This window comes from Achromobacter sp. (assembly GCF_049647645.1).
GTDB lineage: Bacteria > Pseudomonadota > Gammaproteobacteria > Burkholderiales > Burkholderiaceae_B > Achromobacter.
Genome location: NZ_JBARYB010000209.1, coordinates 55,559 through 166,252, shown reverse-complemented (window position 1 = coordinate 166,252; position 110,694 = coordinate 55,559). Strand labels below are relative to the sequence as shown.

Annotated in this window: 119 protein-coding genes, 1 pseudogene and 1 other annotated feature (2 of these 121 only partly in view); of the genes and pseudogenes, 50 read left to right on the top strand and 70 right to left on the bottom strand. The window is 60.9% G+C overall.

Annotated elements, in window-relative coordinates; all coding sequences use genetic code 11:
- The 12 genes from WBB14_RS24200 to WBB14_RS24145 all read right to left on the bottom strand — a co-directional run.
- Positions 1–568, bottom strand: the start of a protein-coding gene (locus tag WBB14_RS24200) for a heavy metal sensor histidine kinase (RefSeq protein ID WP_280026967.1). Its footprint begins 800 nt before the window's first position; 568 of the gene's 1,368 nt are visible here — the first part of the coding sequence; the start codon lies at positions 566–568; its stop codon lies beyond the left edge, outside the window.
- A complete protein-coding gene (locus tag WBB14_RS24195; protein WP_127185743.1) occupies positions 565–1,257 on the bottom strand; it encodes a heavy metal response regulator transcription factor in 693 nt (230 codons plus the stop codon). Before WBB14_RS24195 ends, WBB14_RS24200 begins: the two co-directional genes overlap by 4 nt.
- Before the next feature lie 98 nt (positions 1,258–1,355).
- Entirely contained in the window at positions 1,356–1,685 is a 330-nt protein-coding gene (locus WBB14_RS24190; protein WP_076469031.1) for a hypothetical protein, read from the bottom strand.
- Between the two features lie 141 nt (positions 1,686–1,826).
- Positions 1,827–2,984, bottom strand: coding sequence for a glycosyltransferase (locus WBB14_RS24185; RefSeq protein ID WP_280026966.1), 1,158 nt, complete (start codon positions 2,982–2,984; stop codon positions 1,827–1,829).
- A gap of 59 nt (positions 2,985–3,043) precedes the next feature.
- On the bottom strand, positions 3,044–4,285 hold the full coding sequence (locus WBB14_RS24180; RefSeq protein WP_127185742.1) for a TolC family protein: 1,242 nt from the start codon (positions 4,283–4,285) through the stop codon (positions 3,044–3,046).
- Positions 4,282–4,584, bottom strand: coding sequence for a DUF3240 family protein (locus tag WBB14_RS24175; RefSeq protein WP_076469030.1), 303 nt, complete (start codon positions 4,582–4,584; stop codon positions 4,282–4,284). Before WBB14_RS24175 ends, WBB14_RS24180 begins: the two co-directional genes overlap by 4 nt.
- On the bottom strand, positions 4,577–7,660 hold the full coding sequence (locus WBB14_RS24170) for an efflux RND transporter permease subunit (protein ID WP_127185741.1): 3,084 nt from the start codon (positions 7,658–7,660) through the stop codon (positions 4,577–4,579). Before WBB14_RS24170 ends, WBB14_RS24175 begins: the two co-directional genes overlap by 8 nt.
- Positions 7,660–8,787, bottom strand: coding sequence for an efflux RND transporter periplasmic adaptor subunit (locus WBB14_RS24165; RefSeq protein ID WP_081397439.1), 1,128 nt, complete (start codon positions 8,785–8,787; stop codon positions 7,660–7,662). Before WBB14_RS24165 ends, WBB14_RS24170 begins: the two co-directional genes overlap by 1 nt.
- A gap of 649 nt (positions 8,788–9,436) precedes the next feature.
- A complete protein-coding gene (locus WBB14_RS24160) occupies positions 9,437–9,562 on the bottom strand; it encodes a YHYH domain-containing protein (RefSeq protein ID WP_127185740.1) in 126 nt (41 codons plus the stop codon).
- 106 nt (positions 9,563–9,668) lie between these two features.
- On the bottom strand, positions 9,669–10,991 hold the full coding sequence (locus WBB14_RS24155) for an MFS transporter (protein WP_127185739.1): 1,323 nt from the start codon (positions 10,989–10,991) through the stop codon (positions 9,669–9,671).
- A 24-nt stretch (positions 10,992–11,015) separates the two neighbouring features.
- Positions 11,016–12,167: a nickel/cobalt efflux transporter gene (locus WBB14_RS24150; RefSeq protein WP_127185738.1), complete on the bottom strand. Its 1,152-nt coding sequence runs from the start codon at positions 12,165–12,167 to the stop codon at positions 11,016–11,018.
- Between the two features lie 11 nt (positions 12,168–12,178).
- Positions 12,179–12,457 (bottom strand): metal-sensing transcriptional repressor, encoded by a 279-nt coding sequence (locus WBB14_RS24145; protein WP_127185737.1) that lies wholly within the window; start codon positions 12,455–12,457, stop codon positions 12,179–12,181.
- 147 nt (positions 12,458–12,604) lie between these two features.
- Between WBB14_RS24145 and WBB14_RS24140 the strand changes: the two genes are divergently transcribed.
- The 4 genes from WBB14_RS24140 to WBB14_RS24125 are packed head-to-tail and all read left to right on the top strand — an operon-like array spanning position 12,605 to position 16,361.
- A complete protein-coding gene (locus WBB14_RS24140) occupies positions 12,605–13,546 on the top strand; it encodes a chromate resistance protein ChrB domain-containing protein (protein ID WP_076468666.1) in 942 nt (313 codons plus the stop codon).
- Positions 13,539–14,918: a chromate efflux transporter gene (gene chrA, locus WBB14_RS24135; protein WP_076468620.1), complete on the top strand. Its 1,380-nt coding sequence runs from the start codon at positions 13,539–13,541 to the stop codon at positions 14,916–14,918. Before WBB14_RS24140 ends, chrA begins: the two co-directional genes overlap by 8 nt.
- A gap of 9 nt (positions 14,919–14,927) precedes the next feature.
- Positions 14,928–15,398 (top strand): chromate resistance protein ChrB domain-containing protein, encoded by a 471-nt coding sequence (locus WBB14_RS24130; protein WP_127185736.1) that lies wholly within the window; start codon positions 14,928–14,930, stop codon positions 15,396–15,398.
- 33 nt (positions 15,399–15,431) lie between these two features.
- On the top strand, positions 15,432–16,361 hold the full coding sequence (locus tag WBB14_RS24125; RefSeq protein WP_076468624.1) for a Fe-Mn family superoxide dismutase: 930 nt from the start codon (positions 15,432–15,434) through the stop codon (positions 16,359–16,361).
- A 591-nt stretch (positions 16,362–16,952) separates the two neighbouring features.
- Here the strand turns inward: WBB14_RS24125 and WBB14_RS24120 are convergent.
- Positions 16,953–17,174 carry a hypothetical protein gene (locus WBB14_RS24120; protein WP_230696127.1) on the bottom strand — a complete coding sequence of 74 codons (222 nt, stop codon included), beginning with the start codon at positions 17,172–17,174 and terminating at the stop codon, positions 16,953–16,955.
- A gap of 368 nt (positions 17,175–17,542) precedes the next feature.
- Here WBB14_RS24120 and WBB14_RS24115 point away from each other — a divergent pair, with 368 nt between their 5' ends.
- Positions 17,543–17,785: a CrpP-related protein gene (locus tag WBB14_RS24115; protein ID WP_424242059.1), complete on the top strand. Its 243-nt coding sequence runs from the start codon at positions 17,543–17,545 to the stop codon at positions 17,783–17,785.
- On the opposite strand, the gene WBB14_RS24110 is transcribed toward WBB14_RS24115, so the two are convergent.
- The 3 genes from WBB14_RS24110 to WBB14_RS24100 all read right to left on the bottom strand — a co-directional run bounded on the left by WBB14_RS24110 (position 17,708) and on the right by WBB14_RS24100 (position 19,174).
- Positions 17,708–17,932 (bottom strand): DNA-3-methyladenine glycosylase, encoded by a 225-nt coding sequence (locus WBB14_RS24110; protein WP_280026964.1) that lies wholly within the window; start codon positions 17,930–17,932, stop codon positions 17,708–17,710. The genes WBB14_RS24115 and WBB14_RS24110 overlap by 78 nt on opposite strands.
- Before the next feature lie 141 nt (positions 17,933–18,073).
- A complete protein-coding gene (locus WBB14_RS24105; protein ID WP_280026963.1) occupies positions 18,074–18,736 on the bottom strand; it encodes an SOS response-associated peptidase in 663 nt (220 codons plus the stop codon).
- Between the two features lie 63 nt (positions 18,737–18,799).
- A complete protein-coding gene (locus WBB14_RS24100) occupies positions 18,800–19,174 on the bottom strand; it encodes a hypothetical protein (RefSeq protein WP_280026962.1) in 375 nt (124 codons plus the stop codon).
- A gap of 508 nt (positions 19,175–19,682) precedes the next feature.
- Between WBB14_RS24100 and WBB14_RS24095 the strand changes: the two genes are divergently transcribed.
- From WBB14_RS24095 to WBB14_RS24080, 4 genes are all read left to right on the top strand, one after another.
- Positions 19,683–20,747, top strand: a complete 1,065-nt coding sequence (locus WBB14_RS24095) for an IS110 family transposase (protein WP_127183285.1) — start codon at positions 19,683–19,685, stop codon at positions 20,745–20,747.
- Positions 20,748–21,192: 445 nt separating this feature from the next.
- Complete coding sequence (locus WBB14_RS24090; protein ID WP_280026961.1) at positions 21,193–21,603, top strand: antirestriction protein; 411 nt, start codon at positions 21,193–21,195, stop codon at positions 21,601–21,603.
- Positions 21,604–22,443: 840 nt separating this feature from the next.
- Positions 22,444–22,498, top strand: a sequence feature (sul1 is cis-regulatory element that is thought to sense ions involved in sulfur or methionine metabolism; They are found in Alphaproteobacteria).
- Between the two features lie 86 nt (positions 22,499–22,584).
- Complete coding sequence (locus tag WBB14_RS24085; protein WP_280026960.1) at positions 22,585–24,069, top strand: SulP family inorganic anion transporter; 1,485 nt, start codon at positions 22,585–22,587, stop codon at positions 24,067–24,069.
- Positions 24,070–24,078: 9 nt separating this feature from the next.
- Positions 24,079–24,933: a universal stress protein gene (locus WBB14_RS24080; RefSeq protein WP_280026959.1), complete on the top strand. Its 855-nt coding sequence runs from the start codon at positions 24,079–24,081 to the stop codon at positions 24,931–24,933.
- 603 nt (positions 24,934–25,536) lie between these two features.
- Here WBB14_RS24080 and WBB14_RS24075 read toward each other — a convergent pair.
- Positions 25,537–26,526: an IS110 family transposase gene (locus tag WBB14_RS24075; RefSeq protein WP_280027020.1), complete on the bottom strand. Its 990-nt coding sequence runs from the start codon at positions 26,524–26,526 to the stop codon at positions 25,537–25,539.
- A gap of 264 nt (positions 26,527–26,790) precedes the next feature.
- On the opposite strand from WBB14_RS24075, the gene WBB14_RS24070 reads away from it, so the two are divergent.
- The 13 genes and pseudogenes from WBB14_RS24070 to WBB14_RS24010 form a co-directional block, all read left to right on the top strand.
- Positions 26,791–27,690 (top strand): N-6 DNA methylase, encoded by a 900-nt coding sequence (locus WBB14_RS24070; protein ID WP_280026958.1) that lies wholly within the window; start codon positions 26,791–26,793, stop codon positions 27,688–27,690.
- Between the two features lie 299 nt (positions 27,691–27,989).
- Positions 27,990–28,637, top strand: a complete 648-nt coding sequence (locus tag WBB14_RS24065; RefSeq protein ID WP_280026957.1) for a DNA methyltransferase — start codon at positions 27,990–27,992, stop codon at positions 28,635–28,637.
- Positions 28,634–28,888: a hypothetical protein gene (locus WBB14_RS24060; protein ID WP_280026956.1), complete on the top strand. Its 255-nt coding sequence runs from the start codon at positions 28,634–28,636 to the stop codon at positions 28,886–28,888. Before WBB14_RS24065 ends, WBB14_RS24060 begins: the two co-directional genes overlap by 4 nt.
- A gap of 3 nt (positions 28,889–28,891) precedes the next feature.
- A complete protein-coding gene (locus tag WBB14_RS24055; RefSeq protein WP_046804271.1) occupies positions 28,892–29,086 on the top strand; it encodes a DUF6900 domain-containing protein in 195 nt (64 codons plus the stop codon).
- A gap of 469 nt (positions 29,087–29,555) precedes the next feature.
- Positions 29,556–29,891 (top strand): ClpX C4-type zinc finger protein, encoded by a 336-nt coding sequence (locus WBB14_RS24050; RefSeq protein WP_083036538.1) that lies wholly within the window; start codon positions 29,556–29,558, stop codon positions 29,889–29,891.
- Positions 29,892–30,377: 486 nt separating this feature from the next.
- Positions 30,378–30,809: a hypothetical protein gene (locus tag WBB14_RS24045; protein WP_280026955.1), complete on the top strand. Its 432-nt coding sequence runs from the start codon at positions 30,378–30,380 to the stop codon at positions 30,807–30,809.
- A gap of 13 nt (positions 30,810–30,822) precedes the next feature.
- Positions 30,823–31,053 carry a hypothetical protein gene (locus WBB14_RS24040; protein ID WP_280026954.1) on the top strand — a complete coding sequence of 77 codons (231 nt, stop codon included), beginning with the start codon at positions 30,823–30,825 and terminating at the stop codon, positions 31,051–31,053.
- A 19-nt stretch (positions 31,054–31,072) separates the two neighbouring features.
- Positions 31,073–31,495 (top strand): hypothetical protein, encoded by a 423-nt coding sequence (locus WBB14_RS24035; RefSeq protein ID WP_280026953.1) that lies wholly within the window; start codon positions 31,073–31,075, stop codon positions 31,493–31,495.
- A gap of 72 nt (positions 31,496–31,567) precedes the next feature.
- A complete protein-coding gene (locus tag WBB14_RS24030; RefSeq protein ID WP_164741215.1) occupies positions 31,568–31,717 on the top strand; it encodes a hypothetical protein in 150 nt (49 codons plus the stop codon).
- 30 nt (positions 31,718–31,747) lie between these two features.
- Positions 31,748–33,736: a ParB/RepB/Spo0J family partition protein gene (locus WBB14_RS24025; RefSeq protein WP_280026952.1), complete on the top strand. Its 1,989-nt coding sequence runs from the start codon at positions 31,748–31,750 to the stop codon at positions 33,734–33,736.
- 86 nt (positions 33,737–33,822) lie between these two features.
- A complete protein-coding gene (locus WBB14_RS24020; RefSeq protein ID WP_046804265.1) occupies positions 33,823–34,101 on the top strand; it encodes a type II toxin-antitoxin system RelE/ParE family toxin in 279 nt (92 codons plus the stop codon).
- A 12-nt stretch (positions 34,102–34,113) separates the two neighbouring features.
- Positions 34,114–34,404 (top strand): HigA family addiction module antitoxin, encoded by a 291-nt coding sequence (locus tag WBB14_RS24015; protein ID WP_198158204.1) that lies wholly within the window; start codon positions 34,114–34,116, stop codon positions 34,402–34,404.
- A 583-nt stretch (positions 34,405–34,987) separates the two neighbouring features.
- Positions 34,988–35,392, top strand: a pseudogene (locus WBB14_RS24010) (DDE-type integrase/transposase/recombinase); the annotation flags it as partial.
- On the opposite strand, the gene WBB14_RS24005 reads toward WBB14_RS24010, so the two are convergent.
- The 4 genes from WBB14_RS24005 to WBB14_RS23990 form a co-directional block, all read right to left on the bottom strand.
- Complete coding sequence (locus WBB14_RS24005; protein WP_050449378.1) at positions 35,352–35,642, bottom strand: hypothetical protein; 291 nt, start codon at positions 35,640–35,642, stop codon at positions 35,352–35,354. The pseudogene WBB14_RS24010 and the gene WBB14_RS24005 sit on opposite strands and share 41 nt — an antisense overlap.
- A 528-nt stretch (positions 35,643–36,170) precedes the next feature.
- A complete protein-coding gene (locus WBB14_RS24000) occupies positions 36,171–37,838 on the bottom strand; it encodes a bifunctional protein tyrosine phosphatase family protein/NAD(P)/FAD-dependent oxidoreductase (protein ID WP_050449379.1) in 1,668 nt (555 codons plus the stop codon).
- Positions 37,839–37,911: 73 nt separating this feature from the next.
- Positions 37,912–38,796, bottom strand: coding sequence for an MBL fold metallo-hydrolase (locus WBB14_RS23995; RefSeq protein ID WP_050449380.1), 885 nt, complete (start codon positions 38,794–38,796; stop codon positions 37,912–37,914).
- 23 nt (positions 38,797–38,819) lie between these two features.
- Positions 38,820–39,011, bottom strand: a complete 192-nt coding sequence (locus WBB14_RS23990; protein ID WP_050449381.1) for a YgaP family membrane protein — start codon at positions 39,009–39,011, stop codon at positions 38,820–38,822.
- A 326-nt stretch (positions 39,012–39,337) separates the two neighbouring features.
- Between WBB14_RS23990 and WBB14_RS23985 the strand changes: the two genes are divergently transcribed.
- Complete coding sequence (locus WBB14_RS23985; RefSeq protein WP_050449401.1) at positions 39,338–40,660, top strand: sigma-54 interaction domain-containing protein; 1,323 nt, start codon at positions 39,338–39,340, stop codon at positions 40,658–40,660.
- Here WBB14_RS23985 and WBB14_RS23980 read toward each other — a convergent pair.
- From WBB14_RS23980 to WBB14_RS23955, 6 genes are all read right to left on the bottom strand, one after another.
- Positions 40,657–42,033 (bottom strand): dihydrolipoyl dehydrogenase, encoded by a 1,377-nt coding sequence (locus WBB14_RS23980; RefSeq protein WP_280026951.1) that lies wholly within the window; start codon positions 42,031–42,033, stop codon positions 40,657–40,659. The two genes, WBB14_RS23985 and WBB14_RS23980, sit on opposite strands and share 4 nt — an antisense overlap.
- Positions 42,034–42,087: 54 nt before the next feature.
- Entirely contained in the window at positions 42,088–42,960 is an 873-nt protein-coding gene (dsbG, locus tag WBB14_RS23975) for a thiol:disulfide interchange protein DsbG (RefSeq protein WP_232312184.1), read from the bottom strand.
- Positions 42,957–43,808: a TlpA family protein disulfide reductase gene (locus WBB14_RS23970; RefSeq protein WP_280026950.1), complete on the bottom strand. Its 852-nt coding sequence runs from the start codon at positions 43,806–43,808 to the stop codon at positions 42,957–42,959. Before WBB14_RS23970 ends, dsbG begins: the two co-directional genes overlap by 4 nt.
- Positions 43,805–45,532: a protein-disulfide reductase DsbD gene (gene dsbD / locus WBB14_RS23965; protein ID WP_236755980.1), complete on the bottom strand. Its 1,728-nt coding sequence runs from the start codon at positions 45,530–45,532 to the stop codon at positions 43,805–43,807. The genes WBB14_RS23970 and dsbD overlap by 4 nt, the downstream gene beginning before the upstream one ends.
- 135 nt (positions 45,533–45,667) lie before the next feature.
- Positions 45,668–45,964, bottom strand: a complete 297-nt coding sequence (locus WBB14_RS23960) for a hypothetical protein (protein WP_050449386.1) — start codon at positions 45,962–45,964, stop codon at positions 45,668–45,670.
- Between the two features lie 47 nt (positions 45,965–46,011).
- Positions 46,012–46,806: a sulfite exporter TauE/SafE family protein gene (locus WBB14_RS23955; RefSeq protein ID WP_050449387.1), complete on the bottom strand. Its 795-nt coding sequence runs from the start codon at positions 46,804–46,806 to the stop codon at positions 46,012–46,014.
- 70 nt (positions 46,807–46,876) lie between these two features.
- On the opposite strand from WBB14_RS23955, the gene WBB14_RS23950 reads away from it, so the two are divergent.
- Positions 46,877–47,542 (top strand): response regulator, encoded by a 666-nt coding sequence (locus WBB14_RS23950; protein WP_050449388.1) that lies wholly within the window; start codon positions 46,877–46,879, stop codon positions 47,540–47,542.
- Positions 47,539–48,966 carry a sensor histidine kinase gene (locus WBB14_RS23945; protein ID WP_050449389.1) on the top strand — a complete coding sequence of 476 codons (1,428 nt, stop codon included), beginning with the start codon at positions 47,539–47,541 and terminating at the stop codon, positions 48,964–48,966. The genes WBB14_RS23950 and WBB14_RS23945 overlap by 4 nt, the downstream gene beginning before the upstream one ends.
- Before the next feature lie 440 nt (positions 48,967–49,406).
- Here WBB14_RS23945 and mobF read toward each other — a convergent pair whose 3' ends face one another.
- The 31 genes from mobF to WBB14_RS23790 all read right to left on the bottom strand — a co-directional run bounded on the left by mobF (position 49,407) and on the right by WBB14_RS23790 (position 80,978).
- On the bottom strand, positions 49,407–52,280 hold the full coding sequence (gene mobF / locus WBB14_RS23940) for a MobF family relaxase (RefSeq protein WP_280026949.1): 2,874 nt from the start codon (positions 52,278–52,280) through the stop codon (positions 49,407–49,409).
- Positions 52,281–52,336: 56 nt separating this feature from the next.
- On the bottom strand, positions 52,337–53,965 hold the full coding sequence (locus WBB14_RS23935) for a type IV secretion system DNA-binding domain-containing protein (RefSeq protein WP_280026948.1): 1,629 nt from the start codon (positions 53,963–53,965) through the stop codon (positions 52,337–52,339).
- A 479-nt stretch (positions 53,966–54,444) separates the two neighbouring features.
- Positions 54,445–55,152: a StbB family protein gene (gene stbB, locus WBB14_RS23930; RefSeq protein ID WP_050449393.1), complete on the bottom strand. Its 708-nt coding sequence runs from the start codon at positions 55,150–55,152 to the stop codon at positions 54,445–54,447.
- Between the two features lie 10 nt (positions 55,153–55,162).
- Entirely contained in the window at positions 55,163–55,594 is a 432-nt protein-coding gene (locus WBB14_RS23925; protein WP_050449395.1) for a hypothetical protein, read from the bottom strand.
- A 40-nt stretch (positions 55,595–55,634) separates the two neighbouring features.
- Positions 55,635–56,516 carry a KfrB domain-containing protein gene (locus tag WBB14_RS23920; protein ID WP_050449396.1) on the bottom strand — a complete coding sequence of 294 codons (882 nt, stop codon included), beginning with the start codon at positions 56,514–56,516 and terminating at the stop codon, positions 55,635–55,637.
- A gap of 736 nt (positions 56,517–57,252) precedes the next feature.
- A complete protein-coding gene (locus WBB14_RS23915; protein WP_280026946.1) occupies positions 57,253–58,302 on the bottom strand; it encodes a helix-turn-helix domain-containing protein in 1,050 nt (349 codons plus the stop codon).
- Between the two features lie 64 nt (positions 58,303–58,366).
- The gene (locus WBB14_RS23910) at positions 58,367–58,636 is read right to left on the bottom strand and encodes a hypothetical protein (RefSeq protein ID WP_046804256.1); all 270 of its coding nucleotides are present in this window, start codon (positions 58,634–58,636) and stop codon (positions 58,367–58,369) included.
- A gap of 293 nt (positions 58,637–58,929) precedes the next feature.
- Positions 58,930–59,949 (bottom strand): P-type DNA transfer ATPase VirB11, encoded by a 1,020-nt coding sequence (virB11, locus tag WBB14_RS23905; protein ID WP_280026945.1) that lies wholly within the window; start codon positions 59,947–59,949, stop codon positions 58,930–58,932.
- A gap of 115 nt (positions 59,950–60,064) precedes the next feature.
- The gene (gene virB10 / locus WBB14_RS23900; protein ID WP_280026944.1) at positions 60,065–61,231 is read right to left on the bottom strand and encodes a type IV secretion system protein VirB10; all 1,167 of its coding nucleotides are present in this window, start codon (positions 61,229–61,231) and stop codon (positions 60,065–60,067) included.
- The gene (locus WBB14_RS23895; protein WP_280026943.1) at positions 61,228–62,046 is read right to left on the bottom strand and encodes a TrbG/VirB9 family P-type conjugative transfer protein; all 819 of its coding nucleotides are present in this window, start codon (positions 62,044–62,046) and stop codon (positions 61,228–61,230) included. The genes virB10 and WBB14_RS23895 overlap by 4 nt, the downstream gene beginning before the upstream one ends.
- A complete protein-coding gene (locus WBB14_RS23890) occupies positions 62,043–62,630 on the bottom strand; it encodes a hypothetical protein (protein ID WP_280026942.1) in 588 nt (195 codons plus the stop codon). Before WBB14_RS23890 ends, WBB14_RS23895 begins: the two co-directional genes overlap by 4 nt.
- A 5-nt stretch (positions 62,631–62,635) precedes the next feature.
- On the bottom strand, positions 62,636–63,331 hold the full coding sequence (locus tag WBB14_RS23885) for a virB8 family protein (protein ID WP_280026941.1): 696 nt from the start codon (positions 63,329–63,331) through the stop codon (positions 62,636–62,638).
- 244 nt (positions 63,332–63,575) lie between these two features.
- Positions 63,576–63,902, bottom strand: a complete 327-nt coding sequence (locus tag WBB14_RS23880) for a hypothetical protein (protein WP_280026940.1) — start codon at positions 63,900–63,902, stop codon at positions 63,576–63,578.
- A 57-nt stretch (positions 63,903–63,959) separates the two neighbouring features.
- Positions 63,960–64,853, bottom strand: coding sequence for a type IV secretion system protein (locus tag WBB14_RS23875; RefSeq protein ID WP_280026939.1), 894 nt, complete (start codon positions 64,851–64,853; stop codon positions 63,960–63,962).
- Positions 64,853–65,602, bottom strand: coding sequence for a P-type DNA transfer protein VirB5 (virB5, locus tag WBB14_RS23870; RefSeq protein WP_280026938.1), 750 nt, complete (start codon positions 65,600–65,602; stop codon positions 64,853–64,855). The genes WBB14_RS23875 and virB5 overlap by 1 nt, the downstream gene beginning before the upstream one ends.
- A gap of 2 nt (positions 65,603–65,604) precedes the next feature.
- The gene (locus WBB14_RS23865; RefSeq protein ID WP_280026937.1) at positions 65,605–68,064 is read right to left on the bottom strand and encodes a VirB4 family type IV secretion/conjugal transfer ATPase; all 2,460 of its coding nucleotides are present in this window, start codon (positions 68,062–68,064) and stop codon (positions 65,605–65,607) included.
- Complete coding sequence (locus WBB14_RS23860; RefSeq protein ID WP_424242027.1) at positions 68,061–68,462, bottom strand: type IV secretion system protein VirB3; 402 nt, start codon at positions 68,460–68,462, stop codon at positions 68,061–68,063. Before WBB14_RS23860 ends, WBB14_RS23865 begins: the two co-directional genes overlap by 4 nt.
- A 1-nt stretch (position 68,463) precedes the next feature.
- Positions 68,464–68,790 carry a TrbC/VirB2 family protein gene (locus WBB14_RS23855; protein ID WP_280026936.1) on the bottom strand — a complete coding sequence of 109 codons (327 nt, stop codon included), beginning with the start codon at positions 68,788–68,790 and terminating at the stop codon, positions 68,464–68,466.
- Positions 68,791–68,898: 108 nt separating this feature from the next.
- On the bottom strand, positions 68,899–69,564 hold the full coding sequence (locus WBB14_RS23850) for a lytic transglycosylase domain-containing protein (protein ID WP_280026935.1): 666 nt from the start codon (positions 69,562–69,564) through the stop codon (positions 68,899–68,901).
- A 3-nt stretch (positions 69,565–69,567) separates the two neighbouring features.
- Positions 69,568–70,185 carry a TrbM/KikA/MpfK family conjugal transfer protein gene (locus WBB14_RS23845; RefSeq protein WP_280026934.1) on the bottom strand — a complete coding sequence of 206 codons (618 nt, stop codon included), beginning with the start codon at positions 70,183–70,185 and terminating at the stop codon, positions 69,568–69,570.
- Between the two features lie 15 nt (positions 70,186–70,200).
- On the bottom strand, positions 70,201–71,031 hold the full coding sequence (locus WBB14_RS23840; RefSeq protein ID WP_280026933.1) for a hypothetical protein: 831 nt from the start codon (positions 71,029–71,031) through the stop codon (positions 70,201–70,203).
- Between the two features lie 60 nt (positions 71,032–71,091).
- Positions 71,092–72,369: a prepilin-type N-terminal cleavage/methylation domain-containing protein gene (locus WBB14_RS23835; protein ID WP_424242026.1), complete on the bottom strand. Its 1,278-nt coding sequence runs from the start codon at positions 72,367–72,369 to the stop codon at positions 71,092–71,094.
- A 66-nt stretch (positions 72,370–72,435) separates the two neighbouring features.
- Positions 72,436–73,059, bottom strand: coding sequence for a type II secretion system protein (locus WBB14_RS23830; RefSeq protein ID WP_280026931.1), 624 nt, complete (start codon positions 73,057–73,059; stop codon positions 72,436–72,438).
- Positions 73,060–73,137: 78 nt separating this feature from the next.
- The gene (locus tag WBB14_RS23825) at positions 73,138–74,238 is read right to left on the bottom strand and encodes a hypothetical protein (protein WP_280026930.1); all 1,101 of its coding nucleotides are present in this window, start codon (positions 74,236–74,238) and stop codon (positions 73,138–73,140) included.
- Entirely contained in the window at positions 74,235–76,028 is a 1,794-nt protein-coding gene (locus tag WBB14_RS23820; protein ID WP_280026929.1) for an ATPase, T2SS/T4P/T4SS family, read from the bottom strand. The genes WBB14_RS23825 and WBB14_RS23820 overlap by 4 nt, the downstream gene beginning before the upstream one ends.
- Positions 76,025–76,561, bottom strand: coding sequence for a hypothetical protein (locus WBB14_RS23815; RefSeq protein ID WP_280026928.1), 537 nt, complete (start codon positions 76,559–76,561; stop codon positions 76,025–76,027). Before WBB14_RS23815 ends, WBB14_RS23820 begins: the two co-directional genes overlap by 4 nt.
- On the bottom strand, positions 76,545–77,906 hold the full coding sequence (locus tag WBB14_RS23810) for a hypothetical protein (RefSeq protein ID WP_424242025.1): 1,362 nt from the start codon (positions 77,904–77,906) through the stop codon (positions 76,545–76,547). The genes WBB14_RS23815 and WBB14_RS23810 overlap by 17 nt, the downstream gene beginning before the upstream one ends.
- A 2-nt stretch (positions 77,907–77,908) precedes the next feature.
- Entirely contained in the window at positions 77,909–79,600 is a 1,692-nt protein-coding gene (locus tag WBB14_RS23805) for a type II secretion system protein GspD (RefSeq protein WP_280026926.1), read from the bottom strand.
- Positions 79,601–79,624: 24 nt separating this feature from the next.
- Positions 79,625–80,362, bottom strand: coding sequence for a toxin co-regulated pilus biosynthesis Q family protein (locus WBB14_RS23800; protein ID WP_280026925.1), 738 nt, complete (start codon positions 80,360–80,362; stop codon positions 79,625–79,627).
- 15 nt (positions 80,363–80,377) lie between these two features.
- Positions 80,378–80,704, bottom strand: coding sequence for a hypothetical protein (locus WBB14_RS23795; protein ID WP_046804238.1), 327 nt, complete (start codon positions 80,702–80,704; stop codon positions 80,378–80,380).
- Positions 80,688–80,978, bottom strand: coding sequence for a hypothetical protein (locus tag WBB14_RS23790; RefSeq protein WP_230696108.1), 291 nt, complete (start codon positions 80,976–80,978; stop codon positions 80,688–80,690). The genes WBB14_RS23795 and WBB14_RS23790 overlap by 17 nt, the downstream gene beginning before the upstream one ends.
- A gap of 642 nt (positions 80,979–81,620) precedes the next feature.
- Between WBB14_RS23790 and WBB14_RS23785 the strand changes: the two genes are divergently transcribed.
- The 3 genes from WBB14_RS23785 (at position 81,621) to WBB14_RS23775 (ending at position 83,595) form a co-directional block, all read left to right on the top strand.
- Entirely contained in the window at positions 81,621–82,055 is a 435-nt protein-coding gene (locus WBB14_RS23785; protein WP_424242024.1) for a DUF6196 family protein, read from the top strand.
- Between the two features lie 327 nt (positions 82,056–82,382).
- Positions 82,383–82,892 carry a hypothetical protein gene (locus WBB14_RS23780; RefSeq protein ID WP_424242023.1) on the top strand — a complete coding sequence of 170 codons (510 nt, stop codon included), beginning with the start codon at positions 82,383–82,385 and terminating at the stop codon, positions 82,890–82,892.
- Between the two features lies 1 nt (position 82,893).
- Positions 82,894–83,595, top strand: coding sequence for a hypothetical protein (locus WBB14_RS23775; protein ID WP_424242022.1), 702 nt, complete (start codon positions 82,894–82,896; stop codon positions 83,593–83,595).
- Between the two features lie 121 nt (positions 83,596–83,716).
- On the opposite strand, the gene WBB14_RS23770 is transcribed toward WBB14_RS23775, so the two are convergent.
- Positions 83,717–84,814, bottom strand: a complete 1,098-nt coding sequence (locus WBB14_RS23770; RefSeq protein ID WP_424242021.1) for a S24 family peptidase — start codon at positions 84,812–84,814, stop codon at positions 83,717–83,719.
- Between the two features lie 111 nt (positions 84,815–84,925).
- Here WBB14_RS23770 and WBB14_RS23765 point away from each other — a divergent pair, with 111 nt between their 5' ends.
- The 22 genes from WBB14_RS23765 (at position 84,926) to WBB14_RS23660 (ending at position 99,717) form a co-directional block, all read left to right on the top strand.
- Positions 84,926–85,762: a YdaU family protein gene (locus WBB14_RS23765; protein ID WP_424242020.1), complete on the top strand. Its 837-nt coding sequence runs from the start codon at positions 84,926–84,928 to the stop codon at positions 85,760–85,762.
- On the top strand, positions 85,749–86,492 hold the full coding sequence (locus WBB14_RS23760) for a hypothetical protein (protein WP_424242019.1): 744 nt from the start codon (positions 85,749–85,751) through the stop codon (positions 86,490–86,492). The genes WBB14_RS23765 and WBB14_RS23760 overlap by 14 nt, the downstream gene beginning before the upstream one ends.
- The gene (locus WBB14_RS23755) at positions 86,485–86,841 is read left to right on the top strand and encodes a hypothetical protein (RefSeq protein WP_424242018.1); all 357 of its coding nucleotides are present in this window, start codon (positions 86,485–86,487) and stop codon (positions 86,839–86,841) included. Before WBB14_RS23760 ends, WBB14_RS23755 begins: the two co-directional genes overlap by 8 nt.
- On the top strand, positions 86,838–87,098 hold the full coding sequence (locus tag WBB14_RS23750) for a hypothetical protein (protein WP_424242017.1): 261 nt from the start codon (positions 86,838–86,840) through the stop codon (positions 87,096–87,098). Before WBB14_RS23755 ends, WBB14_RS23750 begins: the two co-directional genes overlap by 4 nt.
- 302 nt (positions 87,099–87,400) lie before the next feature.
- Complete coding sequence (locus WBB14_RS23745) at positions 87,401–87,934, top strand: phage neck terminator protein (RefSeq protein ID WP_424242016.1); 534 nt, start codon at positions 87,401–87,403, stop codon at positions 87,932–87,934.
- Between the two features lie 4 nt (positions 87,935–87,938).
- Positions 87,939–89,417: a DUF3383 domain-containing protein gene (locus WBB14_RS23740; RefSeq protein WP_424242015.1), complete on the top strand. Its 1,479-nt coding sequence runs from the start codon at positions 87,939–87,941 to the stop codon at positions 89,415–89,417.
- Positions 89,418–89,426: 9 nt separating this feature from the next.
- Positions 89,427–89,858, top strand: coding sequence for a phage tail fiber protein (locus WBB14_RS23735; RefSeq protein WP_424242014.1), 432 nt, complete (start codon positions 89,427–89,429; stop codon positions 89,856–89,858).
- Position 89,859: 1 nt separating this feature from the next.
- On the top strand, positions 89,860–90,294 hold the full coding sequence (locus WBB14_RS23730; protein ID WP_424242013.1) for a hypothetical protein: 435 nt from the start codon (positions 89,860–89,862) through the stop codon (positions 90,292–90,294).
- 168 nt (positions 90,295–90,462) lie between these two features.
- The gene (locus tag WBB14_RS23725; protein ID WP_424242012.1) at positions 90,463–92,127 is read left to right on the top strand and encodes a phage tail tip lysozyme; all 1,665 of its coding nucleotides are present in this window, start codon (positions 90,463–90,465) and stop codon (positions 92,125–92,127) included.
- A 41-nt stretch (positions 92,128–92,168) separates the two neighbouring features.
- Positions 92,169–92,771, top strand: a complete 603-nt coding sequence (locus WBB14_RS23720) for a hypothetical protein (protein ID WP_424242011.1) — start codon at positions 92,169–92,171, stop codon at positions 92,769–92,771.
- The gene (locus WBB14_RS23715) at positions 92,768–93,067 is read left to right on the top strand and encodes a phage baseplate plug family protein (RefSeq protein ID WP_424242010.1); all 300 of its coding nucleotides are present in this window, start codon (positions 92,768–92,770) and stop codon (positions 93,065–93,067) included. Before WBB14_RS23720 ends, WBB14_RS23715 begins: the two co-directional genes overlap by 4 nt.
- The gene (locus tag WBB14_RS23710; protein ID WP_424242009.1) at positions 93,064–93,945 is read left to right on the top strand and encodes a baseplate hub protein; all 882 of its coding nucleotides are present in this window, start codon (positions 93,064–93,066) and stop codon (positions 93,943–93,945) included. The genes WBB14_RS23715 and WBB14_RS23710 overlap by 4 nt, the downstream gene beginning before the upstream one ends.
- Positions 93,938–94,669, top strand: a complete 732-nt coding sequence (locus WBB14_RS23705; protein ID WP_424242008.1) for an oxidoreductase — start codon at positions 93,938–93,940, stop codon at positions 94,667–94,669. Before WBB14_RS23710 ends, WBB14_RS23705 begins: the two co-directional genes overlap by 8 nt.
- A 5-nt stretch (positions 94,670–94,674) precedes the next feature.
- Complete coding sequence (locus WBB14_RS23700; protein WP_424242058.1) at positions 94,675–95,016, top strand: hypothetical protein; 342 nt, start codon at positions 94,675–94,677, stop codon at positions 95,014–95,016.
- 7 nt (positions 95,017–95,023) lie between these two features.
- The gene (locus WBB14_RS23695; protein ID WP_424242007.1) at positions 95,024–96,235 is read left to right on the top strand and encodes a baseplate J/gp47 family protein; all 1,212 of its coding nucleotides are present in this window, start codon (positions 95,024–95,026) and stop codon (positions 96,233–96,235) included.
- Positions 96,232–96,909: a DUF2612 domain-containing protein gene (locus WBB14_RS23690; RefSeq protein WP_424242006.1), complete on the top strand. Its 678-nt coding sequence runs from the start codon at positions 96,232–96,234 to the stop codon at positions 96,907–96,909. The genes WBB14_RS23695 and WBB14_RS23690 overlap by 4 nt, the downstream gene beginning before the upstream one ends.
- Entirely contained in the window at positions 96,896–97,948 is a 1,053-nt protein-coding gene (locus tag WBB14_RS23685) for a hypothetical protein (protein ID WP_424242005.1), read from the top strand. The genes WBB14_RS23690 and WBB14_RS23685 overlap by 14 nt, the downstream gene beginning before the upstream one ends.
- Before the next feature lie 5 nt (positions 97,949–97,953).
- The gene (locus WBB14_RS23680; RefSeq protein ID WP_424242004.1) at positions 97,954–98,364 is read left to right on the top strand and encodes a hypothetical protein; all 411 of its coding nucleotides are present in this window, start codon (positions 97,954–97,956) and stop codon (positions 98,362–98,364) included.
- A 167-nt stretch (positions 98,365–98,531) separates the two neighbouring features.
- Complete coding sequence (locus WBB14_RS23675) at positions 98,532–98,774, top strand: hypothetical protein (RefSeq protein ID WP_424242003.1); 243 nt, start codon at positions 98,532–98,534, stop codon at positions 98,772–98,774.
- A 34-nt stretch (positions 98,775–98,808) separates the two neighbouring features.
- Positions 98,809–99,219: a M15 family metallopeptidase gene (locus WBB14_RS23670; protein ID WP_424242002.1), complete on the top strand. Its 411-nt coding sequence runs from the start codon at positions 98,809–98,811 to the stop codon at positions 99,217–99,219.
- Positions 99,216–99,617 carry a hypothetical protein gene (locus WBB14_RS23665; RefSeq protein ID WP_424242001.1) on the top strand — a complete coding sequence of 134 codons (402 nt, stop codon included), beginning with the start codon at positions 99,216–99,218 and terminating at the stop codon, positions 99,615–99,617. The genes WBB14_RS23670 and WBB14_RS23665 overlap by 4 nt, the downstream gene beginning before the upstream one ends.
- Entirely contained in the window at positions 99,559–99,717 is a 159-nt protein-coding gene (locus WBB14_RS23660) for a hypothetical protein (RefSeq protein ID WP_424242057.1), read from the top strand. The genes WBB14_RS23665 and WBB14_RS23660 overlap by 59 nt, the downstream gene beginning before the upstream one ends.
- A 143-nt stretch (positions 99,718–99,860) precedes the next feature.
- Here the strand turns inward: WBB14_RS23660 and WBB14_RS23655 are convergent, their stop codons facing one another.
- The 11 genes from WBB14_RS23655 to WBB14_RS23605 form a co-directional block, all read right to left on the bottom strand.
- Positions 99,861–100,112 carry a hypothetical protein gene (locus WBB14_RS23655; protein WP_118933185.1) on the bottom strand — a complete coding sequence of 84 codons (252 nt, stop codon included), beginning with the start codon at positions 100,110–100,112 and terminating at the stop codon, positions 99,861–99,863.
- Positions 100,113–100,361: 249 nt separating this feature from the next.
- Positions 100,362–101,324, bottom strand: coding sequence for a Bug family tripartite tricarboxylate transporter substrate binding protein (locus WBB14_RS23650; RefSeq protein ID WP_424242000.1), 963 nt, complete (start codon positions 101,322–101,324; stop codon positions 100,362–100,364).
- Positions 101,325–101,446: 122 nt separating this feature from the next.
- On the bottom strand, positions 101,447–102,625 hold the full coding sequence (locus WBB14_RS23645) for a CaiB/BaiF CoA transferase family protein (protein WP_424241999.1): 1,179 nt from the start codon (positions 102,623–102,625) through the stop codon (positions 101,447–101,449).
- A gap of 31 nt (positions 102,626–102,656) precedes the next feature.
- A complete protein-coding gene (locus WBB14_RS23640; RefSeq protein WP_424241998.1) occupies positions 102,657–103,937 on the bottom strand; it encodes a TRAP transporter large permease in 1,281 nt (426 codons plus the stop codon).
- A complete protein-coding gene (locus WBB14_RS23635) occupies positions 103,934–104,518 on the bottom strand; it encodes a TRAP transporter small permease (protein ID WP_424241997.1) in 585 nt (194 codons plus the stop codon). The genes WBB14_RS23640 and WBB14_RS23635 overlap by 4 nt, the downstream gene beginning before the upstream one ends.
- A gap of 3 nt (positions 104,519–104,521) precedes the next feature.
- Entirely contained in the window at positions 104,522–105,544 is a 1,023-nt protein-coding gene (locus WBB14_RS23630) for a TRAP transporter substrate-binding protein (RefSeq protein WP_424241996.1), read from the bottom strand.
- A 28-nt stretch (positions 105,545–105,572) separates the two neighbouring features.
- On the bottom strand, positions 105,573–106,541 hold the full coding sequence (locus WBB14_RS23625; protein ID WP_424241995.1) for an SMP-30/gluconolactonase/LRE family protein: 969 nt from the start codon (positions 106,539–106,541) through the stop codon (positions 105,573–105,575).
- Positions 106,542–106,550: 9 nt separating this feature from the next.
- Positions 106,551–107,489, bottom strand: a complete 939-nt coding sequence (locus tag WBB14_RS23620) for a hydroxymethylglutaryl-CoA lyase (RefSeq protein ID WP_424241994.1) — start codon at positions 107,487–107,489, stop codon at positions 106,551–106,553.
- Between the two features lie 189 nt (positions 107,490–107,678).
- Positions 107,679–108,581 (bottom strand): LysR family transcriptional regulator, encoded by a 903-nt coding sequence (locus WBB14_RS23615; protein WP_424241993.1) that lies wholly within the window; start codon positions 108,579–108,581, stop codon positions 107,679–107,681.
- 69 nt (positions 108,582–108,650) lie between these two features.
- Positions 108,651–110,300: a hypothetical protein gene (locus WBB14_RS23610; RefSeq protein WP_424241992.1), complete on the bottom strand. Its 1,650-nt coding sequence runs from the start codon at positions 110,298–110,300 to the stop codon at positions 108,651–108,653.
- Positions 110,301–110,376: 76 nt separating this feature from the next.
- On the bottom strand, positions 110,377–110,694 hold the 3' portion of the coding sequence (locus WBB14_RS23605; protein WP_424241991.1) for a YiiX family permuted papain-like enzyme. It continues 300 nt past the right edge of the window; only the last 318 of its 618 coding nucleotides appear in the window; the start codon falls outside the window, past its right edge; its stop codon occupies positions 110,377–110,379.

Here is a 110,694-nt window from a genome sequence, read left to right as displayed (position 1 = left end):
TGTCCTCCGCTTGTCTCCCAAGCGCCTCTAGCGGAACCAAGCTGCGGTTGATGGCAAACGCGGTGCAAGCCGAAACAACTGCTGCTCCGCCGAGGGCACAGACCAACAATGCCCATGCCAAGGCGGTCCGTAGCTTGGCGTCAGACGACACGTCCATGGAAAGGCTCGCTGAAATGCCGTCGCCGGAACCCTGAAGAGTTGGGAGCTGAAAGTCCAACGTCCTTTCTTGGCGAGCATTGCTTTCACGGGCTACTACGGGATTGCCGAAATTTAGTTTGGTATCTCCCACCTTCAACGTGAGGAAGAAGTCGGAGCTTTTAGAAAAAAGGTCCGTCAAGCTGTGCTGCAAATCCTGATAGTCTTTCCCGCTCGCTTCGTGCTCGCTAACAAGATGATGAACAACTTGACCTTTTTGCTCCAGCAACGCGTCTTGTCGCGAAGCCAAATTCCAGTTTGCTATGGTGTAAACCGCGATGCCGACAACGCTGAGGACCACGAACGTTTGCAAGGCCAGCCACGTAGACAACTGTCCGCTTAAAGAGCGCGGTGCGCTGGGCGCGGCGCTCACCATCCTTTCCTGTGTTCGCAGATGTAGCCCATACCCCGCATTGTGTGCAGCAACTTTTCTGGAAAAGGGTCGTCAACCTTGGCGCGCAAGCGTCGCATAGCGACCTCTACTACATTCGTGTTGCTTTTGAAATTGATGTCCCAAACTTGCTCGGCTAACGTCATTCTTGAAAGTACCTCCCCCTGGCGTCGCATCAATAGCGCCAGTAAGGCGAACTCTTTTGAGGTGAGATCAAGACGGCGTCCGGCCCGCATGGCTTTTCTTGAAAGAAGGTCGAGATTCAAATCTGCAACCTCCAGTCGGCTGGAAAGTGGGGCGGGGGAAGCTTGTCCGGAAGCCCGGCGACCAAGCGCAAACACTCGGGCTAAAAGCTCGGATAGCGAAAACGGCTTGGAAAGATAGTCATCCGCGCCTTCGTGCAGTCCCGCCACCCTGTCTTCGACGTCAGCGCGCGCCGTTAGAATCAATACCGGCGTTTGCTTGCGCTGCCTCAGGCAGCGCAGTAGCTCAATGCCGTCGATGCCTGGAAGCATCCAGTCGAGAAGGATGACATCGAACTCCAATTCCAAGGCCAGGTGGAGCCCATTGATGCCATCGTACGAACATTCGACTACGTGGCCGTTTTCCTGCAATGCACGGCGCAAGTAGTCAGCCAGTTTTGTCTCGTTCTCGACGACTAGTATCTTCATATTCAGCGCTCCTATGCGGGTAGGCTCGCAGTTGCCCGCACACTAAGGCATGTGGCGCTTAGACCGGGATCTCGGCGGGCCCACAATGCCCAGCTACATCACGATCCGGGGGTGTAGACCTCTTTGAGCCAGGCCTTTTCTTCCGGTGACATGTCTTCCATTTCCTGAATAACTTGTGCGCGGGTCTTCGTTGACTTTTGCGTCCATGCGGGTTTCGCGATGTTCAGATTCTTAAAGTACCACTCTCGCTTGTCGGATTTCGCCGCCAGCAGTTCTTGATGTACCTCATCTGCCGACTTTCCTGGCGCCGACTCGCCAGTGTGAGTGACATAGCCAATTTCCGTATTCTCTATGTGCCAGGGAGCCGCCTGAACAAATGTGGTGGTGGCACCAAGGATCAATAGCGCTGCGACGTGGCGGATTTTCATGGGGTGTCCTTCTAGGTCAGGGTTGCGTATGGTCGCCCTCGGGTGCTTTCGGGCTATGACTACTTTAAGAAGTTGACCCCGGCAATTTGCTGGCGGCGACATTACATTTGCGCAAGCATCGCTGTCCATAGTCGAATTTCACTATCCACCCGCGCCGCTCAGTTCGTGCCTTCTTGGGGCGGGAAAAACCAGTTCCACATAGACACGTTGGGTGCCGTGGATAAAGTCCACCTGATCGAATTTGGCTTCAGCCTTTCTTCGCGCTGCGACGCCCATGTCAAAGAGGTTGAATGCCCGGTCTGCGATCTGGGCAAGCAAGGTTGCGATTGAATCCGGGGACCGTGGTGGGACCACCCAGCCGTCGATGCCGCGGGTAATGTTCTCTGGTAGGCCGGCGTACTCAGTGACGATGACGGGCTTTCCGCAGGCCATCATTTCACGACATGCGAAAGAGATAGTCTCCACCCGGTGCGATAGAACAAAGCCCACATCGATCGCCGAAATGAACGGCCTGACGTCGTCCAGTATCCCCACATAGCTGAAACGACCTTCCATGCCCAGCCCTCGTATTTCCGCGAGGTCAGCGCTGGATATAGGGCCCCCTGCGACCGCTACATGGAAGCCCTCTCGCACTGCCAGAGGCAGGCGGGCAACAGCGCGGACCATGTCCATCCAGCTCTTGTACTCGCCCGTCCCTGCATTACTTCCCAGCACGATGCGGCCGGCTAGCTCTTTGCCGAAGTAGCGCGCTCTCATGCCGCTTTTCTCCTCCGCGCTAGAGGGGCGAAAGGTTGTCGTATCGACGCCGTTGAATACCGTGGATATGCCGGCGTTCGCGTATGCCGTCTTTGCGAGCTTCCTGCGGACGTGATCGCATACTGCAATCACGTGATCGGTGCCTAACCATGTGCGGATGCGCGCGCTCAGCGCAGATATGGGCTGATCGTTGTGCTTCGTAAAAACTATCTTTGGTCGTTGCTTCAAAAAGAGAGACGCCAAGATAACAAGCTTGTGATCAGCGGATCCGTTAACGTGCACCACATCGAAATTCTCGCGTTCGAGCAAGGCACGCAATTTTCTTGCCGGAGCGGGCATCCGGTATAGACGAGATGAAAAATCTATGGGGTAAGTTCTGACATCCGGAATATCCGCCGCAAGTCGTAAAAGTGCGCACCCTGGTGGCGCGGCCACACTGATAGAGTGGTGCCCGACCAGGTTTTGCGCCAGGCGAGAGATGTAAATGGCGTGACCGCTGACGTGGGGCCCGACATGAAAGTTTGTATAGAGAATCTTCATCATGATTTTCCTGGAATGAGTCCTTCGCCGCGCTCCTCTAGGAAGCGACGGCGCTTGGAGGCTCAGTCTTTGTCGAGATCCCAGATCAGATGCGCATCTATCTTCAGCTTGTAGGCCGCTTTCAACGCCTCGGCTTGGGCCGCCAATGCGCTGGCAGTCGCTCCGGTGTCCTGACGTTTCGCGATCAGCAGGCTCTGCAGGTCGACCTCGCCGAGGCTGTATGCGCGCTGCATCAACGCGGCATTCTTCAATAGCATTTCCGCGTTCTGGCGAGCGACTTCGGCGGTCAACAAAGTCCCGCGGGCCGCAGCGATGTCGCTTGATGCTTCGACGTCGAGTTGGCGACGCTTGAGTTCAAGTCCTTGATACGAAACATCCGCGCTGGCCGCCGCTTGATCGGCACGCTTTATCCGCGCGCCTCCGGGGATAGGTATGCTGACGCGCACACCCCAATAACGTTCGGCGCCGCCGCGTTCGGAGGCGGTATATAGACCTACGGTTGGATCGGGAACGCGTTCGGCTCGCGCTCGGGCCGCAGCCGCTTGGGATTGGGCCAATTGAGTCTGGACAATCTGAAGATCCTCGCTTGCGTCGATGATTCGAGTCCGAAGCTCGACATCATCTTGCGGCAATTTTTCAGGTAGGGGCAGTTCGGTCGGTTTGCGCTCAATGCCTGGAAAGCGCATGGACAGGCGGGACCACGCAATATCGCCAAGCATGGCGGCCTGGCTACGTTGTCGGTTTTGATCTGCCAGCTCGGCTTGCGCCAATCCCAAGTCCAGTCGAGAGGCGTCGCCGGCCTTCACACGCCTTTCGACAGCCTGCACACTTTTTTGCACGGTCTCATAGTTGGTCTGGGCAAGGCGATTTGCCGCTTCAGCGTGCAGCCAGTCGACCCAGAGCCTCATCAGCTCAGTGGCGGAGTTGTGTATTTGTGCTCGGTACTTGGCTCGAGCCTCGCTGAGCACGCCGCCGGCGAGCTCCCGATCCGCGTTCGCTTTCCCGGGAAGACGAATCCCTCTGTCCACACCGATGTTCCATTCGTTGTAGTGTTCTCCGGTGTTCACATTGCGGCGCTGCGCGCTAACGGATGGTGTCCACTCATAGGGAGAATCCTCAAGAATTCCGGCCGCGCTGCGGGCAACACGTAAATTCGCGATCGCCGCGGCTACTGCCGGATCCTTGTTAAGCAGCTCGCGGACCTGCATAGTGTCCGGCATTTTGACGTCTGGTTGCGCTGGCGATTTCGCTTGCGCAGGCATCGTTGCGACGAGTACAGCGGCAAAAATATAAGGCTTTATCATTTCTGCCCTCCGGACTGAGCAACCGCGGTGCGCCACATGAGCAATCCCGATTTTCCGAATGTGGCGCTAAGCCGTTCTTCAATCTCGTCCGCCTGCTGGTGGTCGCACAACACCCGGATCTCTACGGCCGCCGCGCGTCCCAAGACCTGTTCCGCCTGGCTCAGCGCGCCAAAAGCGACTCCATGCGCGGCCGCTGTTTGGCGGATGAATACGGGCGACGGCTCCATCACGAGAAGAAGATCCTGTATGCCTTCTTCGACTGAAGGCGTGCAGAGAATGGTGAGGCAAGTTTCAAACATTGGCGTCTCCTCGCTTGCTGAATGCGAAGCGCAGGTAGAGAATCGGAAGGAGTAAGAGGGTGAGCGCTGTGGCGGTAATCAAGCCGCCGATGACGACGATGGCCAGAGGGCGCTGAATCTCAGATCCAGGGCCAGTCGCAAACAACAGGGGAATGAGCCCGAAGGCGGTGATCGAGGCCGTCATCAGAACTGGCCGCAGACGTCGTTTGGCTCCCTGTACTACCACTTCCCGCAAAGAAAGACCTTCCAGCCTCAACTGGTTGAAGTAGCTGACGAGAACGACGCCGTTGAGTACGGTGATCCCAAGAAGCGCAATGAAACCCACAGACGCGGGCACCGACAGGTATTCGCCGGTAAGCCAGAGCGCTACGATGCCGCCTACGAGAGCGAACGGTATGTTGCTCAAGATGAGCAATGACTGCCGCACGGACCTGAACGTTGAGAACAGCAGAATGAAGATCATGCCCAGGGCTACGGGAACAACAACCGTGAGTCGAGCCGCCGCGCGCTGCTGATTTTCAAACTGCCCGCCCCAGGAAATCCGATAGCCGGTCGGCAACGCAACTTTGCTGGCCACCAGCGCCTTGGCCTCTTCAACGAATCCGACCAGGTCGCGGCCGCCGACGTTGGCGATCACGACGCTATATCGGCTACCCATTTCGCGATCAATCTTGACTGGCCCGGCTTCGCGTTCCAATTTGGCGAGCGTCGACAAAGGCACCGTTCTGCCATCTGGCGTGGTTAGGCGCATGGCCGCAAACTCGGCGGGGGACATTCGGGTGCTTTCTGGACCGCGGACGACGATTGGAGTTCGACGGTTGCCTTCGATCGCTTCGCCCGCACGTTGGCCTTCTATCTGAGCGCGAAGCGCGTCCTGAATCGCCTCGACCGATAGTCCAAACTGACCGGCTTGCACCCGATCTACCTTCACCTGCAGATACTGCACGCCGTCGTTTTGAACCGTGTAAACGTCTTGGTTCCCGGGAACCGTTTTCAGTACCGACTCGACTTCTTGAGCGTAGCGGTTGAGCTCATCCAGGTCGGGCCCATAGATCTTGACGGCGAGGTCTCCGCGAACGCCGATGATCATTTCGGATACGCGCATTTCGATCGGCTGCGTGAAGCTGTATTCGATGCCGGGCATGGGGTCCAAGACCTTGCGAATTTCATCCATGAGCGCTTCCTTGCTGCCCATACGCCACTCCTCCCGCGGCTTGAGAAGAAGGTACGTGTCGGTCTGGTTCAAACCCATGGGATCAAGCCCAATCTCGTCGGACCCCGCACGAGCCACGATGCCCCTGATTTCAGGTATCGAGCCCATCAGGGCTTGATGAATGCGCATATCCAGCTGGGCGCTTTCTTCAAGGCTGATGGAGGGAAGCTTCTCGATACCGACAATCAGGTCACCTTCATCCATCGTCGGCATAAACGTCTTGCCGACCTGGGTGTAGATGACTGCGGCGCCGAGCAACATTGCGATTGCGCAACCGGCAACGAGTTTCTGTCGCTTCATTACCCACTCAAGAGTGGGCTCATACAAGCTAAGCAGTTTGCGGGGTAGCCAAGGCTCGTGATGGCTGACCTCTTTCAACAGGTAGGAGGACAGAACGGGAATTACGGTGAGCGACAGAACCAGCGATCCTGCGAGTGCAAATACGATGGAGATCGCGACAGGTACGAAGAACTTTCCTTCGAGGCCTTGTAGCGTCAGTAACGGGAGAAACACCGTGATGATGATGAGAATGCCGGCGGTCACCGGAACGGAAACCTCTCTCACCGCTCGATAGATCGTATGGAGTCGCGGGACCTTTCCTGCAGTGGGGTCACTGGCGATGCGTTGGACGATGTTCTCAACTACCACGACTGCGGCATCTACCAACATGCCGATGGCGATCGCCAGGCCCCCCAAGCTCATTAAGTTGGCGGACATGCCGAAAAAACGCATGAGGATGAAGGTGCTTAATGCTGCCAGCGGCAATACCAAGGCGACGGTAAGCGCGGCGCGCAGGTTCCCAAGAAACGCGCCAAGCAGCACGATCACCAGCGCGGTGGCTTCGAGCAACGCTTTCGAGACGGCTCCCACCGCTCGATCGACTAGCAGTGCGCGGTCATAGAATGGCTTGATCGTCACTCCAGCAGGGAGGGTCGGCTGAAGCTCTGCCAGTTTTGCCTGGACGCCTTCGACTACACGTTGCGCATTGGCGCCGGCAAGTCCTAAAACCAGACCCTGCACGGCCTCACCCTTTCCGTCTTGCGTGACCACGCCGTATCGTGTGACGGTTCCCACTTTGACTTCGGCGAGATCTCCCAGACGCAAGGATTTGCCGTTTTCCGAAGGCACGACAATTGCACGGAGGTCGTCTAAATCTCGAACATTTCCTTCGCTTCGAACTAGCAGTACCTCGCCGCCTTCGCCCAGGCGTCCGGCGCCGTCGTTGCGGTTGTTGGCGGAGACGGCGTCGCGTAACTGCTCAGTTGTGACACCAGCCGCGGCCATGCGCAGGGCGTCCGGCACGATTTCGAAAGCGCGTACTACGCCACCGAGTGCGTTGATGTCCGCTACACCAGGCACTGAGCGAAGTGCAGGACGGATCACCCAATCCAATAAGCTCCGTCGCTCTGCGAGCGTTAGGGAGTCGCCCTCGACGGTGAACATGAACATTTCACCTAAGGGGGTTGTGATTGGGGCCATGCCACCTTCGATGCCCGGCGGAAGATTCTCTAGAATCCCTCCAAGCCGCTCACTGACCTGCTGCCGCGCCCAATAAATATCGGTGCCGTCCTCGAAATCGATCGTCACGTCAACCAACCCGTACTTGGTCACCGACCGCAGGATGCGCGTGTTTGGTATGCCAAGCATCTCCACTTCAATGGGTACTGCGATGCGGTTTTCGACCTCCTCTGGTGTCATGCCCGCGGCTTTCATGATCACCTTTACCTGAGTACTCGATACGTCAGGAAAGGCGTCGATAGGCAGCCCTCGGTACGCATACCAACCGGCTCCGGAGAGGATCGCGACCAAGATCAGGATAAAGAGCCGCTGCGAGAGCGAAAACTGAACTAGGCGTTGGAGCATCACTCCTTCTCCCCGTTCTTCAACCAAGCGCCCTTCAAGGCGACGACGCCTGCTGTCGCTATCTGATCGCCATCCTTCAGGGCACCGGACACTCGCGTAACGTTCCCCGCGCTGGCCAGCAATTGGACTGGGCGAGCTTCAAAGCCGTCCTTGCTTCGAACAAAGACATAGGCGTTCTTTCCGTCATGCGCGATGCCAGCAAGTGGAATACTCCATCCTTTCGGTCCTTCGCTCGATGCAAGCTCCGCGCTCAGGATCTCGCCAGGGCGTAGGGGCGTGGCCGATTTTTCCACTTCAGCGCGCACGGTAACGGTCTGCGACCCGGCGTCTACGATTGCTGCGCTGCTGATAAGGCGGGCCGTTACTTCACGCCCTTGGACGGTCACTTGTGAACCTTCCGTCCACGACACGAGCTCCGTCGCTGGTACTTGAATCTGCAGCCAAAGGGTTTCGGTGCTGGAGATTTCTGCAAGGGGCGATGTCGTGTCGATCCGTTGGCCCGGACGCGCGGTGATCGCGTTGACTACGCCCTTGTGGCCGGCGCGGACCGTCAACGTGGATTGGGGCGCGGCCGATTTCTCAAGGCTTTGTATCTCGGACACTGTCATGCCAGTCAAGCGCAATGCAGCCTGAGCTTGAAGCAGAGCCGCCTCTGCCTCACGAAGGGCGGCGTTAGCTTCCTGCACCCGTCGTTGCGGAATGATGCCCTCGGCATACAGGCTACGTTCGCGCTGGAAATTCTGGCGCGCGAGCGACGTCTTGGCCTGGTTCTGGATCATGTCGAGCTGCAGTTGGCCGTATTCGCTGCTCGCGACGGTGAGGAGCGGCGTTCCTTCGTCTACCGCTTGGCCGGGCAGGGCGAGGATCTGTGTAAGCAGACCTGAAACTGGCGAACTGATGACCCGGTCGGCATTCGGCGGCATCACGACTTTAGCGGGATAAGCCGTCTTAACCTGCGGTGAAGCCGAGGACAACGGCAATAACGTGATCCCGAGTGCGGCAATCTGGTCGTCCGCGACAACAAAAGCGGCCGGTCGATCTGCCGCGAATGCGGCCGAATACACGAACAGGCAGCCGACAAGGCACAAGCGAGCGCGGCAGCGCGCCGTGGCCGATAGGTTTTTCATGAGACTCTCTAAGGCGCCAGACAGGCGCAGCAACGCTCGCGCGGCTTCTTGTCGCCGCGAGCGAATTGAACAATCAGCCCTTTGCGGGCATGAAAATCAGAGGGGGAGTGCGCTGCGAGGAGGACGCAGCGGCGGCGCAATGGCCAAGCTTGGCACCTGGGGTCGTGCCAGAGAAGGGTGCGCCGTTAGGTGGGGTAGAAGAAGCGTTTGTGCAACTGCTGGCACAAGGCCAAAGGGATGGTGAGACGCTTCATGTAGAAGCTGATGCTGCGTGTCGGTAAGCTGACCCGGCGCCGCCTCGTCGCCGGCATGACGCTCGGCGTCCGAGACCACAAGAGTCTCTCCATGACTGTCGCTATGAGCGACCCAACCTGTTCCCCAGCCGAGCAGTACCGTGCTCGCCAGCATTGCGGCAAACAGCAGTAATGAAACGGCCTTTTTGATGGGAAGGGGCATAGAACGGGAAGCGGTACTCCGAGATTCGTCTAACGCTGTAGGCCGAAAATCGGGTTAGATCTGGTACAGATCGTATCCTAGCGGGGGGGATGGGGTCAACTTACAATTTCGTAAGGATTGGGTCCCGAAACGGGGGCCTATCCCGCCCCTCCCCGGGGGCAGCATGGTCGCCGTCCCCGGGCCTTTCAAGGTTTCAATGGCAGTGCGAGCCGCCATTTTTGTTGTCTCGGTGGCAACCATTCTTATCGGTGCCGCCGCTATGTGCCAACGCGGATACCGAGACCAGCATAGCGATAACAGCCAAAGCGAGCTTCTTCATAATCGATCTCCTCTCTAGACCAGTCCCTTATGGACGGCGATTAACATTTAATCATGTTTGTATAGAAAAGATACGAAAACCGAAATCGGCGGCAAAGTCGCTATCGCTACTTGGGTCGGTCAGGCCACCGGCGGTGATCATCGTCCACGATGTATTCATGCGAATGATCTTCGGTCGCTCCATGTTCGTCGACCGTAAGGTGCGGATGACCTGGATCGAGGTCTGGATGCTGGTGTTTGACCCGGTCCGGATCGTGCGATGGCCAGATTGCCGCCGCCACGGCAACGGCTGCGCACGCAACACCGCCCATGATGAGGAATGTTGTGCGAGCGCTGGCGTTGGCACTTAGCCAACCCGCAAGCGGATATGTGACAAGCCAGCAGGCGTGCGACAACGCGAACTGTGCTGCAAAAAGCGCAGGGCGATCCTCTTGATGGGCTGAACGCCGTAGCAACCGGCCGGACGGCGTCTGAGCCAGGGAGTAGCCTAGCCCCAACGCTACCCACAAGGGCAACAGCCCCCCATATGACGTCACGGCCATGCCGCCCAATAAGCCAACTGCCAGGACGGCGGCACCCGCCAACATGGCACGCCTGTCGGGGACGCGCTCCAGAATGCCTGGAAGCGTTAAAGCCGCCACCATGGAGCCGGCGCCAAACGCCGCGAGCGCCCACGCAGTTGCGTGTTGCGTGAGTCCATAGCGCCCTTGCACGAGCACCACAGTGTTGACGATCACCATTGAGCTGGCGGCAGCGACGGCCACGTTCAGTGCCAGAAGGCCGCGAAGACGCGGGGTGGCCAGATAAATGCGCAAGCCGCGCGTTGTCCGTTCGTATATGCCGCGGGGAGGAGGGGTTTTCGCTTTTGGCAGCACGACCGAAACCACAAGTGCGGCCGAGGCCAGGAAACCCACCATGGTGCCCCAAAACAGGCTGTGAAAGCTCACGACAGTCAGCAGGAGTGCCGCCAACATTGGGCTGGCGACACTCTCCAGGTCATACGCTAGCCGGGAAAGCGAAAGCGCCCGTGTGTAGTCTGCCTCTTTTGGCAACACGTCCGGGATGGTGGCTTGGAAAGTCGGCGTGAATGCCGCAGACGCGGATTGGAGCAGAAATATGAGGATATAGATCTGCCACGTTTGCGTGACAAAGGGAAGCGTCAGCGCGACGAGTGCGCGTACAAGATCCAAGGCGACCAACATGGCTCGTCTGGGCAGGCGCTCAGCGAAGGCAGCCGCGATAGGCGCGACGCCGATGTAGGCCAGCATCTTGATTGCCAGTGCGGTGCCCAGCACCTCGCCAGCGCTGGCGCCCGCAAGATCGTAGGCCAGTAGACCGAGAGCGACCGTGGCGAGGCCGGTGCCTACCAATGCAACCACTTGCGCGGTGAACAAGTGGCGATACGTTCTGTTGGCAAGGATACTTAGCATTCTTGTTCCTTGATTCAGTTAATCCTACGCATGCAAGGCGCGCATGCCGATCCAACCGTTCAACCCCACATAGATGCCGACGGCGATGATCAATAGGCTGGAGAGATACGGGGCACGACGCGCCACTGTGGAGAACCAGCTGTACCGTTTTGTCGCATGCCGTACGCTCAAGGCCGCAACGGCGCCGACCGTGACCAGCGTGATCGCCAAACCGATGGAAAAACACAGCACGAGAACTGCGCCCAACGTGAATTCCTTGAGTTGCAGGCACAGCAACAGCACGGTGATTGCGGCAGGACAGGGAATGAGCCCGCCCGTCAGTCCGAACAGCGCGATCTGCCAGTTGGTGACGTTCTTGTCCGCAAAGCGACGCCGGATGTCGTTCGCATGCGCCAATTGGTGAGCGTCTTGAAAGCCTTCTCCTGACACGTCCAACCCACGGAGCTCCTCGTGAATGTGGTCGTGCTGATGGGCATCGTTTTCGACAAAGGCAACGTCATAGCTGTGCGCATGATGTCCGTGGCTCAAGGTCAACCGCGCCATGAACTGATGGGGTTCCGGAATCTCGTCGACGGACTCCAGGTATCCGCCACGATCGACAAAAGCAAAACTCTGTACCGAGCCATCCGGACGTTCTATGGAGACGTTGACGTCGGCGGCGCGCCACGCTTGCCCATTGAGTGTCCGCAAACGCCAACGCGGTGGGACTCGGTTTTCGAAGACCTCTAAAACTACCCGGCCATGGCCCGTGTCGATTTCCCGATGCGCTTCGCCGTGAGCATGCGCCTCGTGCGAATGACGATGATCGTGGTCGTGCGGATCGTTCGCGTGTTGTTCGCGCCAAGTGCGCCAGAACATCCAGGCGGCAATCAGCACGATGATCAACCCCGATGCCAGCTGGAAGTAGGGTTCCAGGCCTTCGGCGTCTACACCCTGCCACAAGTACATCCCGCCAAGCCCGATTCCCCACACGATCAAGGTGTGCGAGATGGTTGCTGTGACCCCAAGCAACACGGCTTGGTCAACCGTTCCTCGTATTGCGACGATGAACGCCGCCATCATCGTTTTGGAATGCCCGGGCTCAAGGCCGTGCAACGCACCAAGCAGTATGGCGCTCGGAATGAACAGCCACGCGTGAGAGGCGCCCTGCGCGAGGAGGTCGGAGAATGACAGCATGGTTGCTTCCGCTAGAGGTATTTCGTGATTTTTTTGAACTCGTCGATGGTGCGCCGACGTTCGTCGTTGAGTTCGCCCACCGCATCTTCCAGGCAATGGTCAATGTGGTCTTGAATGAGAATTTTCTTGGCCTGGGATATCGCCTTTTCGACCGCGTGCAACTGCTGGGCAAGGTCCAGGCAGGGACGATGCTCTTCCATCATCTGCAAGATGCTCCGCAAGTGGCCATCGGCGCGCTTGAGTCGCTTCGCGATGGCGTCATGGTGGTGGTGAGGAGTCGATGTCGTCATGCACCGATAGTATCCCCCTAGGGAGGATATGAAGGCAAAAACCATGACTAATACGAGGGAACTGTTGCATCGGCGCACGAATATTTTTTGTGTTGATGTTTCTACATTTATGTAGCGTTTATAACTTCTTAGTTGTACGCTTTGCTCATGAACTGGCTAACTCTCGTCCTCTCCTTGCCTACCGAAAACGCTACGGCGCGCATGCGCGCCTGGCGCGCCTTGAAGGCATGTGGCGCCGCTGTTTTGCGCGACGGTGTCTACCTTCTGCCTGGGCAGGACGGCGACGACACCTTGGCCACCATAGGGCGCGAAGTGCGAGACAACGGGGGCACGGCCCATCTGCTTCAAACAACGATGGATGTTGATGAGGAAAGCGAGTATCAGGCGCTTTTCGACCGCTCGGCGGACTATGCCGAGCTGATGAAGGAGGCCGCGCAAGTGCATGGCTTGTTGACGCCCGACAGCGCTATGGACACGCTCAAGCAAACCCGCAAGCTGCGCAAACGGTTCGTTCAGATTGCGGCCATCGACTTTTTCCCTGCGGAAGCCCAGCGGCAGGCGGATGCCGCGCTGAAAGAGTTGGAAGAGGGCGCGAATCGTGCGCTGTCGCCCGACGAGCCCCATCCGGCGGACGGGGCAATTCCTCGCTTGTCGGCCGCTGAATACCGGGGCCGCCACTGGGCCACGCGGGCGCGCCCGTGGGTGGATCGGTTGGCTAGCGCCTGGCTGATTCGGAGGTTCATCGACCCGGACGCCCGTTTTCTATGGCTTCAATCGCCGGCGGATTGTCCGGACGACGCACTGAGCTTCGACTTTGATGGCGCGACCTTTTCCCATGTCGGCGTCAAGGTGACGTTCGAGACGCTCTTGGCTGCGTTTGGCTTGCAAAGTCCGGCGCTGGACCGGTTGGGATCGATCATTCATTACCTGGACGTTGGTGGCGTGCAACCCGCGGAAGCTGCAGGCGTGGAGCAGGTCTTGGCTGGCTTGCGCGAGACGATCACTGATGACGACCAGTTGTTTGCCTTAGCCAGTGGCATTTTTGACGGCTTGGCGGCCAGCTTTGCAAAGGGGGCAGGAAATGAGTAGCCGATTGCAAGAGGCAGGGACGCCACCTTTGGAAAGCTCGGTTCCCCTGGAAGCGCCACAGCCCGTGAGCTTTCGTCAGGCCCTTTGGTTCTGGTTGAAATTAGGCTTCATCAGCTTTGGCGGGCCCGCTGGGCAAATCGCCATCATGCACACCGAACTGGTGGAGCGGCGTCGTTGGATCAGCGAGCGCCGGTTTCTGCACGCGCTGAACTACTGCATGTTGTTGCCCGGTCCAGAAGCCCAGCAGTTGGCCACCTATATCGGATGGCTGCTGCACCGGACCTGGGGTGGAGTAGTTGCAGGGGGCCTTTTCGTGCTTCCCTCGCTATTCATTCTGATCGGATTGTCATGGGTATATGTGGCTTGGGGCGACGTTCCCGTCATCGCTGGACTGTTCTATGGAATCAAGCCAGCCGTCACGGCCATCGTCCTGCACGCGGCGCACCGGATCGGCTCGCGCGCACTGAAAAATCCCGTTCTTTGGAGCATCGCTGCGGCGGCTTTCGTGGCCATCTTCGCTGCGAACGTGCCATTCCCGCTGATCGTCGCAGTGGCGGCATTGGTCGGCTTCGTAGGCGGCAAGAAATGGCCCGAGTACTTTCGTACCGGCGCGCGGCATGGCTCAGGCGCCTCAGGTTTCGGCCCCGCGTTGATTGATGATGACACCCCCACGCCCAGCCATGCCAAGTTTCGTTGGCCGCGGTTGGCGGCCATCGTAGGAATAGGTGCATTGATGTGGGGCGCGCCCATGGGTGTACTGACCGCTGTCTACGGTTGGCATGGTGCATATACGCAGATGGGCTGGTTCTTCACGAAAGCTGCTTTCCTTACTTTCGGCGGCGCTTACGCAGTGCTGCCGTACATCTATCAAGGTGCTGTGGACACCTATGCGTGGCTCACGCCGATCCAGATGATCGACGGCCTGGCGCTGGGAGAGACCACACCTGGCCCGCTCATCATGGTGGTTGCTTTTGTTGGATTCGTCGGCGGGTACGCCAAAGCGCTATTGGGCCCGGAGACGCTATTCCTGGCTGGCGCGCTGGCTGCGACGATCGTCACCTGGTTCACCTTCTTACCGTCGTTCCTATTCATTCTGACCGGCGGCCCTCTGGTTGAGGCGACAAAAGAAGACCTGAAGTTCACCGCGCCACTTACTGCGATCACCGCGGCGGTTGTCGGCGTCATTCTCAATCTGGCGGTGTTTTTTGGCTATCACGTCCTGTGGCCGGAGGGCTTGGCAGGACGCTTTGAACTGGGCTCGGCGTTGATCGCGCTGGGCGCCGCCATCGCGCTGTTTAAGTTCAAACGCGGTGTGATCGAGGTCATTGCGGCTTGCGCCGTCATTGGCCTTATCCTGAAACTCACCCTATGAGGTGGTGCCATGAAATGGATTACGCGGGAGCATCCGAAGATTGACCGTATAGCCTGTCCTTGGCTGATTAGCCGGTACATCGATAAAGAACCCGAGTTCCTGTATGTCTCGGCCGACCGCGTGCTGAGCGAGGCCGAAGCAACGGGAGCTGTGCCGTACGACATCCCAGGAGTGACCCTGACGCACGTCGGGGAGCGATGCAGCTTTGACACATTCCTGGATAAATACGAACTGCACGACGCAAGTCTTAAGGACTTGGCGGTGATCGTACGCGGGGCGGATACCGACAGATTGGATCTTGCGCCCCAATGCGCCGGTCTTCTGGCCGTATCGCTCGGGCTGTCTCGGAATTTCCCTGACGACCATCAGATGCTCGAACACGGCATGGTGGTCTACGACGCATTGTACGCTTGGTGCCGCCACGCGCGCGGCGAAACACACACTTGGAACTATGCGTCCGAGAGTGGTAGAGCGGCCTAACGTGTTAGGCGCAATAGCAAAAGGAGAGTCATCATGGAACTGATGGCAAAGCCGCTCCTCGTGGATTCAGAACGGATCTCTGGGCTGAGTGGAAAGCTTGTGCGCAGCCACTATGACAACAACTACCTGGGCGCGCTGGCACGATTGAACGCTATTAGGAAAAAAATGGAGGAGTCGCGTTGGGAATCAACGCCGGCCTTTTCGCTCGTGGGCGCCAAGCGAGAGGAGTTGCTCGCAGCTAACTCCGTGTTTCTGCACGAGGCCTACTTTGAAGTTCTAGGAGGTGATGGGGTACTCCCCGCAGGAGGGCTTTCCGTCGCATTGGAGCGCGATTTTGGGTCTGTCGATCAGTGGAGCGCTGAATTCACCTCTCTAGCAAGAGCGATGAGTGGGGGATCCGGTTGGGCGATCCTCGCGTGGTCCTCGCGTGACGCCAAGTTGGTCAATCACTGGGCCGGAGATCACACCCAGCTATTGGCTGGTGCTTCGACATTGCTCGCACTAGACATGTACGAGCACGCCTATCACATCGACTTTGGTGCGAAGGCAGCTGCCTACGTCGACTCGTTTATGGCCGAAATCCAATGGCGTGTCGTCGCTTCACGGTATGCCCGGGCGATAGACGAAGCGAGCTTAGGGATGGAAATCCAAGCACCCGAAGCAGCGGCGGTCGGCGCAATCGCAATTCTGGACGTGCGACGGCGCGCGGTATTTTCCCTTTCTTGCGAGAGGGTTGCGGGCTCTGAGTGGCAAGACCCTGCGCAGCCTACGGAATGGATGCGCAATTTCGACAAGTCCGGGCCTGTCGTGGTCTATTGCGTACATGGCCACGAAGTCAGCCGAAGCATCGCGTTGGCGCTCAACGCAAGGGGTATCCCTGCGCGGTATCTCGTGGGAGGGATAGAAGCATGGCGAAAGGCTGGACTGGCTATGACGACTGAAAAGAAGCATCCGGCGGACTGACCGCAAGATCTCGAATGCCGGGAGTTGGTCGAGCCTAGTCCCGGAAACAACGCGCATGGGGCCCGAAACCCCGGTAGGAAGCCTGGACTCTAGTGCTGAGGCGAATGTCCGATTGTGGCCGATTGCAGACCTTTCGGTTTGTTTAGCCGCTAAACACCCCATTCAAAACACGTTTATCCGGACCCGTGGATATGTGGATGATCGCTTCGCGACCGCCCGGCTCGCTGTGCTCGGCCCGTGGACAACCGCTGATGGACAAACGGTGGACAGGCTCCGCCTGACCACGCGCTTGACCACAGGGTATGCCCACCGGCTACCCGCGCTTCTTCCACATACCCACCGGCCCCCATCGACCATCAATTGGAGCTAAAAATCGAAACCGGCTCCGGCGAGGTATTGAGTGCTATGTATTTCGCGCCGATCACGGGCAGCCTGCCGCGTCGGCCTGAAGCCGGTGCAGTTCATCGGCGATTTCGTCCAGTCTCGTGCGCAGCGCCGCCAGATCAGGGGAAGCAAGATAGGCCGAATCTAACGACTGCGTATTGAGCGCACACGCCGTCGTAAGGAGAACATTCATTAGTTCCTACAAGGTCATGCTTGGATCCATTGCATCCACCAGCCCTGGTAGTAACGTCGACCGTCGATCTCTTCAAAGCCGCAGACCATCATGCCTCGGTCCGACGAGAACGTTAGCAATTCCGGCTGTAGAAGGTCGGGGATTGCGCCCTTGGCGGTCGCCCCGAACTTTTGAAGGCCGTCCATGGTCATGACGCGGATGTACCGCTTCATGTCATCGCGCATGATCGAGTACATACGGACCGTGCCGGTGATCGCCGGAGCAGGGTCTCGGTCGGGACGTTTTACACCGAGGTGGTGGGTACGAGTAACAGTGCAAAGCATGATGCGCGGGGGGAGGAGTACTGTATGGATGTACAGTATAAACTGAATGCGGCTGGTCCTTGTGATTGTTGGGGCGACCGCCTTGTCCGGCCATGCTGGACGGTCAGTCCGTGACTTGGCAACGTTGGTCCAGAGCTTCGGTGACGGAAGGGCCACGCCAACCGATTTTTCAGTCACACCTCAAAATGTTGCATCCGTTGACCCAAGCGCGCTGAATTCGGGAATCTGAGTGAACCGTCTCTCGGAGAACCATCAAGCATAGCGTTGTGGAACTGGGCGCGATGGCCGCGCGCTGCGGCGAGTCGATATTGTCTTGCCCCTTCTTGAAGGCCCACAATATGGCGGGGCATAGCGGGCAGCCAATTCATGAGTGGCAGGCGGCTGTGGACGCCTGGGAAGCGGGATGGCTATCCGTTCAGGATGATGTTTGCGGTCCACAGCAGGCGTCACGTGTCCTTGGTGATGTCCTTCCGATAGGCTTCCGCACGCGCCAGCGTTCGATAGAACATCGCGCCGACGTCTAAGAGGCGGTCGAGTTCTTCGGCGTCCAGCTTCCCACTGCATTTCTCTAGGCAGAAGGCGTATTCATTTAGGATGTCCGCCCAATCCCCGAAATGGCGTGGAGGTGTGGAGCGATGGATCATCTTTGCAAGATATTCATCTGAGTTCATCGTCATCTCTTCCGCGCGCTGACGCTGTTTAGCCAATGACGTATCTCTGCAAAGCGCGTTCCAGCCTAGATGCTGGGAGTTGTTCAGCCGCTAAACTCGGGGCGGACTACAAGTCGGGGACGCAACGAACCGCTGCCGCCGTTATATTGGTTCAATAGCGTCCGGAAGCTGATATTTCGAATTTCCCACCTCTTGTCGCACCGGATGCCAGGTGAAGGCGTCTTCAGGCACGCCTTCGTTCAACAGCGCCCGGGCGTCGGTCGTCGGGTAGGACGGATCGATCCATCGCCGAGCAACATCCGGGGGCAGCGCCACAGGCCGCCTGGCGTGGATGTCCACCATCCCCCCTTGAGTGTCGTTCGTCACAATAGCGAACCCATGTGCGGCATCGAGTGCAGCGCCCGGTTCCCACGCGGTGAGCGCCGCAAAGTAGAGCGGGCCTTCGCCATGTATGTAATATGGTTGTTTGTTGCCGTCCGGCTGCACGGGCCATTCATACCACCCATCGGCAGGCACCAAAATCCGACCGACGCCGATCAGGAAGCGCCAGGGCCACCCGTTCTTCAAGATGGTCTCCAGCTTCGCGTTGCTCATGAAGTGCTTGGAGTCGGGGCGCTTATAGCCCCAGGGCAGGCGTGTCATCGCTTCCGTGCCCTCGGCCAGACGATGCAAAGTGAGCGGGCGTGTGCCCGGGGGTATGTTGAATCGCGGCCCCGTTGGGTCCGCGAAGATCTGGCCCAAATTGGTAAAGATCCGCTCGACGTAATCCAGCGGACCCGACTTCTGGACAATTCGACCGCACATCGCTGACCTCGTCGGAAGGAGCTGGCAGTTCAGTATAGGCCGGGCTCTTTTAGGCCCGTGCCTCTAGTCCTCTCCCGGCCCCAAAGATTCCGCTATCCCTTCTTGCGCATCGAGCAGGAAAGCGCTGGATTCGGGCGTCTGGATCATTGATGGCACGGCCAGTTCAACTAGGCAAGTAAGCAACTCAGTGAACCACCATTTCACATCGACTCCAACCGGAGCGACATGGGTATAGGTTAGGTAGCTGACCGCACGTGTGACTATGTTGGGATCTCGACCACATTCGATCACGTCAGCGACTTGCGTTGCTGCGATTCGCGTGAATTCGCCCGCAAGCTTCGCCACGGCAATCTCGGGTGTTCCCTGTTCTGACCATAGGGCGCCTCTCGCCAAATTCCGGCAGGCGATCTGCAATGCAGCAAGGTCAACGTCGTTCAAAGGCCTTCCTTGCAGGTTTGGTGTGACATGACCGAGAGTGGCCTGGTTCTGGCGGCTGACAGTACTTGTATTCCGCCCAGCAAATTCCGGCAAGTTATTGTTCAGATCGAAGAAAATCGGCGTGCAGGGGCGATATGCGGCATAGACAGCGCACCCAAACGATTCCACGTCTGGCGCGCACGTGGCAAGCAGAGTAGCTTCCGTCTCGGGCTAGATTTGTTGGTGCGGCTCGCTCACAACCTCCTCGGAAGAAGGGATCGCCCGCCACAACGCCGATCACGCCCGCCTCTCAACCGCCGAACTTGCTGTCATTCGGACGCTATCCGATTCGGAGAAGGCGGACGGCATGGTGCTGGGAACGGGACCAGCCTGGGTGTTAGGCCTGGGCGCATCTTGGCCCTGCGCGCGCCAGGCTCAAGGGGCTTTCGAATACAAAGGGACTTCCTTCTGATGGCGAACTCCGCAGCCGTACTATCAATCGTCATCTTTATTCCTTTGGAGACGAATCATGGCGCAGATTGTTAGGGTTGGGGTAGACCTGTCGAAAACCGTCCTGCAGATCCATGCTGTTGATGACGCGGGCGCGACCATAGTCAATCGAGCCGTATCTCGAGAGAGATTCTTCGAGTGGTGTATTCAACTTCCAGAAGGATGCGTGGTGGCAATGGAAGCCAGTTCGGGCGCCCATCATATTGGGCGCAAGCTAACTGCGTTTGGCCTGGATGTGAAGATCATTGCCGCGCAGTTTGTTGCGCCGTACCGAATCCAGGGAAAAACCGGGAAGAACGATGCAAACGACGCAGCTGCGATCTGCGAAGCCGCTTCGCGACCGCACATTCATGCGATCCCGATTAAATCGGCAGAGCAGCAGGCAATCATGAGCGTGCATAAGGTCCGCGAGGGCGTTAAGGAAGAACGAACTGCGTGCATCAACAGGATTCGTGGACTTTTGGCGGAATTCGGCATCGGCGTCTCTCGTTCTCCGGAAGTGCTGCGACGTAGGTTAGCGGACATAATCGATGACGCTACCAACGAAATGCCAGCATTTGCACGCCTCGTAATCCGGCAGGCGTACTCACATTGGATCGAGCTTGAAGAGCATCTTGCCTGGTGTGATGACCGCATTAACGAGCATGTGAGGCGAGATCCCCAGGCGCGACGCGCGACAGAATTGGTGGGCATTGGCCCGATTACCGCTTCGGCTCTGGTCGCCTACGTCGGCGACTTTCGACAATTCAAGAGCGGAGCCCAGTTCGGCGCTTGGCTTGGGTTGACGCCCAAGCAGTCCTCAAGTGGAGGAAAGGCCAATCTCGGGAAAATTACAAAGCGCGGGAATTCCTACTTGCGGTGCCTGATCGTCACCGCCGCCAAGGCGGCAATTTTCTCGTGCGCGAAGAGAAATGATCCATCCTCAGTCTGGGCGAAAAAACTATGTGACCGTATCGGATGGCAGAAAGCGACCGTTGCTTTGGCCAACAAGAACGCCAGGATTCTGTGGGCGGTCCTGGCGCTTGATCGGAAATTTGATCGAGCGTACGTGAGTCCTAGCCCGTTCAGTACGTCATCATCCTGAGTCTGTGTAACGCATCGGCAGCTCGCAAGCGAAGATACTAGAACTGGTCAGACCGTCAGCAAGCAAGCTCGTATATGCCGCCGGCGTGAAGTTAGCGCCGACTTTCGAATGGAGCCTTGCTGAGCGGTTTGTATCTGGGTCCGCGTGATGTTAAGCGCACAAGACCGACTGTAGAAGCGCAGTCTGCACCATGTTCGTTCGTCATCTTCGAATCGGCGCTGCGTTCACGTATGCGTGTGTTCGTTCCCGTACGGTTCTTAATTAACGCTTTGATGGCAACTTTTCTATGGCTCTTGCAACGACCAGGAAGTCCCTGTAGCGGCATATAGCCGCTCACTACGCGCGCTTTATATTCCACGTCCCCTTGCCCCCGGCGCTTGTTCCGCAGGGCGCCAGTGCTCCCGTCCCGCCACCCCGGCTGGGGCCCTCTTCCAAGGAGCACTACATGACGCACTCCACCCTCGCTGAAGCCCGCCTGGTCCCCGATCACGATCGTCTGGCCTTCTTGCCCAAACACTTCGGCATCCGCCTGATGCTGCGCGGAGAAATCTCCGTCTACAACTGGCTGGATCGCCTGTCGCAGGAGTACAGCGGCGGCTTCTGGCACTACTACGAAATCCCGAACGGCCTCTACATGGCGCCGGCCGACTACGAGACGCTTCACATCGTATGGCCCATGAAATGGTGCGACCGGACCATGTCGGCGGACGCCGCCGGCATCGTGGCAACGCTGTACGCCCTGTGCGAACTGTGCAGCCAGTACCGCAGCGACGACCTGGCCGAGAAGTACCACGCCCTGCGCGACTTCGCCGGCGAACACGCCGAGGCAAATGCCATCTTCGCGGCGATCGATTGACGCCATTCCGGCCCGCTTCGGCGGGCCTTTCTTCTTCTGAGCACCATCAGGCCATCGTGGCTCAGCCCCTGCTAAGTGACGCTGCAGGGGAACGGCTGCGCTTTGAAGTTGGACCGTTGAAAGCCATACGGGGTGGCGGGTCTGCATTCCCGGTCAGTGTGCCACGGCGTTCTCGCGTTCAAGTGCGGCGCGGCGCCGGCTGCGCTGGCGCCACTCGCGGCCGTTGGCCGTCTTCGACACTTGAGTAACTGTGTTCGATGTCAAGTCTTAAGCATGTTGTTACGGGACGGCCCATCCGCAGATAGCACCAACCGACGACAAAGCCCGCAATCGGCAACAACCAGATCAGTCAAGGGTTTGCTTCGCGAGTGTAGGGTAGCCCGTGCACACCATGTTCGAGATCTAGGCATGAACAAGGAGTACAACCATGTATCTGCCATCGCTGGCCGAGTGAGCCCAGGCGCGCTCATCGACCATGGCGTGCCTGTGGGCCGCCAGCGGGCTCGCTACGGAGATACGTGACCAAATGCCCTCTGCCATCTCTACTGCGGCTCAGCAGCATCTGATGCCCAACCAGTGATTCCGACGCGTCGCCTTCGGCGAACTGTGAACGAAGAGTTGAGTGTCTGCTTCTTGAAATCGCCAACGGCGGCTCTTGGCCGGCAAACGTCCGAGTTGTCCGACCGATTTCGACCCAATGCGGCCGGCCAAAGGTTAGTTCTCGCCGCCCGATATCGTGTTTGTGACGATTAGGCCCTGGTCCGAGTCACGCTGCACAACCCGTGTACAATGCTCCCGCAGCATCTGCAACGGATGCGGCTTCGCTTCGATAGCGATACTAGTGGACCCGGCGTTTGCCGGGTGGCTCGGCCGGGCGCCTATCCCTCGGACAACTCCAAGCGAATTACGGCTCGCTCCGAGACCAACTACAAACCACCCTCGGTGTGAGGCATCGCTTGCTAACGTCAGGTTAGCCTAACAATGTCTTTTTTCTCCTCTTTTCGTCGCGAATGGATGACCAGTCCTCGTAACGATATTCTTGCGGGCATCGTCGTTGCCCTTGCTCTTATCCCCGAAGCCATCGGCTTTTCCATCATCGCGGGCATTGATCCGCGCGTAGGCCTCTACGCATCGTTCTCGATCGCGGTAATCATCGCTTTAGTGGGCGGCCGGCCAGGCATGATTTCTGCGGCCACGGCCGCCATTGCCGTGCTGGTGGTGCCTTTGGTCAAGGATCATGGCGTTGAATACCTGTTCGCCGCGACAATCCTGATGGGCATCTTCCAGGTCATCGCCGGCTTTCTTCGGCTTGATCTGCTAATGCAGTATGTGTCGCGGTCTGTCGTCACCGGGTTCGTGAACGCGCTGGCAATCCTGATCTTTGTTGCCCAGTTGCCGCAGCTGACCAACGTCACGTGGGTCACCTACGTGATGGTGGCGGGCGGGTTGGCGATCATCTATCTGTTTCCTCGCCTGACCCGGGCCGTGCCGTCGCCCTTGATCGCGATCATCGTGTTGACGGCCATCTCCATTTACTGGGGCCTGCCCGTCAACACGGTGGGCGACATGGGCAAGCTGCCGTCGTCCCTGCCTTCGTTCCTGATCCCGAACGTGCCCTTCACGTTTGAAACTTTGCAGATCATTCTTCCGTATTCGCTGACCATGGCGGCGGTGGGTTTGCTGGAATCGATGATGACCGCGCAGATCGTGGACGACTTGACCGACACGCCCAGCAATAAGCGGCGTGAATGCAAGGGCCAGGGCATCGCGAACTTTGTTACGGGCTTCTTTGGCGGCATGGGCGGTTGCGCCATGATCGGCCAGTCCGTCATCAACGTGAAGTCGGGCGGTTCGACGCGGTTATCCACTTTCGTGGCGGGTTCCTTCCTGCTGTTCCTGATCGTGGTGCTGGGACCCTTGGTGGCCAGGATTCCCATGCCGGCACTGGTGGCGGTCATGATCATGGTTTCCATCGGCACGTTCAGTTGGGGTTCGATCCGCAACCTGCGTTCGCATCCCTGGCAGTCTTCCGTCGTCATGCTGGCGACCGTTGTGGTGGTCGTCTGGACGCATGACCTTGCACAGGGCGTGCTGGCGGGCGTGCTGTTGAGCGGCGTGTTCTTCGCGGGCAAGGTCAAGCGGCTCTTCGCGGTGACTTCGGCCTTGTCTGAGGACGGACGCACCCGCACCTATTACTACGCGGGTCAGGTGTTTTTTGCTTCCACCGAACGGTTTTCAGAAGCCATTGATTTTAAAGAGGTCGTCGACCACGTGGTGCTGGACGTTTCCGCCGCGCACTTCTGGGACATCTCGGCCGTGGGGGCCCTGGACAAGGTCGTGATCAAGCTGCGCCGCGAAGGCACGACCGTAGATGTCGTCGGTTTGAATGCCGCCAGCGCCACCATGATTGGTCGATTTGCAATTCACGACAAACCCGGCGCCGACACCAAGTCGTTGGGACACTAAGGAGAATATATGTCGAAAGTACTTGCATGCATCGATGCCTCCCACTACGCCGCCGCGGTTTGCGACTTGTCAGCCTGGGCGGCGCACCGTCTTTCCTGGAGAGTTGAACTGCTGCATGTTGTGCAGCGAAAAAGCGCGGTGACGGCGCGGCACGACCTTAGTGGCGCTATCGGGCTGGGTGTGAAAAGCGAGCTGCTAGAAGAGCTGACTCGTATCGAGGAGGCGCAAGGAAAACTGGCGATCGAAGGTGGCCGCGCCCTCTTGGCGACAGCTGAAGAGCGATTACGGGCTGCCGGCATCGGCGATGTCAGTACGGTGCACCTCCATGGTGGCATTGTGGAAACCATTATCGAGCGTGAAGCCGAGGCTAGCTTGGTGGTGATGGGCAAGCGGGGAGCGTCGAGCGAATTCGCCGCCGGCCATCTCGGATCGAAAATCGAGCGCGTGCTTCGAGCCAGCAACAAGCCGCTATTGGTTGCTCCCGAGCGGCATGTGCCGCCAATGCGCGCTGTGATCGCCTACGATGGCGGAAAGTCTATTGCTAGAGCGATCGCATTGCTGACAAGCACGCCGATGCTGGACGGTCTGCCAATACACCTCGTGAGGGCGGGCGCGGAGTCGCAGGAGCATCAAGCCCAGATGGAGCAGGTCGTTCAGCTATTCGCGCAAAGCGGGCGAACGGCAACTTTTTCGATTACCCCGGGGGCTCCTGAGAAGGTTATTGCTGACTGCGTAGCCGGTGGTCCGATGTCCGTGCTGGTCATGGGTGCTTATGGTCACTCGCCGCTCAGGAATTTGATCGTCGGCAGTACCACGACGGCAATGATACGAGCTGTTGAGGTGCCGATCCTGCTTGCGCGATAGCGCTGTGAACTTATGGAATGCCCTGAGGTGACCGGCGTGCGTCACCTGCATAGGATCGGGTGAATGCACAGCCGACGGCGGACATCGAAATCTGCGCTTTGTGCCGTGGTCTCCTTGAGTGGACGCTTGTGCACTGATTGGCTTCGGCAAACGCTGGCTCGCAGCCTGCCTAAACCCGTTTTCCAGCGGTTCGGATGGTCGGGGTTATCGTCGACACATCCTGGCAGGATGTGGCCTTGGGGCTAGTGACCGATCACAGCTACTTATTGATGCTGGTGCCGAGGTCGAAGGCGCCGATGAGCGCCTCAATGAAGCGAAAGATCTGGGAGAGTCAACCGGCGGGGGCTGTAACAGTCGTTAATGGGAGAGTCTTTCGACCACCGGCACATCTGATGTGTGCAGCAGTGCATGAGATTTTGGGGGACTCGAACAGGTTGCCGAAGCTGTAGGCGGTGCCCGTTGCCATGCACTGCAGAGCAAGGCGATGAAACTAATTTCAGCTTAGCTCCGCGCAGCTGGCGCAGCTCGCAGCAGTGCAGCCGGGGAGGCGATTGAAGCGCCCCAGATCGCACTTGCCCCACCGCGCGAGCCCTCGCTGTGAAGCTATGTCTTCAAACGAACGCAAGACGAAGCGTCGTGAAGTGAGCTATCCCACTCCCTGCTATCTCGAACCATCGCGTTAATGAGGGTCAATAGCTTGCGCATGCAAGCGACCAGCGCCACCTTGGGAAGTTTTCCAGCTGCCTTCAATCTTTTGTAGAAGTCCCTGATGACCGAGTTGTGACGCGCGGCAGTTAGCGCAGCCATGTAGAGCACCCGCCGTATCTCAAATCTCCCGCCTTGAACTCTTCGCCTGCCTTTGGTTCCTCCCGAGTCATTAGCCATAGGAGCAACTCCGACCAATGCTGCTACCGCGCGCCTGTTCAATCGCCCGAGTTCCGGAAGCTCGGCAATGAACGTGGCACTAGCCACGGGCCCGATCCCACTGACTGTCTGAAGAAGGCGGTTCAATTGGGAGAACTGCTGCCTTACATGAGCGACCATCTCGGATTCGAGTTCAGCAAGCTGGGTTTCTATCGCCTCCACTACAGCCTTGATACTCGAATGCAATCGGACGGGCGTGGTGTGCAGACGCTGGCGCTCGGAGTTGATAAGGCTCAGTAACTGACGCCTGCGCGTCACCAGGGCGGCCAGCCAGGCGCGGTGGTCATCAAAAGGGGGAAGGGCAAAGCGAGCCGCATCATCTCGGCGTACCAACACGGCGGCCAGTTCCGCCAGCATTCGAGCATCCACAGTGTCGGTTTTCGCAAAGCGACCCATGGATTTCGCGAAGTCGCGTGCCTGCCTTGGATTAATCACCGCTACGGGCAGACCTGCGGCTTGAAGCGCACGCGCGAGTTTTGCCTCATAACCTCCTGTTGCCTCCATTACCACCAAGCCAACCGCATGCGGTCGTAGAAAAGTTGTGATTTCCGCAAATCCTCCTACGTCATTAGTGACTCTGAGTGCGGTGAACTCAGCTCCCAGTACACAAATGTCTAAGTGCGCTTTCGCGACGTCAATTCCCACCGTTACGGACGAGATAGACATGATCTTCAGCTCCCTTGCTTGTGCATGCGCGCTCAGAATGGCGCGCGTAACCGTTCGGGCTTCAGGAAGACCAGCACGGCGCTCGTGCGTTTTTTACTCAAGTACGGGCTATGACGCCCCAGCGCTAAGCTAACTGCACGGACCGGTCTAACCGCTTCCACGGTGTAGAAAATCTACCATGCTGGCCTGGCATCAACATACAAGCGCTGCGCTGCGCCGTGCCTCTCAAGTTCCGGGCATTCCCGCCCTGGCAACCGGAGAGACCACATGGCCAAAACCTCAAATGCACAACAACGCCGTTTCCTGAACAGCGCCGACGCCCATCAGAAGGAAATCGTCAGCCTCATTCGGCAGGTCGCGCGTACGCGCGGCATCGACCGCGTCTGGAGCGATTGGGTGGAGATCTGCGCGATCGCATTGGCCCGTGCAGATCTGGCCCAGCGCGAGGCGCGCGAACAGCGCTACCTGCAGGTGATCGCCCAGTACGAGCGAGCTGAACTCGACCAGCTCGTCCAAGCGTTCTCGCACCTGGTCATGGCCTACGAGGTCCGGGTTCAGGCAGCAGACTTTGGCGACGTGCTAGGGAGCACGTTCATGATGCTGGACATGGGCAACGCCGGCACCGGCCAGTTCTTTACGCCTTATGAGGTGTCGCGCCTGATGGGCAACATGATGATGGGCAATGGCCAGGATCTGGTCGACAAGACGAGCGCGCAGGAGTTCGTCCGCGTACTGGAGCCGGCGTGCGGCGCCGGCGGTATGTTGATCGCGGCGGCGCACGCGATGCACGATGCGCAGCTGAACTATCAGCAGTGCATGCACGCGACTGCAATCGACATCGATCAGCGGTGCGTGCATATGACATTCATTCAGCTGGCGCTCTTGCATGTGCCGGCCGTGGTGATTCATGGCAACGGCCTCACGGGCGAGTGCCGGGAGCAGTGGTTTACGCCCGCACATATCCTGGGCGGCTGGGGCGCGCGGCTTCGCCATCGCGAAGCGGAAGAGGGCGCTCGAGCGCTCCTGCAGGCGCCGGCGGCCGCAGACCAGGGCCAAGTCGACGAGACCATCGCCGGGGATATTTCATCTGAGGTTGAGCAGCCGCTGCAGGCCATTCCGAAAGCCATTCGCCAAGCAGCCGTCGGTGGCCAGATGTCGCTCTTCTAGCAAGGTGCGATGGCCCCTTCCAGGGCCTGGCGCGCTAGCCACGCGCCAACTGCGGACCATGTAGAGCCACAAGCACTGCACGGAGCATACAGTCGCATCCCACTCCCGCACGGACGCTAGGGCCGCTACGCGCGGCTTTGTAGCCGCGGCCCCATCTTCAAGGGCTTTCGCGGCATAAACCGCTCTCTGCGTTCGCTATTTATTCCACGTCCCTTGACCGCGCTTTCGTGGGCTGCGCCCGCCTGCCCCGTGCAGTGCAATGCAGATCGGCTGACATTGCTGCACGCAAGGAGCCAACCATGAGTCGTGTTGTCCTGGGCGATTGCCTGTCCGTTCTTCCCACCTTGCCGGATCGCTGTGTTGACCTGGTGTTGACCGATCCGCCGTACCTCGTCAATTACGTGGACCGCTCTGGCCGGAGTATTGCCAACGACCGCACCGATGAATGGATGACGCCGGCGTTTTCGCAGATGTTCCGCGTGCTTCGCGATGATGCGTTCTGCATTTCGTTCTATGGCTGGAACCGCGTAGATCGGTTCTTCGCGGCCTGGCGCGCGGCGGGCTTTCGTGTGGTCGGTCACATCGTGTTCGCCAAGCAATACCAGTCGAATGCGCGATTCTTGGCGTACCAGCACGAGTCCGCCTACTTGCTGGCCAAGGGCCAGCCGGCGCTGCCGGCGACACCATTGCCCGATGTGCTGCCCTGGAAGTACACGGGGAACCGCCACCATCCGACCCAGAAGCCGGTCGAATGCCTGACGCCACTGATCGAAACCTTTAGCCGCCCGCGCGACATTGTTCTAGACCCGTTCGCCGGCTCCGGTTCCACGTGCGTGGCCGCCCGCCAAACCGGACGGCGCTTCTACGGGATCGAAATGGACCCGAAGTATCACGAGGCCGCAGTGCAGCGCCTTGCGCTGGCCAACCAGGAAAGGATCGCAGCATGAGCCGGGCAGCTAGCGAAATGCAGAGTGGGCTTATCGCATACCTGCAAGGGTACGGCCGCAACAACCGGGCCGGTTTATCCGCGATCGCCGCATACGGTGCCTGGCCGGTGCTGGCAGCTCAGGAAATTGAACAACGCATGGCGCGATTCCTCGAATCCTTGCCGCTGGAAGAGGTGCGCGCCATCGCCCAGTCGAAAATCAACCTGAACGAGCTGGCCAGCCAAGTGCTGGCCGAGCTGGACACGGAGTGAAGCATGGGAATGCCGCAACTATCCGAGGCCGCGGAACTGGCCATTGAGAACATCGCCATGGAGATTTTGGACATTGAGTGTCTGGAACTTCGGCGGGTCCGCTCGAAAGACTATCGCGAAATACCGGTGTGGGATCTTTGGAGGGCATTGCAGGCGGCGTACTTGGCCGGCATGGTGGACCATCACCGAAACGGCTGAACGGCATAGCCAGGCCTAGCGGCCTGGCAATCTCGCACCAGCGACAGGACGGCGGGAAGAGGCTGGTGCAGCCCCCCTACCTTCGCCGCTCCTGGTTCGTCCTCTTAGGCCAGTCAGCGGCGACATGGTTTTGTATCGCACGGCGGGCAGAGGCGTCGTCAGCAAACATCGTGTGGGGTCCACCAACGCACTCCCACGGTCCGCTGTCGGCGTACTGCACTTCCGCTATCACCCCTTTTCCATTCGGCGTTTGAATCGTCCTGTAGGCTGCACGGACACCGTTGATGATCATGGTCCCATCCAACGTGACTCTCCCTGTTCAAAGAACTACCGGACGCAATACGCGCCAAAAATGTCGGTACGAAATTGGGATACAACTAGGAAAAACACCCATCCGGGCTGTTGGGCCTTGTGCTAGATTTCGCACCTACTCTGACCTAGCGACGCGTTGACGCGGACCCTGCGCCCAATGGACGAAAACAATAAAAAGAGCCCTCGGCGAAAAAAGCAGCCGACCGTGCTGCATTGCGCATTTTGCGATAAGTCTCAGGACGAAGTCCACAAGCTGATCGCGCGGGAAAACGGCCCTGGCGCCAGCGCGCTCACGATCTGCGACGAGTGTGTTGAATTGTGCAACGAGATCATCAACGAGCAAGGTTTGGTCGAGGCCGAAAACAGTCCCAAAGCACTGTACAAGTACATCGTTCGGCAAAATCAAATCATCGACGACGCACGAGATAGGGCAAATAAGGCCCTGGATTTGCTGAATATCTCGATGCCGCCCGGGTCCCAATCTCAGCACTGATTTTTTGATCACGGCTCCCTATTGGGCGTGCCCCTCCGGCTGCGCCTACGGGTCGGGCCATCGCGCTTCGCGTTGAGCCTGGCCAAAGGGCCAGTCTCACCCCCTTGCGGGGCTTCAGTCCTACCCTCCCTACGGTCGGCTCACGCCTTCGCGCCTGCCGGCGCTGCGCGCTGCCGCTTGCCAGCCGCCTTGCGGCCAGGTTGACCCGCGCTGCGCGCGGGTAGGGGCGCTCGGCGCGCGCCTGGCTTTGGTGTCGCCATCCTGTCTCTCGCAATGCATCCATTCCCGCGAGCCCTGTCCTAAAACGCCGACCGTACCACTGCGTTCCTCCCTCCAAGGGTCCGGTGCTCACCCGTTCGGTGCTCGCCTTCGGCTGCGCTCCGCATGCGGCCTCTGCTCCGGCCCTTTCCAGTCGTCACTACGTGGCCACGGACGGCACGGACAGGCCTCACAGGAACGGATGCGAATAACGCGGAGGGAAAGACCATGAACAACCAAATCCAACAAACCTACGCTCGGACGACTTCTTCAGGATCGGTCACCGCTTCAAAAACGCTCTTGAATGTAAAGGACATGACCATGGCAAACACTGTTCAGACAATCGCAACGCCGAAGCCCGCAGTGGTGTTCCTTCGCGGCCTGGACGCCCGCGTCGCTCGCACCAAAGCAGCAGGGATGTTCGATGAAGACAGCCGTTTCTTGGAGCTTGATCACGCGCAAATCCTCGCTCACGTTCAAGGCCGGGAAGATTTCACCCGTGGCCGTGATGCCGACGACGTACCGCCGTTGCTGGCCGATGTTGCCGAACTGGCAAGCGCATGGGTGGACGGCTGGAACGAAGCAGAAGAGTCCGTAGCCATGGCCGCATGTTCGGGTTGCAACGACGGCTCCGGCAATCCTTGCCCGCATCACGGCTGAGAGGGGAACCCAGATGCTAATCAAGTACGTAACGGACCAGATGGAAGGCGAGCCGGACATTCTGGCCGCACTGCGCCACCAGCCTTTGCTCCTGCGCGGCCTGGATGGATCGGCCCTGCATGTCCAGCAGGCACCGGCACACGGCTGGACACATGAGGGGCTTTGCGCTGTGCAACCTGAATCGGCCGTGATCGGCTGCGATGCGTTCCTGGGCACGTCCTGGGTCGGTTCAACCGAAGTCTAGTCAAACGAGGAAATCCGACATGTCTTGCGACGTCGTTCTGTACACCCACCTGGCTTGCGTCCAGTGCGAGCTTTCCAAAGATGATCTTGCCGCGCGCGGAATCGACTTCACCGAACGCAGCGCTGCCGACTTTGCTCAAGCGCTCGCGGCAAAAGGCTATGACACCGCGCCGGTCTTGGCCGCCGCCATCGAAAACGAGTTGGTCGCATGGCAAGGCCACAGGCCCGACATGATCGAACTACTCGCGGACCTATTCGATCTCGGGCCGGTTTCGGCCCGGGGCCTGCGCGATAGGGAATCGGCGGACGAAGCCGTGGTGACGCGCATCCAGGTCATGGAAGAAATCGGTAGACATCAATTGGACGCTCAAGAGTTCTTTGCCGACTGCGGCAATCACCCGCTGTATCGCGGCCACGTGCTGCTGGAATGGCTTGGCTATTAAACGAAAAAGCCCCTGATCGGCGGCAACCGACAGGGGCTTGCACCTCGACCCACCCTTCGAAGGAGAACCGTGATGAACCACGACTTTATCAGATTGGCGAACGACATGCGCCGCGCCCACGTGCTGGGCCTTTCCTATCGCCTTCCGGCGATGACGGTGCGCGACCTTGCCACCCTCATCGCCGCGATGCAGGACGCACCGGTCACTGCACAGCTGCACTAATTCCGATAAATCGAAGCAAGAGCACACACCATGAAGATCGACTCCAAAGAACTCGCCGCCATCCACGCCGCAAGCATCCGCACGGAGATCCCCCATTCCCAACTGCGCCTGAGCGAAAGCTATCAGGCTCGTCGTCCGCTGGATCCGAAGAAAGATCCTGAACTTTCGGAACTGAAGGCCACGATCAAGGCCATGGGCGGGCTGTTGCAAAACCTCGTGGTGGTTGCGTGCGCCGATGGCTTCTACGAAGTCTGCGCGGGCGGTCGGCGCTGGGCAGCGCTGGGGCTGTTGATCGAAGACGCCGTATTCCCGGCAGACTACAGCGTCTCGTGCCTCGTGATTCCCGCCGAGTATGCCCACCACGCCAGCCTGATCGAAAACATCGCCCGCAAGGCCATGCACCCGGCCGACGTGTATGAATCATATGCCCAACTGCGTGCAGAGAAAAACTGGACCATCGAAGCCATCGCGGCCGCGCACGGCGCAACGGAATCCGCCGTTAAAAAGCTGCTGGCTCTCGGCGCTGTTTCGCCCAAGCTCATGCAGCTATTCCGCGATGGCAAGATTGAAGTTGCCGATATGCAGGCGTTGGCGTCCGTTTCGGACCACGCCCGCCAGGAAGCGGCATGGAAGGCGACGGCAGGCCAATACTGGAACCGCGACGACCATATCCGCAGCTTGCTGGCCGAAACGGAACTGCGCGGCGATTCGCCCGTGGCGCGCTACGTGACCGTTGCCGCTTACGAGAAGGCGGGCGGGGAAGTGCGGCGCGATCTCTTTGAAAACGACGCCTATCTGGCCGACCCGGAGAAGGCCCGAGCCATGGCCGAAGCCAAGATGCAGCGGTCTAAGCTCTACAAAGCGGTGCAGGCCGAGGGCTGGCTGTGGGTTGAATGCAGGGTCTCGCTTGAGTACGAAAACAAAAAGCAATTCGGTGCAATTCAGCGTGCCCATCAGGAACCGAGCAAGGCCAAGGCCAAGCAGATTGAAGCGCTGGAGAAAAAGGTGTCCACCGCACAGGAAAAGCTGGATGGCTTGCGCGCCGTTGAAGGCTACGACGAATCCGACCTCGATAAGGTTCGGGCATTGATTCGCGGCTACCAAGGCGAGATCCGCGCCATTCGCGACGAGCTTTACGACTACCCGGCTGAGTTGAAGGCAGTGGGCGGTGCCATCGTGCACCTGACCTATGACGGCGAGCTTACCGTCACCCGTGGCCTGATCCGCCAGGACGAACGCGAGGCCGTGGCGCACATCATGCGGGGCAAAGCAGGGGAGGGCGATACGACGGCGGGTGTGGACCTGCCTCCGGTCAAGACCCGGCCCGTGCACTCAGAGGCGCTGACCAACCGGCTCCAGGCGCAACGCGTCATTGCGCTCCAGGCCGAAATTATGGCCCGCCCGAACTTGGCGCTTTGCCTGCTCATTGAGCAGATGCTGGGCGACTTCGACGGCAGCCGGTCCAGCAGCGCCGGTGACTCATTCGACCTCGCATTGCGGCCAGCGCATCATGAGCTTGCGAACACGGACGCGGACATCAAGGGCTGCCCAGCCTGGGCGCGGGTTCAGGAGCAGATTGAAGCCGTCACCAAGAACGTGCCGGAAGACGACGCGGCGGCGCTTCCCTGGCTGCTGGCGCAGCCGCAGGCGGACCTCATCGAGTTGCTTGCCGTGCTCACCAGCATTTCAATTTACCGCCGCCAAAGCCATTCCTATGGCGCGGAACCCCGGCACCTGGACCGCCTGGGAGAAGTGGTTGGGCTGGACATGAGCATGTGGTGGAAGCCGACCGCGCAGTCGTACCTTGCCCACGTGTCCAAGGACCGAATCGCGGCTGTCGTTACCGACGCGGTCGGTGCGGAGCAGGCCAAGCCGCTGTTGGCGATGAAGAAGGCCCAGGCGGCGACCGCTGCCGAGCAGTTGCTCGATGGGAAGGGATGGGTGCCGGAACTGATGCGCGGGAAGCCTTTGCTGTCGAACCCGGAGCCGATTTCGCAGGAGGCGGCAGCGGGAGAGTAAGCCACCGTTAGGGAAGGGAAGGGGCTGCACGCCAATTTTGCGCGCCGCCCCATTGCATCGTGTATCGTTACGGGATACAATACCGCATGATCATCGGATTTCGCCACAAAGGTCTTGAGACCTTCTACCGCACCGGTTCAACCCGAGGAATTCAGGCGGCACACGCCAACAAGCTGGGCCGCATCCTGGCCCTGCTCGATGTGGCGAAGGGACCGCAGGATATGAATATCCCGGGCTATAAGTTGCATTCGCTCAAGGGCGGTCTGGCCGAGCATTGGTCAGTCTGGGTCAACGGCAACTGGCGCGTGACATTTCGCTTTACCGAGGCCGGTGCTGAACTGGTCGATTATCAGGACTACCACTAGGAGCCAATCATGATGCACAACCCTCCGCATCCGGGTGAAATTCTCCGGGAGGATGTAATTGCCCCCTTGGGGCTATCTGTGACCGAGGCTGCTGACCGGCTGGCCATGTCGCGGGTGGCACTTTCCCGGGTGCTCAATGGCAAGGCGGGTATCAGCCCGGATCTGGCTGTCCGGCTGGAGCATGCTGGGGCCAGTACTGCCCAGGCTTGGGTCGCAATGCAGGCCAACTATGATTTGTGGCAAGCGCTACAGCATGAGCAGCCGCCTGTTCGGCCCTTGGCCTCAACGGCAGCAGCGCACTGACCTAATAAACCATCCGCCAAAGCAAAAGGCCGCCCTAGGGCGGCCTTTTGCTTGGATGTACGAACGGGTTTGGTATGGGGCGGCCTTTCCCACCGGCTGCGCCGGCGGGGCCGTCCTGCGGACTTCGTGAGCGTCCCCCGGACGCTCACAGGTGCCCTTAAGGCCCCCGCCGCCAGGGCGGCGGCGGGTCCCTTAAAGCCACCACACAGGACGCACCCTCCGGGTGGGTTCATCTCTTTGATTTTTTTGGGTTTTCCTTGCGGCAGGTTGTTTTCTTTTGTCTGACAACGAAATTTCGGCTCCAGGCAAATGCCGCGCGGCATATGGGCCGGGGAGGTGTATAGACCGTATACAAACCGAACTGAATTCGAAAAAGGCTGAATCGATGTGACCCGACCGGGACCAAGCCGGGACCAAGCCGGGACTAAAGCGGGACTAAAGCGGGACTAAAGCGGGACTAAAGCGGGACCAAAGCGGGACTAAAGCGGGACCAAACCGTGAGCAGATCGGCGTCGCATCAGCCGCCCGTCCAGCCAGGGCATCAGTCGCACCAGGAAACGTGACATATAGGGCATCCAGCCGTCCAGTGGATCGTGGCAACTGGCAGTTCCGGGCCGAGCGGCCGAACCAGTTATGGGTCTCGGACTTCACTTCCGTCTCGATCTGGCAGGGCTGGCTGTACGTGGCCTCCGTCGTCGACGTCTACGCCCGGCGCATTGTCGGCTGGCGCGTGAGCAAATCCATGACGACGGCCTTCGTGCTTGATGCGCTGGAGCAGGCCCTATACGCCCGCCAGCCTGGCAACGATGGTTCTCTGACTCATCACTCCGATAGGGCATCGCAGTACGTCAGCATCCGCTATAGCGAATGCCTGGCCGAAGCGGGCATCGAGCCGTCCGTGGGCAGAAGACGTGGTGACAATTACGACAACGCCTTGGCCGAGTCCATCAGCGGCTTGTGCAAGGCTGAACTGATTCACCGCCGCGCAGGTTCTCTGGCGCTGCCAACTCGGCGCCTCCGCCCAGCAGCGTGGTCAGCGCCGCGCCGGCGAAGATTCGGTAATCCCCCATTTTTAGGTTCTTCACCGATCTGCGGGGCGGTTGGAAATCGCAGAAGGACCCGCTGCGGTCATTTGAGCAGCGAATTTCAGCCACATGCTGATCCCGCCGTGCGCCAGCACCTTCATGCGGTTGGCGCGGCCGGTATTCGAACCAATAGGCTGCCATGTTGTTGCGCATTTCAGAGTTGGATCGACGAAGTCTTTAAGAGGGCGGGAGGAAACAGCTAGTTAGGCCGCTCGTACATCTTTCGATCGGTTTTACCTGCCGTTGCCGCTCTTGGTGCTGCTGAGCGAAAGAAAATCGCCAGTGTCGATACGTCCCAGCCCCAGTGGGGACCTCGCCTGCAGGGTCAATCAGGGTCCACTCTGGTCAGAGCAGATCGGTTATGGCCCTAAAAGCGCTCGCCGTGGAGCGCCGAGTTATTCGCCATCGCCGACCACGCCCTCCGGATGTGCCAAGAGGCGGGTGGCCCAGAGACTTCTTTCTACGTGGATAACAGGGAGTGGCAAGCGAGCCCGGCCCGCCATGAGCTCGCGTTAAGCAGTCCCTTGGATGCCTCGTGAGGTCATTGCGAAGCCCGAGGGTCGAATGGCGACTTTCAATGCTTAGTATTGGGGCATCTTATCGAATCGACATTCCGGAATCCGCAAAGGAACGAATAAATTATCCGCTGTGACACCTGTGATTCAACGCCTCGACGTTCTACTATCCGACCAATTCGGGCTGAGCCAGCCACTCACGGCCCTTGAGCATCCCTTCCCAGTACAACGGAGGCAAAATCCGCTCTTTTAGCAGCCAAGCCAGCGTTGACGGCCGGGTTCCGTCAATCAGCCATTTCGGGAAAGAAGGCGCCAGCTTTCCGCCGTAGGTAAATTCCGCCAAAACAATTTTGCCGCGTTCCACAGTTAGCGGGCAGGAGCCGTAACCATCGTACTGGGCATCCCCTTTCACGCTGCCGCGCAGGGCAAGTAGATTGTGCGCGACCACTGGAGCTTGTTTGCGCGCTGCGGCGGCAGTTTTTGCATTTGTGGTGTTGGCCACATCGCCCAACGCGAAGACATTGAAGAACTGCTTATGGCGTAGCGTGCCCGGATCCACATCGACCCAGCCGGCTGCGTCGGCGAGCGGGCTAACTCGAACGAAATCCGGCGCCTTCTGCGGTGGTACGGCATGCAACAGGTCGAACTCCCGTTCAATCCTCTCCTTGCTACCGTCAGCCAAGGATCGGCTGAAAATGGCCTTGCGCGCGGGGCCATCCACGGCGACCAGGTTTTCGCCGAAATTCAATGCGATGTTGTAGGCTTGCACGTATTCCATGAGCGCGGGGACGTAGTCGGCAACCCCGAACAGGACGGCGCCAGCGTTGCAGAACTGGATGTCGACCGTTGAAAGTACCCCTGTCCGGCGCCAGTGGTCAGCCGACAGGTACATTGCTTTCTGTGGGGCTCCAGCGCATTTGATTGGCATGGCGGGTTGACTGAAGATAGCGCGTCCGCTGCGTAGCGCACGCACCAATTCCCATGTATAGGGAGCCAGGTCATAGCGGTAGTTGCTGGTAACGCCGTTGCGCCCTAGCGTGTCAACCAAACCCTCCACGCCGTGCCAGTCGAGCTTGAGCCCCGGACACACGACGAGCTGCTCATATCTCACCACGCGGCAACCGTCCAGAATCACTGCGTTTCGTTCCGGCTCAAAAGCCGCCACGGCTGATTGCAGCCAATGGACGCCACGAGGTAGCACGCTGGCCATCGTGCGGGCGGTGGTGCTTGCTTCGAACACACCTGCCCCTACCATCGTCCAGCCAGGCTGGTAGTAATGAACGGTGGCCGGATCAATGATTGCAATGTCCAACTGGGGGCTGCGTGCGAGCAGGCTGGCGGCCACCGCTACGCCGGCCGCTCCTCCACCGACGATTATTACGGAATATGATGCGTCGGCCACTTCCACCGGCGTCTTGCCGCCGTTCAGGATCCGTCGCGCCACGCCCTTGACATCGAAGCCCGCCCGCGAGGCGCGTTCAATAATCTGTGGCAAGTCCATCTGCCCCGCCTGCGACAATGCCCACATGGTGGTCGAGCGCATACCGGTTCGGCAGAATGCCAGGACTGGCTTGGGCAACTCTTGCATCAGTGCGCCGAAGGTAGAACCTTGCTCGTCGGATACTTTGCCCGATTCGGCCGGGAGATAGCGCGCCTCGATTCCTGCCGCCATTGCCGCCCGTTGAATCTCGCCGAAATTGGGTTGGTCGGCGCCCTCGCCATCGGGTCGGTTGCAGATGACGGACTTGAATCCAGCTTCTCGCAAACTCTGCAAATCGAGGGCGGATATCTGCGCCGAAACTGAAAGCACGTCAGTAAGAGGACGGATGTCCATGGTTTGTCTCCAGATGGTGTGTTTTTAGGGGAGGGGGAGGCCGCTTTATGCGCGCTGCATCGCATAGCCGCGATCAAAGAGCATTAAGCGGAATCTTCAGGTAGCGCCGGCCATTGCTCTCGGGCTCGGGAAGGTCGCCTGCCCGCATGTTCACCTGCACCGAGGGCAGAATAAGCGTCGGCATGTCAAGTTTGGCGTCGCGCGCATGGCGCATGGCCACGAATTCATCTTCGGTGACGCCAGTGCGAACCTGCACATTGGCCTCGCGTTGCTCGGCCACGGTGCTGACGAATTGCACGTCCCGGCCGCCCGGTTGGTAGTCGTGGCACATGTAGAGTCTGGTTTCCGCCGGCAGGCTGAGGACTTTGTGGATGGAGCGGTATAGGGTGCGCGCATCGCCGCCCGGAAAGTCGCAGCGGGCTGTTCCGTAGTCCGGCATGAAAAGCGTGTCACCCACGAACGCGGCGCTTTGGACGCCGTCACTGACCACATAAGTCATGCATGCCGGGGTGTGACCAGGCGTGTGCAGCGCACGCACTTGCAGATTACCTATAGTGAAAGTTTCACCATCGGTAAACAAATGGCCAAATTGGCGACCGTCGCGCTCAAAATCGCTGCCCGCATTGAACAGTGCGCCGAAGACTTTCTGCACAGTGGTGATGTGCTCGCCGATGCCCACGCTACCGCCCAGGGAACGCATTATGTAAGGTGCGGCGGAGAGATGGTCCGCATGCACATGGGTTTCGAGGATCCATTGCACGGTGGCGCCAAGCGCGCGCACTCGTTGGATCAAACGGTCGGCGCTATCGTGCGAGGTGCGTCCCGACTTGGGATCGTAGTCCAGGACACTGTCGACGACCGCGCATCGGTTCGTGGCTTGGTCCAGCACGATGTAGCTCACCGTGGAAGTCGCGGAATCGAAAAATCCCTCGACCTGTAGTGTTTGAGATGAGCGCATAGCTAGTACTCCAGAATCTAGGATCAGCGGCGGACGCGGCAGGTCTTGATGCCGAGCATGGTGTAAAGCGGGCAATTGCCAATTAGGCCGGTCAGGAGTGGCACGACGCCGATATAGCCCCATGGCCCGACGGTTTCCGTTGCGGCCATGCCGATAAGAGCGAGTCCCACAATGATGCGTAAGCCGCGGTCCAGCATGCCTTCGTTGGTTCTCATGTGTTGTCTCCAGGAAAGACGAAATGCGCAGAGGGGTGATGTGTTGGATCTATCAAGATTCGTGCCAAGTTGAAGATGTTTGGCGATAAATTTCTAAGTCGATGAATCACAACGTATAAATGGCCTCCCGGTGCGGGCATTGCCAAACTGTTGATCGCAGTGCGTGCAAGGTTCTTAGCTTTTGGCAGGAAATTGGCAGTTGAGTGGCATATATGTGGCAGCCTGTGGCGGAGATGGCGGTGTTTAGCTAACATGCTGAAATGCCTGCCCATCACGACCTCCCCGTTGCGCCCGAGGGCGGCGGCGAAACTTACGCCGACCTACCCATGCAGGCGCTGTTGTCCTACCTTGAGCATGAAGTGCAGCCGATGATCGTGCTTGATCCGGACTACAACATTCTTGCCGCCAATTCGGCCTACCAGCGCCAGTTCGGAGCTGCAGGCAAGCGTTACCTTGGCGACAAGTGTTATCGGGTCTCTCATCACTACGATGTGCCCTGCGACCAGGCGGGCGAACACTGCCCGATGAGAAAGGCGCTTGAGGTCAAGGGCCCGGATCGGGTCTTGCACATTCACCACACGCCGCGAGGCCCCGAACACGTCGACGTGGAGTTAAGGCCCATTCTGAATGCGCGGCGCGAAGTCGTGGCGTACGTAGAGCGCTTGACGACTGTGCGCAGCGCCTCGGCACGGCCCTCCGGCGAGGGGTTGGTTGGCCAAGCGCCGGCGTTCAACATGGCGCTGTCGGCGGTACAGCGGGTGGCCCCTTCGATGCTGCCGGTACTGCTGCTGGGGGAGTCCGGTACGGGCAAGGAACTCTTCGCCCGCGCTGTCCATGAGGCCAGTCCGCGTGCCACTGGCCCTTTCGTTGTGGTCGAGTGCTCGGGGCTGACCGAAACCCTATTCGAGAGCGAACTCTTTGGTTATGAAAAAGGTGCTTTCACGGGGGCCACCGCGCGCAAGCCGGGACTCGTCGAAACGGCCAAGGGCGGCACCTTGTTTCTCGATGAGATGGGTGACGTGCCGCTGGCGATGCAGGTCAAACTGCTGCGCCTGATCGAGTCCGGTACCTTTCGGCGCGTGGGCGGTGTCGAGACCAATCAATCTGATTTCCGCCTTGTCGCAGCAACACACAAACCTCTGGAAGAGATGGTGGCCAACGGTCAATTCCGGCAGGACCTCTACTACCGCATCAGTGCGTTTCCGATCCAACTGCCGCCCTTGCGCGATCGGCTGGACGATGTCCCGCTGCTTGTCGACTCGTTCCTGCAGCATGGAGCAGACGGCGTATCGCGTATTGTGGTCGACCCCACCGCAATGGCGCGGCTGCGCGCGCACTCTTGGCCGGGCAACATCCGCGAACTGCGTAATGTGTTGGAGCGGGCGCGGTTGTTCGCCGATGATGGTGTCGTGCGTGGCGAGCATCTGCCACCTGCCTTGGGGGTTCTGCCGGCATCGGGTCTTTCGACCGGAAATGCTGTCGCGGGACTGCCGATTGAACCACTGGGAGACGGCGGTGCCGGCATCGGAAACTCCGAACTCCGACAATGGCTTTCCAGCAAGCGGAGTACCCGCAAGGAGCTCGCCAGGGAACTGGGATTGAGCGAGCGCACACTTTATAGGCGATTGAAGGCGATGAAACTGACTTAACACGTTTCTTCAGGAAGTTGGCGGTGGGCATCCTTCAGCGCGGATTGCAGCATTTCCTCGACGCTGGGGTGATAGAAGGGCGCCGCCAATAGATCGTTAATCGTCTGGCCGGCGTGCGCAGCCCATGCCAATTGGTGCGCCAAGTGTTCGCCATGTGTGGCAAATAGGCTAGCGCCGAGTAGTCTGCCCGAGCTGGGGTCGGCGTAGATGCGCACGAGATTGTTTTGTGCGGCCAGAATGCGCGAGCGGCCATTCGATGATCCCTCGGCTTCACCCACGATGGCTCGCCGTTCAACGGCCTGTCGGTATGACAAGCCGACTGCACACAAGTCGGGATCCGTAAACACGATGGACATCGCGGTGCGCCGTTTCAGCGTGGCGGCAGGGCCTTTGCCCAAGAGCGCTAGGGCAGCCTTGCCGGCAGCGGCGCCTTCGTCGGCGGCCTCGTGCATCAGCGGACGCTCGGCATAGACGTCGCCCGCGAAGAGAATATTCTCAGGGCCGGCTTCGAGCGTCCGGGGGTCGATGCGAGGTCGGTTGTGTTCGTCCAGGTCAATCCCTGCTGCTGGCAGGTCGAGCGCTTCGAAATTGGGCTGGCGTCCCGCCGCCACGAGTAGTCGGTCGACAGTCGTCTGCCGCCCGCCTTGAACCAGTCGCACCTTATCGCAGTCAGCGTCGGCCTGCACGACGCCACCCAACCATAAGGGGAACAGCGCGCCGAAATGCGCCTGCGCGCGTGCCTGTACGCAGGGATCCTCGGCGCCGCCAACGGCTTCGCGTTGGTCTGCTCCGACAACGGTTATACCCAGACGAGCCAGCGCCACGCCCATCTCCAAGCCGATAGCGCCCATTCCGAGTACGCCGATCCTAGAGGGTAGCGCCTCGAGTTCAAACAAGCTGTCAGTGGTGATTAAACGGTCGCCCAGCGAGAGTAAAGCCGCTGGGATAACAGGGCGTGACCCTGTGCAAACTACAAACGCGCGAGCCTGGATTTGAGCACCATCGACCAGCAGGGTGTTGGGCGAAAGGAATCGCGCCTCGCCCATCAGCAGGTTTTCTGCGGCGGCCTTGATGGTGCGCTGTGCGGCACCTTTGGCCAGCGTGTCGCGCATGTCGCGCGCTTCGCGCCACATGTCGTCGGGGGTATGGGCCAAATGAGCGGCGTCAATCGCTAAGTCGCGACCTATGGACCAGCGGGCCGCCGCGTGCAGTGCGGCTTTAGAGGGCATACACCCGACCCGGGCACACGTTGTGCCCAAGGGGCCCCGGTCGACCAGTAGTACCTTGGCGCCGGCGGCCTTCAAGATGTGAAAGGCGTTTGCTCCGGCCGTACCAGCGCCGATGACTACGGCGTCGACGTTCAGCGTTTTCATTGAAATCTCCTCATCATTTTCGACGTGTTGGTCTGTTCAGCCGGCCGAGGGCTATCAGGGGCGTGCTCCGAGCACGCTCTCGATTTCGCTGGGTGGCATACCGGTGCGCTGCCGTATCTGGCCCTTGTCGTCGCGCCACACAAAAGCCGGCGTTGCCCGCAATGACCAAGCCTGCATCACGGCCATGTTGGCCAATAGCTTGCCCTGGATATCGGCAGGGATAGGGTCCAGCGCCTTAAGTGCCTCGTCGTTTACAGGACGTACGCGTCCGGCTGCCATTTGCGCGGCCACGCCGGCGCCCTGGCGTGCTTCATAGTCGTATAGCGCCTTGGCAGGATCTGGAGCGGACAGCAGGGCGGCCGCCTTGCCCGGGCTGGTGGGGGTGAGCATGCCTACGACGACGTGCCGCAGTTGCACCCGTCCAGCGTCAACCCATGGGCGCGCATCGGTCCAGAATTTGGCGCAATACGGGCAGTTAGGGTCCGTAAAGACATAGACAATACGTGCAGCATCGGGCTTGCCGTCGGCTAGCCAAGTGGTAGTCTCCAACTGTTTCCAGAGATCGCTGGAGATACTGGGGGCTGTCGCTGCTTGCAGGGGTTCGCGGGTCATGTCATTGCCATCTTTGTCGAGCAGTGTGCCTGCGATCACATGCTGGCCATCTGGAGCTGCATAGAGCGCCACGGGATGACTGCCCGCACGAGCCGCCCAAGCCTGTATGCCCGCCGGGGCTTTCAAAGGACCGAGGATTTCCAGGCCGTCGGCCTGTAGCGCTCGCAATGCCGGAGGCAGATCTTGTGCGATGGCGGGAGCCGCAATCATCAATGCCAGTGCCGCTGGCGCCGCCAAGCTGAATAGGCGCGAAAAAAGCTCTCCGCATAATGTATCTGCCCCGTCGGGGGTGACGTGATTAACGGTGTGGATCATGGGCGCTTCTCCTTGGAGGCGTCGTGAATGGAAGGGCGGTTCAGGAGCGTGAGGCGCTGCGTGAGTGTGGCCCGGGAGAGTTCACCGAGCCGGGTGTCTACGTGTCGTCCGTCAGAGTCGAAAAACAAAGTTGCTGGAAGGGCGCGATGGCCAAATATGGTGGCAGCCTGCGTGTCCGCGTCGAGCAGAACGTTGTTCAACGCAAGGTCCTGCTGTGCCAGAAACTGTTTGACGGTCGCAAGTGATTCACCCTGATTCAAAAATACGAAGGCAATATCCGGATACTCTTCTTGAGCCTGGGCGAATATCGGCATCTCGCGTCGACATGGCGGGCACCAGCCCGCCCAGAGGTTAATCACCACTGGCCTGCCACGAAAGTCTTGCAATGACTGAGGCTCGCTGGCGAGCGTCCGGAATTCGACGGCTGGCAGCCCACTCCTGGCCATGGTAGAGCCGCTCGCGGCGGCCAGTAGGTGGGCGCCGGACCACACGAGGGTGGACGCGGCCAAACCTACCAGTAACGGAACCTTCCAGTCATGCCTGCGCCATGCAAGCCACCCGCCATAGGCCCACGCGGTCACAAAGCCGACGGTTGCATTCCATCCTCCGTCTCGAATGTCGATTATCGATGTAGGATCCGTGGCGTAGGCATCGAACTGCTCGGCGACGAACGTCGCGCGTGACGCCAGCAGGCCGGCCAGGAGAAGCCGGCTCAAGGGCAATTGGCCATCCCGACCGCATCGCCTAAACAACCATGCTGAAATCCATTGTCCCGCCAGCACGCTGGTGATAATCGCCAGTAGCGTTACGGGCAGCATCACAGGGCCTATCTGCAGCATGCCATTCATGGCGTTTCCAGGGCGAGGTGATATCGTGTCAGAAGCGTCGAAGCGTCGAACTCGCCAGTTACGCGGTGTTGACGGCGTTCAAGGCCATCGGCCGCAAAGAACAACACGCTGGGCGGTCCAGGCACCCGCAGCCTGCGCAGCAATGCCAGTTGGTCCGGTGTACTTTGACTGAGATCAAAACGGATCAGGTCGGCCGACGATAGCGCTGCCTGGACCTCGGGCAGAGGGTAGACCTCGCGCTCCATCTTTTTGCAAGATACGCACCATTGTGCGGAAAAATCCAAGACAGCAGGCCTCCCAGCGGCGCGGGCGCGGGTGAGCGCATCGTGCAATGCCTGAGGCGAGTCGAGGGTGACGAAACGGTCGGATTCTACAGTCGGACTGGATGTTGCTTGGCCGCGCTCGGCCAGGAACGCCAGCGGCCGTGTGGGATCCGCTTGGCCGGCAGCGGCGCCTACGAGCATAACTAGCCCCCATGCCATCGTGGGAATTGATATGCTGGCCAGCAACGCTTGGTAGGCTGCGCGGCTTCGGACCTGCCAGGACCAGACCGCAAGCGCACTGGCTATTGCAATGGCCAGGCCGCTCCACAGAAGCAAGGTCGTCGGCGGGGGCACGATACGTTCCACCATGAGCACAGCAGTGCCCAGAAGCAGGAAGCCGAATACGGCCTTGACGCGTTCCATCCAAGGGCCAGGACGCGGCAACAGGCGCGGCCCCAACGCCCCGACAGCGAGCATTGGTAGCCCCATGCCAATGCCGAGCGCGAACAGAATTGCGGCGCCACGCACGGTGTCTCCGCTGTCGGCAATGTACAAAAGAGTACCGGCTAGGGGAGCGGTCATGCACGGCCCGACGAGCAGCGCCGAAACTGTACCCATTGCTGCCGCACCAATCAAGGTGCCGCCTCGCTGCTGCCGGCCCGCACGATCCAGCCTATCGCGGAGCGCTGCCGGCAACTGAAGACTGTAATAGCCGAACATCGCAAACGCCAGCGCGACGAACACCACTCCCAAACCGCCCAACATGTAAGGGGTCTGCAGTGTGGCCTGCAGGCTGGCGCCCGCCATCGCTGCTGCGACGCCCATGGCCGCGTAGGTGCCCGCCATGGGAAAGACGAACACCAGGCTCAGGACGAACCCACGTCGTGGCGACGCATTCGCACCGACCACCAGGGACGAGACGATGGGCAACATAGGCAGCACGCAAGGTGTAAATGCAAGGCCCACGCCTAGAGCGAGGAACACCGCAAGGTTCCACCACAGGCTGTTGTCGCCCAGCGCGCGCAAAATATTCAAGTCGCTATTGACATCCAGATCGGCAGCAGACTCTTCGGGCACGGTTGTTGGGGTGTCCGTTACTGGCAGACGGTTTACCGCGATATCCCGAGTTTGTGGCGGGTAGCAAAGGCCGGCATCTGCGCACCCTTGCCATGTGATGCGCAGCGTTCCTTCACCAGCAGGAGCAAGCTTTGTCAGTGCCTGTGCCTGGGTGTGGTAAATCTCCATGACGCCGAAGTTGGGGTCATTCTTGCTTTCGCCAGGCGGGGTTTGTAGCGCTATTGGGGTAGCCTGCGGCAAGCGTTGCGCGGTGATGCGGTCTCGATACAGGTAATAGCCATCCGCGATTCTCCACGTTAGGCGAACGTCATTGTCGGCGCTCCGTGATGCTTCAAGGCGAAAAGCTTGTTCTGGATCTAGGAACGCGTCCTGAGAAAGGGCCAACGAGCTCCACATTGCCAGCGACAGGGCGGCCAGCCCAGGGAGCCATCGGTGCGCGAACGCTTTGAAAGTGCACAGTCTTATCATGCACGCCATGGTGCCGACCGCAGATTATCGGAGCATTAACACTCGCTCGGATTAGGCTCGCACGTACAGCCATCCCTCGCTTTGCCATTGCACGAGCAGCAGAATCGCCGCAGCCGGCAGTACCGACATCGGTTCGCGCACCTCGCGGCCGACGGTCGCCATCGTGTTCGGACACAACCAGGTGAGGGCGTCGGTATCATGAGAATCTCCATCCAGCGCGGCTGCTACGGCTGGACCGTTGAGCACTAGCCGGACGTGCGCATCGGGTCGCACCTTCAGGAGATTGGCAACATTGTTGCGGGCGCGCGCCAGGGCGGCCGAACTGGGGGCATGGATCAATACGTTCATGAAGAGATATCCATAGTTAGGCAAGAGAGTAGGTGTGGTGAAAGCGGTCAGGCGCGCCAGATCAACACGCCTGCAACGATGACGCATACGGTTGCGAAGACGCGTTGCAATACGGTTTGCGGCACGTGTGGAGATGCCATACGGCCGATAACCATGCCGGAGATCGCGGCAGCAACGAACAGCCATTGCGCTTCGGTCAGAGAAAGACCGTGCGCCAGTGCTGAACCTACCGTGGCTGCCGAGACCAGTGCGATGACCATAAGGGAGGTAGATACGATGCTATGCATGCGCGCATCGCTGAAATAGGTCAGCGCAGGCACAATGATGAAGCCCCCCCCGACCCCTAACATGCCGGTACAGATGCCCGATGCCGCACCGATGGAACCGAGCGTAGCTGCGGTGCGGCGCGTCCAGATAAAGCGGCCAGTTTCGGCGGACAGGTGGCACGCCTTAGCGCGTTCGGGCACAGGCGTTTGCCGGCCACTGCTCGGCCGTGATTGGCGCACCATGCGCACTGCCACGAGCAACATGATCGCGGCGAATCCCACGCTAAGCCAAGCGGCAGGAATTTGCCGGGCCAGCGCCAGACCCAAAGGTGCTGTTATCCCACCGGTGACCGCCATTAGGAGTGCGGCCTTGTAGCGCACGAGGCCCCGTCTCAAACCCTGCACCGCTCCTACTGCAGAGGCCGCGCCGACCGCGATCAGTGCGACGGGTGCGGCCTCTGCCAACGACATGTTCAGCCCGAACATGAGCGCGGGGACGGCGAGAATTCCCCCTCCGGCCCCTGTCAGTCCGAGTGATACCCCAATGCACAAGCCGAGCAAGATCGCGCTTACCATGCTAAATTACCTTTTGATATAAGCTTATTATTAAAAATAATTATGCATGTTTTGTCGTGGAGGATCAATCATGCGAATCTTGCTGGTTGAAGACGATTCTTCCGTGGCGGCAGGAATAGAGGCAGGGTTGAGCTTGCACGGTTTCATCGTGGATAGCGTCAGTACGCTTAGCCATGCCGAACTAGCATTGCGTACCTCACGGCCGAGTGCTTGTGTGCTTGATCTAAGTCTGCCCGATGGAGATGGCATGGCGCTGCTAGCGCGGTGGCGGACACGGCGCGAACGCCTGCCAATACTTGTGCTGACAGCGCGGGATGCAGTCGCACATCGTGTGCAGGCATTGCGGACTGGCGCCGACGATTACGTGCTCAAGCCGTTCGATCTTGACGAACTGGAGGCTCGTTTACACGCTTTGATCCGACGTGCCGCCGGCCATAGCGCGGATGACATTAGCCATGGCTCGCTCAAAGTTAGTTTGTCCTCGGGCGAGGTCACTCTGTCCGGGAAACCTGTGATTCTTTCGCGACGCGAGTTTGGCTTACTGAAAGTCATGTTGCAGCATCCAGGACACGTTCTGACGGCCGATCAATTGCGTGACAACCTGTACGGATCTGCGGACCGGGCGGAGAGTAATGCCGTCAACGTTCATATTCACAAATTGCGACGCAAGCTTGGATCGAGCGTGATCGAGACAGTGCGTGGAATGGGCTACCGCTTGGGGTCAACGCTGCTGTGAGCTTACGCACTCGCTTATTACTGTTGCTGGGGATGGCCTGGATTGCTTTGGGCGGTGCAATGACGTTATGGATGGTGGAGCGAGCCACGACGCAGGTCGACAACGCGCTTGATGCGCGGCTCGCATCCTCCGCATCGATGGTCGCCCGTTTGGTGTCGCAACTGCCATTAAGCACCGTTGAACAGCCGGGTGTGCCAGGTATTTCTGTGGATGTGCTGGCTCGTGATGGTGTTGCCTGTGAGGTTAGCCAGTGGCGTGGCGAGGTACTGTCACGCACCGTTGCACGCGTGGCGGGCGGGCCTGCCCTGCGTGATGCGCCGGCTGGTTTTGGTTCGTTGACGCAGCATGGCGTGACGTGGCGCACCTACGTAATGGAGGCAGATGACTTACGTATCGCCACGGCTGACCGAATGGACATGCGGACCTCCTTGCGCAGGGAAATCGCATTGACTGCATTGCTGCCATTGGCGGTAGGACTGCTAGTGGGATTGATCCTGCTGTGGTTAGGAATTGGACGCGGCTTGGCACCGATGGAGCGTCTGCGACGGGCGCTAGCTCGCGCTCAACCGTTGTCCGAACTGGACATGCAATACCGGAATATTCCTAAGGAGTTGCGGCCGTTCACGAGGACGATTGCGCAATTGTTACGTAGCATGGAGCAGACCTTGGATCGCGAGCGGCGCTTCTCCGACAATGCAGCGCACGAGATGCGAACACCCGTGACTGCGGTCAAAACTCACTTGCAGGTGCTGGCACGTTTGCCCGTGCCTACGGCATCAGGGTTGTGGCGTCAGTCGCTGAATCATGCGCTGCAGGGCGTGGCGCGGCTGGAGCGCTTGCTCGAACAACTATTACTGCTCGCGCGGGTCGAGAAGGACGAAGACAACCCGTCCGACTCCAGCGCGGTTTGTGATGCAGTGGATGTCGTGGCCCAAGTGATTGAGGGTATGTCGGCCGCGCGTGTGAGATGGGAAATGCCTGCCGAGGCAATATACATTTCGCTTTCGGACACACTGCTGACTAGCGCAGTCGGGAATCTTCTTGTCAATGCACTGGCTTATTCGCCAGCCGACCAGACTGTGGATGTCTCAGTGGCGCTTCGGGCTGGCAGAGCGGTGATTTCCGTACGCGATCACGGACCTGGACTAAGCCTAGAACAGTGCAAGCATGCGACTGAGCCATTCTGGCGCGGCGTCTGGCATATCCCGGGCAGCGGTCTTGGGTTATCAATTGTGGCCGCCATAGTCAGGCATCACGGCGGGGCGCTGAACCTATATCCCGCCCCAGGCGGAGGGTTAGCGTGCCAGTTGACGCTGCCGTTAGTCCCAACGCACGACAACGCATATAAGGAGGGGGGCAATGACCAGAAAGTGGCGGGTCTGCGAAGTAATGACGAGGAGTCAACCCGTCGAACTGTGACTTGACCCGGTATGCCGCGGATAATCGAAGTAAATCCATATAGGAGGCATTGCCACATAACGCGTTGATCCGTCGTGACCACTGAAGCACGCGTCGGTAGCTCTCCGATCCGCTGCGACCAATGTGCACCCGAGCATTCGCCCTGTTGAGTAGCATGATTTGAGGCTGGCCCAACAGTGACGATTTTGTCGACACCAAGTCGGAGCACCTCAGTGAGTACTTGGCTCTCACAGCGTGAGCTGCCAATTACTCCAGCTGAGTGAAAGAGCCGCCGACATACAGGTAATGCGGCGAGTCTGTCCAGAAGCGGTCGTCGGTGACCGGCCGCTTGTGGCCGAGCTGTCTTCCCCCTGGGTCCCAGCCACCCGCGTCTTTTCGATGTGAAGGAAAGACACCTCGAATGTCAAATTGAAAAGCGGCGCTTGAATGGACTGCATCGCGTTCCCTATTTAGAGTGGTGGTCCATGGCTGCGGGCGCCTTGTGCGGACGCCATGGACGGGTAGATTCCAAGCCGATGTCCAACGCCGCCGTTTTCTCCTCCAGCCGGTTCACGGCGCCGGACAGCTTTGCTGCATTCTCGGTATAGATTTCCGTGTGAAAGCGCGCCCGGGAGATTGCCACGTAGTAGACGTCGCGCTGCGTGGTGCGGCTAAAACTCTCGGAGTTGATCAGCGCGCGATCGCAGGTCAGTCCCTGCGCGCTGTGGCTCGTGGACGCGTAGGCCCGATCTAGATGCAGCGGCGCTGTTGCCGCGTTCATCGTGATTCGTCGGCCGTTGCCGCCGATGGTGACCGTTGTGGGCGTGACGGCGAGCACTTCAAACCGATCACCGTTGGCCAAATCGAGAGCCGCGTTGTGCCTCGTCGCCCGAACCCAATCGCCAGCGGATAATTCTGCCTTGACCGGTTCGTAGACTGATAACTTGGCGGCGCGCGCTGGATTGAAGGTGGTCCGGACCTTACTTTCCATATGCTCTACAACTAGGTCATTGGGCTTCCCGGCAAGCGCGCCAATGACGCGGTACATCTCGCCTTGCCGCAAATTCCCGGCTTTGTAGTCCCGTTCCGGCTGCACAATATCCCCAGCGATGAAGTACTTGGCCACTCGCCGTTCTGCTTGCGTAGTGTCACGTCGGGTAAGCATCTTGAACTCAAAGCCGCGGCCGCCCAGGCCAAGTGCTTGGTGGGTGGCCTCGTTTAGGGCATTGCGCGAATCGTTCGTGCCGGTCACGATAAGCGTCTCCCGCCGCTCATCGTCGTTCAGCGTTGCGTATCGGGTCGCTATGGCGTCATATCGTTCGCCGTCGTCCTTGATGGTGTGCACGGCTTTCAGCTTCTGATCTAACACGCCAAGGGAGGCCGACGCCTGACCCTTTGCCGCTAGTTCCACCGCAGCCTTCAATTCGGGGGACTTCTGCCGAATGATGTCGCCCATTAGGGCCGTAGCCATGCCAGCGGCCTGCAACTGGTGAAACGGGCGGCCAGCCTCGATGGCCTTGGTTTGGCCCGTGTCGCCCAGCATGACGATGCGTGCGTCGTCAGCCTCGGCCATCTTCATCAGGCGTTCCATGAGGCGGGCAGGGACCACGCCCGCCTCATCGATGACCAGGACGGTTTTCGGGTCGAGTTTGAAGCGGTCCTTCTGACGTGCCTCCAGAACGGACGCTACGGTCCTGGTTTCCATTCCAAGTTCCCGCAAGGCCTCGATCTGCTTGCCGTAGGACGCCACGGCCTGGACCTTGAAGCCAGCTGCTTCAGCGGCCTCCTTGACCTGGGCCAGCATGTGCGACTTACCCGTCCCCGCCAGGCCTTGGACGCCGATGAACCGGTGTGGCGTACTGAGGATCAGATTGGCGGCCGCCAGCTGGCCTGGCTTCAGCGAGCGGCCAGCCATAGCGCTTTGGGCCGCTTGAATATCCAAGATTGGCGCGACCTGGTCACGCCCCTCGCGCTCGATCTGGAGGATTCGCTTTTCGCGCTCCCGTGCCATCTGTGTGGTGTACCTTGCGCCGGTCGGAACAAGCTCGCCTCGAGCAATCGAAATGCGGATTTTTTCTTCCGCATGTTTTTTGCTCATGCCACCGACGGCCAGGGCGGCGACTAAGTCCGACCGTGATTCGCCGGCACCGTCTTTGTCCTTCGCGTGCCGGTACTGAATCGTCCCAAGGATCAGATGGCCTTTATCAAGTGAGCGCTTGACGGCCGATTTGAGGTCGCCCAGCTTTATGCCCATGCCGTGCGAACGGTGCAGCGCGGTCTTGAGCATCTCTTTTCCGTCCATCACGGATTCGCGTTCGGTGTGGTGCTTGATCGCCCACCGAAGACACTCGTCGGCAATCAGAGCAGCCGCTTCCGGCGTCAATTCCTGACGGGGCGGCTTGCCGCTTTCCGATTCGGCTTCCTTTTCCAGTGGTTGCTTTGCTCCATTGAAATCAATGCCGAGTTCAGTCGCCTGTCGTTCCCAGTCACGCTGAAGTTCTTCCCGAGAAATTTCGGGGGCCTTGTCCAGGCGAGTTTTGAGGGCGATAGTTTGCTTGAGCGCTCTGCTCGCAGATTCGCGGGTTTCACCTAATGCCGCCAGTTCAGCATTGATGTCCTGCGAACGCTTGGAGAACCCTTCGATGTGGTCCCGAGAGATATGCGCGAGTTCGAAGCTCTTGCCCTCGTAGCGGATCTGATGGCCGGACTTCTCCAGGCTGCTGCCCAGCTCGGCGTGATACACCGATTCCATCATGGACTTCAATCGATAAATTTCGTCGTTCGATATGGCGACCCAGCGCCCATCGGCGCGTTGGGTGAGGTTCATCAACAGTGCGTGGGTGTGCAGCTGGGGATCCGAATAAGCACCATCTGTGGGCCTGGCCGTCTCGTGCCGAAACTTCGCGATAACAGCATTGCCCGTTCGCTCCGTAGTCGTTATTCCCTGCTCCGTCTGGCGCGCCCGCAGTAGCTCGTGTTCCAGAAATTCCAGCGCCTTGCTTACCGCGTAGTCGTGGGCCTCGATGACTGACGGATCCTTGCCGGCAAGCGCCTGGATGCTGACGCTCTTAGGCGGAGAGAACGTCATATCGAGTGCCGCACGTGCCTCAGCATCCAACCTGATAGAACGCGATAGTTTGAGGTCTGGACCAAAGTCACCGCGCAGCGCACGCAGAAATTCTTCCTGTTGAACCGCGCCGGTAAGCCCGAGTGCGTCGGCCGCTTTGCCTTGCCATTGCGCGGCCGTGCCATCGCGACTGTAGTAATCGTCTTTCTGGTCCGCGTAGTAATGCGACGCCTTTGTGGCGGCGCTTCGATGGATCGATTTCAAAGAGATCATTAGATTTCCAAGGCGCGCGGAACCGCCATGCAAGATGACGGCCCGGCGTGAGATGGTTATGCGGCCATGGTCGGGTCTTCAGGCAGGCCGACTTGGGTCCAAGGCTGCGGCTGGGAAACATTCCCGTGCGCGACCTGGTGTGCAGTCTTGCGCTTGGCCTCAACAAAGGGTGCATTGCGGATGGCGTAGTTGCGAGGCTCGAGCACGAACTTGGCGATCGGCCGATCTCCGGAGAACGCAATCCAGCCGGTTAGATCAGGAAGGGTCTGGACTTGCGCCGGAGTTACAACCCGCTCCGTGGATCGCACCAAGCGCTCGCTGGTGTTCCGTGCACTACCGGGGTTGCGGCTGTCCGTGTATTCCGGCCGCGCGACCTCATGTTCTCCCAGCGCCAGTGACATTGCTTCAGCGGTTTCAGAATCTGTCTTCGATCCGCCCAGGACGACTAAGGAGCGGAAGCTCGCGCGCAACGTCGTCGCCTGTTCCTTGCCATAGATGTCAGTAAGCTGCGAGACTGACTGGAGGCCAGCGATTACCCGAACCCCATGCTTTCGACCTTTGGTGAGGACATCCTGCAACGAGGCCAGCTTCTCCAAAGAAGCGAGCTCGTCCAAAGCCATCCACCATGCGACGGCCTCGCTCTCCGGCAGTGACAGGGCAGACGAGCCGAATACGTCCACCCAGGCAGAAACGAGTGGCTTCATGGCTTCCTTCATATCCTCGCGCCAGGTGATGAACAGCGATCCTGAACCGTTTTCCATCCAGTCACGAATGCTGAATTTTCCATCCGGCATGCTCATGTGCTCAGCCAGATACTTCGAAAGCACAAACCGAGCACTGGTCAGTGCTTTGCTGGCTTCGGTAGAACCGGCGAACAACGATTCAGCCAGCGTCCCGGCGAGGAAAGTCCGTAGGTCTTTGTCTGACGCAATCGTGGTCCATCGGAATAGCTCCTCAACGGACGGTGTTCCTAGTTCGTAGAGTTTCCGTGCGGTTTCGCGCAACAGCAGGCGTCCATATCCGTTCCACTCCTCCGCGTTGGCATCCGTGCCCAATGGGACAATGGAGAATGCAAGGCGCTTCCAGTCATAGTCCGCACGAACTTCATTGAAGAACGACCATCCCTCAGTTCGTTCGTCATAGGGGTTCAGAATTACGTCTCCCGGCTGCCCAAACGTGCTGTAAAAGGTCCCATTGGGGTCTACGATAATTCCGCGATCCCCGCGCATAAGCGTGGAGAGCAACGTGCCGCGCAACAGCACCGTTTTCCCGCTACCTGTGGCCCCGCCTATCAGGAGGTGAAGGTTCTCGATCAAGGTAGGCATAGGCACACCTGCGACATTGATCTGCTGCTTACCCCGCTCGGAGCATAGTTTGCGAAGCGTCTTGATCGGTACCGCTTCTGTGCCGCGGATGTGGATCTTGTAGCCCGCGCCGTCGAACCCGGCCTTGGTCGCGTGCCGTTTTAGCGTGAGCGCCAATGCAAGGGCGATCACGAAGCCGATGATCGGCGCTGCGACCAAGGCGGTGTAGTCTGGCGTAGAGATGACCCAGTGAGAAAGCACCAGCCAGGTAACTTGCGAAAAGGGAATGCCTGACATGATCTTGGCCGTCAGAAGCCAGGCAGAAAGGGGCAGGAACAAGAGGACGAATTTGATGATTCGCCGGCGTATGTCGGGTGCCATGAAAGTCCTTTGGGAAAATAAATAAGGCGCCCCGGGGCGCCTTTGAGTTCTGGTCAGCGAGGGCTACTGGTGAAGCGCGAGGGCCACCAACGCGCCGCCGAACCCGCTTCCGATGAGCGCGCATACCCCGCAAAGCACGCCAGCTCGCCACGCCGCTGCGGGCAATGCTCGGGTTGCAACGCGCGTCGCGATACGTGCATCTGAGGTGGACTTTGCCAGTGTGCGGCTTGCCTCAAGAAGTGATCGGGCAGCTTGGCCACCGGCATTGACCGCCGCTTCCATGCCTGCTTGGCGCACGGTGGCTGGCAGGGCCAGCATCGCCTGGGCGATTCCCTCCTGCCGTGCTGTCAGCTGCTCCATTAGTCCGACAAGTTGAGCGCTCTCCTGCAGCATGTCGCGGTATAAAAGCTCCATCCTGCTGCGGGGGATAGCAGAGGAGGAGGCCGAGCTTTCGGGCGGATTTGCGGTCACAGTGCTTCCTACATGAAGAGAGCGTCGAATGCCTTGTCCAGTTGCAGGTCAACAGGACGCGCGAGCGACTGCAGGGAGTGCATGTCACTGAGGTGGCTGATGAGCTTGGCGTCGTGGCGATCAGCTTCGCGCAGTTCCTGACGGTAGTTACGCGGATCGGCAAGGATCTCTCTGATCGTGGTGCGCTTGTTGGCCAGGAGATCGAATACCTCGTTTTCAAAGATCGCTGCTTCCGGATTGGCCCGGAAGTCTCCGGACTGCTGGGCGTATCCAAAGATGGCGGCGAACTCCTCACGAACGTCGGAATCGACGCGGTTGAAAAGTACCCGTATGCGTTCTGCCGGCACTCCCATCTGCGCGAGCATCTCGATTGTTTTGATGGTCTCGCGCTGCGCCTTGCCCGAAGCGACCACGGGCAGGACGTAGTAATCAATTTCCAGGTGTGCCTGGTCGTACTTCACCAGCTCGGCGAGGAAGTCCTCGATGTTCGATGCGCCGACGTCGACGATTGCGGTATCGGTCATGAGCAGCTTGCGGAAGAGCCGGCCGAACTGCCCGCCGCGCATCTGTTCGACATTGAGGCCGAGGTCCGCAGCGCTTTCGTTGGTGGATTCAACGGCGATGATTTCGGCGTCCGGGATGCGGGGAGCCAAGAGGTGGCTGGTCGTGACGGTCTTTCCGACGGAGCCGGAATAGTTGACGGTTGCGATCTTCATGCGAGAGTTCCTATTTTCTTCGGCCGAGTTCGGCCAGTTCATCGAGATCAATGTGATCGGAGGTTTTGCGAAGCCGTACAAGATCTGCCTTGCTTGTGATCGCCGGCGTCACGGGCTGCTTCGGTTGGGGGCTGGAGGACGATTGGGCGCCGGAGGCATGGTTTGCTTCAGAGTTCATCGGCGCCGGGGTGGCGGAGTCCGGGCCGATCTGACGTTTTCTCCAGCGGATCAGGGCCTTCCGAACAGACTCTGCCTTCAGTACGTGCCCTTCGATGGCAAGCGCCTCAGCTATCTCGCTGTACGGAACGCCCTGTCTTTGCAGGACGTCCAGTGTGGGAAGCAACGCGCGCAGCTTTGGCCTGCGGCTCATTGCCCCCAGGTTGTTTAGCCGCTGAACTGCGGCGGGCTGCACGTCGGGCTGCGATGTGTGTTTTTTTTCCATGATGAATCGCTACACCGTTGCTGGTGTTCAGGAGGCTTGCCTAGCGCTCGAAGGCGCCTGCGGACTTTTCAGCACCCGGCTTCTGCAATGCGGTCGGGTCGAGCGCCAAGGCGTCGACCTGGCGCAAAAGGCCGACCTTGCCGCACGGGTAGCTAATCTCGACTTCCTTGCCCACGTACTGCTGCGGGTTCGTGACGGCTAATGCTCCGAGCCAGTGGGCGACTGGCATTCCTTGCCCTGCTCTTTGATAGGCCGTGTCGCCCTCGATGGAGAGGATCTCACCGCGATAAGTCGCACCGATGTTGGGTGCCTGCACGAACTCGTTTCCGTTCTGGAGGCGCTCGGCCGCACCGAGCGTCAGGTCTGCGGCCGCGCCGTATTCCAGCAGGAGCTGGGCGGCTCGGTCGGCGGACATGACGGAATAGGACCAGCCTTCAGCATTGCGAGCATCGTCCACCACGTATTCCTTGACGAGAGCCTCGCCCAGCTGGTCGACGGCAAGCACCGTGATGCTGGACCGGTAGCCAGGGTCTTGCGGCGCAGGGTTCCAGCGCTCGGCGCGTGCCTGCTTGGGCACGCTGCCCTGCAGTGCCGTGTGCGTCTCGAGATGCGGATGGTCGTAGAAGCGTTCCGTGTCAATGTCGCGCACGGAATTGCCGTTCCAGCGCTTGAGCCCATCGGCCGCGGCGCGTTCGAGGTCGTCGTGATACGAGTCGGGCGACCAGTAGCGCGGATCGACGACGGCGTCCTCGAGCGAGGGGGCATGGACGAATCGCTCGCCGGTGCTGATGACCGTGATTCCGACCGGCTTGCGGTCGGCGATGGCGGCGAGGGTGCGCGGGCCGTTTAGAACGGGCGCGTGATCGTGCTGGGCAGGGCGAAATAGCGACAGGACTTTGGTTTTCCAGTCGGAGATTTTCATGGGATTTCCTCGGATGTGTGATGGTGCGAAACGGTCCAGGCCGCGCACTGTCGTGGGGTTAAGTTGACGCTGGCGGTGGCGTCCCTCCTGCTGGAGAACCGTGGGGTTGAAGGAGGGGGAGCCGCGCCCGTGGGCGGGCGCGGGGGAACCGTTGCGGTTCCCCGGGGGGTCGGAAGCGCGGACGCCGCCAGGCGGCCGGCCAGGGGGGCAGCAGCCCCCGCGCTTTTGGGGCCTGCCGATCCCCACCCGGCGGATTCGCCGGGAAGGGGACGGACCTTTTCTCCCGGACGGCAGACACCGGCGCAGCCTCGGAGGGCTGCAGCGGTGGTGTGGCGTTGACGGTGTTCAGCAGGCAGGTCGTGGCGCTCGGGGCGGGGCGAGGCCAACGGCCCGCGACGCCCGGGGGGATGCCTTTCCCCCGCCTGGCGGCGCATTGCGCCGGCGGGGAGGGGGACTCAAGCTAAGGGGTTCAGGCCGGCGCCGCAGGCGGCGGGGCGGAGGGAGCGTAGCGACCGGAGGGTAGGCGGATCGGCGTTCGCGACGAGCCAGCGCCTCGCGCGCGACTCTCTCTAAAACCTATAAAACCTATATATACCTATTGGGTACCGTTTTCGGTACTGGCAAAAAGCCGTTTTCGGTACTGGCGAACGAACAAATTGGGACGGGCAAAAACACTTTTCGGGCTAGGCCCAAAACTGGGACTGGTCCCGATATGGGTCCAGGCTGTGGACAACTTTTAATGGGACGGCACGAGTCCGGCGGCGAGGAATACGCGCGCCTTGAAATGGGGCGGCGGCTCGTTCGGAGCCTGCTCAACGCCGAGCTTCTTGCCGGTGGCTACGATGCCGGTCCAACTGTTCTGCCAGGCAATGCCCGCCGTCTCGCCGGCGTCGCGTTCCCGGAAAACCCAGAGCCGCCATGACTCGAACCAGTCGGGTGACATGCCCAGTTCTCCGGGCCTGGACCGCATGTAGGCGCTGAAGGTGGCGGCCATGGCGTCGATCTTCTCCTGCGTCCAAAGCGGCCGCTGCTCCTGCGTCCAACTTCGCCACTGTTCCGGCAGGCTCCAGCTCGCTGGAAGTCTGGTCGGGCCAGCGCCGGCACCGCGCGCTTCGGGCGGGCGCTTTCGGCCCTTTCGCTTGGCTCCCCTGGGCGCCTTGCTGGCAGGCCTGTGCCCTGCGGCAGGGGAAGTGGGAAAGCATGCAGCTGCGAAGCCAGCCCCCGTTGCTTCGGTTGATTCGCCCACTGAATGAAAACTCCTGCCCGTCCCGCCGCAGTGCGGCGAAGGTGCGTCCCCCTTGGGAAGAGACAGCAACTCATCAACTGTGGCCCCCCCCCGCTCTGACGGCCCGCTTGGGTTGGCATTCGTCTCGCGGTCGTCGGCCGGAGATGCCGGCGGCGCGTTTCCATCGTCAACCTCAAAGCCGTCCTGCAGCGCCAGGGCTTGCTGCGCTGCCTGCGATTCGCCGCCAGCGACGGCGCCCGTAGCCGCAAGGTCGATCAGAGGGACCGCATTCGGGCACAAGCGATAAATGATGCTGCTACGGTTGTCGCCTGCACGTCGCCCTGTGTCCTGGATCGCGCCCAAGTCGCGAAGGCGGCCAAGGGCTTCGATGACCGTCTTGCGATTTAGATGTGTGACCTTGGCCAGGTAGTCGATCGATGCGAAAACCGTCCAGTGGTCGGCATCGTAACGAACGAGCTGTGCCAGGTTCAGCAACACGAGCTTGGATGAGGATTTCTGGACGTCGGCCATTCTGGCCCATTTGGATGCTTCGACGCTCATGTTCGCCCCTTGCGTTGCTGCGAGTTATTACCGGGTAATGGGTCTTGCTGGTACAGCGTGCCGGTCACGAGTCCGTCTCCAGTGATTCAGCGATGGTGCGGCGTGCCCGCAGGGGCAGGCCGTGTGCTTCATAGAATTCGCGGCGGGCCATCAGCCAGGCCTTGTATGGCCACGCGCGGCGCTCACCCCAGGGGTAGGCGTCCTTGATTGCTTGGTGGGTTTGTTCGGCGCTGAGGCCTTCGGCGCGGCAGCGTTCGAAGACGCTTTGCATGATCTTGTAAGCCATGCGGGTGCGTGCTTCCTGCGCGCCGCGTTGGCGGTTCGCTCGGGTCATGGAAGTCTCCGGGAGGAATTGACGGCGGGACGCTGCGGTCGGCCGCCGGCGGCCAAATTTGATTTACAGCCGCTCTTGTCGTTCGATGGCGTGGATCGCGTCCATCAACCCGTCTACAAGCCGGTGCATGTCGGCAGTGGTAAGAGGTGCGGATCCAAGCGGCCCGCCAAGCATCTCACGGCACTCCATGGAAAGGAGTGCCGTGTTTCCCTTGCTGCATTCGTGGCGGAGCCGCAGAACACCTGGCAGTCCTACCGGCGATATAAACGGAAGTTCGACTTCTACAAGCGTGCTCATTGCACGCGCCCAGGGTTGAAATAGACCTGAGTGAGCTTGTAGTTGGCGAAGTACAGCGAAATGTCCAGCGTGGAAAAAAGGTAGCGCCGAATCGTGTCGATATCCATCTGGTTGCCGGCCGCGGACTGTTTCACGAGAAGCGCAACGCGCTCAAACGTATCGCGCGCACTGTTAGCGTGGGTGGTCGTCACTGATCCAGGGTGGCCTGTGTTCAAAGCGTTCAGGTAGTCCCACGCTTCGGGGCCGCGCAGTTCGGACAGGAAGATCCGATCGGGCGAGCTGCGCATGGTGGCCTCGATGCACTCTGTGGCCGACATCCGGCCAGCACCTTTGCCGTAGATCATGTGCACGCGGTTGGGATGGTTTGGCAGGAAGAGTTCGTGCACATCCTCGATGGTCAAGAGCCGTTCGAAGAACGGCACGCAGTCAATGAGACTGCGTGCAAACGTCGTCTTTCCTGAGCCGGTCTTGCCCGCGACAATGATGTTGCGGCATTGAATGACTGCGCGTCGAAGAAACTGAAGGATGTCCCCTGCCTTCATGAGGTCGAGCAATTCCTTGTCGTGCTCGGTCAGATTGCCGGCGCCACCCATGGGGCCGCTCACATCGACCCAGTTAGCAAAGGCTCCTTCGGCGGCCAGCTCGTCCAAGGTCTTCACGACGCTGCTGTGCTTGCGAATGTTGATCGAAAGCGTGCCGTCGATCACGGCCGGCGGCTGGGCCACCTGAGCGCGCTCACCGTCGGGTAACAGCAGCGACATGATGGGGCTGAAGTTGACGTTGTTATAGCTGGCCATGGCCGACACCAGCGCTTCCAGGAAGCTGAACGTCAGCTTCGGATCATGGCGTTCGTGCCATTGCCCGTGAGAGCGCGTAAAAATCACGCCAGGCCGCGTAATGGTGATCTCGCGTACGGCGTCATCTGCCATGTAGCCGGAGATGGGTCGCATCATCTGGCGTAACGCGGTGTCACGACCGCCCGAGTCGATGGGCGATGCGTTGTGAGAATCTTTCATGGGATGCCTAGTCAATGAACGCTGGCCCCGCGACCGAATGGTCAGGGGGCCAGGCGCTTGGTCGAGTAAGAGGTGTCTGTGCGCGAGGCGTCATTAGCGGCGCGCGACCGCGCTGCTACCGAGCGACGGATCTGAGCGTGTAGACCGAGCTGAAGTCCAGATCTCGAGCGACATAAATTCCCAGCCGGCCGCCCTGGTTGCGGTAAAGCGTCGGCGGGATGTTGATGGTGTTGTCGAGCACGGTGGTTACTGCGTTTGTGGCCGCCTCGCCCGTGGTATTGAACTGGACCTGGCTGTTGTCGCTGCTGCCACGCGAGGTTGCCCAAGTACCCAAATCGCTGATCAAGCTGATCATGATGGCCCCGCCGAATCGCTCAGCGAAGTGCGTGTCGATGAAGCCATCCAAGCCTGCCTCACCCAGGGGGCCCGTGCCCGGAGAATCTAGCTGGATGACGACGCCCTTGGGAGTTTCGAGACGTGACCACACTACGCCGACACGCGGCTGGCCTTGTGCCAATACACCTTGCTGATAGCCGATGAATCGCGTCCCCTTGTCGATCAGGACCACGCGGCCGCTCGTCGAGCGGATATCGTGCGGCGCAAAGCAGCTGAGCATGCCCGCCTGCGCAGTCACGAGCTTGGTTTCCTGCACACAATCGATCATTGATCCTTGCGTGATCAACATGTCTCGATTGCCAACCAGGCCAGCCCGAGAAGCGGAGAGCTTCATAGGGGTGAGCTTGCCGGCCATCGGGCCGCTGTCCGCTTCGCGAGGCTCCGGCTGGGATGAGCTTTGCTGAGCAGAGGACTGGCCCCCCTCTCCCTTGCTGTTTCGCAGCCCGCTGCTAAGGCGTCGTTGTGTGACAGCATCGACAGCAACGGTCTCTGCCAGGTTTGAAAGCGTGCCTTTCTGCTCCGCCTTGCCTTCCGGCCCGGGCACCTTGGGCGCCGATTCAGGCGGCTCTGGCGGGGCTGGCGGGGGTGGTGGTGGATCGGGGCGGAGCTTCAGACCGGGAAGCACGTTCTCGATCTTGGCTTGCATCGCCGGTGCGGCCTCTTCGGCGGCAGGCGTATTGAATGCTCGCCAACCCATCGTGGCGATCACCATCAACGCCATCAACGTGATGAGCCACATGAAGGCTTTGGCCCCCTGTTGCATGGGCTTGGCAGTGCCCGAAAGGTCCGGGCGACCGCGGCCTTCGATATGCGCCCGGTATTCCTCGATCTCAGCCACAGCGTCAATGGTTTGACCGGGTTTTTTTCGCCTTTTGAAAAGTCTCATGGCGCAGTTTCCTCACGAACGACACGCTCGACCTGCGGTGAGACGGTTCCGGTGGCCAGGCTGCGTGCAACAGGCGGTCCGTCGTTGTGAACGGCCAAGACCTGGTTGCCCATACGCAAGTGCCAGCGCTTGGCGACCCGGTGGAGCACAACGGTCTGCTCGTCCTCCATATGCCGGTTCACAATCACCTCCTGGCCGTCCGCGTCCACGAAATAGATCGCGGGCAGGTCCTGACCAGGCGCGAATCGAAGCCAAGTTTGTGCGCCGTCATCCCATGCGGCGGTCGGCGCCAAGCTGGTATCGCCGCTCATCGAGTAGGCCTGCCAGTTGATCGCGACGTCGGCGGTGGCCAGATCGCGCTGCACGCGGTCGCGCGCTTCCTGGGCTGCAGACTTCGCCTGCTCGAGCTCGGGATACCGCAGCACCACACGAAAGACGCCGCCGCTCTTACGCGCCTTCTCATATTTCAGCAGGAACGAGTAGTTCCGCTTGGTGGTGATGTAGAGGAGGTTGGTGTCCGCTTGCTCGACGATGGGCTTTAGCAAGAGGTGCTTGCCCACCTGCTGGAAGTCGTACGCGGCCGAGTCGCCAAAGGCATGGGTCACATAGTCCTCGTCATCATTGAGCTGAATTTGCGTCGCGACGCCTAGGGTGGTGTCGACCTGAATGACGTCGGCGGCGTCATAGTCCGTCCAGCGGATACGCTGATCCTTGGGCGAAGCTGCAGGTCGGTCAAGCGACCAGGCCGGCGCTGCGGCCGCGCAAAGCGCGACCGACAGCACCGCCACGGCCAAAGGCCTGAAGCGGATGTTCATCGGGCGTGTCCCATCTCGAGGTTGCTCTCACGTTGGCGCGCCGACTGGTGCGTATGTTGATGGTCCATCCCCATCTCTGCTTGCTTGTCGTGGTCAGCGTCGCGCACTAGGCCCACGCCGCCTACCGCTTTGAAGGGGTAGCTGATGGCGAGCGCCTCTTCCTTGCCGCTCATCTCAAAGGATCGGTTCAGCGTGTTGCGGGCATGGACGATGAGGTCCCCCGTTTCGTTGTCACGCTGGATCAAGCAGTTTGGCGTCGTACCAACGATCGGGCCTTTGTACTCGCGCCCATCTTCCGGCTGACGGATTTGCCGGTCTTGCTCACCGTACAGCTCCACCGGCCGGCGCGCCTCACGGATGCGCTCTTCAAAGTGCTTGCCGATACGATCTGCCGCCAAGACGGGTGTGGGAAGACGAAGGTTCGCGTCCTTGCGGAGATGGTCCTTGCAGAGCCGCGCGGCGCCGTAGAGATCGCTCTTCGCGTACCGTTCGATGTCGCGCAGCAGTGCCGTGCGCTCTGCGTTGCTCATGCGTCCTGCATCTTCGAGGCGGCGGGCGAGTTCGTTGATTTGTGCTTTTTGCATGACGATTACCTCAGCGTTTCGACAGCGGTCGAGTAGGAAATGACTTGAAAGCCCAACGGGTTGTCACGAATCACGCTTTCCGGCATCGGTGCGTTGACAAACCTGTAGGCGATGGTGGCGATGAACTGCTCGGTGTTGGGGGAGCGCTGCGGGCCCATCTCGCTTCGCGTGAACCGGACCGTGGCGGTCTGGTTGGGGCCCGGAGTGATCGATCGGACATTAATGATTAGGCGGGTGTGTTCCCCGTACTTTTTGTCGAGGGCTTCACGGCCAGTCCTGGGGTCGTCTTCAAACTTGGCGTGGTACTGCTGTTGCACGTCCGGCGAGCTGAACAGCCCACAGCGGTCGTACATGTTTTGCAGGGTGCGCCAGTCGTAGCCTTCGCAGGACAACACGTACTGAGTGACGAAGTAGCGCGCGATCCGAGGGCCATAGTCCTCCTGTGCGTCGCCGAGCCGGGATACGTTTTCGACCTCACCTGTCGCATCGTTGACCCGCACGACATAAGGTGGCTGGGGCGTGTAGCTCAGCAACAGTGAGGCCAGGGCGCCGACCGCCAGGAACGCCAGCACGAATGCGCCAACTGCCACGCGCCATGCTTTTGATCTGGAGGTAAGGATCTCCGTCAGGAAGTCCTGGTCCAGGCTCCGGTTTCTGTCCAGCTCTTGCTGAAGCGAAAGCTTCGGATCTTCAAAGGACATGTTGGTCCTCCGATTGCCGAACGAGATTAAGGGGCCGCACGTTTCGTACGGGCGTGAAAGTGCGTGCCGCGGCAAGCGCGGCCTGAATGGCGTGCTTCATCGGTTCTCCGAAGAGACTAGGGGATTTAAATCAGACGGCGCTGGCTAATACGCAGCGCAATAAGAAAGGCACAGCGATTGCTGTGCCCTGTGCTTTAAATACTAAGGTGTCGGCGGGCCGGAGGCCAACGACAGATATGCCGAGTCAATCTTGCCTAGTGTTGCGCCTCCATTCGGCAATCCTGTTTTCGTGCAATTGGCGTTCATGGTCTCTTTGCCAATTCGAACGTCTGTCGTCGCGTCCACCTTTTTGTGTGGCCATACCCATGCCCAACAGCTGCACGGGCCATTGGAAGCACAGGTACCAGATGGGACGCAGAATCCAAGTCCACGTCGCCTTAGCTAGGCTCATCCATTGGAATGCAGAAATCGGCTGCTCGGGGGCAACGCCGAGCGGTGCAGATAACGGCACGTTATTGCCCAGCAAGGGGTTCTGAGAAAGGGCCTTTCCCAGCGGCTTCAACGGATCCATCTTAATCCTCGCGATTCTTAGTGCTTGGCAGGGAGGACGGCTATTCGAGATTTAATGTTAGCCAATCTTCCCAACGAAGGGAACTGAAATCCCGCCTCCACTGCCGCCTCCGCTTATCTTAGTGGCAACTACGGAAACCTGTTCTAGCATGAACTTTGAACACATCATGAAGAAAACAATCGCAGTAAGCATGGAGAAAATATTGATCTGGTCTGCCTTCGTTAGATCAATCAACCCTTGTTGCAACATACCGAACATTCCCATGATGAACATGAAGACCACCATGAAAAGACCAGCATAGATGGCATAGTAGACAGCCTGACCTACCCACGCTTTGAAGAAGTCCTTCGTTTGGTCGAACAGCAGCGCCAATATGCAAAGCGGTCCTAGTACAACGACTAAACCCATTCCCACCTTCACCGTGATCAGCACGAGCATGCCGATCGCGCTCATGACCGCTGAGATAATGGTGATGATGACCGAGACAACCACAAAGACAAAGGCCTGCGCGATCTTCTTGAGGCCGCTTGGTGCGCGGTCCTGCAACCGTGTGCCGATTTCTGCGCCATTGTTCGCCGCGTCGTCCATCATTTCCGATGGAGTTTTGACGGTGCCCGTGAACAGTTGAGCCACGGAGGTGGGTAAGTCGAGCATGACACCGACGATCTGCTGTTGGTACAGCCCATTTGCGCTGGCGATGCTCACGATGATCGCTATGTTGACAACTCGCCGACATGCGTGGAGGACCGGCGTTTGAATGGCGCCCGAGCTGATGAGCCACCCGTACCAGACCAGCGCGACCGACAGAGAAACGGACACGAACGGCAATAGCTTCGCGGTGACGGACGCGACCATTGGCGTGATGACGCTCGTTAGCATCTTCGTCACCGACTGGTCGATCCAGTTTGCGATCCCACCGAGACTGGCCAGACTGACCGCGGTGGTGGCCATTATCTCGCTCCAGGAAGCGGCGCACGAATTGCGCTGAGACTGAAGGAACTGTCTGCCAGCTTTTCGGCCTGCTGCTCCATCAGGGCTTGCTCGGCCTCAATCTGGCGGGTGAGCATGTCCGCCCGGGTTTGGTCGGCGTGGATGTTCGCCTGCTCGACGAGCAGCCGGGCCTGCAGGTCAGCGATGGCCTTCGGATCCTGGGCCTGATTGATCTTGGCCTGGAGCTGGTCCACCTGTTTGACGCGCGCAGTCATCGCCTTCTGGGTCTGCTCCATCATCGCCTGGCTGCGAACGGCGAGCTTTTCGGCGCGGGCGTCCAGATTCGTTTTGTCCTGTTCGTAGTTGCCCGTCAACCGTTCTTCACGCTCAATGCGCTCCACCACGTCCGAGATCCCCCCCAGCCCCCCGTTGGAGGCGCGCAGGATTTCCCGGGCATCGGCTGGCAGCGCATCGCGGATCGCGGGGTTGTTCAGGATGTCGCCCAAGTTCCGGGTGCCAGTGAGCGCTTCGAGCTGGCGCTTTTGGCTCTCGAGCTGGTTCCTGAGGACCTCGATTTGCTCGGCGTATTTCGCCAGCGTCTCGGCGTGCTTAAGAGCGCGGTCCATGATGCTCGCTGCGTCCACGACCGGGATGCCACTCGCGTGGACAGGTGTCAGGGAGTTGGAGAGAAGGACAGCAGCCAGGAGTGCGGTAAACCGCGCGCGCTGGGCGTGATTTTGGCGGTGGTTGGGGGTGTGCGTCTGAGACATGATCAGCTCCTTGTCGCCTCTTGGGCGAGCTTGAGGTAGTAGGGCAGCCAGAGGGCGGGATCGTCACCATGCTTGGCAACTGCCGCTTCGGCGATTTCGGCCAGGTCTTCGGATCCGGAGAACACTAGCAGCGCTTCGGGACATGAGGCGAGGTCCAGTTCGGCCGTGACGGCAGACTCGTTTTGTTTGACGACGAACTGGCGGCTGAACGGCGGCAGATCCTTGACCATCTTGAAGACAGCGGGAGATAGCTTGAATCCGTCGATGTAGTCCTCAGCAGTGGCCTTGGGATTCTCGAGAAACATGGCGGTCGCGGACTGCTGAATAAGCGAGCGACCCACAGGGTTCTCCAGGATCGCGGCGGGCTCCTGCGTCGCGAAGACCAGGACGCCGTTTTTCTTACGGACCGTGCGGCTGGCGTCCTGCATCGACGCCTGAAAGTAGGGCACTTTCAGAGGGTGCTGAACTTCGTCAAAGAAAAGGGCGATTCGCCGCCCATCCATCATCTGGTCCGTTCGATAAAGCAAGTACGTTATTGCCGCGTCGCGGATCGTGCCTTGTTCGAGGAACTCCGTTAGATCAAAGCCAAAGAGGTTATTTTCCGCCAGGTCTAGTTCGTCTTTGGGGTTGTCGAACATCCAACCGTACTCGCCACCCGTGCACCAGCGTTTGAGGCGGTCTTTCAGGCTCAGTTGACCTTCAGGTGCCGGCGCGGCGGGGAGAAAATTAACCAAGTTGGACAGGGATCGATCCTCCAGGTCGATGTGCTTCACGAGGTGGTCGACGGCCTTGGCGATCTGCTTCTGCTCGGAAGCAGTGGGGGGGTCCTCGCCATTTGCCCCCAAGAGCTTGGTCATGCTGGCCATGAACGCGACGTTTGAAGCGGTGTCTGGCAGTTGCAGGTAGTTCCAGCCGGTTCTTACGCCCAGGCGCAGCGGGAAGTACTTGCCGCCCATCGCCATGACAGTCACCTGCATGCCGCGGTCTTTGTCGAAGACGATGCCCGTGTAGTCGAATTTGCGAGCCTGCGTGATCAGATGACCCAAGAGGACCGTCTTGCCCGCGCCGGACTGTCCGATGATGGACGTGTTGCCGAGCCGGCGCTTACCTGTCTCGTCGACGTCCTCGAGCGAGGCGTGGAAGTTCAAGTAGTAAGGCGTGCCGCCCGTCGTCTTGAGCATCGTGACCGCAGGCCCCCAGGGATTGCCCGACGGCTTTCCGAACAGGTAGTTGTGCATCGAGGAGAAGCTCAGGAAGTTCAGCGAGGTAATCGGCGCTGGGCGAGGGCGCCATTTCCAGTTGCCCGGGAACTGGGCGGCCCACGCGGCCAAGGATGAGCGATCACACAGGCGACCGATGATCTCTTCGTCAGCCAGCGCACCGCTGATACTCGCAGCAGCCCGTAGGGCGCCCTCGCTGTCTTCGCCGAACACCTGGATTGTGGCGTGGTGGTCACCCATGACGAAGCGACCCGCGGCCAGTTCGTCGCGGGCTTTCTTCAGATCTTCGATCTGGGACGCCGAGTAGTCGCCAGAGTCTTCCAGCCACTTGATCTGGCGTGACAGCGCTTTCAGCCCATCGGGTTTTGACATCGCGCCAAAGGACTGCGACAGCACAAACTCGTGCGGCTGGTTGAGCAGGCAGTTCAGGTGGCCGGCTTTGGTGTTGTTGGAGTATTCCCGAAGCTCTAGCATCACGTAGCGGCGCGTCCAGTCAGGCCCCCGCATCTCGGCGAGTTCGCCATGCGTGGAGAAGAACTGACGGCTGGTGGGCAGATAGTTGTATAAGCGCGCGTTCACCAGCGGCACCGACTGCATCTTGCCGTTGAGCAGAAAGCCGAGGAATTCGGCCGGTTCCGAGAACCGCGATTTCCGGCGCGGACCCTGCTCGCCGCCCAGGTCGTCCGGAGATTCCCGCTCGACAATGGATAGCAGTTCCGGCGAATAGCGCTTGAGCGACCCGCGAAGCTTGCGGTTGACGTCATCGAGCTGCTCAATCGCCTGGTTCTGCCAGGCTAGCGCCGAGCGCGCGGTGCGCTTTTCGAAATTTGACAGCAAGCGCAGGGCGGGATCGATCTGCGCACGCATGATCACGGTCAGGTACATCTCATTGATCATCGGCGGCTTGCCGGCGAAGACTTTTCGATAGGCTGCATCGTGATCGCGTGAGAAGGCGTCCGGATAGTCGCTTTCGGGATACTCGAAGACCCTGCGACGGACAAGGTGTGACCAGATCCCGAAACCCGTCGGAAAGCTCCGGAACACGTTGTTGAGTTCCTCGACCCAGCGGCAGTGCTCCTCGTCGCTGTAGCCTTGAAAGGTGCGTCCGTCGATTCGCCAGACCGAAAGGTACTCCCAGTTGCGGGTCGCGATGATGGTGGGCGTGACGTGATGGGAGTAGGGAACGTACGTGCTGACCGCCGGCTCGTACGCCGGCAGCGCGACGATGGATTGTTGTTTCATCTGTCGTGAACTCCGAGCCAGAGGGCCCATGGGCGCCGCCGGCTGTAGGGTGTTGGAGTGAGGGATATCGCTCCCCAAAAGCGCTTGTTCTTAGCCAAGAACTTGGTCTTGACCCAAAGCTCCCAGATCCAGAAGGCTCGGTCATCATTGCGACTCAGAATGGCCATCACCGGGTAAAGGATGGGAAAGAGCAGCCAGCCCCACAGCGTGAACGAGGCGGCGGTGACGGTCAGAAAGACCAGACCCGCAAACGCGCGAGTGGGAACCCCTCCGGGAACAGTTGCAGCCCGGGTCGCCCCTTTGAAAAGCGGAAAGCGATTGGGGGGGACGTGCGACCCGACCGCCGCTGGCACCGCGACGGCGGGAGCTTTGGCCTTTTGCTTTGATGCGGCCGCCATGTCAGAACAGCAGCTTGATGATGCCCCCGGCGATGGCGCCAGCGAAGCAGATGCCGACCGCCCACTGATAGGCGGTTTCCTTGCGAATCACGTCGAACGAGTAAAGGATGCCGATAATGCCGGCCGAGACAAGACCGATGACGGGGATGATGAGCCACAGCCAGTCTTTGACTTTCTGCACTGCAGTGGTGGCCTTCTCGAACTGCGCCATCGCCAGTTCCGGTTGCAGCAGGAGGAGCACCGCAAGGGTCGCGTATGCCAGGGCGACAAGCGTGCGGCGGCTCTTGGCCTGCGAGTCGACAGGGGAGATATTGGATGCTGCGGTCATTTGAAACTCCAATGGGTGACGCCACCCGGCCGATAAGCGGGGCGGCATTCGTTGAGGAAGATGAGAGGGCCGGTTTTTAGCGGCTAAACACTGGCGAGGGGTGCGCTTCTACTGCGCCGGCAGGCGCGAGGACGGCGTTGGGATCGGCCTGCCGAATATGGCATCTGGGCGCGGTTCGAATGCGTCTTTGCGGGGCGCCACAAAAGCGTCGTCGCGGGGCTTCTGAAAGGCATCGGGTTTGGACGGCTTCGGAAGCGGGGGGCTACGCGTCTTGGTGTCAGCATTGGCGGGCGCGCCGCCCTCCTTCACGATGGCCGGTACCGCCAGGCCAGCGCCGGCGATGACCTTGCCGACATACCCATTCCTGAAGCCCGAGGTCAGGTTGCCCGTGTTGTAGCAACTGAATGCCGCATACAGCGCGTTCTGTCCTGGGCCGTGCAGCTTGGCCGCTCGCTTGTAGCAATCGACGAGGACGCGCTGGGCAGATGCGAGGTTGACGCACGGGTCGAAGATGCTCTCGGGTGTGACACCGAGCCACTTCCAGTTCCGCACGTTGATCTGGCCGTAGCCGACGTCGAAGTCCACACCTTTAGCCATCAGATCGCGCACCGCCTGGATTGCCTCCTCTTTGGATTTCGGGCGGATGCTTACATGGGGCTTGGCGTTGACGCCAATGGCGAGAGGATTGAAGGCGGACTCGTGACGGACCACAGCGCTGAGCGTACTGATGTGCACGTCGGGCGCACACTGCCTGGCGAGGGTAGGGAAGTCCATCGGTCAATTCCCCACCATGCCGAAGCCAGGACTGTGAGCGTTCTGCTCGCGCTCCTTGCGTTCGGCCAGTTCCTTCTCGTACTTGGCCAGTTCACGGTCATAGTCCTTCGCTTCGACCCAGTAACCGCGCTCTTCAGGCGTGCCCACATAGCGGGGTAGGTCGTCGTCAAAGGCGGTGTATTCGTGCGAGGCGTAGACGCTGCAGTACCCCGGTCGCTTGTTGCTGATGATCGGGTAACCATCGTCGCTCGTGCCCCGCCACGCACCGAGTCCCGCGTTCAAAGCGGCCGCATCGCAGCGGCCCGCGCCGCGTGCAATCGCATCGGCAAGAGATGCCATTTCTTTGGTTTGGTCGGATGACGGACATAGCGACAAAAAGTCATGCCGTGCATCCAGGGTGTCCGAGAGCTTCTTCTTCTTGATGCCGTAGAAGTGCGACAGTGCAGGATCGCATGCCGATGGCCGATGCCCGCTGGAGAGGCAAATCAGGGCCTCGCAGGCAAGCCTCTTGTCACCTTCAAGCAGATCGAAGTCACCAATCCCCTGCGCGGTCGCAAACGAAGGAAGCGCAGGGTAGAGCGCTACGAGGAATATTGTCAGCAGGCGGCGAAAGGACCGCATATTGGATCTCCCTAGTTAGTTGCAGATGCCGTAGTTGCCGACATCGATGAGCTGGCCATGCAAGCGCGTCTCAGTTGTGACCGAGCACCCGCTAACAGACGTGATGTTGACGACGCGTGTCGCGCTCTGGCAGTTGTCTGCATCGCCGCCACTACTGCTATCGCAGTTGCCGTATAAGGTGGCGGTTCGGTTTCCGTTGGAGAGCTGGCAGTAGCCGGACACACCTTTGGTCACGGACGTGCCGGGCGGCATCAGCTGTCCCGTCCATACTCGAGTGGTGTCCCCTAATGTGGTGCCTGATGCGTGTATGCAGTTCAGTTCTGCGATCGGGCGATAGATGGTGGCGCCGAACATCGTCCCGTAGTTGACTTGCATCTGCGCGGCGATCGTGCCGCGCAAACTGTTGTCGAGTGTTTCGCCGGTCTCGCGGCCACGGGCCTTTGCGATCACGACATCGAGGACACCGCCGGCGCGGGATGCCGTGCAACCGTCTTGCCACGGTCCCCAGCCCTCGTAGGCGACATCGTTCGCGTTGGCTTGCAGAACGTAGTAGGTCCGGTAGCGGACCTGATTGCCGGTGTACCCGGCGGGGCACTGTGAATATTCGGCCTGCGTCCGGGCGATCCGGCACCCGCCGTAGGTCGTGTGCCACGAGTAGCCACCGACGCAACCGCCGGGCGGAAGCGGCGCGCCCTGGTCGACCCGGATGACCATCGTATTGAGCTCGGTTCCCAGTTGTACGTCAGCTTGATTGGTGGTTGATGCCTGGCTGACAGTGGGCAGGAGCAGCGCGAAGAGCAGGGCGAGCAGGGCCCTGCCCTTGCCTCGCGTGGAGGGAAGGAACATGAATATCTCCGATAGAAGAGCCGCTTGGTGGGCGGCTAGGGGAAGACCTGTGGCGCAGGGCTAGTTTTTGCAGCCCTGAATCACCGAGGCGCGCGCGCCCATGTCTGCGGGTGTAATCACGACGCGGTCGCCGGCAATGCTGGCGCGCTGCGCCATACGGACATAGCTATTTCCCGAGTTTTGGAAGGTGCCACTGAAGGAGCCGCCAACCGACACGGCGCCAGCGGCATTGACATAGCCAGAGCCCTGGATGGTTCCACCGATCGCGCCACCGATATTGATATCGCCACCGCGTGCGGTGGCGTCAACGCCCTGCAGGGCGATCTGACGCCAGGGCGACAGCCCCGCAGGGCACGTTACAGCCGGGATTGCAGCGTCGTTGGGAAGGTCGCTGTAAGTGCCCGTGATTACGTGACCGTTCTGGGCGAACCACGCACCGCCCGTGCAAACGGCGAGCAGCTTGTTGGCGGTCGAAGCGTATAGGCCTTCAGGCGTGCACGCAGCGCCAGGTGCGACGGCCGTGTTGAGCAGTAAACCGGTATTGGTCTGAATCGCACCGGCCACCGTCAGGGTGTTGTTGAACGTGACTGGTCTGGTTTCTCCGTGGCGAACAAACTGGCCGAACGGCGTGGCACCCAAACCCGCCGCCAGGACTGCATGGCCCGGCTCCGCACCGAAATCGAACCACCCGCGCGGAATGTTCATAAGCGGGCCGCGCACATTGGTCCCGCCGTTGGCGTCATGGCCACCATATCCTTCGGACGCTGCCATCACCTTGCTGAGCAGCACTTGATTGAACCGAGCCGCCTTGCCGGCCGGTGCGGTGCAGGTGTCATTGAGTCGACGACTACGCACATCGCTGATCGGTTGGCAGGTATATACATAGGCGCCCGTGCGGCAACTGTCACCGGGGCATGCTCCTTCGCGGACAAGGATGAAACGGGCGGTTTCGCCCAGGGATGGGAAGCGGGGCGTGCTAGGTGGTAGCAGGCCGAGTGCTGCGAGATCCGCTACGCCACCTCGCGCGACCTGCGCTCCCGGGGCAGCGACCCAGCTAAGTGCTGGCGGCGGGGGGTAGGCGCCTGCCGGGGCGCTGGCGATATTCTCACCGCGCAGCCACGCTTCGTGCTTAACCTGAAGGTCCACAACTGCACCGCGAAGTTGCGCAAGGTAACGGCCGGTGGATTCCGCAGCGGTAGCGTCAACCTGTCGTTTTAATGACGGTCCGCTCAGGACAACGGCGAGTGTGAGAAGCGCGAGCACGACCATCAACTCGATGAGCGTAAAGCCGGCTTGGCGGTGAACTGATCGAGGCACAGTAACTTCAGAAGGGCACATGGCAGGTTCGCCGTCTATGCAGTGTCAGGCGAGGCAAGGCCTCGTCCGGATTGCTGGTTTACGGATTTATCGCGTGGCGAAGACGAACGTGTTGTTGTCACCCTTCACGCAAAGGTCCTGAGCAGTGACCGCATTGAAGGATCCCGGCTCGTTGTTCGCGCCTAGCGTTTTTGCTGCGGTTCCGTTCACGCTGATCGTCTCGGACACGGAGTTCAACGTGGTGGCAAGACCTGGGCACGCTCGGTGGTTCACATTGGTCAAGGTCAACCCAAAGCCGCTGCCGGCAGCACCACCCCCGAGAGCCACAGGGCCGATGGTGATCGTGCCGTTCGACCCCGCGCCTGAGCCACCCAGCCGGTGGGCCACCGTGGCACCGTTCACTTTGAATACCGAAGACTCGCTCATGGCCGGCGCAAGGTTCGACGTGTTGCTGATGGCTGCGTAGGGCGTTACAGAATCGCCTTCGCCCAGCAAACGGGTCGCCGTCATAAAGCGTTGAAGTTCGGCAGATGCCGGACCAACTCGGGCTTGAACAAAAATGCCTTTGATGGCGGGCATGCTGATAATCACCAGGAAGCCAATGATCGCGATCACGGCGATGACTTCTACGATGGTGTAGCCGCCTTGGCGAAGGCGTTGCCTGGCCGCGTGGCTCTTGAAAGGTCGAGGTTGCTTGGAAAAGTGCTTCATGATGAATTCCAGGTTTTTAAAGGCTGAAGTGATGGAACATCTTTGCCGCTTGGGCACGCGTGATGGTTTGGATTTGCACTAGCTCATGGCGTCGAGAACTGCGGCGTTCTGCATGTCGTTCAGAACGCTCAGATGCCAGGCATAGAGGCCTGCCATTGCGAACAAGGCGCAGCCCAAGATGACCCAGCGCAGTACTTGCGCGCGTGCTTCGACGCGTTTGAGGACGACCGTTTCCATCCTGTGGCGGGTCTTCTGTAGAGCGATGTCCAGGCCGAGGGTGCTGGTGAGATCTTCGAGATACCAATAAGTCTCTTGATCCATCAGCCCGACATCGAAAACTTGCGCGCCCGATCTTGAATCTTCAAGACGATTTTGGATGGCCTGCAAACGCCCGGTCAGCCAACGAGAGGCACCGTCGAATTGAAGTTCGATTGCCTCGCGCAATTGCATCGTCTTTCCGGTCCTTGGCTTGACCGCAGTTGCCGCTGTGCTGATAACGCCAATGCCCTGGACATCCCGGTAGAGGCTGTATGGACCCCAGCGATCCAGAAATCTCCGTATCGGTCCGTCGAGGTACGGGAACGACAGTTGGACCGCAATCCCCGCAACGAGCGTGCCCACCCAAACCCGAGCGCCGCTCTGGCGTATCCATTCGGCGAGGTCGAAGAATGCCAGGCTGTGTGGACTCAGGTACGCACGCGGAGCCGCCGGTAACGATCCGAGAATCATCGGGGCGGTGAAGTAGGGGATCCCAACCATGATCACAAGCCATAACAACGCCATGGCCATGGCCGAAGTCATGAGCGTGGTGACGAGGATTGTCTTCAGTCTGGAGTTCAAGCGCACAAGGCTGGCCATATCCCGCAGCCCGCTGGCCAGCACGGCCTGGCCCTGGCGTTGCAAAGAAACAAATTCAGCAACCTCCTTGGCAGGCAGTGTTCCGTGTAGGGTTTTGCCGATTTCGCCAGTTTCGACAATCTTGTGCGCCCAGTGGGCAGAGAGGATGCCCCGCGCACTGCGCCCATACCGCTGGGCGTCACTGTCGAGGATATTGAGGATCGTCCGTTGGCCTTGCGTGTCCTCGGTCATGTCGGCCAGATACTCGTACCAATCCGCCCGCTGGCGGGCAAACTTGCGCGCGGCCTGGCCGGCCCGTGTCAGAGCGAAGGGCAGCTTCATTTCCGCTCGCTTTGTCGAAGCAGCGTGGCAAATGCTTGGAAATGCGGCTCAATGTCCCGCGGATCGATCAAGCCTTGACTCATCTTGTAGACAGCGCAGTCCATGGTGGTCTTTCCTTCCATGTCGGGGTGGTCGTATGCGGCGGTCCTGTGACCGGCGTAAATCTCACGTAGCCGTAGCTCGTCGCCGCTGCTGATGGCACGAAGCGCTTCTGGATCTGACGACGGTTCGAACATTTCGGCGACAACTGTCCGACCGGCGTACCCGAACAGCTCCGGAATCCCCTTGATCCGACATTTCTCACAACCGTCCGGGTTGCGAACTTTGATGCGATTGCTGCCGAAGTCGTAAAGGGTTTCGATGTCGTCGAGGTAGCGGGCCCAGTCATCCCGCGTCCGGCGCACTCCCAACCGATCGGCGGCGCCTTCAAGCAGTGAAGCTGCCGGCAGTGCGCAATCGCAGGTGACAGGCATCAGTGCTTGGTGTGAGAGCAGCTTCAGGACGCCGGGCGTGCCCAAGGTCGTTCGCGGAACGCCGATCTCGCTGGAAGCAAATCGCTGCGGAATTGAGAGCGCGTGGCCAACGTGTGTCGTTGTATAGAGACTGCTTCCCGACAAGACGATGTCCTGAAATGCTGATCCGGTGAGTGAATCGCGGATTTCGCCAAGAAACACGTCGCTCGCAGCAGCCCGCTTGAGTGCCATGAGCTTGGACCGCATCGTGTCTCGGTCCGAGCCATCAAGTGAGCGAGAGACACTGGCGGCCAACGCGCGCGGGATGGTCAGTTCGACGGGATCCTCGATCGTCATGACCTTGCGTGTTGCGGGCAACCGCACGATTAGTTGGGCGTTGGTGACGGTTTTTCCCGATCCGGGAATGCCGCCCGTCACGATGGCGCCGCCCTGGCTTTGCAGGCATCGTTCAAATTTCGCGACGTGCGAAGGCATAAAGCCCAGCGTTTCCATGTCCACGGGCTCAACTTTGGCATCCATGTCCAGAATCCGAAGGGTGATGGAGGGTCCCTTGTCTGCCACAAATGATCCCCAGCGCAGCATGTAAGAGCGGTCGTCCACAACTTCGTATAGCCGGCCCTGTTGCTCGTTGGTCATGTCGAGAAAAAGCCCGTTGCCGCCGTGGACATCCAGCCATGCAACGTTTCCCATCTCAATGAGCCGTTCGGTCGGCATCGCCAGTTGCTTGGGCGTGGTGTACTGCCCGTCAATCGTTGCGCTCACATGTGAGATGGCAGCCGTGGTGTCGATGTTCAAGTGCATGTCGCTGGCGCCGTTACGAACAGCCCACGCGGCCAAATCATGAAACCCCACGCGCACCGCAGAGCGTGCGCCAAGCGCGCGCGTCCTGGATGTGCGCTGCTTGACGTCCTTGGCTTGCATGCGCTCACGGACCAAGGCAAGCAGCACGACGGGATTGACTGTGTACACGTCCACGTTGTCGCGCCCGGCGGCCTCCCGAGCACGTAACAGAACGGCACGGTACAGGTCGGAGTCCTGTTCCCCCTGTTTGACGAAGACCACATACCGCTTGCCTTCGAGTTCTGCCACGCATGCTTTCGCAGCGGCTTCAGAGCCGCACCAATCCACGCGCAGAAGTTCGAAGGCCGGACGCATGTTTTCAACATCCTCAAAAGAGTCAAGATGACCTTCCGGGGAGTCGTCAGTTTGGACAGGCGTCAGCGACATGCTCAGGACAGGCGCCGGCTCTTCTTCGCGAAAGCCGACGCGCAACACGCGCATCATTCGCCGAGTCCATTGGAAAATGCTGAATTTCATGGTGCCCTCTCGTCTAGGCAATAGGTGAACGTCTCTTCCTCTTGCGATAGGAACGTGGCGCAGGGTGGAGAAATCTCCAGCAGACGCATACCCTGGCCAGCGCCCGTGGCCGGCGCGGCTTTCCCGGTCACGTAGACGGCCTGTCTGTTGTCCAGTTGCAGATGCGCGGCCAGGTGGCCGCCCACGCCGACGATGGCGATTAGCCGCGCCAGGCGTTGCTTCGAAGGTGATGCCGAGGCAGCGGTCGCCTGTTCGGGATCTGCCGGCGTGATTCCTATGGCGGGCGGTGCTGCGGGCGACGAGCTCGCGAGCGCTGTCTTGTTCTTCGAGCGTTCAATGGCGAGCGCCTGTTTGGCGTCATGCTCCAGCAGCTCGCGCACCAAGTGGCTTGGCGGTGCCGCCGGAGCTTCCGGCGCCACGGAGAGAGTGTCGGATTGCGCCAACACGCCGGCAGGTAGGGCAACCGCCAGGGCGAGGCCCGCCAGACAAAGGGCACGCCGATTGCGCAGCGAAGTTTCACGGCGCGAGTACATAGATATCTCCTTTCAAGGTGGCCGAGAACGCGCTTGCGGCGAGTCCGGGTGCGGAGTCCGGCTGGTAACGCACATGCAGCTGCGTTATCTGGGTTGTCGTCGGCAAGGCCAGGCCATAGAGCGAGCGCAGGGGCGCATTGATCACCAGCGCGCGGCTGGCGGGTAGCTTCGTGCCCGACGGCATCGGCACAGGCTCTTCCAGGCCGTTGGGCAACTTGATGTTGGGCACGAGGATCTGCACGCTCGCAGGTTTTGAGAGCGTGAAGTCTTGCAATGCGGGCCGAAGCGCTTGCCAGCTCGGTTCCCAGGTTGTCTGGATCGCGGCTGGCGTCGGGAGGTCCCGCAATGCCACAGTTGGCGCCGAGCGCCCCTTCGGAAGTGGCCATGTTGCGGTAGCAGTATCCAAATCCGGATGGACGATGCGAAACGATTCGGCCAGCGCCGCCCGCAGCGTATGGTTGTCGGCCAGACGTGTACGGCGGTAAGTGGCGGTGCACGACCCCGTGCTTGGTCGGCAGTCGACTTCCGTCAACCGCCACCGCCCTGGTTCTACTGGCACCGTCAGGATGACATTGAGTAGTTCAGTCATGCCCGCGCCGCCCTGAGTCTTGACCGACCTAGCCCAAGCGCTGATAGCGCTTTCCCATAGCGCATTGGCGTCGAAATGGGGTTGTGCCGCCTGGGACGCTTCTTGAAGTTTTGCCTGCCGTTCGTCCCACCAAGCGGATCCGTAATCCCATGCCTCATAGGCGACGACCGCCGCTATGAGCACCCACCAGATGGGCGACACCATGGACAGCCTAAAGGACGCCCTGCGCAACGCAGACTGTCCATTCACATGTGCAGTGAGCTGTTGCAAGGAGAACAAGCGCGCTTGTGTGATGTAGTTGCTGTGGACCTGGTGTTCCCGGTAGCGCGCAGTCAGTTCTTCGACGGCGTTCTTTGCCTTGGCCTGGTCGGGAAATATCGTGTCGCCGCCCGTCTGCACCACCCCGTCGATGACCACCGCCAACCATACGGATTGGTCGGGAAGCGTGCATGCAACGATATGCGTGCCATGTCGATGCATCTGTGCAAAAGCAGCGGCGCCAGAGAAAAGCGTTGTTCTGCTCTTTGCGCGTGTTTCGCTTCCTTTGGCAGCCAACAAGCCGACCGATGAACTGCGCGCGTCGCTTTGCACAAAGTGCGTTGCCCGTGCCTTGCGGGCGGTCTTGAGGGCAAGTTTTTCCAGGTCTTCCCCTAGGACGGTGCGCCACTTCATCCCGAGGACAAGTTGATTTGGCGAGCCCGGTATCGCGACGAGCTTGTAGCTCGTGCGCCGAGCGACTTTCTGTCGCGTTGCCACGGTCAGAATCCTTCTTCTGGGATTGCGGTTACCAACACTACCGTCAGTAGTTGCTGTTCTTGCGAGGCGTCGGACCCTCCCATGAGCATCGGCGCTTTGTCGTCAAGACGGCGCCGAGTTGAACTGTCGGCAGATTGTTGATATCCGCCAATGACCACTTGTTCTCCGGGGCGAACCATCACCTGTTGGACTCGTCCCTGGCCGCCGATGTTGGTCTGCTGCACAAAGGACTGATCGTCACGTGACCCGAGCGGCTGCTTCTTCATTTCGATGAGCCGGGTGTCGTCGTAAGCGATGGTCAGCAGAACCTGGCCGTCATCTTGCGCGTCAGGCACGACCGTGAGGAACGTCCCGACCGTCTTTTCGTCTTGCGTGACCGTGACCGTCGGCGCCGAGCTGTCGGACGTGCTCTGGGTCTGTTGCAGATCCTTGATGTACTGGAAGGTGTTGCGCGTGTCGTACTTCGCGGGGCGGCGGTTCTGCGAAAGAAGCGGAATGCTCTTGTGATTGACGATCGACCCGAGTTGCGAAAGCGCGCTCAGTGCGATGTTGGTGCCAGCGAAGGGGCCGCTGCCCACCGAAGCGCCCACTGAGCCCGCCGCCTGGGCTGCGTCTAGCAAGGGGCCTACACCGGTTGCCGATGCTGTGTTCCCGCGCCCGAGGCTGTTGAACAGAATTTTCCAGTCGATGCTGCCCTGGTTCAGGCGATCGCGCTGGACGGTGATCTCTTCAAAGACGAGGCGCACCCGACGCGTCATCTGGCGATTCTCAGCGTCCAGAAATTCACCGATTCGATCCTGCGCATCCTTTGTATCGGTGACCACGATGGTGTTGGCCGCACCGTCCGCAGACTTGATTACGCCTGCGCGACTAAGGAACTGGCCGAGCTTGGTGACGACAGCGGCCAGTTCGCGGGCTTCTTCCTTCGAACTGTTGGTCGACTTGTCCGCGAGCGTTGAATTCGCAGACTTGATATCGCGTTGAAGGTTCTCTTCAGCGGCTTGGGTCGGCGTCCGCACGACGTAGCTTTTGGTTTCCGTCCGATAGAAGAGAAGCGCACCGATCTTTTCGTCGTAGCGCCAGTAGACGCCCAACCGCAGTGCAATCGAGTCCAGTACGGTGGCGAGGGGCGCTTGGCCCGGGGGCAAAGGAGCCATCTTCGTGCGCGCAACCCCCTGGGGCAGGACGGGGCCTGCCGTGCGGTCAACGGCAATACCGGGGATAAGGGCCGGAACCAGCGTGTCGGCCGTGGCCGCCGTCAAGCTGGCACTTGCGGTGGCAATGCCCTGTTCGATTGCCAGGCGCGGAAGGAAATATTCGGCCGGCAGCAACGCGTCTGCCGACACGTGGGTCAGGATGCCGGTGGCGAGCTGGACGCGGTCGGCAAGCGTCTTGAGGTCTGCCGCGCTGTTCTCGAACAACAGCGTCGTGTTGACGTTCGCACGCAGCGCTGGCGGCAGCGTGACATCACGGGCAAGCGGCTGGGGCCGGCCTGCGATCCACGGCAGTTCAACGACTTGGCCTTTGGCGCGGTCGGTGTCACCTGCCATGCCCTTGAAGGCGTCCATAGCGAACGCGCCCTTGGAGCCTTCGTGGTCAGCACGGGCGGTGACTCGGTCTGTGGATTGGAGCGCGGAGCAGCCGGACAGGGCTGCAAGCGTCAGTGCGGCCGCTACAGTGCGGTATGCAGTCATGGATATTCCTGGTCAATGCCACGGCTAGGATTGCGGGGCGGGGGAGCGATTGCAGCTGCGGGTGAAGGGCAACATGCGCAGGACGCGGTTGCCGTAGAAGCAGGGGCGGATAGGCGATTCGCTCATCGCGACCGCCTGGGACAGCGCCTGGGTGGCCTCCCGGAAGGAGGCCTCCTCGAACTCGGCCGGAGCCTGTATCGGTATGTCGAAATTCAGTTCCCACTGATCAGGTCCAAACGTCCAGTTGGCGTCGGACGCCCAGCGCACGAGCGCTTGGCGGACCGTCCCGTCCTGTGGGCTGATGCGCCAAATTTGCTTGGGAGGTTCCACGATTTCCGGTTCGGCGACCGGCTCCGCCGAAGCGACCTCCACGGTGATGACGGGGCCAGGCGCGGCCGCGACCTGCTGCGGACTTGTGCTCGCCTCAGTGGTCTGTGCCGTCGTCTCGGCAGCCGGTGCCGGCGTCGCGGTGGTGCTGGCGCCAGGGGCAGCAGCCGCTGCATTGCTAGCCATCGGCGACGTGGCGCTGGCGGGGGACGCTGGACTTTCAAGCTTGGGCGGCGCTTCGGGCACCGGGATCGGGGGGATGTCTGCCGAAGCCAGGGCTGTCGGCGATTTACCCGGTAGAACGGTGCGCGGATCCGCATGGTTGATCAGGATGCGTCCGGAGTCCGGGGGTGTCGGAGGGGCGGGCGGCACGAATCCGCAGGCCGAAAGAAGGCAGGCCGCCGATACGACGGCCGCCAGAAGGGGTGCTTGCATGGGGGATCCTAAGAGTTACTTGAAAGTCCGGGGCATCACGCCCTGTCGTTCAAGTTCATGATGGACGGCGCGCAACTCGCCGGGTTGGCTCTGTCGCCTCGTGAGTAGCAACAGTTCGAGGAGGATGGGCAGCAGCGAAGCGTCGGATTGCCCGCTCGGAGCGTTGTCCAGCAGGGTGAGGCGCAGCTGCGAGACATGTTCGGCGACCTGGTCGTCGACTTCGAGCCGATCCCGCAGGTACGCGGAAAGCGTCATGCCACGATCCGCAGCTGCCTGCTCGTATCGCCGGCGGGCGGCATCAGACAGGCGGAACGTAATCGGGCGTTCAAGCAGGGAGCGCATGGAGCCGCGCCTCCTCCACCACGATGTGACCCATGGCCTCAGCGAATGCCTGCTTGAACGCGTCCCGCCGGATTCTGCGTTCGAGGGGCGAGTCGGCTTTGCCCTTGCAATGCTCCATAAATTGCTGGTCGCGGTACTGGGCCGGACTCATCTCGGGGGCTGCTTCGAACCAAGTACGAGCAGCGTGGCGGGCGTCGCGCGCCGTGGACGGAAATTCAAAGGACGCGTGTTGACCGCGGAACGCGATTGCGTCCGCATGGGGTATCGACCTCATATGAGAGCTTTCCTGGGATGTCCTGTCGGTTGGAATTCGACAGGTATTAACGGCTCGCTGGAGGCCCGGGGCCCGGCGGAGCAGGGAGAAGAACCGCTCTACCGCAGGGGCAGAGCCAGTTTAGTTACAGCAGCTTACGGGCAACCTTGTGCCCAGATAACTGATGTGGAGACGCTAGCGGACTAGATGCTGGGCCTGGGCTTGAAACGACAATCAAGCCGATCGGTTGACTGTTGTCGGAGGGCCTGGATGTCGTCGATTTTTTTCAACGGGCCTAAGGAGAGGCTCATTAATTGGTCAGCTACGGGGAGTTCTTGTTGAAAACTGAATGGCCGTAAAGTATTGAATAATAAAAGGAAAGATGCCCACTGGCATGGGATTGTGATTCCAGTTGTCGTGGGTTCGAGCCCCATCAGCCACCCCAAGAATTCAATGAAGACAAGGCACTTACGCGTAAGCGGAGTGCCTTTTTTCATTGGCGAATGGTGACATGATCAGGTGACACGATCACCGTTTGGTGTCGCGGCTACATCGACAAATTTGGCGGGGATACGACCTTAGGGTATATCCGTGGAATCGGGTAGTGCTCGTGCTATACCCACGAGGTCTCAACCCGTTGCCAAGCCAAAGGCATGAACAGCCATGGTCAATATCTCCCGTGAAACCGCCGAGCAAACCGAGCAACGTCTACGCCAGGTAATCACCGAGGCACGACTACGCATATACCCAGGCACCTATGCGTTCGTCGAATTCCCGTTGGATGGGTTTCCCAGCGCGGTCCGAGCAGACGCGCTTGCTCTGGTGCGCGATGACAACGTGTGGAGCCAGCTTGTGCCCAGCGACGGGACGCACGAGGAATCGTTTGGGTTGTTTCGCTTTCATTTCCCAGCGGGTGCGGACAATAGTGGCTTTGTCGGGTGGCTGGCAACGCATTTGAAGTGCCGGTTTGGCACAGGCGTATTTGTCACGTGTGGCCAAAATCAGTCAGATGGCGGGATCTTCGACTATTGGGGCGTGCCGACGGCGCTCGCGGACGACGTGTTTGCCGAGGTCAAGCGGCTTGTCGAGGGGCATTAATCCTCATCGTTGACTACGGCAGTCAGCGGCCGCCGACCCCAAGTCATATCCCACGGCCAAAGTCGTCACAGGGGCTGGGCCTTAATCCTCTTAGTATGCTTGCTTTTTATATCTTAGCTTTCTAAGATTAAAGTGCGCAGGCAGGAGCATTAAACAGCTGCCAACTTATTGATCAGGGTGGCGCGATTTGCTAGCGCTGTCTGCGCAACCGGGTGACGAGGCTGTAGCCGATAGGCCGGCCTTTGCACGGATTCCGATCATTCAAGTAAACGACCAGTCCCGACGCGGACCACCAGTTGGGGCCCATTTCCAGGAGCGGCAACGTACATGCAATATCAAAATCCACAGGCACAGGAAAAATACCCTGTCCGCAAACTCATGCTAACCGGGATGTTGGCCCTGGGGCTGCTCATGGCGGCTGATGGAGCCTTTGCGCAGCGTTCCAAGAGTTGGAACATCGGAATGTTCTCTCGGGCGAATTGCGGCAACAACGAGAGCATCTCGTGGGATCGTAGCGCCGATGCTTCATACTGGGAGATGGCGGTGGGTTCGAGGATGTCGAGCGCATCCCTCGGTAGGGAGCATTTCTACGAGGACGGTCCAAGAGTGGATTGGCGCGTGGGCAACGTGAACTGGTTCCGAGCTTTTGGCGGGGATTGGATTGTCGAGGGGATCCACGACTTGGGGCCAAATCGCGATATGGATCCGCTGGATCAAGAGTACGCGGTTGACTTGATTCGTGAAAATTGTGGCGGTTGGTGGGCGGGTTCGGCGGTCGGGTCAGTGTGGCTTTGCAAAGAAACCTGGGCAAGTGATTGCAGTCTGGCGGAGTGGTGACATGTTGAAGAGGCATACAGCGGCATGGGTTCTGGCGGCAGCGTGGGGCACCGCTTTCTTCCATTCCATGGCTCTTGCAGCCCAAATTACCGAGTTCCCGTCCCAGTCTGAAATTTATGAGAGCGGGTCCGAGATGTATAAGCGCATGCAGGACCGTAACACCGCGAGAAACGCGGCCGCTCGCAGCGCTGGTGATTCAAAGAAACAAGCTGGTGATATCAACTACGTGGATGTGAGGCTCGAGACGGACATCGAAATGATGGCCTTGCATGAGATACTCAAAACAAAGGCGCCGCCCAATGTCAAGGGATCCGTCGTCGAATCCACCCCAATTGCCGGCAGCTTGTTGGAGGGTTGCCGTGAGATTGCCCAGGCGGACGAGGGGCTGGCGTTCGAAGGAAAATTCAGTGCGACGAGAAGCGTGTATCGCTGCGGCGAACATCCACTCATCAGCATTGTTGATAGCGCGCTGGCCCATGGACCGGTGAGGGATGTGACCTCTCTTGAGCGCGTGAATTCGCGGATGCTTATTCAAGGCGTTGAACGAGGAGTTATCGTTTCCCGCTCCGTAAGCAACATTACGGGAAATGGCGTATCAGCTATCACCTGGCGTGACGCAAATCGCGCTGTCACGATCTTCATTAACGATGCATCCGAGGTCGAGTTCGACTGGTTGAAGCAGGTCGCACAAAGTTTGAAGTAATCGACGGCTTTTTCGCGCGTGCTGGGGCTTCAAGCCTCGCCTGGCGAGCCAAGAAGAGAAAGCCCCGACACGAATGAATCGGTCGGGGCTTGTTTGTTTAAGGTTTGGTATTCAGGCCCGGCTAAGGCTTTGCCCACTGCCCAGCCTCATCATCCCGCAGCCGCGCACCCGCCCACACGACCCGCCCCAGCACCCGCACCGATGCCCCGTTCTCAAGCGGGATGTCATCGTGCAAGGGATTGAACGACCGCGCCACCCATTGCCCGCTGAGCCGTTCCCTGGCTACCGTCTTCACGATCATCTTGCCGTCATAGTTGATGGCATAGACGCCGCCGGACGCAATGTCCCGCAGCGTCAGGTTTTCGTTGGGGACCACGAGCAGGGCGGCTCCGTTCCGGATGACGGGTTCCATGCTGTCGCCCTTCGCATACACGACGCGGCCCTTGCCGCTGTCCGCGCCTACCGACCGCAGGAATGACTTGCGGAACTGGATCATTCCGGTCTGTTCTTCGGCGTGGTTCTCGATAGGCTCGCCCGCCGCGAGGCGCACGTCCGCCAACTCGGGGACTTTCTCGAATCTGTCGTTGGCCGCAGGCGGTTCGCCCACGCCCACATTGGCCACCACGCCAGTCTGCGTGCTGATCCGCACCCGGCCTTCGCGCTCGGTCTGGTGCGTGGTCTTGCCGCCCTCCCAAGGCGCCGCGGGCAGGCCGTCCATGCGCAGGGGGAATTCGTCGCGCGACAGATAGGTGTCTATCAGCGAGTCGCTGCGCAAGACCGTCGGCACCTGCGGCGCGGCAGGGGTAGGCGAGACATCGATTCCCAACTTCAGTTGAGCGATCGCCAATGCAAGCGCGCCCTGCAGCTTGTTCAGCTGGTCCGGAGGCAATGCGCGCACTTGTTCTTCCGGGATGCCAGGAAAGGGCCAGGGCGCCGGGGGACTTGCCAGCGCAGCGGCTGCAAGGGATCCATCGCGTGCAGGCAGCTTCGGGGCGGTCCCGTCATACAGCCATTGCGCGTTCACGCGCAGGAGTGGGGCAACCTTGATGCAGGTCGCCATGTCCATGCCGTTGGAGCCATTGAACCAATGCGTCGCGGCGCCGGAAGAGGCGCCCGCTGCCTTCCATAGGTCTGTCTTGGTCAGGCGTGGTTCGGCCGCGTCCGCCCGGCGGGCCGCTTCCTCGTTGAACGCCTGTGTGATTCGCTTCTGAAAGGTCATCTTAGGATGCTAAACAAAAACAATCTTAGTTGGCTTGCATTTAGAATCTTAGCATTCTAAGATTCAACAATGATAGCGGGGTAAGAACAGGCGGAGGATGCAGGAGCACGCATGAACTACTACAGCCACAACATCGGCGACTACGCCCAGGCCACGGCGCACTTGAGCCTGGTTGAGGATGCCATTTACAGCCGTCTGCTGCGCCGGTACTACGCTGAAGAGCAGCCCATCGTGGAAAACCTGCAACAGGTGTACCGGTGGGTGGGGGCGCGGACCGAGGAAGAAAAGGAAGCCGCTGCGCAGGTCCTGTCCGAGTTCTTCGTCTTGCGGGACGGCCATTGGCACAACAAGCGCGCGGACGTGGAGATTGCCGCGTATCACGTCAAGGCCGAGACCGCCAAAGCCAACGGCAGGCGGGGAGGCCGGCCGAGGCAGGGCGACCGCAATCCGGAACAACCCGGCGGGTTTCCCCTGGGTTCCAACAAGGAACCTGGCCATGACCCGGAAAAAGCCGGATCGGAAGCTAACCAAGAACCAGGAACCAAGAACCAGGAACCAGAAGATCACCTCTGCGCCTCGCGCAAGCGAGGCAGCGGATTCGACGCCGCCGTGATCGACCTTCCGGATTGGCTCGACCGCGAGGACTGGGTCGGCTGGATCGCCGACCGCAAGGCCCGCAAGAAGCCGGTGACGGAGCAGGGCGCCAGGCGTCAGCTGCAACAGCTTGCCGCCTATCTGGCCGAAGGACATCAGCCGGGCGCCGTAATCGCAAACAGCATCGCCGGCGGGTACCAGGGCCTCTTTCCGCCGCGTACCCAGACCCGGGGCAGCCCCGCGACAGGCAGGGCGCAACGCCTGGCCGACTGGACCGACGAACTGCGCGAGGCACTGGCGGACGAAGCTCGGCCGCGCGAACGATTCATGGGGACGATCGATGCCACCCGCTGACATCGCCCCCACCGCCCTGGGGGCGCTGGTGGTGAATGAAATGCTGCTGATGTACGGCGCCAAGTTTGCGCAGCAATGGCAGGGCCTGACGGCGCGTGAGTTGAAGGACTCATGGAATCAGAAGCTGGCAGGCCTGGATGAAGTCCAGGTGCGCCGCGGCCTGGTCGCCTGCCTCACCCAGGAATGGCCACCGACGCTGCCGCAGTTCATCAAATCATGTTGCCCGTGGATGGTCCCGGAAGTGGCGTACCACGAGGCGGTGCGCGGCATGTCCGCCCGCAGGCGGGGCGAGCTCGGGGCCTGGTCGCATCCGGCGGTGTACTGGGCCGCGGTGGGCGTCAGCACGGTGGATCTGCTGGGCTGCACCTATGGGGCGATCAAGGCGCGGTGGGAGAAGACCCTGAACGAGGAACTGGCGAAGGGAATGTGGGCGGATGTTCCGCTACCGCGCCCGGCGCTACCGGCGCCCGGCCAGACCATGGCGACGCGCGCCGAGGCCGAGGCGGCGCTCAAGAAAATGGGCGCGCAGAAGATATTGAGGGAGCGTGGGCGCCCGCATCGGAGTTGGATCGAAAAGTGGGAAGCACGCATCGCGCGTGGCGATCATCCGAGCAAGGGCATCGCCGACATGCTCAGGCGTGCCAAGGGCGAAAGCCAGGAAACAGCGGACCGTCTGAAGAACGGTGCTAGCGGCAAGACAGGTAAACAATGCGAGGTGGCTGATGAGTAAATTGACGGGTGACGATCTGATCTGGAACTGGGTCCGCTGGACCTGGTCAGGCGCTACGGTGGGAAACATGGAGGCGTACCTCTCCGAAGAGGAGGACTACCGGCCCATCAACCACCACCACGCCATGGAGGTCGAGGCGATGCATGCCGCGCTGCCCTGGCACGAGCGGATGATCATCATCGCCGAGTACCCGCAGAAGAACGTGATGTTCGGCCAGTTGGATGGCAGGGCGCGCCGCGCGAAAGCCCTGGACTGGATCGCCGAGACGACAGGCGTAGCCCTGACCGAAACCGAATACAAGCTGTACCTGGGCCTGTTTCGCAGCCTGGTCGAAAGGAGGTTGGCGTGAAGTACGCGCATGAAGTGATGGATCTGATGGCCTGCTATCCTGGGCGCTCATTTCGTTTGATGGAGCTGGTCCGGCACGTGTCGCATGGCCGGCCTTTGTCCCTGCCGGAAAAGACGCGCATGCAAAGAGGGATTCAGCGGGCCATGGATGCGCTGCAAGATACGGGAAGCGTACTGATTCAAGAACCTGCAGAGGGCGGCCACGGGCGGACCTATGCATGGCGTGTGACGGTTCCGTCACAAGCCCCCGCCCCTTAGGTCACGCAATCGGTCACAATGGGTCCGGGGCATTGCGTCCCCAGGAAATGAAGCCTCGGCCATGTGCCGGGGCTTTTTTGCTTTTCGGCGTGTTGCCTTGGCCTCTTCAGCAGGGCTCCGACGGCATTGTGCATGGCGTGTGACGGTTCCGTCACAAGACCCGGTTTCTCAGGTCACGCAATCGGTCACAATGGGCCCGGGGCATTGCGCCCCTAGCAAATGCAGCCCCGGCCACGTGCCGGGGCTTTTGCATTTTTGGCGCGTTGTTTCGGCGCTTACCTCTTCGGCAGGACTCCAACTCCATGAGCGTTCAGATCAGCATCACTGAAAACCAGCTGGTAGAGGACCTCGTCGCATTCTTCAAGACACTGGTCGACTGCGACGTTGTCCGCGGCCTGCCCAATTGGGTTCCTGCCCCGCCGCGCGAGTGCGTCGTCATTACGCCGCTGGCGGCGCACGGGCTTTCCGTGCCGGTCATGGCCTACGCCGATCCGTCGGCAGCAGCCGGGACGCGCAGCATGACCCAGGCCACGCAATGGTCTGCCCGAGTGGAGGGCTACGGGACACGGGCCCAGGATCTGGCGCTCACCTTATCGATCGCCTGGCGCAGCCAGTACGGGTGCGAGTTCCTGGGGAGCCTGGGACGAGCCCAGCCGCTATACGCGGGCGAGCTCAAGCAATTGCCTTTTGAGAGCGGAGCAAGCCCGACCTTCGAGCGGTGGTCATTTGACGCCGTCCTGCAGTTCAACCCATCCATCACCGTGCCGCAGCAGTTTGCGGACCAACTCCATGTGGGCCTCATCGAGGTCGACACCACCTACCCTACGGGAGCTTAACGCTATGTCCATTCCCGCCAGTGAAATCGTCCAGGTAGTTCCTGGCGTAATCGCAGCCGGCGGATCGGCGCTCGACTTGAACGGCCTGATCCTGACCAACGATACTGCCGTCCCCATCGGCGCCGTCCAGAGTTTCGCAACCGCGCGCGATGTGCAGCGCTTCTTCGGTCCGACCTCGACCGAGGCCGCCCTGGCCGACGTCTACTTCAACGGGTTCGACAACTCGACCCGCAAGCCGGGCAATCTGCTGTTCGCTCAATATCCGACGGCAGCGGCTTCGGCCTATCTGCGTGGCGGCTCCATGGCCTCGGTGACGCTGACCCAGCTGCAGGCGCTGTCCGGCATCCTGACGGTGACCATTGATGGCGTGGCCAAGACCTCCGCCAGCATCGACCTGTCGACGGCGACGAGTTTTTCGAATGCTGCTGCAACCATCGAAGCGGCGTTCACCACTCTGGGCGCAAGTTGCACTTATGACGCGCAGCGCGCTGCCTTTGTGATCGCCTCGGCTACCGACGGCGCCGCCAGCACGGTGTCCTACGGCAGCGGCACCATCGCGTCGGGCTTGAAGCTGACTCAGGCCACGGCTGCGGTTCTGTCGCAGGGCGCGGCGGTTGGAGTTCCGGCAGCGAACATGGGTCGGATCACCGACCTGACCCAGAACTGGGCGGCGTTCATGACGACGTTCGAACCTGATACGGCCGGCAAGGTGGCGTTTTCGGCCTGGACCAATGCCCAGGGCGATCGTTACGCCTACGTCGGCTGGGACACCGACGTCACCGCCACGCAGCAGGGCAACACGTCCAACTGGGCCGCCATTGTGAGCGCCAACGAGTACTCGGGCTCCGTGCCGGTCTACCAGGACGCTCAGCACGCCGCCTTTGTCCTGGGCGCCGTCGCGTCGCTAGACTTCGAGCGCACCAACGGCCGCGCCACCCTGGCGTTCAAGGGCCAATCCGGTCTGGCGTTCTCCGTGACCGACGCCACCACCGCCCAGACCTTGATCGACAACGGCTACAACTTCTATGGCGACTACGCCACCAGCAACGATCGCTTCCGGTTTCTCTACCCGGGCCAGATCAGCGGCAACTGGAAGTGGGTCGACACCTACGTCAACCAGATCTGGCTGAACGCGGCGTTCCAACAGGCGCTGATGACGCTGCTGACCCAGGTGAACGCCATTCCCTACAACATCGACGGCTACACGCTGATCGACGCTGCCTGCCTGGACCCGATCAATGCCGCCGTCAACTTCGGCGCCATCCGCGCCGGCGTGACGCTGTCGAGCCAACAGAAGGCCCAGGTCAACAGCCAGGCCGGGGTGGACATCTCCGACACGCTCCAGACCCGTGGCTGGTATCTGCAGATCAAGGACGCGACGCCGCAGGTGCGCGAAGCCCGCGGCACGCCGCCCATGACGTTCTGGTACCTGGACGGCGGTTCCGTCCAGCAGATCACCCTGGCCTCGCTGGCCATTCTCTAAGGATTCAACATGGCGACTTTGACCAGTGCCAATTCCGTTCTGATGCTTGCGGTGGGCGGCGTTTTCCCGGTGCCGCAGAAGATCGAGGGCTACGCTTCCGAAAGCGCTTTCACCTTCGAGGCTGCCAAGCCCGCGCAGGTGACCATGGGCGTGGATGGCCGCATGTCGGCCAGTTACGTGCCGGTTCCCCGCGTCCAGATCATCACGATCCAGCCCGACTCCCCGTCCATGCGCATTTTCGAGATCTGGATCGCGGCCAGCGAAGCGGCCCGGGAAGTGTTCTATGCAAATGGCACCCTCAACATCCCGTCGATCGACCGGAAGTACACGCTGACCCGCGGCGTGCTGACGCAGGTTCCGCCGGCGCCGGACGCCAAGGCGCTTCTTCAACCCATGGCGTTCCAGATCACCTGGCAGAACGTCTCGCCGGCGCTGGTGTGACATGGCTAGAAAGCAGATAACCCTGACGATCGGCGCCGAAGGGCGCGACAAGGGCAAGGTGTTCATCCTGACGGAGCTTTCTGCCTACGAGGCCGAGGAATGGGCCGGACGTGCGCTGTTTTCGTTGATGAACGCCGGGGTGGAAATCCCGGAAAACATCGCCGAGGCAGGGCTGGCCGGCGTGGCTGCCATGGGCATGAAGGCCATCGCCAAGCTGCCTTTCGACAGCGCCAAACCGCTGCTGGAAAAGATGATGGATTGCGTGCAGCTCCAGCCGAGCCCGAATGTGACGCGCGAGCTCATGTCCGGCGATATCGAGGAGGTGGCGACCATGCTCAGCTTGCGCAAGAAAGTCCTGGGCTTGCACCTGGATTTTTTCGCGGCCGCCACCCCATCGACTTCGGGCTCCAAGTCCACAGTGGCGGCCCGCGCCTGATCCGCTACGCCAATGTGCCTCGCATCATCGGCGTGGTGATTTCCCGGCATCCGGCCTTGCTGCATGATCTGCAGACGGTCTATGGCGCCGAAGACCTGTACAACCTGCTTGAGGTGATTGCGGTGGACGCACACAACAGGCGCGTCCTAGCTGAACCGAGGTAATTGCATGGCAACCATCATCGATGCCTTGCTCGTCACTGCGGGTTTCGATCCGAAGCGTTTCGCGGCGGACAGCTTCTCCGGTGCGGTCAGTCTGGCCCAAATGGCCCAGAATCTGGATATGAGCACCGAGCGGCTGTCCGCGTGGCAGAAGGCGGCCGAGCGGGCGGGCGGAACTGCCGAAGCCATATCCGCTCAATTGAGGGAATCCTCGGGCGAGGTAGCCAGATTCAACCGCGGATCCGCCGCGGACTCGCTACCTGGGTTCTTCAAGAACGGCGGCAATGTCGGCGATCTCAAGGACGCGAACACCTACCTTCTGGCCAGGTCGCGGATCATTGCCGATCTTTACCAGAAGGACAGGGCTCAGGCCGCGTTGGCCGCCCAGGACATGGGCATCAACGAGGGACTGTTCAATTTGTTCAAGCGCGGGCCTGACGAGCTCGAACGGTTGCTTCAGGCCCAGGAAAAACGCGCTGCCATCTCCAGTAACGATGCGGAGGCAGCCTCGCAGCTGCGCGACCGTTACCTGGACCTGCGCGACACGTTTGAGTCGGTGAGCGTCAAGGTGTTGGTGGCGCTTATGCCGGCGTTCGAGCGGCTTATCTCGCTCGCTCAGGGCTGGGGCGATTATCTGCTTGAGAACCGCGACGAGATTGTCGGGTGGGTCGACGGAGCGGTGCAGGCCATCGTGAAGTTCATTGATGCAGTCGATTCGGCAGCGCAAGTGGTGGGGGGATGGCAAAACGTCCTGCTCGCACTGGGGGCGCTCAAGATTCTGTCCTGGGTGAGTTCCCTGCTAGACCTGGCTTTGGCATTGAGGACCGTGGCTACGGCTCTCGGAGGCCTCGGTGGCGCCGGCGCGGCGCGTGGACTGGCTGCGTTGAGAGGCCTGGGTCCGGTGGCGTTGAGAGCGGCTGGACCTATCGCGGCAGGCGCCGCGTTGTTGTTCCGTAGCAAGGGCTTGAACTCAGGCGAGGATGAAACCTTGGCGGCGATGAGAAATCCCGCGCTGAAGAGCCGGGAGGTTATCGATGCGGTCAGGTACTTCGAGTCCAAGGGCTATACCCGGGAGGCGGCCGTGGGGCTGGTGGCCAACCTGCAGGCCCAAAGCAACTTGGACCCCAGGGCCGTGGGCGCGGATGGTGTTTCCGCCGGCATCGGACTATGGAATCCGCGACGCCAGGCCGAGTTCAAGCGCGTATATGGCATGGACATGCGCGAGTCCACGGTTGAACGGCAGCTGGATTTCGTCGCGAGGGAGTTGGAGAGCACCAGGCATAGGGCTGGAGTACATCTGGCCGCCGCTGCCACCCCAGCCCAGGCCAGCCTGGCCGTGTACCGCCACTTTGGATTAAGCAAGTCCGAGGGGGGCGGTTCAAGCGAAGAGCGCAAACTCGTCGCCGCTGCCGGGGCAATCCATGGGACGCTATTCCTCGAAGATCAGGAACGTGGCGCCGCGGCTGCGGCTACGACGGCCGCGGCCGCGCAAGCCAGCGCCGCCGGCATCCCGAGCAGCATGGCAACCACCAACAATACGTCCGAAACCCATATCCACGGCCCCATCACGGTTGTGACGCAGGCGACGGACGGCGCGGGTATCGCCCGCGATCTGGGGCGTGCGGGGCGTAGCCAGAATCTCGTCCAACAAGGCAACACGGGGATGTTCTGATGCCGCTTATTCCTTTTCCCGATGTTCCGAGCAGTCCGGGCGTGCCTGCGGTCTTCCGCAAGGCGACCTTTCCTTCCATCTCCGAACGGGCAAGCTTCGAACCCGCGGCGCTGACCGATAGGATCTTCGGTCCTCCTCGCTGGGGGCTGTACGGCGCCGATGGGCAGCAGATGGTGGTCTTCGAGACGTTCGTTGGAATCGCCTTCAACCAGGGCGGCCAGATATCCAGCTATCCCATGGAGCAGGGCGGATTCTCGTCCTTCAACAAGGTCGAGGCCCCCTTCGACGCGACCATCACGTTGGCGCATGCCGGCGACCAGGCGTCGCGCAACGTCATCCTGTCCGTGCTGGAGCGCATAGTCGGCAGCACGGAACTGTACACAGTGGCGACGCCTGAGATCGTCTACCCGTCGGCCAACCTGGTGAAGTACTCATACAGCCGCGCCGACAAGAATGGCTCCAGCCTTCTGACCGTCGTTCTGACCATGAATGAAGTCCGGCAGACGGCCGTCCTGCAATCATCGGCCACGCAGGAACCCAGTGGCGCGGCTCAAGAGAGCAATGGCCAGGTACAGGCGTTCGAGATCGATGCCTATCCCCGCCGCGACCAGAACAAGGTGGCAGATCTGGAGCCTATCCAATGAAGAGAATTCCCTTGAAGCCCGTGCCGGCGCAGACGCTCAGCGTCGTGCTGTCCGGACAGAACTGCCAGATTGCCGTCTACCAGAAATCGACCGGGCTCTATCTGGATTTGGAAGTCGACAATGCGCCGATCGTGACGACGGTGCTTTGCCACGACCGGGTGCGGCTGCTGCGATCCGCCTATATGGGATTCGTTGGCGATCTGGCCTTTGTGGATACCCAGGGGCATGTCGACCCGCAGTATCAGGCTCTCGGCTCGCGTTTCGTCCTGGCCTACTTGGAGCCGCTGGAACTATGAGTTTTATCAAGCGCCGGCTGGACGTGACCATCAGCCTGGGCAAAGGGAAGTTCGGTGACGAGCAGGGGCCTGACGTGAGGCTCAGCGGTTACCGGATGACGGTGGACATTCCTGCCCATGCCTCGTTCGAAAACAGTCAACTTACCCTGCTGATCCACGGGCTGAATCAGGACCTGATGAATAGGCTGACGACGATAGGTCCCATCATGGAGGAGCGCCGCCTGAAGAACCTTGTCCGAATCAACGCCGCGAGTGATTTCAGTGCTCCATGCGTGGTCTATGAGGGGGATATTGTCGAAGCGTGGGCAGGTTATGGGACAAGCTCGGAGGGTGGAGCGGTTCTGGGAGGCGTGTTCACAGTCAAGGCCGAGGTGGCAGGGGCCAAACAGGTGAAAACTGCGTCTGCCAGGTCATATCGCGGCGCCGCGCGAGCGCAAGAGATCTTGTGCGAAATCGCCGCGTCGATGGGGTACAAGGGCGAAAAAAGTGGACAGGACTACGTTTTGGCCGATCCCTATTTTTCCGGAACCGATATGGATCAATTGCGCAGTTGCGCGAAGGCCGCTCGCGTCAATTTCACGATAGATCGGGGTGTCTTATCCGTTTGGCCGGTGGGTGGGTTCAGGAAGGGCGATCCGATCACTGTGGCGCCGGAAACGGGGCTTATCGGATATCCGGCTTTTACGAGCAGTGGCCTCCAATTGAAAACGCTCTACAACCCGAATCTCGGATTGGGAAAAAGAGTGCAAGTCATCAGCACCGTCGAACCCGCGCATGGCGAGTGGATCATTGTGAGTCTGTCCCATAAGCTGGAGGCAGAGGTTCCCGGCGGAGTTTGGCAGTCCGTGGTGGTATGCAAAAGGAACCTCAATGGCTGAACAATACGGATACGCAGGACTGGCGCAGGCCGGCCAGGGCGAGAGCGAGTTCGGGGCCTTGCAGTTTCTGATCAGCCAGGCCCTGACGCGAATCAGCACCGCGACGCTCGTCAAGGTGGTTTCGGTGACGAATTCAGGCGGGTTATCTCCCGTGGGCTTCGTGGATGTGCAGCCGCTCGTCAACCAGCTCGATGGGGCTGGCAATGCCGTGCCGCATGGCGTCCTGCATCGCCTTCCTTACTTCCGCCTTCAGGGGGGAACGGACGCCATCATCCTGGACCCGAAAGTCGGCGATATCGGGATGGCGGCCTTCGCGAACCGGGATATCTCCCTGGTGAAAGCCTCGAAGGCGCAAAACAATCCCGGATCCTGGCGGTCCCACGACATGGCCGACGGCCTGTATTTCGGCGGCCTGCTGAATGCGACTCCAGTCCAGTACGTGCAGTTCACGGCCGGCGGCATCAATGTGGTGTCTCCCTCCAAGGTGACGGTCACGGCGCCCAACATTGAATTGAACGCCAGCGCGCAATGCGCGTTGAACGCTCCCCGGATCGTGTTGAACGGCACGGTGCAACAGGGCGGCGGATCCTTCGGCGGCACGTCGACCTGGCAGGGCGACATGAACACGCTGGGCACGTTGCGCAACAACGGCAAGGACGTGGGCAGCACTCACACGCATTCCGGCGTGCAGAGCGGGCCCGCAAATACAGGAGCGCCCAATTGAACACGATGCTGCTGGACCGGACGGACTGGGACTTGGTGCTCGATGTCGCAGGGAATATCGCGCTGGCGTCCAACCCTTACGCCGTCGCGCAAGATGTCGCCAGCGCCGTCAAGCTGTTCAAGGGTGAACTGTTCTACAACACCGTCCCGGGCGTTCCGTACTGGCAAGAATTCCTGGGCCATCAGCCGCCGCTGGCTTTGGTGCGAGAACACGTCCAACGCGCCGCGATGACCGTTCCGGAAGTGGCCAGCGCGATCTGCACGCTGACGTCCTTCAACGATCGGGCTCTGGCCGGCTACGTCGAAATCACCCTGCAAGACGGCACGACGCAAACCGTCAGCTTCTGAGGAAACCATGCCGAATATCTCCAAAGTGCCGCGCGTGCAGTTCACGCCGGAAGGGCTGGTGCTGCCCAACGAATCCGCCATCCTCGCTGGCGTCCAGTCGGACATGGACGCAGCGTTTGGCGGCGGACTGAATCCTGCGCTGGAAACGCCCCAGGGCCAGCTCGCCTCCAGCACCACTGCCGTCATAGGCGCCAAAAACAACGAGTTCGCGAGATACGTGAACCAGGTCGACCCGGCCTTCGCCGAGGGACGGATGCAGGACGCCATAGGACGGATCTACTTCCTGGACCGCAAGCCCGGCACGCCGACCGCCGTCATTGCCACCTGCACCGGCCTGATGGGAGTGACCATCCCCGTGGGCGCACGCGCCCAGGCGGTGGATGGAAATCTGTACCTGTGCACCCAGGCGGGAACGATACCTGCCAGCGGCCGCATCGACCTTCCCTTCGCCTGCTCGGTCGACGGGCCGGTGGATTGCGCGCCCGGCGCGCTGAACCAGATCTATCAGGCCATTCCCGGTTGGGACTCGGTGGCGAACGCCGACGCCGCAACGGTGGGCAGCCATGTGGAGAGCAGGGCAGCGTTCGAGGAGCGCCGGCGGCAGTCCGTGGCGCTGAACGCCCGCGGCTCGATCCCCGCGATCTACGCCAACGTGGCGAACGTGGAGGGGGTCATCGATGCCTATGTGACGGAGAACGATCTCGCCGTGCCGAAGACGGTAGACGGCGTCGTCCTGCGTCCGCATTCCATCTGGGTGGCGGTGACGGGCGGCGAGGCGGCGGACATCGCGGATGCGATCTGGCGCAAGAAAAGCAACGGTTCCGACTACAACGGCAACACCTCCTACACCATGGAGGACAAGGAGGGCTACGCCTATCCCTACCCGTCGTATGTCGTCACGTGGGAAACGCCTGCAGCGTTGCCCGTGCGCTTTGCGGTGCAGTTGGCTGACAATCCAGCGCTGCCGTCCGATATCGTCGCCCTGACCAAGCAGGCGATCGCGGATGCCTTCAATGGCGGAGATGGCGGGCAGAGAGCGCGTATCGGTTCGACCATTTATGCGAGCCGGTTCTATGCGCCCATTTCGGTGCTGAGCCCCGTGGTCTCCATACTCTCCTTGCTTCTGGGATCGGCGACGCCGTCGGCCGCCAGCCTGGTCGTTCCGATCAACCGCCGGCCTACGGTGACGGCCGAGGATATTTCGGTGACCTTGATATGAGCGTCGTGCCGAAACCGGGGTTGGTTGCCCGGACTCTCATCAGCCAGTACGCCAATAGTCCCACGCTGGTCCAGTTGATCAACAACATGGACGACTACATCAATCCGGACGCCGATTTCGACGCCTTCCATGACTTCGTCTGGAACGTCGAGACTGCGCAGGGCTTCGGGCTGGACATCTGGGGCAGGATCGTCGATGTCGGCCGGATGCTGACTATCCCGGGCGATGTCACCTACCTGGGGTATGACGAGGCGCTGAACTGGCAGCCCTTCAACCAGGCGCCGTTCTACACCGGCGTGCAGGCGACGCAGACGTATCGATTGGCCGATGATGCGTATCGCACGCTGATCCTGGTCAAGGCGCTGGCCAATATCTCGGATTGCTCCTCGTCCAGTCTGAACCGGCTGCTGTCGAATCTGTTTGCGGGTCGCGGGCGCTGCTATGTGTCTGACACGGGGAGGATGGAATTCCGCTACGTGTTCGAGTTTGCGCTGGCGCCCCATGAAATCGCCATCCTGACTCAATCTGGCGCGATCCCCAAGCCGGCGGCGGTTCTGGCGAACATTCTGCAGGTTGATCTTTCCACCACGTTCGGATTCCACGAGGCGCTGATGCAGCCGTTCGGCTCGGGCGTTTTTTTCACTACTTCGGGGCTTATCAATGCAAGCAAGTAATGCACCAAGCAAATCGGCCGTCCCGTTTGCAAACAGCGGGACGAAGAACACCATTCCTGTCGCGTCGCAGATCGGGGTAACGCCTGGCCTGGCGTCGTTCACTGACGGATTCCCGCCCTTGACGATGACGCCGCTGGCGGCAGGTGGGGTGCCTCCGTATGGCGCTGATTTCAACGGGATCCTGAATTTTCTCAGCGCTGCCGCGCGTTGGGGCCAGGCCGGGGCTGGCTACCCCTACGACGCTGCATTCAGCGCGGCCATCGGAGGCTATCCCAAGGGCGCCGTGCTGAGGCAGGCAGCTGCCAATGGATACTGGCTGAATCTAGCGGACAACAACGGCACCAATCCCGATTCCGGAGGGGCAGATTGGGTAGGGCTGCCGGCAGGCATTGCCTCGACCGCGCAGGCAAAGGATTTGACGGATGATGCGACCTCCATCACGCCTCTGAAGCTGGGACAGGCCTTGGCCGCCGTCACCGGCTACCAGGCCTACACCTCTCCGGGCGTGTACACCTACCCAAAACCCGTCGGAACGTCAAAAGTATTTGTGCGCGTCTATGGCGCGGGCGGGGGAGGTGCGTGCGATGTCGCTGCGGAGCCAGGCCCGGGCGGCGGCGGTCAGGGGGGGTATTGGGAAGGCCTGTTTGATATCTCGGCGGTTTCGTCCGTCGCGGTCACAGTTGGTACGGGCGGAGCGGGCGGTCCGTCCGTCGGCCTGAATGGTACGGCGGGCGGCGCCTCGTCGTTCGGCACTTACTGTTCGTGCGAAGGTGGTACCGGCGGCCTGCGGAATGCTAACAGTTCCGCAGGCGGGACGGCGACTGGCGTGTCGGGTTTCGGGTGGCGAGGCGCGTTTGGCAATTGTCCGCAGTACGGGAGCGGGAGCGCGCCACTTTATGGGGGCGCTGGTGGCGGCGGATGGTCTCCCTTCGCAGGGGCGGATCCGGGCCGTGTGCCCGCACCCGGTATGGGTGGCGGGGGCCGTATTGCCACTGCCGGTGCGGCAGGCGCTCATGGCGCCGTTTTTATTCAATGGTGAGAAATATGAAGACAGTCTGGGCGCATATCCAGGGCGGTGTCGTCGTCGAGCTTACTGACGTCGATCCCGCGGGGCGATTTCATTCCGACTTCGTCTGGGTGATCGCAAATGGGGAAGTCGTGGTTGGAGACATGTTTGATGAAAGCGTGTTCTTCAAACCGGCGCCACTGCCGCAACCGGTCAAGACACGCTACACCGTAAGGGAATTCGTTCGCCGCTTCTCCATGGAAGAGCAGTTGGCAATACGCCAAGCGCAATTGACCGATATGAACGTCGGTCTTGTCTACGACGATTTCAACCGAGCGGACTTCATCGACCTGGAAGATCCGGCCGTCGCCGCGGGGATCGACCTGTACGTCAGCAAGGGCTTGCTGCCAGCGCAGCGGCGCGATGAGCTTCTTGCGCCTGGCATCTGACTATCGGACTGCCCATTGCGACGAACAGGCGTATCGAACGCTGTCTCACGAATACACCGGCCCGCTTCGGCGGGCCTTTTCTTTGTCTGCGAGGGATGAGATTGAACATCCAGGATTTCGACGCCCTTGCGGCAAAGCTCGCCGGCGTTCTGGGCGCAGCGGTTTCCATGCGCTATCTACAAGGATCATGGCCGGCCAGGCTGAGCATGGCGGCCAGCGGTTCGTTGGTGGCGTACTACGCCGCCCCGTATCTATCGCTGCTGCTGGAAATTCCGGAAGGCCTTGCCGGCTTCCTGACCGGCATGTTCGGCATGGCCATCGTCTCTCGGGGGTGGGAGGTGGTGCAGGCTGTCCCCATAGGCGCGCTGTGGCAGGCCGTGATTGACCGAGTGCGCGGCAGAGGGACGTGACGTGCATCGTTCCATTCATCCGGAGACCTCAACCGTGAGTACGTTTCAGCTATCCCAACGCAGCCTGGACCGCCTACTAGGCGTGCATCCTGACCTGGTCGCGATCGTCAAACTGGCGATTCAGCGCGCACCGGCAGATTTCACCGTGGTGGAGGGGGGGCGGACCATGGCGCGGCAACGCGAGCACGTCGCCAAGGGCGCCAGCCAGACAATGGCCAGCTACCACTTGCCGCAGGCGGATGGCCTAAGCCATGCCGTCGACCTGGCGCCCTTGATCGACGGGGCGATTCCCTGGAACAACTGGCAGGCCTTCACCGATCTGGCCTCTGTAGTCAAAACGTGCGCGGCGGAGCTCGGTGTTCCGGTGGAATGGGGGGGGGACTGGAAAACGCTCAGGGACGGGCCGCACTTCCAGATTCCGCGGGATTGGAAGCGGCGCGCGTGAATTCATCTCTTCGCGCCTTGATGCCATACCTGATCGAGGCGGCCTTGGTGGTCGCCATCGTCCTGGGGGTACGTTGGTATGGCGCAAGTCAGTACCAGGCCGGCATCGACCAGGCAAACACCGACTACGCACTGGCCGAACTCGCCGAGTTCAAGCGCCAGACGACACGCCTGGGCGGGATCTCCGAAACCCTGGAGGGCGCGCTCGCCGCGCTGCGCAACACCGCGCCCAAGACCATCGAGAGGTATACCCGTGTCGAGATCCAGAGTCCCTTGCCTGCTGGCTGCCGCATTGACGCTGAGCGGCTGCGGCACATCAACGAAGCCGGCCGCCTGGCCAATTCTGCCAGCCAATCTGGCCCAGCCGTGCCTGCCCGTGCCCGAGGTGAGCAGCGATAGCTGGGACGATCTGGCGCGCAGCTATATGGCATTGGCCATTCAGTATGGGGAGTGCGCGGCACGACATCACGCAGTCGTGCAGGCATGGGAAAGATCCTAGTGCGGCCTGGCTATTCCTCCGATGACGTCGCCTTGCGAAAGCGCATCTGGATTGCCGAGATCGGCCCGGCTGGCCATAGCTCTGGACCGCCTTTCACCACCCCAAGCAAAAGCCCGCAGGCACAAGCCGCGGGCTTTTCATTCCTACCCTTCAAAAGGACTTTTCTTCTTCCTGCGATTCACCGGCCGGAGAATTTCACCTGATTTGAGCCGGTACACGTCTTTACCCTCCCAGATCACGGCGCCGCCGGTGGACAGGCGGCATTGCAGCACTATGTGCGGATCGGGACTGTCGTCCGTCGCGGGTTCTTGAATGATATGCCGCTCGATCCGGTATTGGTCTCCAGCTGCCGAGACCGCAATCACATCCTCCAGTCGTCTGCACGAGATTGACATGATGAGCCTCCTTCACTTGCGCCACGTTGAAACCTGTGGTGCCGAGGTCATCGTCTCGATTGGCCGTATCGCTGTCAATGCTGCTGGGGTCCATCATCCATGCGTATGCGCGGCGCTCCCTGGGGAGCGTCGTGCATACGCATGAGGCGGTGCATGCGTTCGGTCTAGGCTGTTTTCAAGGCCGCGCGGGCGTTGAAATGCGGTGGCGGTTTGGTGTACTGGCGGGCGCCGCGGAGCCTGGACCCGACCTTATTCAAGCTTCACATTGGCGGACTGGATCACCGACCGCCACTTCTTGTAGTCCGCCGCGATCGTCTGCGAGAACTGCGCAGGCGTGGTCGGCATCGCGGTTGCGCCTTGGGCCGCCAGCGCGTCCTGCACATCCTTCAGCGCGAGGATCTTGTTGAGCTCCGTATTCAGCGTCTGGATGATGGGCTTGGGGGTGTTCGCGGGAGCCAGCAGTCCGTACCAGACGCGCACGTCGAAGTCGGGATAGCCGGATTCGGCGATAGTGGGCACGTCGGGCATGGCCGGGCTGCGCTTGAGCGAGGTCACCGCCAGCGGAATGGCGCTGCCGGCCTTGATCTGCGGCGCGGCCGAGGGGATGGATGTGAAGATGACGGGCACCTGGCCGCCGAGCAGGTCGGCCATGGCCGGCCCCGATCCCTTGTAAGGCACATGGACGAGCTTGATGCCTGCCTGAAGTTGCAGCAGTTCCGCGGCCAGGTGGGTGATGGTGCCCGCTCCCGGAGAACCGTAGTTGATCGTTCCTGGCGCCTTCTTGGCGGCGGCGATCAGGTCCTTGAGGGATTTGTACGGGCCGTTCTTGCCGGCGACGATCACCAGCGGGGCTTCGCCGACGATGCCTATGGGCTCGAAGTCCTTGACCGGGTCGTAGGCCAGCTTGGCGTAGAGCGAAGGGGCCACGGCCAGATTGTCCACCTGGCCCATGACGATCTCGTAGCCGTCGGGCTTGGCGCGCGCGGCGGTGGTGATGCCTATGGTGCCGCCGGCGCCGGGCCGGTTCTCGGCGACGACGTTCCATTTGACCGAGTCGGACAGCTTGGCGGCGACGGTGCGCGACAGGAAGTCGGTACCGCCGCCGGGGGTGAACGGCACGATCACGCGTATGGGCTGGTTCGGATACTGCTGTGCGGCGGCGGGGGCGCAGGCGGCGAGCGCGCAGGCCGAGAGCATAAGGGCACGTAGCATGGTTGTGGTCTCCATTCCTTGGTGGGCGCGTCCGGTCATGATCGCCAGACGTCGGTTGTTGCGGATGCTGCTGCCGCGTACTGCGGGTTCGGGGGCTGCGGGTGGATTCAGGACCTGGCTGGCTAGACGGCTCCTTTCTCGCGCAGTTGCCGGATCCGGGCGCCGGACAGGCCCAGTTCCTCCAGGACCGCGTCGGTGTCCGCGCCCAGCGCTGGCGCGGGGCTGCGGGCTTGGCAGGGCGCTTCTGCGAATTTGATCGGAAAGCCCAGCATGCGCACTTGCTGGCCGTCGGGATGGGGGACGTCCATGGCCATTTCCTGGTTCGCCACCTGCGGGTCGTCGAACACTTCCTGCAGGTTCAATACCTGTCCGCAAGGTACACCGTATTGGTTCAGACGTTCGATCCAATAGTGGCTATTTTCCTGGCGGGTGCGGGCTTCGATGGCGGCCTTGATGGATGCGCGGTTCAGCATGCGGTCGGCGTTGGCCAGGAACTCCGGATGCGCGCGCAGTTCGGGCAGTTCCAGCGCGTCCAGCAGTTTCTCGTACATGGCGTCGTTGGAAGGGGCGATCGCGACCTGGCCGTCGGCGGTCTCGAACAGCCCGTAGGGCGCGACGATGCCGTGGTCATTGCCGGTGCGAGGGGGCAGTTCGCCGCTGGCGAAGTAGTTCGAGGCCTGGAAACTGAGCAGTCCTATCATGCTGGACAGCAGGCTGACGCTGATGGAGTCGCCGCGGCCGGTGCGTTCGCGGCGCAAGAGCGCGGCGACCACGCCCAGCGCGCCGTTCAGGCCGGCTACCAGGTCGCTGATGGGCGGTCCCGCCCGCATGGGCGGATCGTTCTCGCCGCCGTTCAGGCTCATGAAGCCGCTCATGGCCTGGGCGATGAAGTCGAAGGCGGGCCGGTCGCGATAGGGGCCGGACGTGCCGAAGCCGTTGATGCTGCAATGGATGATGTCGGGCCGCAGGGCTTTCAGGGCATCGTCGCCGAAGCCCATCTTGTCCATGATGCCGGGCCGGTAGTTCTCGACCACGACGTCGCAATGCGGTATCAGCTGGCGCAGGATGTCCTTGCCTTCGGCGCTGTACAGATCCAGCGTTACCGAGCGCTTGTTGCGGTTGTAGTTGGCGAAGTACCAGCTCAGGCCGTCCTTGACCACGCCCTGGCGGCGGATCGGGTCGCCCTCGCCGGGAGCTTCGATCTTCAGCACCTCGGCGCCCATGTCGGCCAGTATGGAGGTGCAGTACGGCCCCGAGATGATGCGTGTCAGGTCCAGGACGCGGATTCCGGTAAGTGGCATGGTGTGCATCTGTTCAGGTTTCGGTTTTCGGTCAGCCGCCCAGTCCCGGCAGCCATAAGGTCAGTGGAGGAAAGGCGCAGATCAGCGCAAGGACGATCAGCGACCAGATGAAGAAGGGAATGATCTCGCGCACGATGGGGCCTATCGGAGTGCGGCCCACGGCGGAGGTGACGAACAGCAGGATGCCGACAGGCGGGGTCAGCATGCCCGTCATCAGGTTCAGGATCAGGATCATGGCGTACTGGATGGGGTCCATGCCCAGCTGGACGCCGATAGGCAGCAGCGCCGGCAAGGTGATGATCATCGCGGGCAGCGGTTCCAGGATCTTGCCCACCAGGATCAGGAACACGTTCACCGTCAACAGCACCACCCAGGGCTGGTCGGAGATGCCCAATATGCCCTGGGCGATGGTGGCCGCCACGCGCGACTCGCTGATCAGCCAGCTGAACGGCCCGGCGGCGGCCAGCAGGAACAGAACCACCGCCATGGTGCGTCCGGCCGAATAGAACGCCGAACCCAGTTCGCCCGGCTTCAGTTCCCGGTACACGGCCAGGCCCACGAGCAGGGCGTACATGGCAACGAACGCGGCCGCTTCGGTGTCGGTCAGGAGGCCGAAGCGTATGCCGGCGATGATCAGGACAGGCATCATCAGCGCCCAGATGGACGCGCGCGTGACCTTGGCCCGTTCGGGCCAACTGGCCCGCGGACGCGATTTGTAGCCATGCCGCCGCGCCTGCCAGGCGCAAATCGCCATGTAGCCTGCCAGCAGCATGAAGCCGGGAATGATGCCGGCCAGGAATAGGCGGATGATGGAGAGGTTGGCCAGCACCGCGTACACGATCATCGGGATCGATGGCGGCAGGATGGGGCCCAGCATGGCGCCGCAGGCGATGACGGCCTCGGGGTAGCCGCGGCGGTAGCCCTCCCGCTTCATCGAGGGGATCATCGCGGTGCCGATGGCGCTGGCGTCCGCCACGGCGGAACCGCTGATGCCGGCCATGACCAGGTTGGTGGTCAGGGACACTTGCGACAGGCTGCCGCGCATGTGTCCGACCATGGCCATGGACCAGTTGATGAGCCGCAGCGTGACGCCGCCGCGGTTCATCAGTTCGCCCGCCAGGATGAACAGCGGAATCGCGACCAGCGCGGTCTCGTCGATGCCGCCCAGCATCGAGAGCGGCGCCTGTGCGATATCGACGCCGCCGCCGCCCTTGAACAGCATGCCGATCAGGGCCGCGGTGATCATCGCGAAGCCTATGTCCAGCCCCAGCAGGATGAGCACGACGAAAAGCACAACGGCGAAGAGGATCATGGATGCGTTCCCGGAGTGTCGAGCTCGTCGCGCGCGAAGGCGTCATGCGGCGGGGGCGCGTTGGGGATCAGCAGGCGCAAGGCCAGGAACAGCATGAAGAACACCATGCCCACGGTCAGCGAGGCGTAGCTGACCGCGTAGGTGAACGGCGTCCCGACGATGTCCTGGAAGTTCCCCACGGCAACCACGTCCAGGCCCTTGTAGAACAGGGTCGCGGCCAGCGCCAGCAGCAGGGCGTCGAACAGGCGGTCGCGCGTGCGCCGCACGCGTTCCGGCAAATGGCGGTCGATGATGTCTATCACCACGTTGCGGCGCTCGCGCAGCGCCATGGCGGCGCCGACGAACGCACACCACAGCATGCCTATGCGTGCGACCTGGTCCCAGGCGTCGAACTGCGTTTTCAGCAGATACCGGTCCAGGACCTGGGCGAAGCAGAACACCAGCACCATGGCCAAGGTGAGGGTGACCGCGAGCCGGCCGATCCAGCACACGGTACGGTCGGCTCGCAGTACCAGTCCGCGCCAGCCGGATGGGGCGTGGGCCGCGGAGCGTAGCGTCGTCGCGGGCATGGGCGCGGCCATCTCCTACTCCTGCATCTTCTGGATGCGTTCGACCATGCCGGCCGGCCAATCCTTGCCTTCGTACTGCTGATAGACGGTGGCCAGGGCCGCCTTGAACGCGGCCTTGTCGGGCTGCGTGTACGTGACCCCGGCTTGCTTCAGGATCTTGACCGCGTTGTCGTCCAGCTCCTGGTCCAGCTTGGTGGCGACCTTGCCGCCGGCCTTGGCTGCCTCGGTCAGCGCCTGGCGCTGCTTGGCGTCCAGGCTTTGCCAGACGCGTTCGGAAATGAACCAGCCGGTCAACTCGTAGGCGTGATCGGTGGCTGCCCAGTACTTGGCTTCTTCATGGAAGCGCAGCGGAATCGACAGGTCGAAGCCGTTGTCCTGGCCGTCTATCATGCCGCGACCCAGCGCCGTGTAGATTTCGGTCATGCCCAGCGGCACGACCTGTGCGCCCAGCTTTTCGAAGGTGGTTTTCAGGATGGGAATGGACGGGATGCGCAGCTTCAGGCCCTTGACGTCCTCCGGCTTGTTGATCGCGCGCGACACGGTTTGCAGCGCGCGCGGCGAGCGTATGCCGAAGGCCGCGAATACCCGCACGCCGGATTTCTTGGCGACGTCGTCGAAGATCTGGGCGAACTCGTCGCTGTTGATGATGCGTTCTGCCTGTTCGCCGCTCTTGAAAAGATAAGGCGCGTACAGGATGTTCAGCGGTTGGGCGCCGCGCAGGAACACGACTGAGCCCAGGCCGAAGTAGCCCATGTCCAGCGTACCCAATTGCATGGAAGACAGGATCTTGCTGATGTCGCCCAATTGCCCGTCTGTATAGATGTGCACTTGCAGGTCGTTCTGGGATTGCTTGGCGGCTTCCTCGGCGAAGGCGCGCATGGCGTGGTCCCAGGGGCTGTTGGACGCGGCGATGGTCGCGATCTTCATTTCCCGCGCCTGCGCCTCGTCCATGGGCGCGAGCGCCCCGGCTAGGGTGACCGACAGCGCCAGCAGGGATGCCGAGGCGCGGACCAGGAACGGCGAGTGTTTTTTGTTCATGATGTCTCCTCCGGAATGCGGATCCGGCCTACCAGTTCCAGTGCACGGGCTTGATGCCGGCGACCGGCGAATCGAACACCGCCAGGCTTGAACCATTGATGCAGCCCATGTAGGCGGTCTTGCGGTCGGGGCCGCCGAACGCCAGGCTGGTGATGTTCTGCAGCCGCTTGCTGTGGTTGTCGTAGACCATGGGGCGGCTCAGGCGGTTGGCCAGGTACTCGGCCTCCAGCCGGTCGATGTGCGCGGCGTCGCCGTCTTCCAGCACGAGCTGCTGCTCCCCTTTGGGGCTGACCCGTATCACCCGGTTGGAGACCACGCTGACCACCCAGATGTGGCCTTCTTCATCGACCGCCATGCCGTCGGGATAGGTGCCCTTGCCGAATTCCGTGACGACCGTGCGTTCGCTGAGGTCGCCGTTGGCGCCGATGCGAAAGCGCAGCAGGCGCCGGCCGAAGGTTTCGTTGACGTACAGATGCGTGCCGCCGGGATCGGTGCGGCATTCGTTGGTCCAATGCACGTCCTGCGCGACGATGCGCGTGCCGTGTTCATCATGCAGGGCGATGAAGCCGTCGGCGATGTCGCGGCGGAACTGGTGGTCGCCGCGGCGCACGGTGCTGACGCAGATCCACAGGCGCTCGCGGTCGTCCAGCCAGACGAAGTTGACGCCGGGCAGGCGCACGCCGTCGATTTCCATGATGTAGGGTTCGGCGGCGCCGTCGCGCTGCACGCGCCAGACGCCGCCGTCGTCGGCCAGGTTCGCCACGGCGAACGAGCCGTCGCGCAGCAGCGCGAAGCCGTTGGGGATCAGGCCGGGCTGGGCGCCGATCAGGCGGGCGTTGCCGTTGGGCAGGATGTGGCGTATGCCGCCGGCCTTGTCCGACACGTAGAGATCGCCCGCCGCCGTGCTCAGCACGCATTCGGGGCGGTTCAAGTTGACGCCGGTCTCGCGCACGGCCGAGAGACCGAGCAGCGCATCGCGATTCGATTTACTGTCCATGCGGTCTCCTCAGCCGACCGCGCCGGCGGCGACGTTGTAGTCGTGCAGATGCAGGCGCGGCCCCGCCTTCATCAACTGGCCGGGCAGACCGCGGCCGACGATGCCTTCCAGCCGCTGGGCTACCTTGATCAGCGCGCCCAAATCGATGCCGCTGTCCACGCCCATCTCGTCCAGCAGGTAGATCAGGTCTTCGGTACAGATGTTGCCGGTGGCGCCGGGTGCGAACGGACAGCCGCCCAGCCCGGCCAGCGAGGACTCGTACGACGTGACGCCGGCGCGCAGGCCTTCCACCACGTTCACCAGGCCGATGCCGCGCGTGTTGTGGAAGTGCAGCGAGATCTTGATGTCGGGATGGTCGGCGCGCAGCGCTTCCACCGTGCCGCGCACCAGTTTGGGCGTGGCCATGCCGGTGGTGTCTCCCAGCGTCACGGCGTCGAAGCCCTGGCGCGCGAAATGGTCGAAGATGGTCCGGATGCGGCCCAGGTCCACGTCGCCTTCGAAGGGGCAGCCGAAGGCGACGGCAATCGCGCCCTTGCGCTTGATGGGGTGGTCCTTCAGCAGTTGCGCGATGTCCTCGATGTCGCGCAGCGATTGTTCGACGGGACGGTTCAGGTTCTTGGTGTTGTGGCTTTCGGTGGCGGACAGGAAGACGACGATCTCGTCGGCCTGCGATTGCAGGGCGCGTTCGACGCCCTTGCGGTTGGGCGCCAGCGCACCCAGCACCACGCCCGGGCGCTTGCGCACGCCCTGCAGCACTTCCTGGGCGTCGCGCATCTGCGGCACGGCGCGCGGCGAGACGAAGGACGTCGCTTCGAAGTGCCGCACGCCGGCATCTATCAGTGCATTCAGGATCTGGATTTTGGTGTCGGTGGGCACGAACTCGGACTCGATCTGCAGTCCGTCGCGCATGCCGACTTCCACGATTTCGACTCGGTCTGGAAGGCTCACGGCTTGTCGTCTCCTGGCGCCCGGATCCTGCGCCCGCAAGGGCCTCGCGCGGCGATGTCCGGGATATGGGTTGTCGGTCACTATCTTCAGTGAAGGACCTTGGCGGGACAAATCGTGAATATTCGGCGGGGTATCGCGAAACGCGATGCCTGCAGCCGCATGCTTCGCGCGCGGGCAGGCCTGGCTGCCTTATTGCTGCGTTGCGGCTTGGACGATCAGGTGATCCAGCAGCAGCCGGGCGGCTCCCGACAGCGATTCGTTGCTGCGCACGCACAATTTCAATTGGCGGCGTGCCCAGACATCGGTCAGCGGAATGATGCAAAGCTCGTCACACACATACGCGGACAGGGCCTTGGCGGGCACGATGCCTATCCCCAGGTCCGCGCGCACCATGGATACCAGCGCGTCATAGGATGTGACCTGGAAACGCAGCCGCAGCGAGCGGTTCATGGAGGCGGCCTCGCGCGTAAACAGATAGTTGGCGGCGCTGCCCCGGTGCATGCCCACGTGGTCGTAATCCAGCGTATCGGCAAACGACACTTGTGGGTGCCGTGACAGCGGGTGTCCCGCTGGTGCGACCAGCGCCATGACGTCGCGATGGTAGGGAAATATGTCCAGTCCGTTCTCGTCATCGGACTGCGTGTAGACGCCGATGTCGGCGACGTTGTCGATCACGGCGCGCGTGACGCCGGCGCTGACGGATTCCTCCAGATCGATCTGCACGTTGGGGTGTTGCGTCATGAAGCGGCGCAGTTCCATGGGCAGGAACTGGGCGATGGAGGACAGGTTCGCCGCGACGCGCACCCGGCCGCGCAAGCCGGTGGAGTAGTCGCGGATCTCCGCGGCCAGATCCTGGGTCTGGTGCAGCAGGGTGCGTGCGCGCCGCGCCAGCGCATGCGCGGCGCTGGTCGGCTCCACGCCGCGCGCATGGCGCTGAAACAGCGGCACGTCCAGGACGCGTTCGAGCTCGGACAAGCGCTTGGAGAGCGCGGATGGCGCGATGTGTTCGCGCGTGGCGGCAGCGGCGATGCTGCCTTCTTCCAGCACTGCCAGGAACACCTGCAGGGTATACAGATCCAGACGAGGGGTCATGGGTAGTCGCGCATAGACACGTCCGCGAGGATAGCGGGTGTCTTGCGCGGCGGACCTAGGGGATTACGCTTAGCCGATTTCCACCCAGCCCGGCGCCGTGTCCTGCGCCAGCAGCTCGCCGACGGTGGTCACGGCGATCCGGCCGTCGGCTGTTCCCAAAGCCAGTTGTTCGCCATGCGCGTCCATGGCGTGGACCAGCGCAGGCAGACCGTCCAACCGCATTGCGGCGCGCAGCCGGACGGCGCCCGACGCGGCGTCCAGCAGCAACAGGCCGCCGTCCAGGAACGCGGCCGCGATCAGTCCGAGGGCGGGCAGGAATATGACTGCGCTGGCCGAGGCGGTGGTTGGATGGCGCCAGAGTTCGCGGTCGCGGTCCAGCGGCTTGCGGTAGATGAAGCCGGCGCAGGCGACGTTGACGGCGGGAGAGTAGTGCCGGCCGCTGACAACCAGGCCCGCGCCTTGCGCATCCTCGACATGGCAGCCGCAAAGCTCCATGGCGTGGCTGTCGGGCTTGCCGTTGGCCTTGAGTACGGGCCAAAGCGGCTTGGCCCGGCCGTCGGGCGCGACCATGCACAGGCGCTTGGCCTCGTGGGAGCTCGCGGGCGTGCCTTGCACGCAGAACAGCGACGGCGCGCCGCTGATGCGGATGTAATGATTGAAGCAGTCGTAGTGCCCCAGGTCCACGCGCCGTTCAGCGCCTGAATGCAGGTCGCGCAAGCGGTCCCGCGCATTCTTGGCGGCTGGGACGCGGTTCATGCGGCCCAGCAATACGCCGGCGGACGATGCCGAGAATGTGAATTCGCCGTCGTACTCGGCAACGAGTTTCAGTCCTTCGTCCGTCAGCGAGTAAAGCCTGGAGTCCTGGCGCCACGTCATGCCAGGCCGTTTCGAAGGCTCCACGACATGCACGTGGATGCCGGCAGCCCGGATGATCTCGGCTCCGTACCCGGGGCCTGTGTATGTTGCGGCCGGGCCGCCGCCGATATCATGGATTTCGAGTAGGCAGCCGTCATGCGCGGCGGCGATGCGTTGGCTGTCCAGCCACGCGAGATCGTGGATGGCGCCGCGGTTCGCCAGTTCGGGCAGACCCAGCCATTGCGCAAGACGAGCATGGGGCGCCGGCGTGTCGACGGACGGCCCGTCCGCTGGCGCGAGCGCATCGCGGGAGAGTTCCAGATCCGCGGGGCGGGGAGAAGAGCAGATCGCTGCGTCGTAGGGGATGCACACCGCAAACAGGGTGTTGAACGCGGCGTCGGGCACGTCATCCGGCAGTCCCTCCCACTCTTCGTCCCAGGGCCGGACCCACGCCTCGATCTGATCGCCGGCGGCGTTGTAGGCGCAGCGCACGACTTCGGGGATACGGCTGAAGAACCGCTGCCGCCGGCCGCTACGCCAGTCCCATGCGAGCAGGTCGCCTTCGAACAGGTAGCCGCCGTCATAGCTGCCGGCGCCTATGGCAACGACGCTCTGGGTCGGATGGAAGGCCACGTCGTTGACGGGGAAGCGCAGATCGTCGAGGGCGGCGAATGGCGCGAGGCCGCCGCGGCGGTACAGGGCGACGCGGTATCGCAGGGCTTGTCCGCCGTAAGCGGCGCGCGCGCGCGGATTGGCCAGCAAGGGAAATTCGGAAGCCACGGCGGCGATTTCGCCGGCCGGGTCGAAAAACACGCCAATAATCTTGCCGCTGCCCCGCAGCGGCGGATCCGTGATCATGGCCATCGCCAGTTCTCCGCGCGGCTGCGCCTTGTCGATGCCGAATGCTAGCGCAGGTTGCGCAGTTATTCCGCCTGCGCCGCTAGCGTTCGTCCACCGTTCGGAGCAGGGGAGAATCGAACATGGCGGCAGGCGAAATGATGGGTTCATCCCAGGGGATGTCCCGACCGTAGCGTTCCTGCATCTTGGCGCGCACCGCCGGGGACGAGAGGTCGAAGCGCTTGAGCGGCGCGAGCGCCCCGATTTCCACGCCCAGCGCGCGCTGGTAGACCTTCCAGACCAATTCCGAGCAGTAGATCCTGTCGTCCGACCAGGCGAACACCAGGTCGTAGGGCTTGCCCATGAACGCGGCGCCGGCGTTCGCCAGCTGTATCCGCGCGGCAGGCGTGAGCTGCGCATC

What these genes read in the sequence shown, in the direction of transcription:
- virB11 (WP_280026945.1), bottom strand. Translation starts at nt 59,949, where the DNA reads ATGAAAGATTCTCACAACGCATCGCCCATCGACTCGGGCGGTCGTGAC.
- WBB14_RS23970 (WP_280026950.1), bottom strand. Translation starts at nt 43,808, where the DNA reads ATGAATGGCATGCTGCAGATAGGCCCTGTGATGCTGCCCGTAACGCTA.
- WBB14_RS23695 (WP_424242007.1), top strand. Translation starts at nt 95,024, where the DNA reads ATGCCGAATATCTCCAAAGTGCCGCGCGTGCAGTTCACGCCGGAAGGG.
- WBB14_RS23710 (WP_424242009.1), top strand. Translation starts at nt 93,064, where the DNA reads ATGAGTTTTATCAAGCGCCGGCTGGACGTGACCATCAGCCTGGGCAAA.
- WBB14_RS23935 (WP_280026948.1), bottom strand. Translation starts at nt 53,965, where the DNA reads ATGGCACCCGACATACGCCGGCGAATCATCAAATTCGTCCTCTTGTTC.
- WBB14_RS23645 (WP_424241999.1), bottom strand. Translation starts at nt 102,625, where the DNA reads ATGCCACTTACCGGAATCCGCGTCCTGGACCTGACACGCATCATCTCG.
- WBB14_RS23925 (WP_050449395.1), bottom strand. Translation starts at nt 55,594, where the DNA reads ATGGAAAAAAAACACACATCGCAGCCCGACGTGCAGCCCGCCGCAGTT.
- WBB14_RS24065 (WP_280026957.1), top strand. Translation starts at nt 27,990, where the DNA reads ATGAGTCGTGTTGTCCTGGGCGATTGCCTGTCCGTTCTTCCCACCTTG.
- WBB14_RS23830 (WP_280026931.1), bottom strand. Translation starts at nt 73,059, where the DNA reads ATGAAGCACTTTTCCAAGCAACCTCGACCTTTCAAGAGCCACGCGGCC.
- WBB14_RS23890 (WP_280026942.1), bottom strand. Translation starts at nt 62,630, where the DNA reads ATGCAAAAAGCACAAATCAACGAACTCGCCCGCCGCCTCGAAGATGCA.
- WBB14_RS23855 (WP_280026936.1), bottom strand. Translation starts at nt 68,790, where the DNA reads ATGACCGCAGCATCCAATATCTCCCCTGTCGACTCGCAGGCCAAGAGC.
- WBB14_RS23675 (WP_424242003.1), top strand. Translation starts at nt 98,532, where the DNA reads ATGCGCTATCTACAAGGATCATGGCCGGCCAGGCTGAGCATGGCGGCC.
- WBB14_RS23990 (WP_050449381.1), bottom strand. Translation starts at nt 39,011, where the DNA reads ATGAGAACCAACGAAGGCATGCTGGACCGCGGCTTACGCATCATTGTG.
- WBB14_RS24035 (WP_280026953.1), top strand. Translation starts at nt 31,073, where the DNA reads ATGTCTTGCGACGTCGTTCTGTACACCCACCTGGCTTGCGTCCAGTGC.
- WBB14_RS24045 (WP_280026955.1), top strand. Translation starts at nt 30,378, where the DNA reads ATGAACAACCAAATCCAACAAACCTACGCTCGGACGACTTCTTCAGGA.
- WBB14_RS23865 (WP_280026937.1), bottom strand. Translation starts at nt 68,064, where the DNA reads ATGAAACAACAATCCATCGTCGCGCTGCCGGCGTACGAGCCGGCGGTC.
- WBB14_RS23860 (WP_424242027.1), bottom strand. Translation starts at nt 68,462, where the DNA reads ATGGCGGCCGCATCAAAGCAAAAGGCCAAAGCTCCCGCCGTCGCGGTG.
- WBB14_RS24020 (WP_046804265.1), top strand. Translation starts at nt 33,823, where the DNA reads ATGATCATCGGATTTCGCCACAAAGGTCTTGAGACCTTCTACCGCACC.
- WBB14_RS23640 (WP_424241998.1), bottom strand. Translation starts at nt 103,937, where the DNA reads ATGATCCTCTTCGCCGTTGTGCTTTTCGTCGTGCTCATCCTGCTGGGG.
- WBB14_RS23780 (WP_424242023.1), top strand. Translation starts at nt 82,383, where the DNA reads ATGCAATATCAAAATCCACAGGCACAGGAAAAATACCCTGTCCGCAAA.
- WBB14_RS23700 (WP_424242058.1), top strand. Translation starts at nt 94,675, where the DNA reads ATGCTGCTGGACCGGACGGACTGGGACTTGGTGCTCGATGTCGCAGGG.
- WBB14_RS23615 (WP_424241993.1), bottom strand. Translation starts at nt 108,581, where the DNA reads ATGACCCCTCGTCTGGATCTGTATACCCTGCAGGTGTTCCTGGCAGTG.
- WBB14_RS24040 (WP_280026954.1), top strand. Translation starts at nt 30,823, where the DNA reads ATGCTAATCAAGTACGTAACGGACCAGATGGAAGGCGAGCCGGACATT.
- WBB14_RS23680 (WP_424242004.1), top strand. Translation starts at nt 97,954, where the DNA reads ATGAAGACAGTCTGGGCGCATATCCAGGGCGGTGTCGTCGTCGAGCTT.
- WBB14_RS23715 (WP_424242010.1), top strand. Translation starts at nt 92,768, where the DNA reads ATGAAGAGAATTCCCTTGAAGCCCGTGCCGGCGCAGACGCTCAGCGTC.
- WBB14_RS23705 (WP_424242008.1), top strand. Translation starts at nt 93,938, where the DNA reads ATGGCTGAACAATACGGATACGCAGGACTGGCGCAGGCCGGCCAGGGC.
- stbB (WP_050449393.1), bottom strand. Translation starts at nt 55,152, where the DNA reads ATGAAGATCGCAACCGTCAACTATTCCGGCTCCGTCGGAAAGACCGTC.
- WBB14_RS23895 (WP_280026943.1), bottom strand. Translation starts at nt 62,046, where the DNA reads ATGAACATCCGCTTCAGGCCTTTGGCCGTGGCGGTGCTGTCGGTCGCG.
- WBB14_RS24005 (WP_050449378.1), bottom strand. Translation starts at nt 35,642, where the DNA reads ATGCGCAACAACATGGCAGCCTATTGGTTCGAATACCGGCCGCGCCAA.
- WBB14_RS23960 (WP_050449386.1), bottom strand. Translation starts at nt 45,964, where the DNA reads ATGAACGTATTGATCCATGCCCCCAGTTCGGCCGCCCTGGCGCGCGCC.
- WBB14_RS24175 (WP_076469030.1), bottom strand. Translation starts at nt 4,584, where the DNA reads ATGTTTGAAACTTGCCTCACCATTCTCTGCACGCCTTCAGTCGAAGAA.
- WBB14_RS23835 (WP_424242026.1), bottom strand. Translation starts at nt 72,369, where the DNA reads ATGTGCCCTTCTGAAGTTACTGTGCCTCGATCAGTTCACCGCCAAGCC.
- WBB14_RS24150 (WP_127185738.1), bottom strand. Translation starts at nt 12,167, where the DNA reads ATGCTGTCATTCTCCGACCTCCTCGCGCAGGGCGCCTCTCACGCGTGG.
- virB5 (WP_280026938.1), bottom strand. Translation starts at nt 65,602, where the DNA reads ATGTCTCAGACGCACACCCCCAACCACCGCCAAAATCACGCCCAGCGC.
- WBB14_RS24080 (WP_280026959.1), top strand. Translation starts at nt 24,079, where the DNA reads ATGTCGAAAGTACTTGCATGCATCGATGCCTCCCACTACGCCGCCGCG.
- WBB14_RS24145 (WP_127185737.1), bottom strand. Translation starts at nt 12,457, where the DNA reads ATGACGACATCGACTCCTCACCACCACCATGACGCCATCGCGAAGCGA.
- WBB14_RS23885 (WP_280026941.1), bottom strand. Translation starts at nt 63,331, where the DNA reads ATGTCCTTTGAAGATCCGAAGCTTTCGCTTCAGCAAGAGCTGGACAGA.
- WBB14_RS24030 (WP_164741215.1), top strand. Translation starts at nt 31,568, where the DNA reads ATGAACCACGACTTTATCAGATTGGCGAACGACATGCGCCGCGCCCAC.
- WBB14_RS24180 (WP_127185742.1), bottom strand. Translation starts at nt 4,285, where the DNA reads ATGATAAAGCCTTATATTTTTGCCGCTGTACTCGTCGCAACGATGCCT.
- WBB14_RS24195 (WP_127185743.1), bottom strand. Translation starts at nt 1,257, where the DNA reads ATGAAGATACTAGTCGTCGAGAACGAGACAAAACTGGCTGACTACTTG.
- WBB14_RS24130 (WP_127185736.1), top strand. Translation starts at nt 14,928, where the DNA reads ATGAAATGGATTACGCGGGAGCATCCGAAGATTGACCGTATAGCCTGT.
- WBB14_RS24090 (WP_280026961.1), top strand. Translation starts at nt 21,193, where the DNA reads ATGACGCACTCCACCCTCGCTGAAGCCCGCCTGGTCCCCGATCACGAT.
- WBB14_RS24105 (WP_280026963.1), bottom strand. Translation starts at nt 18,736, where the DNA reads ATGTGCGGTCGAATTGTCCAGAAGTCGGGTCCGCTGGATTACGTCGAG.
- WBB14_RS23690 (WP_424242006.1), top strand. Translation starts at nt 96,232, where the DNA reads ATGAGCGTCGTGCCGAAACCGGGGTTGGTTGCCCGGACTCTCATCAGC.
- WBB14_RS24110 (WP_280026964.1), bottom strand. Translation starts at nt 17,932, where the DNA reads ATGAACTCAGATGAATATCTTGCAAAGATGATCCATCGCTCCACACCT.
- WBB14_RS23950 (WP_050449388.1), top strand. Translation starts at nt 46,877, where the DNA reads ATGCGAATCTTGCTGGTTGAAGACGATTCTTCCGTGGCGGCAGGAATA.
- WBB14_RS24115 (WP_424242059.1), top strand. Translation starts at nt 17,543, where the DNA reads ATGGCCGCGCGCTGCGGCGAGTCGATATTGTCTTGCCCCTTCTTGAAG.
- WBB14_RS24000 (WP_050449379.1), bottom strand. Translation starts at nt 37,838, where the DNA reads ATGGACATCCGTCCTCTTACTGACGTGCTTTCAGTTTCGGCGCAGATA.
- dsbG (WP_232312184.1), bottom strand. Translation starts at nt 42,960, where the DNA reads ATGATCCACACCGTTAATCACGTCACCCCCGACGGGGCAGATACATTA.
- WBB14_RS23795 (WP_046804238.1), bottom strand. Translation starts at nt 80,704, where the DNA reads ATGCGCTCCCTGCTTGAACGCCCGATTACGTTCCGCCTGTCTGATGCC.
- WBB14_RS23765 (WP_424242020.1), top strand. Translation starts at nt 84,926, where the DNA reads ATGAACTACTACAGCCACAACATCGGCGACTACGCCCAGGCCACGGCG.
- WBB14_RS24140 (WP_076468666.1), top strand. Translation starts at nt 12,605, where the DNA reads ATGAACTGGCTAACTCTCGTCCTCTCCTTGCCTACCGAAAACGCTACG.
- WBB14_RS24015 (WP_198158204.1), top strand. Translation starts at nt 34,114, where the DNA reads ATGCACAACCCTCCGCATCCGGGTGAAATTCTCCGGGAGGATGTAATT.
- WBB14_RS24190 (WP_076469031.1), bottom strand. Translation starts at nt 1,685, where the DNA reads ATGAAAATCCGCCACGTCGCAGCGCTATTGATCCTTGGTGCCACCACC.
- WBB14_RS24165 (WP_081397439.1), bottom strand. Translation starts at nt 8,787, where the DNA reads ATGAAAAACCTATCGGCCACGGCGCGCTGCCGCGCTCGCTTGTGCCTT.
- mobF (WP_280026949.1), bottom strand. Translation starts at nt 52,280, where the DNA reads ATGATCTCTTTGAAATCGATCCATCGAAGCGCCGCCACAAAGGCGTCG.
- WBB14_RS23995 (WP_050449380.1), bottom strand. Translation starts at nt 38,796, where the DNA reads ATGCGCTCATCTCAAACACTACAGGTCGAGGGATTTTTCGATTCCGCG.
- WBB14_RS23610 (WP_424241992.1), bottom strand. Translation starts at nt 110,300, where the DNA reads ATGGCCATGATCACGGATCCGCCGCTGCGGGGCAGCGGCAAGATTATT.
- WBB14_RS23880 (WP_280026940.1), bottom strand. Translation starts at nt 63,902, where the DNA reads ATGGATCCGTTGAAGCCGCTGGGAAAGGCCCTTTCTCAGAACCCCTTG.
- WBB14_RS23840 (WP_280026933.1), bottom strand. Translation starts at nt 71,031, where the DNA reads ATGTTCCTTCCCTCCACGCGAGGCAAGGGCAGGGCCCTGCTCGCCCTG.
- chrA (WP_076468620.1), top strand. Translation starts at nt 13,539, where the DNA reads ATGAGTAGCCGATTGCAAGAGGCAGGGACGCCACCTTTGGAAAGCTCG.
- WBB14_RS24060 (WP_280026956.1), top strand. Translation starts at nt 28,634, where the DNA reads ATGAGCCGGGCAGCTAGCGAAATGCAGAGTGGGCTTATCGCATACCTG.
- WBB14_RS23685 (WP_424242005.1), top strand. Translation starts at nt 96,896, where the DNA reads ATGCAAGCAAGTAATGCACCAAGCAAATCGGCCGTCCCGTTTGCAAAC.
- WBB14_RS24155 (WP_127185739.1), bottom strand. Translation starts at nt 10,991, where the DNA reads ATGCTAAGTATCCTTGCCAACAGAACGTATCGCCACTTGTTCACCGCG.
- WBB14_RS23910 (WP_046804256.1), bottom strand. Translation starts at nt 58,636, where the DNA reads ATGACCCGAGCGAACCGCCAACGCGGCGCGCAGGAAGCACGCACCCGC.
- WBB14_RS24170 (WP_127185741.1), bottom strand. Translation starts at nt 7,660, where the DNA reads ATGCTCCAACGCCTAGTTCAGTTTTCGCTCTCGCAGCGGCTCTTTATC.
- WBB14_RS23955 (WP_050449387.1), bottom strand. Translation starts at nt 46,806, where the DNA reads ATGGTAAGCGCGATCTTGCTCGGCTTGTGCATTGGGGTATCACTCGGA.
- WBB14_RS23845 (WP_280026934.1), bottom strand. Translation starts at nt 70,185, where the DNA reads ATGCGGTCCTTTCGCCGCCTGCTGACAATATTCCTCGTAGCGCTCTAC.
- WBB14_RS23820 (WP_280026929.1), bottom strand. Translation starts at nt 76,028, where the DNA reads ATGAAATTCAGCATTTTCCAATGGACTCGGCGAATGATGCGCGTGTTG.
- WBB14_RS23650 (WP_424242000.1), bottom strand. Translation starts at nt 101,324, where the DNA reads ATGCTACGTGCCCTTATGCTCTCGGCCTGCGCGCTCGCCGCCTGCGCC.
- WBB14_RS23630 (WP_424241996.1), bottom strand. Translation starts at nt 105,544, where the DNA reads ATGAACAAAAAACACTCGCCGTTCCTGGTCCGCGCCTCGGCATCCCTG.
- WBB14_RS23815 (WP_280026928.1), bottom strand. Translation starts at nt 76,561, where the DNA reads ATGTACTCGCGCCGTGAAACTTCGCTGCGCAATCGGCGTGCCCTTTGT.
- WBB14_RS23625 (WP_424241995.1), bottom strand. Translation starts at nt 106,541, where the DNA reads ATGGACAGTAAATCGAATCGCGATGCGCTGCTCGGTCTCTCGGCCGTG.
- WBB14_RS23920 (WP_050449396.1), bottom strand. Translation starts at nt 56,516, where the DNA reads ATGAAAATCTCCGACTGGAAAACCAAAGTCCTGTCGCTATTTCGCCCT.
- WBB14_RS23785 (WP_424242024.1), top strand. Translation starts at nt 81,621, where the DNA reads ATGGTCAATATCTCCCGTGAAACCGCCGAGCAAACCGAGCAACGTCTA.
- WBB14_RS23755 (WP_424242018.1), top strand. Translation starts at nt 86,485, where the DNA reads ATGAGTAAATTGACGGGTGACGATCTGATCTGGAACTGGGTCCGCTGG.
- WBB14_RS24025 (WP_280026952.1), top strand. Translation starts at nt 31,748, where the DNA reads ATGAAGATCGACTCCAAAGAACTCGCCGCCATCCACGCCGCAAGCATC.
- WBB14_RS23875 (WP_280026939.1), bottom strand. Translation starts at nt 64,853, where the DNA reads ATGGCCACCACCGCGGTCAGTCTGGCCAGTCTCGGTGGGATCGCAAAC.
- WBB14_RS23655 (WP_118933185.1), bottom strand. Translation starts at nt 100,112, where the DNA reads ATGTCAATCTCGTGCAGACGACTGGAGGATGTGATTGCGGTCTCGGCA.
- WBB14_RS24125 (WP_076468624.1), top strand. Translation starts at nt 15,432, where the DNA reads ATGGAACTGATGGCAAAGCCGCTCCTCGTGGATTCAGAACGGATCTCT.
- WBB14_RS24070 (WP_280026958.1), top strand. Translation starts at nt 26,791, where the DNA reads ATGGCCAAAACCTCAAATGCACAACAACGCCGTTTCCTGAACAGCGCC.
- WBB14_RS24050 (WP_083036538.1), top strand. Translation starts at nt 29,556, where the DNA reads ATGGACGAAAACAATAAAAAGAGCCCTCGGCGAAAAAAGCAGCCGACC.
- WBB14_RS23740 (WP_424242015.1), top strand. Translation starts at nt 87,939, where the DNA reads ATGTCCATTCCCGCCAGTGAAATCGTCCAGGTAGTTCCTGGCGTAATC.
- WBB14_RS23735 (WP_424242014.1), top strand. Translation starts at nt 89,427, where the DNA reads ATGGCGACTTTGACCAGTGCCAATTCCGTTCTGATGCTTGCGGTGGGC.
- WBB14_RS23730 (WP_424242013.1), top strand. Translation starts at nt 89,860, where the DNA reads ATGGCTAGAAAGCAGATAACCCTGACGATCGGCGCCGAAGGGCGCGAC.
- WBB14_RS23980 (WP_280026951.1), bottom strand. Translation starts at nt 42,033, where the DNA reads ATGAAAACGCTGAACGTCGACGCCGTAGTCATCGGCGCTGGTACGGCC.
- WBB14_RS24160 (WP_127185740.1), bottom strand. Translation starts at nt 9,562, where the DNA reads ATGAAGAAGCTCGCTTTGGCTGTTATCGCTATGCTGGTCTCGGTATCC.
- WBB14_RS23915 (WP_280026946.1), bottom strand. Translation starts at nt 58,302, where the DNA reads ATGAGCGTCGAAGCATCCAAATGGGCCAGAATGGCCGACGTCCAGAAA.
- WBB14_RS24185 (WP_280026966.1), bottom strand. Translation starts at nt 2,984, where the DNA reads ATGATGAAGATTCTCTATACAAACTTTCATGTCGGGCCCCACGTCAGC.
- WBB14_RS24095 (WP_127183285.1), top strand. Translation starts at nt 19,683, where the DNA reads ATGGCGCAGATTGTTAGGGTTGGGGTAGACCTGTCGAAAACCGTCCTG.
- virB10 (WP_280026944.1), bottom strand. Translation starts at nt 61,231, where the DNA reads ATGAGACTTTTCAAAAGGCGAAAAAAACCCGGTCAAACCATTGACGCT.
- WBB14_RS23790 (WP_230696108.1), bottom strand. Translation starts at nt 80,978, where the DNA reads ATGAGGTCGATACCCCATGCGGACGCAATCGCGTTCCGCGGTCAACAC.
- WBB14_RS23850 (WP_280026935.1), bottom strand. Translation starts at nt 69,564, where the DNA reads ATGGACTTCCCTACCCTCGCCAGGCAGTGTGCGCCCGACGTGCACATC.
- WBB14_RS23745 (WP_424242016.1), top strand. Translation starts at nt 87,401, where the DNA reads ATGAGCGTTCAGATCAGCATCACTGAAAACCAGCTGGTAGAGGACCTC.
- WBB14_RS23770 (WP_424242021.1), bottom strand. Translation starts at nt 84,814, where the DNA reads ATGACCTTTCAGAAGCGAATCACACAGGCGTTCAACGAGGAAGCGGCC.
- WBB14_RS24085 (WP_280026960.1), top strand. Translation starts at nt 22,585, where the DNA reads ATGTCTTTTTTCTCCTCTTTTCGTCGCGAATGGATGACCAGTCCTCGT.
- WBB14_RS23985 (WP_050449401.1), top strand. Translation starts at nt 39,338, where the DNA reads ATGCAGGCGCTGTTGTCCTACCTTGAGCATGAAGTGCAGCCGATGATC.
- WBB14_RS23800 (WP_280026925.1), bottom strand. Translation starts at nt 80,362, where the DNA reads ATGCAAGCACCCCTTCTGGCGGCCGTCGTATCGGCGGCCTGCCTTCTT.
- WBB14_RS23725 (WP_424242012.1), top strand. Translation starts at nt 90,463, where the DNA reads ATGGCAACCATCATCGATGCCTTGCTCGTCACTGCGGGTTTCGATCCG.
- WBB14_RS23805 (WP_280026926.1), bottom strand. Translation starts at nt 79,600, where the DNA reads ATGACTGCATACCGCACTGTAGCGGCCGCACTGACGCTTGCAGCCCTG.
- WBB14_RS24120 (WP_230696127.1), bottom strand. Translation starts at nt 17,174, where the DNA reads ATGTACTCGATCATGCGCGATGACATGAAGCGGTACATCCGCGTCATG.
- WBB14_RS23760 (WP_424242019.1), top strand. Translation starts at nt 85,749, where the DNA reads ATGCCACCCGCTGACATCGCCCCCACCGCCCTGGGGGCGCTGGTGGTG.
- WBB14_RS23775 (WP_424242022.1), top strand. Translation starts at nt 82,894, where the DNA reads ATGTTGAAGAGGCATACAGCGGCATGGGTTCTGGCGGCAGCGTGGGGC.
- WBB14_RS23635 (WP_424241997.1), bottom strand. Translation starts at nt 104,518, where the DNA reads ATGGCCGCGCCCATGCCCGCGACGACGCTACGCTCCGCGGCCCACGCC.
- WBB14_RS23825 (WP_280026930.1), bottom strand. Translation starts at nt 74,238, where the DNA reads ATGAAGCTGCCCTTCGCTCTGACACGGGCCGGCCAGGCCGCGCGCAAG.
- WBB14_RS24055 (WP_046804271.1), top strand. Translation starts at nt 28,892, where the DNA reads ATGGGAATGCCGCAACTATCCGAGGCCGCGGAACTGGCCATTGAGAAC.